104 protein-coding genes, 1 pseudogene and 3 riboswitches (2 of these 108 cut by a window edge) are annotated in these 115343 nt (G+C 30.8%); of the genes and pseudogenes, 95 read left to right on the top strand and 10 right to left on the bottom strand.

Annotation, left to right across the window (positions count from 1 at the left end; genetic code table 11):
- The 6 genes from BFN48_RS08530 to BFN48_RS08555 form a co-directional block, all read left to right on the top strand.
- Nucleotides 1-380, top strand: the 3' portion of a protein-coding gene (locus BFN48_RS08530) for a response regulator transcription factor (protein ID WP_083238871.1). 298 nt of this gene lie to the left of the window's left edge; only the last 380 of its 678 coding nucleotides appear in the window; its start codon lies beyond the left edge, outside the window; its stop codon occupies nt 378-380.
- The gene (locus BFN48_RS08535; protein WP_069650480.1) at nt 377-1873 is read left to right on the top strand and encodes a sensor histidine kinase; all 1497 of its coding nucleotides are present in this window, start codon (nt 377-379) and stop codon (nt 1871-1873) included. Before BFN48_RS08530 ends, BFN48_RS08535 begins: the two co-directional genes overlap by 4 nt.
- Nucleotides 1874-1973: 100 nt before the next feature.
- The gene (locus tag BFN48_RS08540; RefSeq protein ID WP_069650481.1) at nt 1974-2942 is read left to right on the top strand and encodes a cation diffusion facilitator family transporter; all 969 of its coding nucleotides are present in this window, start codon (nt 1974-1976) and stop codon (nt 2940-2942) included.
- A 65-nt stretch (nt 2943-3007) separates the two neighbouring features.
- The gene (locus BFN48_RS08545; RefSeq protein ID WP_069650482.1) at nt 3008-3694 is read left to right on the top strand and encodes a cytochrome c biogenesis CcdA family protein; all 687 of its coding nucleotides are present in this window, start codon (nt 3008-3010) and stop codon (nt 3692-3694) included.
- Nucleotides 3695-3713: 19 nt separating this feature from the next.
- Entirely contained in the window at nt 3714-4298 is a 585-nt protein-coding gene (locus BFN48_RS08550; protein ID WP_069650483.1) for a TlpA family protein disulfide reductase, read from the top strand.
- 4 nt (nt 4299-4302) lie between these two features.
- On the top strand, nt 4303-4932 hold the full coding sequence (locus BFN48_RS08555; RefSeq protein ID WP_069650484.1) for a prolipoprotein diacylglyceryl transferase family protein: 630 nt from the start codon (nt 4303-4305) through the stop codon (nt 4930-4932).
- Between the two features lie 859 nt (nt 4933-5791).
- Here the strand turns inward: BFN48_RS08555 and BFN48_RS08560 are convergent.
- Nucleotides 5792-6481 (bottom strand): hypothetical protein, encoded by a 690-nt coding sequence (locus tag BFN48_RS08560; RefSeq protein ID WP_176718851.1) that lies wholly within the window; start codon nt 6479-6481, stop codon nt 5792-5794.
- Nucleotides 6482-6622: 141 nt separating this feature from the next.
- On the opposite strand from BFN48_RS08560, the pseudogene BFN48_RS12920 reads away from it, so the two are divergent.
- The 14 genes and pseudogenes from BFN48_RS12920 to BFN48_RS08625 all read left to right on the top strand — a co-directional run.
- Nucleotides 6623-6757 (top strand): annotated as a pseudogene (locus BFN48_RS12920) (cation transporter); the annotation flags it as partial.
- Between the two features lie 27 nt (nt 6758-6784).
- Entirely contained in the window at nt 6785-8932 is a 2148-nt protein-coding gene (locus BFN48_RS08565; RefSeq protein WP_423230250.1) for a heavy metal translocating P-type ATPase, read from the top strand.
- Between the two features lie 84 nt (nt 8933-9016).
- Nucleotides 9017-9262, top strand: a complete 246-nt coding sequence (locus BFN48_RS08570) for a heavy-metal-associated domain-containing protein (protein ID WP_278287325.1) — start codon at nt 9017-9019, stop codon at nt 9260-9262.
- Between the two features lie 14 nt (nt 9263-9276).
- Entirely contained in the window at nt 9277-9540 is a 264-nt protein-coding gene (locus BFN48_RS08575) for a metal-sensing transcriptional repressor (protein WP_069650488.1), read from the top strand.
- Nucleotides 9541-9609: 69 nt separating this feature from the next.
- Nucleotides 9610-9915 carry a YmaF family protein gene (locus BFN48_RS08580; RefSeq protein ID WP_083238872.1) on the top strand — a complete coding sequence of 102 codons (306 nt, stop codon included), beginning with the start codon at nt 9610-9612 and terminating at the stop codon, nt 9913-9915.
- Between the two features lie 85 nt (nt 9916-10000).
- A riboswitch (M-box (ykoK) riboswitch) is annotated at nt 10001-10163 on the top strand.
- 316 nt (nt 10164-10479) lie between these two features.
- Entirely contained in the window at nt 10480-11814 is a 1335-nt protein-coding gene (mgtE, locus tag BFN48_RS08585; protein ID WP_069650489.1) for a magnesium transporter, read from the top strand.
- Between the two features lie 107 nt (nt 11815-11921).
- Entirely contained in the window at nt 11922-13379 is a 1458-nt protein-coding gene (locus tag BFN48_RS08590; protein ID WP_069650490.1) for an aminotransferase class I/II-fold pyridoxal phosphate-dependent enzyme, read from the top strand.
- Between the two features lie 162 nt (nt 13380-13541).
- Nucleotides 13542-14981 carry an N-acetylmuramoyl-L-alanine amidase gene (locus tag BFN48_RS08595; protein WP_083238873.1) on the top strand — a complete coding sequence of 480 codons (1440 nt, stop codon included), beginning with the start codon at nt 13542-13544 and terminating at the stop codon, nt 14979-14981.
- Between the two features lie 143 nt (nt 14982-15124).
- Complete coding sequence (locus BFN48_RS08600; protein WP_278287331.1) at nt 15125-15388, top strand: Veg family protein; 264 nt, start codon at nt 15125-15127, stop codon at nt 15386-15388.
- Nucleotides 15389-15512: 124 nt separating this feature from the next.
- Entirely contained in the window at nt 15513-16316 is an 804-nt protein-coding gene (locus tag BFN48_RS12685; RefSeq protein WP_069650492.1) for a L,D-transpeptidase family protein, read from the top strand.
- A gap of 442 nt (nt 16317-16758) precedes the next feature.
- The gene (locus BFN48_RS08610; protein ID WP_069650493.1) at nt 16759-17289 is read left to right on the top strand and encodes a signal peptidase I; all 531 of its coding nucleotides are present in this window, start codon (nt 16759-16761) and stop codon (nt 17287-17289) included.
- Nucleotides 17290-17291: 2 nt separating this feature from the next.
- The gene (locus tag BFN48_RS08615) at nt 17292-17831 is read left to right on the top strand and encodes a TasA family protein (protein WP_069650494.1); all 540 of its coding nucleotides are present in this window, start codon (nt 17292-17294) and stop codon (nt 17829-17831) included.
- Between the two features lie 190 nt (nt 17832-18021).
- Nucleotides 18022-19305, top strand: a complete 1284-nt coding sequence (locus tag BFN48_RS08620; protein WP_069650495.1) for an S-layer homology domain-containing protein — start codon at nt 18022-18024, stop codon at nt 19303-19305.
- Nucleotides 19306-19364: 59 nt separating this feature from the next.
- Nucleotides 19365-20024 carry a hypothetical protein gene (locus tag BFN48_RS08625; RefSeq protein WP_069650496.1) on the top strand — a complete coding sequence of 220 codons (660 nt, stop codon included), beginning with the start codon at nt 19365-19367 and terminating at the stop codon, nt 20022-20024.
- A gap of 505 nt (nt 20025-20529) precedes the next feature.
- Here the strand turns inward: BFN48_RS08625 and BFN48_RS08630 are convergent.
- A complete protein-coding gene (locus BFN48_RS08630; protein ID WP_069650497.1) occupies nt 20530-22071 on the bottom strand; it encodes a Na+/H+ antiporter NhaC family protein in 1542 nt (513 codons plus the stop codon).
- A 307-nt stretch (nt 22072-22378) separates the two neighbouring features.
- Nucleotides 22379-22562: riboswitch (Lysine riboswitch) on the bottom strand.
- Between the two features lie 360 nt (nt 22563-22922).
- Here BFN48_RS08630 and BFN48_RS08640 point away from each other — a divergent pair.
- The 9 genes from BFN48_RS08640 (at nt 22923) to BFN48_RS08680 (ending at nt 30694) form a co-directional block, all read left to right on the top strand.
- Nucleotides 22923-23462, top strand: a complete 540-nt coding sequence (locus BFN48_RS08640; RefSeq protein WP_069650499.1) for a helix-turn-helix domain-containing protein — start codon at nt 22923-22925, stop codon at nt 23460-23462.
- Nucleotides 23463-23506: 44 nt separating this feature from the next.
- The gene (speD, locus tag BFN48_RS08645; RefSeq protein WP_069650500.1) at nt 23507-23935 is read left to right on the top strand and encodes an adenosylmethionine decarboxylase; all 429 of its coding nucleotides are present in this window, start codon (nt 23507-23509) and stop codon (nt 23933-23935) included.
- Between the two features lie 124 nt (nt 23936-24059).
- Nucleotides 24060-24914, top strand: coding sequence for a polyamine aminopropyltransferase (gene speE / locus BFN48_RS08650; RefSeq protein WP_069650501.1), 855 nt, complete (start codon nt 24060-24062; stop codon nt 24912-24914).
- The gene (gene speB, locus BFN48_RS08655; RefSeq protein WP_069650502.1) at nt 24904-25755 is read left to right on the top strand and encodes an agmatinase; all 852 of its coding nucleotides are present in this window, start codon (nt 24904-24906) and stop codon (nt 25753-25755) included. The genes speE and speB overlap by 11 nt, the downstream gene beginning before the upstream one ends.
- 101 nt (nt 25756-25856) lie before the next feature.
- The gene (locus BFN48_RS08660) at nt 25857-26417 is read left to right on the top strand and encodes a hypothetical protein (RefSeq protein WP_069650503.1); all 561 of its coding nucleotides are present in this window, start codon (nt 25857-25859) and stop codon (nt 26415-26417) included.
- Nucleotides 26418-26689: 272 nt separating this feature from the next.
- Complete coding sequence (locus BFN48_RS08665) at nt 26690-28264, top strand: DUF3794 and LysM peptidoglycan-binding domain-containing protein (RefSeq protein ID WP_069650504.1); 1575 nt, start codon at nt 26690-26692, stop codon at nt 28262-28264.
- Between the two features lie 122 nt (nt 28265-28386).
- A complete protein-coding gene (gene ispE, locus BFN48_RS08670; RefSeq protein ID WP_242863249.1) occupies nt 28387-29238 on the top strand; it encodes a 4-(cytidine 5'-diphospho)-2-C-methyl-D-erythritol kinase in 852 nt (283 codons plus the stop codon).
- 13 nt (nt 29239-29251) lie between these two features.
- Nucleotides 29252-29953, top strand: coding sequence for a GntR family transcriptional regulator (locus BFN48_RS08675; protein WP_069650505.1), 702 nt, complete (start codon nt 29252-29254; stop codon nt 29951-29953).
- Nucleotides 29954-29956: 3 nt separating this feature from the next.
- The gene (locus tag BFN48_RS08680; RefSeq protein WP_207644719.1) at nt 29957-30694 is read left to right on the top strand and encodes a nucleotidyltransferase family protein; all 738 of its coding nucleotides are present in this window, start codon (nt 29957-29959) and stop codon (nt 30692-30694) included.
- Nucleotides 30695-30782: 88 nt separating this feature from the next.
- Here the strand turns inward: BFN48_RS08680 and ribH are convergent, their stop codons facing one another.
- Genes ribH through ribD form a run of 4 tightly spaced genes read right to left on the bottom strand, consistent with a single transcriptional unit; the run spans nt 30783 to nt 34233 of the window.
- Nucleotides 30783-31244, bottom strand: coding sequence for a 6,7-dimethyl-8-ribityllumazine synthase (gene ribH / locus BFN48_RS08685; RefSeq protein WP_069650506.1), 462 nt, complete (start codon nt 31242-31244; stop codon nt 30783-30785).
- 1 nt (nt 31245) lies between these two features.
- A complete protein-coding gene (locus BFN48_RS08690; RefSeq protein WP_083238874.1) occupies nt 31246-32460 on the bottom strand; it encodes a bifunctional 3,4-dihydroxy-2-butanone-4-phosphate synthase/GTP cyclohydrolase II in 1215 nt (404 codons plus the stop codon).
- A 14-nt stretch (nt 32461-32474) separates the two neighbouring features.
- Nucleotides 32475-33125 (bottom strand): riboflavin synthase, encoded by a 651-nt coding sequence (locus BFN48_RS08695; protein ID WP_069650507.1) that lies wholly within the window; start codon nt 33123-33125, stop codon nt 32475-32477.
- A gap of 1 nt (nt 33126) precedes the next feature.
- Nucleotides 33127-34233 carry a bifunctional diaminohydroxyphosphoribosylaminopyrimidine deaminase/5-amino-6-(5-phosphoribosylamino)uracil reductase RibD gene (gene ribD / locus BFN48_RS08700; RefSeq protein ID WP_069650508.1) on the bottom strand — a complete coding sequence of 369 codons (1107 nt, stop codon included), beginning with the start codon at nt 34231-34233 and terminating at the stop codon, nt 33127-33129.
- Nucleotides 34234-34321: 88 nt separating this feature from the next.
- A riboswitch (FMN riboswitch) is annotated at nt 34322-34439 on the bottom strand.
- Between the two features lie 196 nt (nt 34440-34635).
- Here ribD and BFN48_RS08705 point away from each other — a divergent pair.
- The 20 genes from BFN48_RS08705 (at nt 34636) to kamE (ending at nt 54166) form a co-directional block, all read left to right on the top strand.
- Nucleotides 34636-34851, top strand: coding sequence for a CLC_0170 family protein (locus tag BFN48_RS08705; RefSeq protein ID WP_069650509.1), 216 nt, complete (start codon nt 34636-34638; stop codon nt 34849-34851).
- A gap of 11 nt (nt 34852-34862) precedes the next feature.
- Nucleotides 34863-36413 (top strand): spore germination protein, encoded by a 1551-nt coding sequence (locus BFN48_RS08710; protein ID WP_069650510.1) that lies wholly within the window; start codon nt 34863-34865, stop codon nt 36411-36413.
- A 22-nt stretch (nt 36414-36435) separates the two neighbouring features.
- Nucleotides 36436-37539, top strand: coding sequence for a GerAB/ArcD/ProY family transporter (locus BFN48_RS08715; protein ID WP_069650511.1), 1104 nt, complete (start codon nt 36436-36438; stop codon nt 37537-37539).
- Complete coding sequence (locus BFN48_RS08720; protein WP_069650512.1) at nt 37532-38680, top strand: Ger(x)C family spore germination protein; 1149 nt, start codon at nt 37532-37534, stop codon at nt 38678-38680. The genes BFN48_RS08715 and BFN48_RS08720 overlap by 8 nt, the downstream gene beginning before the upstream one ends.
- Nucleotides 38681-38764: 84 nt before the next feature.
- Nucleotides 38765-39442: a stage II sporulation protein R gene (spoIIR, locus tag BFN48_RS08725; RefSeq protein WP_069650513.1), complete on the top strand. Its 678-nt coding sequence runs from the start codon at nt 38765-38767 to the stop codon at nt 39440-39442.
- Between the two features lie 203 nt (nt 39443-39645).
- Entirely contained in the window at nt 39646-40338 is a 693-nt protein-coding gene (gene sleB / locus BFN48_RS08730; protein WP_069650514.1) for a spore cortex-lytic enzyme, read from the top strand.
- A 17-nt stretch (nt 40339-40355) separates the two neighbouring features.
- A complete protein-coding gene (gene ypeB / locus BFN48_RS08735) occupies nt 40356-41726 on the top strand; it encodes a germination protein YpeB (protein ID WP_423230248.1) in 1371 nt (456 codons plus the stop codon).
- Between the two features lie 100 nt (nt 41727-41826).
- Nucleotides 41827-42000 carry a small, acid-soluble spore protein, alpha/beta type gene (locus BFN48_RS08740; RefSeq protein ID WP_069650516.1) on the top strand — a complete coding sequence of 58 codons (174 nt, stop codon included), beginning with the start codon at nt 41827-41829 and terminating at the stop codon, nt 41998-42000.
- Nucleotides 42001-42178: 178 nt separating this feature from the next.
- Nucleotides 42179-42985, top strand: coding sequence for a glutamate racemase (murI, locus tag BFN48_RS08745; protein ID WP_069650517.1), 807 nt, complete (start codon nt 42179-42181; stop codon nt 42983-42985).
- A 14-nt stretch (nt 42986-42999) separates the two neighbouring features.
- Complete coding sequence (locus tag BFN48_RS08750; RefSeq protein WP_069650518.1) at nt 43000-43416, top strand: YwiB family protein; 417 nt, start codon at nt 43000-43002, stop codon at nt 43414-43416.
- 10 nt (nt 43417-43426) lie between these two features.
- On the top strand, nt 43427-44548 hold the full coding sequence (locus BFN48_RS08755; protein WP_069650519.1) for a DALR anticodon-binding domain-containing protein: 1122 nt from the start codon (nt 43427-43429) through the stop codon (nt 44546-44548).
- A gap of 15 nt (nt 44549-44563) precedes the next feature.
- Nucleotides 44564-44728 (top strand): XapX domain-containing protein, encoded by a 165-nt coding sequence (locus tag BFN48_RS12170; RefSeq protein ID WP_207644720.1) that lies wholly within the window; start codon nt 44564-44566, stop codon nt 44726-44728.
- Between the two features lie 19 nt (nt 44729-44747).
- Nucleotides 44748-44909 carry a DUF1427 family protein gene (locus BFN48_RS08760; protein WP_207644721.1) on the top strand — a complete coding sequence of 54 codons (162 nt, stop codon included), beginning with the start codon at nt 44748-44750 and terminating at the stop codon, nt 44907-44909.
- 105 nt (nt 44910-45014) lie between these two features.
- On the top strand, nt 45015-46400 hold the full coding sequence (locus BFN48_RS08765; RefSeq protein ID WP_069650520.1) for a sigma-54 interaction domain-containing protein: 1386 nt from the start codon (nt 45015-45017) through the stop codon (nt 46398-46400).
- A 186-nt stretch (nt 46401-46586) separates the two neighbouring features.
- A complete protein-coding gene (kdd, locus tag BFN48_RS08770) occupies nt 46587-47624 on the top strand; it encodes an L-erythro-3,5-diaminohexanoate dehydrogenase (protein ID WP_069650521.1) in 1038 nt (345 codons plus the stop codon).
- Nucleotides 47625-47720: 96 nt separating this feature from the next.
- A complete protein-coding gene (gene kamA / locus BFN48_RS08775; protein ID WP_069650522.1) occupies nt 47721-48974 on the top strand; it encodes a lysine 2,3-aminomutase in 1254 nt (417 codons plus the stop codon).
- Between the two features lie 90 nt (nt 48975-49064).
- The gene (kamB, locus tag BFN48_RS08780) at nt 49065-50099 is read left to right on the top strand and encodes a lysine 5,6-aminomutase reactivase subunit KamB (protein ID WP_069650523.1); all 1035 of its coding nucleotides are present in this window, start codon (nt 49065-49067) and stop codon (nt 50097-50099) included.
- Nucleotide 50100: 1 nt separating this feature from the next.
- Entirely contained in the window at nt 50101-51741 is a 1641-nt protein-coding gene (gene kamC / locus BFN48_RS08785) for a lysine 5,6-aminomutase reactivase ATPase KamC (RefSeq protein WP_069650524.1), read from the top strand.
- A 113-nt stretch (nt 51742-51854) separates the two neighbouring features.
- Nucleotides 51855-53411, top strand: coding sequence for a lysine 5,6-aminomutase subunit alpha (gene kamD, locus BFN48_RS08790; protein ID WP_069650525.1), 1557 nt, complete (start codon nt 51855-51857; stop codon nt 53409-53411).
- Complete coding sequence (gene kamE / locus BFN48_RS08795) at nt 53411-54166, top strand: lysine 5,6-aminomutase subunit beta (protein WP_069650526.1); 756 nt, start codon at nt 53411-53413, stop codon at nt 54164-54166. The genes kamD and kamE overlap by 1 nt, the downstream gene beginning before the upstream one ends.
- 81 nt (nt 54167-54247) lie before the next feature.
- Here the strand turns inward: kamE and BFN48_RS08800 are convergent, their stop codons facing one another.
- Together BFN48_RS08800 and BFN48_RS12245 are read right to left on the bottom strand one after the other, a co-directional pair.
- Nucleotides 54248-54958 carry a hypothetical protein gene (locus BFN48_RS08800; RefSeq protein WP_069650527.1) on the bottom strand — a complete coding sequence of 237 codons (711 nt, stop codon included), beginning with the start codon at nt 54956-54958 and terminating at the stop codon, nt 54248-54250.
- Nucleotides 54955-55152: a hypothetical protein gene (locus BFN48_RS12245; RefSeq protein ID WP_141706155.1), complete on the bottom strand. Its 198-nt coding sequence runs from the start codon at nt 55150-55152 to the stop codon at nt 54955-54957. The genes BFN48_RS08800 and BFN48_RS12245 overlap by 4 nt, the downstream gene beginning before the upstream one ends.
- 210 nt (nt 55153-55362) lie before the next feature.
- Between BFN48_RS12245 and BFN48_RS08805 the strand changes: the two genes are divergently transcribed.
- On the top strand, nt 55363-56004 hold the full coding sequence (locus BFN48_RS08805; RefSeq protein WP_069650528.1) for an MBL fold metallo-hydrolase: 642 nt from the start codon (nt 55363-55365) through the stop codon (nt 56002-56004).
- A gap of 150 nt (nt 56005-56154) precedes the next feature.
- On the opposite strand, the gene BFN48_RS08810 is transcribed toward BFN48_RS08805, so the two are convergent.
- Nucleotides 56155-56790: a hypothetical protein gene (locus tag BFN48_RS08810; RefSeq protein WP_069650529.1), complete on the bottom strand. Its 636-nt coding sequence runs from the start codon at nt 56788-56790 to the stop codon at nt 56155-56157.
- A 469-nt stretch (nt 56791-57259) separates the two neighbouring features.
- Here BFN48_RS08810 and BFN48_RS08815 point away from each other — a divergent pair, with 469 nt between their 5' ends.
- The 30 genes from BFN48_RS08815 (at nt 57260) to BFN48_RS08960 (ending at nt 102373) form a co-directional block, all read left to right on the top strand.
- The gene (locus tag BFN48_RS08815) at nt 57260-63544 is read left to right on the top strand and encodes an IPT/TIG domain-containing protein (RefSeq protein ID WP_069650530.1); all 6285 of its coding nucleotides are present in this window, start codon (nt 57260-57262) and stop codon (nt 63542-63544) included.
- An 89-nt stretch (nt 63545-63633) separates the two neighbouring features.
- Nucleotides 63634-66315, top strand: a complete 2682-nt coding sequence (locus tag BFN48_RS08820; RefSeq protein WP_069650531.1) for an S-layer homology domain-containing protein — start codon at nt 63634-63636, stop codon at nt 66313-66315.
- A 100-nt stretch (nt 66316-66415) separates the two neighbouring features.
- The gene (locus tag BFN48_RS08825) at nt 66416-67906 is read left to right on the top strand and encodes an S-layer homology domain-containing protein (protein WP_242863250.1); all 1491 of its coding nucleotides are present in this window, start codon (nt 66416-66418) and stop codon (nt 67904-67906) included.
- A gap of 104 nt (nt 67907-68010) precedes the next feature.
- Complete coding sequence (locus BFN48_RS08830) at nt 68011-68940, top strand: S-layer homology domain-containing protein (protein ID WP_069650532.1); 930 nt, start codon at nt 68011-68013, stop codon at nt 68938-68940.
- 293 nt (nt 68941-69233) lie between these two features.
- Nucleotides 69234-73631 carry a S8 family serine peptidase gene (locus tag BFN48_RS12810; protein WP_069650533.1) on the top strand — a complete coding sequence of 1466 codons (4398 nt, stop codon included), beginning with the start codon at nt 69234-69236 and terminating at the stop codon, nt 73629-73631.
- Nucleotides 73632-73699: 68 nt separating this feature from the next.
- Nucleotides 73700-75598, top strand: coding sequence for an S-layer homology domain-containing protein (locus BFN48_RS08840; RefSeq protein ID WP_069650534.1), 1899 nt, complete (start codon nt 73700-73702; stop codon nt 75596-75598).
- A gap of 88 nt (nt 75599-75686) precedes the next feature.
- Complete coding sequence (locus BFN48_RS08845) at nt 75687-77093, top strand: S41 family peptidase (RefSeq protein ID WP_083238878.1); 1407 nt, start codon at nt 75687-75689, stop codon at nt 77091-77093.
- A gap of 340 nt (nt 77094-77433) precedes the next feature.
- Entirely contained in the window at nt 77434-79035 is a 1602-nt protein-coding gene (locus BFN48_RS08850) for a CTP synthase (protein WP_069650536.1), read from the top strand.
- Between the two features lie 161 nt (nt 79036-79196).
- Nucleotides 79197-79526: a four helix bundle protein gene (locus BFN48_RS08855; protein WP_242863251.1), complete on the top strand. Its 330-nt coding sequence runs from the start codon at nt 79197-79199 to the stop codon at nt 79524-79526.
- Nucleotides 79527-79905: 379 nt separating this feature from the next.
- The gene (locus BFN48_RS08860; protein WP_069650538.1) at nt 79906-82257 is read left to right on the top strand and encodes an S-layer homology domain-containing protein; all 2352 of its coding nucleotides are present in this window, start codon (nt 79906-79908) and stop codon (nt 82255-82257) included.
- 112 nt (nt 82258-82369) lie between these two features.
- Nucleotides 82370-83524 carry a TolC family protein gene (locus BFN48_RS08865; protein WP_069650539.1) on the top strand — a complete coding sequence of 385 codons (1155 nt, stop codon included), beginning with the start codon at nt 82370-82372 and terminating at the stop codon, nt 83522-83524.
- Between the two features lie 141 nt (nt 83525-83665).
- Nucleotides 83666-85558 (top strand): S-layer homology domain-containing protein, encoded by a 1893-nt coding sequence (locus tag BFN48_RS08870; RefSeq protein ID WP_069650540.1) that lies wholly within the window; start codon nt 83666-83668, stop codon nt 85556-85558.
- Between the two features lie 78 nt (nt 85559-85636).
- Entirely contained in the window at nt 85637-87310 is a 1674-nt protein-coding gene (locus BFN48_RS08875; protein ID WP_069650541.1) for an S-layer homology domain-containing protein, read from the top strand.
- Nucleotides 87311-87449: 139 nt separating this feature from the next.
- The gene (locus tag BFN48_RS08880) at nt 87450-87833 is read left to right on the top strand and encodes a response regulator (protein ID WP_069650542.1); all 384 of its coding nucleotides are present in this window, start codon (nt 87450-87452) and stop codon (nt 87831-87833) included.
- Between the two features lie 201 nt (nt 87834-88034).
- Nucleotides 88035-88424 (top strand): 3-aminobutyryl-CoA ammonia lyase, encoded by a 390-nt coding sequence (gene kal / locus BFN48_RS08885; protein ID WP_069650543.1) that lies wholly within the window; start codon nt 88035-88037, stop codon nt 88422-88424.
- Nucleotides 88424-89239, top strand: a complete 816-nt coding sequence (gene kce, locus BFN48_RS08890; protein ID WP_069650544.1) for a 3-keto-5-aminohexanoate cleavage enzyme — start codon at nt 88424-88426, stop codon at nt 89237-89239. Before kal ends, kce begins: the two co-directional genes overlap by 1 nt.
- A 118-nt stretch (nt 89240-89357) precedes the next feature.
- A complete protein-coding gene (locus tag BFN48_RS08895; RefSeq protein ID WP_069650545.1) occupies nt 89358-90020 on the top strand; it encodes a hypothetical protein in 663 nt (220 codons plus the stop codon).
- A 168-nt stretch (nt 90021-90188) separates the two neighbouring features.
- Entirely contained in the window at nt 90189-91040 is an 852-nt protein-coding gene (locus BFN48_RS08900) for a class II fructose-1,6-bisphosphate aldolase (protein ID WP_069650546.1), read from the top strand.
- A gap of 17 nt (nt 91041-91057) precedes the next feature.
- Complete coding sequence (gene fsa / locus BFN48_RS08905; protein ID WP_069650547.1) at nt 91058-91702, top strand: fructose-6-phosphate aldolase; 645 nt, start codon at nt 91058-91060, stop codon at nt 91700-91702.
- Between the two features lie 74 nt (nt 91703-91776).
- The gene (glpX, locus tag BFN48_RS08910) at nt 91777-92784 is read left to right on the top strand and encodes a class II fructose-bisphosphatase (protein ID WP_069650548.1); all 1008 of its coding nucleotides are present in this window, start codon (nt 91777-91779) and stop codon (nt 92782-92784) included.
- Nucleotides 92785-93003: 219 nt separating this feature from the next.
- Entirely contained in the window at nt 93004-93975 is a 972-nt protein-coding gene (gene glpX / locus BFN48_RS08915; RefSeq protein WP_069650549.1) for a class II fructose-bisphosphatase, read from the top strand.
- Between the two features lie 233 nt (nt 93976-94208).
- Nucleotides 94209-95561: a transcription termination factor Rho gene (gene rho, locus BFN48_RS08920; RefSeq protein ID WP_069650550.1), complete on the top strand. Its 1353-nt coding sequence runs from the start codon at nt 94209-94211 to the stop codon at nt 95559-95561.
- A 120-nt stretch (nt 95562-95681) separates the two neighbouring features.
- Complete coding sequence (rpmE, locus tag BFN48_RS08925) at nt 95682-95882, top strand: 50S ribosomal protein L31 (RefSeq protein ID WP_069650551.1); 201 nt, start codon at nt 95682-95684, stop codon at nt 95880-95882.
- A 185-nt stretch (nt 95883-96067) separates the two neighbouring features.
- On the top strand, nt 96068-96646 hold the full coding sequence (locus BFN48_RS08930; protein WP_069650552.1) for a thymidine kinase: 579 nt from the start codon (nt 96068-96070) through the stop codon (nt 96644-96646).
- Between the two features lie 258 nt (nt 96647-96904).
- Entirely contained in the window at nt 96905-97861 is a 957-nt protein-coding gene (locus tag BFN48_RS08935) for a DUF1385 domain-containing protein (protein ID WP_069650553.1), read from the top strand.
- The gene (prmC, locus tag BFN48_RS08940) at nt 97855-98748 is read left to right on the top strand and encodes a peptide chain release factor N(5)-glutamine methyltransferase (RefSeq protein WP_069650554.1); all 894 of its coding nucleotides are present in this window, start codon (nt 97855-97857) and stop codon (nt 98746-98748) included. The genes BFN48_RS08935 and prmC overlap by 7 nt, the downstream gene beginning before the upstream one ends.
- Nucleotides 98739-99296, top strand: a complete 558-nt coding sequence (locus tag BFN48_RS08945) for a chromate transporter (protein ID WP_069650555.1) — start codon at nt 98739-98741, stop codon at nt 99294-99296. The genes prmC and BFN48_RS08945 overlap by 10 nt, the downstream gene beginning before the upstream one ends.
- On the top strand, nt 99293-99811 hold the full coding sequence (locus BFN48_RS08950) for a chromate transporter (protein ID WP_069650556.1): 519 nt from the start codon (nt 99293-99295) through the stop codon (nt 99809-99811). The genes BFN48_RS08945 and BFN48_RS08950 overlap by 4 nt, the downstream gene beginning before the upstream one ends.
- Before the next feature lie 284 nt (nt 99812-100095).
- Nucleotides 100096-101163, top strand: a complete 1068-nt coding sequence (gene prfA / locus BFN48_RS08955; RefSeq protein WP_069650557.1) for a peptide chain release factor 1 — start codon at nt 100096-100098, stop codon at nt 101161-101163.
- 25 nt (nt 101164-101188) lie between these two features.
- Nucleotides 101189-102373: a cation:proton antiporter gene (locus tag BFN48_RS08960; protein ID WP_083238879.1), complete on the top strand. Its 1185-nt coding sequence runs from the start codon at nt 101189-101191 to the stop codon at nt 102371-102373.
- A gap of 1 nt (nt 102374) precedes the next feature.
- On the opposite strand, the gene BFN48_RS08965 is transcribed toward BFN48_RS08960, so the two are convergent.
- A complete protein-coding gene (locus tag BFN48_RS08965) occupies nt 102375-103115 on the bottom strand; it encodes a ZIP family metal transporter (RefSeq protein ID WP_069650558.1) in 741 nt (246 codons plus the stop codon).
- 214 nt (nt 103116-103329) lie between these two features.
- On the opposite strand from BFN48_RS08965, the gene BFN48_RS08970 reads away from it, so the two are divergent.
- The 15 genes from BFN48_RS08970 to BFN48_RS09035 form a co-directional block, all read left to right on the top strand.
- On the top strand, nt 103330-104385 hold the full coding sequence (locus BFN48_RS08970) for an L-threonylcarbamoyladenylate synthase (protein ID WP_207644726.1): 1056 nt from the start codon (nt 103330-103332) through the stop codon (nt 104383-104385).
- Nucleotides 104386-104474: 89 nt separating this feature from the next.
- The gene (locus BFN48_RS12815; RefSeq protein ID WP_069650559.1) at nt 104475-105173 is read left to right on the top strand and encodes a low molecular weight protein arginine phosphatase; all 699 of its coding nucleotides are present in this window, start codon (nt 104475-104477) and stop codon (nt 105171-105173) included.
- 15 nt (nt 105174-105188) lie between these two features.
- On the top strand, nt 105189-105641 hold the full coding sequence (gene rpiB / locus BFN48_RS08980; RefSeq protein ID WP_069650560.1) for a ribose 5-phosphate isomerase B: 453 nt from the start codon (nt 105189-105191) through the stop codon (nt 105639-105641).
- Between the two features lie 144 nt (nt 105642-105785).
- On the top strand, nt 105786-106415 hold the full coding sequence (gene upp / locus BFN48_RS08985) for a uracil phosphoribosyltransferase (RefSeq protein ID WP_069650561.1): 630 nt from the start codon (nt 105786-105788) through the stop codon (nt 106413-106415).
- Nucleotides 106416-106728: 313 nt separating this feature from the next.
- Entirely contained in the window at nt 106729-107181 is a 453-nt protein-coding gene (locus BFN48_RS08990) for a deoxycytidylate deaminase (RefSeq protein ID WP_069650562.1), read from the top strand.
- 55 nt (nt 107182-107236) lie between these two features.
- Nucleotides 107237-108295: a glycosyltransferase family 4 protein gene (locus tag BFN48_RS08995; RefSeq protein WP_069650563.1), complete on the top strand. Its 1059-nt coding sequence runs from the start codon at nt 107237-107239 to the stop codon at nt 108293-108295.
- A 197-nt stretch (nt 108296-108492) separates the two neighbouring features.
- Entirely contained in the window at nt 108493-109608 is a 1116-nt protein-coding gene (gene wecB / locus BFN48_RS09000) for a non-hydrolyzing UDP-N-acetylglucosamine 2-epimerase (RefSeq protein WP_069650600.1), read from the top strand.
- A 256-nt stretch (nt 109609-109864) separates the two neighbouring features.
- Nucleotides 109865-110524, top strand: coding sequence for an acetate CoA-transferase subunit alpha (gene atoD, locus BFN48_RS09005; protein ID WP_278287327.1), 660 nt, complete (start codon nt 109865-109867; stop codon nt 110522-110524).
- Nucleotides 110524-111183 (top strand): CoA transferase subunit B, encoded by a 660-nt coding sequence (locus BFN48_RS09010; RefSeq protein WP_069650564.1) that lies wholly within the window; start codon nt 110524-110526, stop codon nt 111181-111183. The genes atoD and BFN48_RS09010 overlap by 1 nt, the downstream gene beginning before the upstream one ends.
- 41 nt (nt 111184-111224) lie before the next feature.
- Nucleotides 111225-111947, top strand: coding sequence for a LytR/AlgR family response regulator transcription factor (locus BFN48_RS09015; RefSeq protein ID WP_069650565.1), 723 nt, complete (start codon nt 111225-111227; stop codon nt 111945-111947).
- A gap of 72 nt (nt 111948-112019) precedes the next feature.
- Complete coding sequence (locus tag BFN48_RS09020) at nt 112020-112496, top strand: hypothetical protein (RefSeq protein WP_069650566.1); 477 nt, start codon at nt 112020-112022, stop codon at nt 112494-112496.
- 14 nt (nt 112497-112510) lie between these two features.
- Entirely contained in the window at nt 112511-113365 is an 855-nt protein-coding gene (locus tag BFN48_RS09025; RefSeq protein WP_069650567.1) for a sensor histidine kinase, read from the top strand.
- 14 nt (nt 113366-113379) lie between these two features.
- Complete coding sequence (locus tag BFN48_RS09030) at nt 113380-113970, top strand: accessory gene regulator B family protein (protein ID WP_069650568.1); 591 nt, start codon at nt 113380-113382, stop codon at nt 113968-113970.
- Between the two features lie 160 nt (nt 113971-114130).
- On the top strand, nt 114131-114268 hold the full coding sequence (locus tag BFN48_RS12175) for a cyclic lactone autoinducer peptide (RefSeq protein ID WP_242863252.1): 138 nt from the start codon (nt 114131-114133) through the stop codon (nt 114266-114268).
- Nucleotides 114269-114336: 68 nt separating this feature from the next.
- A protein-coding gene (locus tag BFN48_RS09035) for an amidase domain-containing protein (RefSeq protein ID WP_069650569.1) crosses the window boundary here: on the top strand, nt 114337-115343 show its 5' portion. The gene runs 124 nt beyond the window's last position; the window shows 1007 of its 1131 coding nt (coding positions 1-1007); it begins with the start codon at nt 114337-114339; the stop codon falls past the right edge of the window.

Consider the following 115343-nt stretch of genomic DNA (forward strand, 5'->3'; position numbering starts at 1 on the left):
ATGTTACAAAACCATTTAGTCCTAAAGTATTAGTAGCAAGAGTTAAAGCTTTACTTAGAAGAAGTAATACTTTTTCTAAAGAAGATATGTTGAAAATCGGCAGTTTGGAGTTAGACTTAGATGGTCATAGAGTATTTAATAATGGAGTTGAAATAAAATTGACTCCTAAGGAGTATGAATTGCTTACTTACATGGTTAAAAATAAGGGGAAAGCTTTAAGTAGAGAAGCTATATTAAATGGAATTTGGGGATATGATTACTATGGAGATTTGAGGACGGTAGATACTCATATTAAAAGACTTAGATTAAAACTTAAGGAAAATAGTCATATTATTGAAACAGTAAGAGGAGTTGGATATAGATTAGAGGTGAAAAAATGAGAAGATCATTAAAAGCTAAATTGTTTTTAAGTATTTTATTATTAACTTCAATAATTTTAAGTCTAGTGTGGTTTTTTAATGTTAAGTTTTTAGGCTCTTACTATATAGAGAGGAAAAAAGATAATTTAATATCATACAGCAATTATATTAAGAACATATATAATGGTGATATAGAAAAAATATATGACGAATTAGAAAGGATAGAAAATCTAATAGGAGGAAATATTACGATAGTGACAAGTAATGGAGTAATAGAATATCCTGTATCATATAAACCACAGTATGGGAGAATGGGAAGAGGTTCAGTTAAAGGTGGTATAGGTAAATACATTTCTATTTCAAGAGAAGATTTAAAAGAAGTATTAACAGGTAAAACTATTCTAAATATTTTTAAACATCCAAAATTTGATATAGAAATACTTTCTGTTGCTGCTCCTTTGAATAACGATAAAATATTAATAATTCAATCATCTGTAGCATCAATTAAAGAAGGAATAGACATAATTAAAGATTATTATATATACATAGCAATTATTTCACTAATAATTGGCATAATATTGACCTTCATACTTACGAAGATAATTACAGAACCTATTGTGAGGTTAAACAAGGTAGCACGAAAAATGGCAAATTTAGATTTCAGCCATAAATATAAGGTTGTAAGCAGAGATGAAATAGGGCAGTTAGGAGAAAGTTTAAATTATTTATCTGAAAAACTGTCGTTTACAATAGATGAATTGAATAGAGCAAATGAAAAGCTAAAAGAAGATATAGAAAAAGAAAGACAATTAGATAGAATGAGAAAGGAATTTATTTCAAATGTTTCTCACGAATTAAAAACTCCAATTGCTCTTATTAAAGGGTATGCAGAGGGGCTTAAGGATAATGTTATAGAGGATATAGAAAGTAAAAATTTTTATTGTGAAGTTATTATGGATGAGGCTGAAAAAATGAGCAAATTAGTTAAAGATTTGCTTGAGTTATCACAGTTAGAATCTGGTCATTATTCATTAAATAAAGAAAAATTTGATATATGTGAACTTGCAGATAAAGTTTTAAATAAATATAGCCCGATATTTAATGAAAAAAATATAAAAGTTAGCATACAAAAAGATAATGACAAAATATGCGTTAATGGAGATAAAACAAGATTAGAACAGGTTCTAGTGAATTTTATTAATAATGCTTTAAATCATATAGGTGCAGAAAGAGTTTTAGAAGTTACTATTAAACAACTAGCTAACAAAGTAATTGTAGGCATTTATAATAGTGGGAGTTTTATACCTGAAAATGAGATAGATAGAATATGGGAAAGTTTTTATAAGATTGATAAGTCAAGAGCTAGAAAATATGGTGGAACAGGCTTGGGATTATCAATAGTAAGAAATATTTTAAAGCTTCATAATAGTAATTATGGAGTAAGGAATATAAAGAATGGAGTTGAATTTTGGTTTGAATTAGAATCAATATCAATTGATAATAAAAATTGTTAATACATATTCTTCAATATCATTGAAATTTAGGGGTTACATTTGGATTGAGCATATAATATAATGTAATATATCAATATCAATTGAAAATGGGGTGTGATTATTGAAGAATAATGCAATAGACGAAAACAAAAGATATAAAATTGCAAGCAGGGTAACATGGCTAACGATAATTTTAAATGTAATACTGGCTGTAGGAAAAATAATTATAGGTCTTATTTCCAATTCAAATGCGATATTAGCTGATGGAATTCATACAATTTCAGATATAGGAAGTTCAATTGGAATTGTTATAGGTTTTTTTATTGCAAAAAAACCTGAAGATGAAGAGCATCAATATGGGCATGAAAAAGCTGAAACTATAGCAGCATTTTTACTTTCATTGATGTTGATTGCAGTAGGAGTAAAAATAGGAATTTCCTCTTTGAAACTTATGTTATACCAAACTACAAGAATACCTGCTATAGAAGCTATTTGGGCAGCAGGTATATCAATAATAGTCAAAGAACTTCAATTTAGAATGGCTATGAATGTTGGTAAGAAAATTAATAGCAAGGCATTAATAGCTGATGCATGGCACCATAGGTCAGATGCTTTATCATCTATAGCAGCATTATTTGGAGTTATTGGAGCTAGGATGGGTTATCCATTATTAGACCCTTTAGCTGGATTAATAGTATCTATAATAGTTGTAAAGGTTGGAGTCGAATTTTTTATACATGGATATAATGAGTTGATGGATATATCAATTGAAGAAAGTAAATTGTATGAAATTGCAGAAAGATTAATGAAAAACACTAATATAAAAAATATAAATGATATTAAAGCTAGAAAACATGGTTCTAAAGTATACGTTGATATAAAAATTTGTGTAGATCCTAATATAACAGTTTATATGGGGCATAGTATAGCTGAAGAGGTTGAAGAAGAGGTTAAGAAAAGCCTGGATAATGTAAAGGATGTTATGGTGCACGTAAATCCTTGTTCGAACTATGAAGAAATGAATTGTCTGGCGTGTAAAAATAAAACGAGTAAATATGTAAAGAAAGAGGATACAAAAAATGGGAAGTAGAGCCTTGTCAAACATACCCCTGTATGGTATAATCGGATAAACAACAAAATTTAGGAGGGGGGAAAATGACAGATATATCTATTCCTATAGCTTTTAGCGCAGGAATTCTTTCTTTTTTATCTCCATGTGTTCTTCCTTTAATACCAGCGTATATAACATATATCACAGGTACTACATTTGAAGAAGAGCTTGCAAATAAGAAGTTTTTAGCTGTATCTAGAACTTTGGGCTTTGTTATTGGTTTTACTATAATTTTTATGATAATGGGAGTTTCTGCAAGCTTTATAGGACAAATGTTTATAAAATATAAAAGTATATTTACTAGAATTAGTGGTATATTGATAATCATTTTTGGATTAAATATGTTGGGTTTCAAATTTGGATTTTTAAACAAAGAAAAAAGAGTACAAATTCCTAAGATTACTAATTGGTTTAGTTCAATACTTATGGGCATGGCTTTTGCTGCAGGATGGACTCCATGTATAGGCAGTGTACTGGCAACTATATTGATTTATGCAGGAACGACTGCTACTTTATCTAAAGGATTTTATTTATTATTATCTTATTCTGTTGGATTAGCGGTTCCTTTTATTTTAACTGCGCTTCTTATCAATCAATTTGGTAGGTTTTTAATTAAGTCTGAAAAAGTTATTCCGTATATTATGAGAATTAGTGGTGTTATTGTAGTTAGTTTTGGTGTATTAATATTTTTAAATAAAATATATTTAATTACAAATATTTTTCTTAGATAGAACTGAATGGAGGTAAAATATGAATAAAAAGCTTGTTATAATAACTGTTTTAGCCATAACTTTAGTGGCTGTTTTATTTTATATATCTAATAATACTATACCAAATAGTATTAAAGAAGAGAGTTCAAATGATGAAAAAACAGAGGTTAAAGATGAAAGTTCAGTAGAAGAAGTTTTACCAATGCAAATAGGAAGTATTGCACCAGAATTTACTTTAGAAACTTTGGAAGGTAAAATGGCTTCTTTAAAAGACTATAGAGGAAAAATTGTACTTATAAATTTTTGGGCTACATGGTGTCCATATTGTGTAAGAGAAATGCCAGATTTAAACAGATTATATCTTGAAAACAAAGACGATAACTTTGTAGTTTTAGGCATAGATGTTGCAGAGAATAAATCTAAAGTAGAAAACTTTGTAAAGGAAGGAGGATATGAATTTCCTATTTTATTAGACAAGACAGGTAAAGTTGCTAGAGATTATCTAGTTAGTGGCTTGCCTATGTCAGTTATATTAGATGAAGAGGGAAGAATCAGAGCTATACAATTAGGCATGATGACATACCCGCAGATGAAGGAAATGTTAGATAGTGTAAGGAGCAAGTGATAGTATGAATTCTTACTTCTTTATATATAAATCAATAGGGATTAGTTGGTTTTTGTTTTTAACTATAATTTCAATAATTATTAGTTATTATATAACTATTTTTATAGGTAAGGATAGAGGATTTAAGAAAAATGAAGCAGAGGATATATTTTTTATATTGGTTATATCAGGATTTATTGGAGCTAGATTAGGTTATGTTGTATGTAATTTAGATTTATATAAGGGACATTTAAAATATATTTTTTCTATAAATCATATAAATCTAAGCTTGCTTGGAGGAGTTATAGCAGGTCTGATTACACTGATAATTATATCAAAGAAAAATAAATTCTCTTTTTATTATTTGTTTAAAATATTTCTGATTCCATTTTATTTTAGTATGTCTTTAGCAATATGGTTTTTGTTTTTTGAAGGTCGTTTAATTGGTAAAGAGTATAATGGGTTTTTATCCATATATCATTTATCTGCTTACAGGCATCCAGTTGTACTTTATTTGTCACTTATATTTATTGTTGGATTAGTCATAGAAGCAATAAATATAAAAAGAAGAATTTTAGGGAAGTATATTTCTTATTTAGTTTTCGTTTTAATTTTGATAAGTTACTATTTAATCAGGATAAAATTAGCAATCTGATATGAGAATAATTAAAATAGATTGACTTAGACTAATAAATGTATTAGAATTATGTTTAGAAAATACCCTTATAGGGTATATAAATTAATAAAGATAAACTTATGTATGAAAATAAAGTGATTGTTTATGTATGAGACTTGTTTTCATAATAGTTATGATAGGAGGATAGTAATGAAGGTAGAAATAACACAAGTAGCTCAAGAAAAACTAAAAGAAATAATGGAAGAAAAAGGAGCAGCATCTCAAAGTGTAAGGATATATATTGCAGGCTTTGGATGAGGTGGTCCAAGTTTTGGGCTTGCTCTGGATGAGCAGAAAGAAAATGACAAAAGCTATGAAGCAGGAGACATTAAATTTGTAGTAGATAAAGATGTTGCTTCTCAATTTGATTATTTTAATATCGACTATCTAAATGATTGGTTAAGAAGAGGATTTTATATTACTACAAATGGAGGACATTCTTCTTGTTAATCTAAAAGCAGAACCGATTAGGTTCTGCTTTTTTCTTTTGTTGATGATAGACTCATACTTTTGGATATTTATGAAAAATAAAGTGAATGCTTGTAAGAATTTAGTTAGAAAACTAGATGAAAATTTTTTAGAAAATCCGTGGGCTTAGCATGGACGCTAAGCCAGCTTCCAGAGTCAGGACGATTCATTGGAAGCGTTAGGATTTTCAAAAAATTTGAATCTAAAGTTTTCTCTAAATTATTACGCATGAGTCTTATTTTCATAATCCATAGGAAATTATATACCTTATTAAATTGTAAATAATTTTAAATATAATTTCCGTTTATGGATATAGGCAAAATCTTCCTTATAATTTATTTAAATTGAAGATTTTGTTCTAAATATAAAATTATTTTTTAAAAATAGTATATACAAAAACGTCAATTCCATCTATATTTTCTGCTGTAGCCTGTAGCTTAAAATTTGGATTTAGCCCATTTACAAAAGCTTCTTTCCAGGCCCTATCTAGATCATACATTATACTATGATTTATTTTGTACTCTCTCCAGGTATCAATTAAAATCTGTTTTTTTACATAGAATTTCACTGTGTTATTATCTTTATGAGTTATATTATAACTGCTTTTTAAACTTCCATCTAAATTATAATTTTTAAGTATTTTATAAATATCTTCTGCTAATTTTATATTGTAATTTTCCTTTAATTTTTTTCCCCAACTATAGCCATGACGTTCATATACATATGTTGTTAATTCTAAGCCTGCTCTTTTCCAATTGTTCAATACTGCTTTTACTAATTTTAAATAGTTATTTCTAATATCAGTTAAATTATTTTTTTTATCTTCTTCAAGAGGAATGAATTTTTTAATTAAGGGATTAATAATATCATTTGGGAAATTGATTTTAAAAGCTTTTATTATACTATCTTCCATGCTTTTTAAAAGTTTTAGTTTTATTGAAATTATATCTTCATTATTATACAAAATATCACCTTCCTGTAATACATAAATGGAAACTTGTATTGTTAAACTATTTAATAAACCTATTTTTATATTAACCAGAAATTTATTAAATATCATGCAAAAAAATATTTGATAAAAAAGAAAAGGTATGCTACAATATAACCACACCCCACATGGGGTGGGGTAGAAAGGAGGAAGGTTATGGATTATAATAAGATAACTTTGAAAATAGAGGGTATGACATGAGCATCTTGTGCTAAAAGGGTAGAGGATGCTCTATCAAAATTAAACGGAGTAAAGTTAGCTGTTGTAAATCTTATTGCTGAAAAGGCTACTATAGAGTATGATTCAAAAGTACTTAATGTAGAAGATATAGTTAAATCCATTGAAAAAACAGGATATAAAGTACCAATTAAGAATATTAACCTTAAGGTTGAAGGAATGACTTGCGCTGCTTGCTCTGCAAGAGTTGAAAAAGTATTAAACAAAATAGATGGAGTAAAAAATGCTAATGTAAATCTTACGATGGAAAAAGCAACTATTGAAATCTATGAAGGAGCTATCGAAAATGCAGAACTTATAAAAGCTATAGAGAAAGCAGGATATAAAGCGTTTGAAGAAGATGAGAAAGACGAAGAAGATAGTAAAAAGAGAGTAAAGGAAATTAATCATTTAAAAAGACTTTTTACAGCATCTGTAATATTAAGTATACCCTTATTATCAACAATGTTCTTTCATATGGCAGGGATACACACTATATTAGACAATGGATATGTACAACTTGCATTGGCTACTCCAGTACAATTTATTATTGGGTATAGGTTTTATAAAGGAGCATATCACTCTTTAAAAGGTGGAGGAGCCAATATGGATGTTTTGGTAGCTTTAGGTACTTCATCGGCGTATTTTTACAGTCTTTATAACTTGATTGCAGGGGTTAGAGAATATTATTTTGAAGCATCTGCAGTTATTATAACTTTAATTTTATTAGGAAAGATGCTGGAGTCGATTGCTAAAGGCAGAACATCTGAAGCTATAAAGAAGCTTATGAATTTGCAGGCTAAAACGGCTAAAGTAATAAGAGATGGAAAAGAATTAGATATACCTATAGAAGAAGTTGTGGTTGGAGATACCGTAATAGTACGTCCTGGAGAAAAGATTCCTGTTGATGGTATTGTTATCGAGGGAAGTTCTTCTGTAGATGAATCTATGCTTACAGGAGAAAGTATTCCAGTAGATAAAAAAGAAGGGGACGAAGTTATTGGAGCTACAATAAATAAACATGGAACATTTAAGTTTAAAGCTACAAAAGTAGGAAAAGATACAGTATTATCGCAGATAATTAAACTAGTTGAAGAGGCTCAAGGTTCTAAAGCTCCTGTACAGAGATTAGCTGATAAAGTAGCAGGTATATTTGTGCCGACTGTCGTAGGGATAGCTATTTTGACATTTATAGCATGGTACTTTGCAGATGGAGATTTTGCTAATGCTTTAATTAATGCAGTAGCAGTTTTGGTTATAGCTTGTCCTTGTGCATTAGGACTTGCAACTCCAACTGCTATAATGGTTGGGACAGGAAAAGGAGCTGAGAATGGTATATTGATAAAAGGAGGAGAATATCTAGAAAAAACACATCAGATAAATACACTGATATTTGATAAAACGGGAACTATAACAAAAGGTGAACCAGAAGTAACAGATATAATAAGCTTTACTAATTCTAAAGAAAATATCTTAAAGTTCGCAGCAATTGCCGAAAAAGCATCTGAACATCCTTTAGGTCAAGCAATTGTAAAAAAAGGTGAAGAAAGTGGCATAAAATTGATTGATCCAGAGAAGTTTAATGCAATACCAGGACATGGTATATTTGCAGTTGTAGAAGGTAAAGAAATATATCTGGGTAACAGGAAATTGATGAAAGATAAAAATATTGATATAGAAGATATTGAGGATGAAATTATAAAACTTGAGAATCAAGGAAAAACTGCAATGCTATTATCAGTAAATGGTAGAATAGAAGGGATTATTGCTGTAGCAGATACGGTAAAAGAACATTCAAAGGAAGCTATTAAAGAGCTTAAATCAATGGGAATAGAAGTTTATATGATTACAGGTGATAATGAAAGAACTGCTAAAGCTATAGCTAAAGAAGTAGGTATAGAAAATGTGATTGCTGAAGTTTTACCTGAACATAAGGCAGAGAAAGTAGAAAAACTAAAAGCGCAAGGAAAAAAAGTAGGCATGGTTGGAGATGGTATAAATGATGCTCCTGCTTTGGTAGCAGCTGATATTGGATTTGCTATCGGGACAGGTACGGATGTTGCTATAGAAGCTGCCGATATAACTTTAATGAAAGGCGATTTAAGAGATATAGTATTAGCTATTAGATTAAGCAGAAAAACTATGAGAACTATAAAGCAGAATCTTTTCTGGGCATTTTTCTATAACACTGCAGGAATTCCATTAGCTTCTTTAGGATTTTTGAATCCTATGATAGCTGGTGCAGCTATGGCTTTTAGTTCTGTTTCAGTTGTATCAAATTCACTAAGATTAAAGAGATTTAAATAAATTGTATAAGGTAGATTTTGTCTATATCCATTACGGAAATTATATTTAAAATTATCCGTAGTTTAATAAGGAATATAATTTCCTATGGATTATAAAAAAATAAAAGAAAGGGTGCATCATATGACAAAAGTATTATTTATTGAGGGAATGAGTTGTAACCACTGTGCTATGGCGGTAAAAAAAGCGTTAAGTGAAGTTGAAGGAGTAATATCAGTAGAAGTAGATTTAGAAGGTAAAAAGGCAGTAGTTGAGCTTTCTAAAGAAGTAGAAGAAAATATATTAAAGGATGCAGTAACTTCAGCAGGATATGAAGTTGTTGATACTAGGTAGTGGGGCGAGATATTATGAATGAAGGTAGAAAGAAAGCATTAAATTTGCTTAAAACTTCAAAAGGACAAATTGAAGGAATAATAAGAATGATTGAAAATGATAGATATTGCGTTGATATTTCTAAGCAAATACTTGCTGTTCAAGCGTTGCTTAAAAAGGCAAACTTGAATATAATAGATCAACATATAAAACATTGTGTAAAAGAAGCTGTTCTTAAAGGAGAAGGTGACGAAAAAATTGATGAAATTATTAACATATTAGACAAGTATGTAAAGTAGATTGTAACTAATTTAAATCCTTGTGAATATCTTAAAGCAAAGATAGATATTCGCAAGGAGGCCGATTATATGTATCCGTTTATGAGGACGCATGTTCATAAATATAAAGGCAGAACATCTTATAATAAAGGTCATTTGCATGAATTTCATGGGATAACTAGTGAACCTATACCTTTGTGGAGGGGCCATGTTCACTTTTATAAAGGATATACAACAATTAATAAAAAGCATAAGCATTATTATATGGGATTTACAAGTGGACCTATCAAAGTGCCAGGAGGTCATGTTCATTATATTAATGGGAGAACAAGCTATAATAAAGAACACAGTCACAAATATGTAGACAAAACTTCAAAACAAAAATATAGATACTAATAGGATGCGGCTTCAAGCCGCATTTTTTTCTTGCATTTGTCTATGTTTTCGAATATGATATAAATGTATTTAAATATAATGTTAATATAAACCTGGTTAGGAGAGGCTACTATATAGAAATACGCCACTGCCCAGAAACATCCAGAGATGCCAATGGGTAAACAGGGATAATCGAGAAGGTTATACCTAATGTGGCTGGGTCAGCCCTAAGCTATATAGAGCTAAAACCCAACAGGTGCAGGTAGACCCTTCACTTGTTTGGAGGGTTTTTTAATGCATTAAAATAATATTTTTCTGTAATACTATAATTGCTTATTTTTATAATCTATAGGAAATTATATTCTTCATTATGTAGATAATTTTAAATATAATTTCCGCTTATGGATATAGGCAAAATTTTCCTTAATAATATTTATTTAAATCGAAGATTTTGTTTTGAAAGGGTGGTGATGGTTATGGACTCTGGTCCTATACCTGGGATTAACTTTAAAAAAATTATATTTAGAAGAGCCATAACCTTGCCACTTGGGAGTGTGTGGCTCTTCTAAAAGGAGGGAGAAATAAATGAAGGAAAGAATTACTAAACTTATAAACGAAAAAAGATATGTTGAAGCCAAAAAAGAAGTCACAAAACTGAATGTAGTAGATATTGCAGAGCTTTTGGAAGAGCTGGATAAAAGTTCGTATTTAATATTATTTAGAATATTGCCCAAGGACATGGCGGCTGAGGTTTTTTCATATCTATCATATGAACAACAGCGATATATCATAGATTCGATAACAGACAAGGAGATAAAAAGCATAGTAGATGAGTTGTTCTTTGACGATATGATAGATATTATAGAAGAAATGCCTTCAAATGTTGTAAAGAAAATATTGAAAAACACAAAAGAGGAAGAAAGAATATTAATCAATCAGTTTTTGAATTATCCAGAGAATTCAGCTGGTAGTCTTATGACAATAGAATATGTTGACCTTAAAAAGGAAATGACAGTTAAACAGGCAATAGACCATATAAAAAAGACAGGTGTTGATAAAGAGACTATATATACTTGTTATGTTACAGATAAAAATAGAAAACTTGAAGGCTTAGTATCTTTGAGAAAATTGGTTATAAGTGACGATGATAAAACAGTTGGCGAAATAATGGAGAAAGATATAATATATGTAAATACTCATGATGACCAAGAAGAGATAGCTTATTTATTTAAAAAATATGACTTAATGGCAATTCCTGTTGTTGATAAAGAAAGTAGGTTAACAGGTATTATTACAATTGATGATATAGTTGATGTTATTGAGCAGGAAAACACAGAGGACTTCCAAAAAATGGCGGCTATGTCTCCATCAGAAGAAGAGTATCTTGAAACTAGTGTTTTAACACTAGCAAAACATAGAATTACATGGCTTTTAATTCTTATGATATCTGCTACATTTACAGGCAGTATTATTAGGAAATTTGAAGAAGTGTTGCAGTCTGTTGTTATATTAGCTGCATTTATCCCTATGCTTATGGATACAGGAGGAAATGCTGGAGCTCAAACTTCTACATTGATAATAAGGGGTATGGCTTTAGGTGAGATAGAAATAAAAGATATTTTGAAAGTTATGTGGAAAGAATTAAGAGTTAGTGCAGTAGTAGGAGTTATTTTGTCTTTAGTGAATTTTGTGAGGATTTATTATCTAGAGAAGGTTAGCTTTGAAGTTGCAATAACTGTATGCTCGACTTTGTTTTTTACTATCGTTTTAGCTAAGATAGTAGGAGCTATGCTTCCAATAGGAGCAAGAAAACTAAAATTAGACCCAGCAATTATGGCTAGCCCTTTGATAACTACAATTGTAGATGCAGTTGCATTAATACTATATTTTTCAATGGCTTCATGGATACTAGGGCTATAAAAGGGGGTATTCCCCCTTTTTGTATTTATAAACCCTGATTTTTTCTTTACCTTGACATAAAAAAGGTACTAATATAAAATTTGGTTTAAGTAAATTTATTAGAGGTGATGAAATTGGTTTTAGATCAAAATAAAACACCGTTATTTGATGCGTTAAAGGAATATCATAAAAGAAATGTTATCCCTTTTGATGTTCCAGGTCATAAACATGGCAAAGGGTTAAGAGAATTTGGTGACTTTGTTGGTAATAAAGTCTTAGAGATAGATGTTAATTCAATGAAGCCCCTTGATAATATTAGTAATCCTATTGGTGTAATAAAAGAGGCTGAAGAATTAGCAGCTGAAGCATATTGGGCCGACCATGCATTTTTTCTTGTTAATGGCACTACATCAGGAGTACAAGCAATGATTATGAGTGTTTGTATGCCTGGTGACAAAATTATATTACCAAGGAATGCACATAAGTCAGCTATAAATGGTCTTATATTAAGTGGAGCACAACCTATATATATACAACCCGAAATAAATAATAAACTTGGTATTGCTATGGGAGTATCTTTAGAAAGTGTAGAAAAGGCTATAGCTAAACACCCAGATGCTAAGGCTATATTTTTAATAAATCCAACATATTATGGAGCCACATCAGATATCAAAAAGATAGTAAGATTAGCACATAAGCATGGGATGGCAGTTTTAGTTGATGAAGCACATGGTGCGCATTTTAAATTTCATCCAGAATTACCGTATGATGCAATGGAGTTAGGAGCAGACATGTGTGCTGTTAGCATTCATAAAACTGGAGGTTCATTAACTCAAAGTTCACTTTTATTGTTGAAAGAAGGATTAATTGAAAAGAAAATGGTTAGAACTGTACTAAATCTTACGCAGACAACTAGTGCATCGTATTTATTAATGTCGAGTATAGATGTAGCAAGGAAAATGCTAGCAGTACATGGTGAAGAAGTATTTACTAGAGTATTAAAGCTTTGCAGAGATGCAAGAAATGAAATAAATAATATAGATGGATTGTACGCTTTTGGTAAGGAGTTAGTAGGAACACCGGGAGTTTATGATTTTGATGAATCAAAGCTGGGTATAAATGTTACAGGACTTGGTATTACAGGATTCGAGGCTTATGATATATTGAGAGATGAATATAATATACAGGTTGAATTAGGAGATGTTTTTAACATATTAGCTATAGTAAGTGTTGGAGATACTGAAGAGTCTGTAAATGCATTAGTTGAAGCACTTAAAAGTATGAGTGTAAAATATAAAGGAGATAAAAAAAGATTTGAAAATGTTATGTTAGAAAATCCTGAAGTTATAGTTTCGCCAAGAGATGCATTTTATAGCAATAAGAAAGTTGTTAAATTGGAAGACGCTGTAGGTGAAATAAGTGGTGAGTCAATTATGGTTTATCCTCCAGGAATTCCTATTGTAACTCCTGGTGAAAGAATTAGTAAAGAGATAATTGAGTATGTAAAATTATTAAAAAGTCAGCATAGTTTACTGCAAGGTACAGAGGATCCTTATGTAGAATATATTAAGGTGTTGGGAATGTAGTTAAAAGGCACACATATGTGAGAAATACATATGTGTGCCTTTTCTTCTGTACTTTTTTGCTAATTCACGATAAAACTTTTCTTTTCATACAATATATTATACCAACCTATATTTTGAGTAGACAAATTATGCGAATCAGTCTGCGTAAAGGGGTGACTATAATTGATTGATGATAGATTTATATATTTGAAAATATATTCTAGCAATGAGAAGAAAGTTATCATAAAAAAATTAGATGAAATTGTGAAATATGTAGCAGCAGCTCAGCTTCCTAATTCTATTGAAAATATACATCCAGAGTTTGTAAAAGTTCAAGTAATACTAGCTAGAACGAATTTAGCAAGAAAAATGAGAATGTTTGGAGGAAAAGGATGCTTAAAATATTCAGATTGTGATATATGTGATGAAGGTCATTGTATTACTATTTTATATGATGATGAACTTAAGAGGATATGGAAAGATAGATATAATAAAATAATTAGCATTATTGAAGAGAGTATCAAAGCAACAGAGGGATTAGTAATAACTATGAATAATAGACCTATAATAGCTGAATTTCATAACACGTGTGGAGGTGCTACTGAAAATTCAGAGAATGTTATAGGAAATAGAGTAATGTATTTAAGAAAAGTGTTATGTGATTATTGTTTAAATTCTCCCAATTGGGAAGGATATAAGGAAATTTCGATAGAGGAAATTGAAGAGAAACTAAAAGTAAGGTTTCCAAATTTGACACCAACATTAAAAATTGATATGAAGGGTTTTATAGAGGAAATAGACAGAGATGATGAAGGGAGAATAACAAGTATTAAAATAGGTGGAAAGGTATTTAAAGGTACTGAAGTTAAGGAAATATTAGGACTTGATTCTACTAGATTTAGTATTGCACCTAAGATACTGGGGGTTAAAACTCGTGGACAGGGGGATGGTTTAGGGCTTTGTCAGTATGGAGCAAATCAAATGGCTTTAATGGGTTTTAAGTTTGATGATATTATAAATTATTATTTTACAGGGGTTGAAATTAGAAAAATTGAAAAACCATGTATAAAAAAGCCTTTAAAAGAGAAAATATTAGTAATTGACCCAGGACATGGTGGAGATGATAATATTGGAGCGGAAGGTCCTGGAGGATTAAGAGAAAAGGATGTGGTTTTAAAAATAAGTAAAAGATTAAAGGAGTTTTTGGAAAATCTAGGAGCGACAGTTTATTTAACTAGAGATGAGGACGAGTATGTATCTTTAAATAAAAGGGCAGAATTAGCTAATAAAATCAGGCCCAATTTTTTTATAAGCATTCATCTTAATTCTTTTTCTAATTCATTAATTCGAGGGTGTGAAATGTATTACTATAAAGGCGATAGGGAAAGTCTAGGGTTGGCGAAATGTATTATGAATAGTATGGTAAAAAACCTTGATGTAATAAACAGAGGTATAAAAGTAGCTGCCTTTTTTCTTCTAAGAGAGGTAGGTACAAGTTCGCTTCATATAGATATTGATTATGTAACTAATCCTGAGGTTGAAAAATTACTCAAAAATAATGAATATATCGACAAAATAGCAGAATCTATTACTCAAGGTATAGTCGAATATTATAAGTTTTAGAAGATATGAGGAGTATTACTGCGTTAATTGGCTGAATTTAGAGTTTGACAAACTTGACTAAAACTAGTATAATTAATTATTTGACTTTTTTGCAATAATGTGATAATATTTATACGTATATTTTGAAAGAAGGTGATTGCTTGGTGAAAAAAAATTCCCTTGATAAGATCAGGGAGAATGTTAAGTCTTATGTTGGAGAAAAAGTAAGGCTAAAGGCTAACAAGGGCAGAAAGAAGACGACTATAAGAGAGGGCGTATTAGAGAGTGTTTATCCAAGCATATTCGTAGTAAAAATTGATGGAGGATATAATACAGTAAGACGAGTATCATATAGCTATTCAGATATACTTACAGAAACAGTTGAAGTAATAGTATGTAGAGATGAAAAGAAAATACAAATTAGTTAAATTAGTAAACCGCCATATTCTGGCGGATTTACTTTTTGATGGGTGTGTAGCTTTAAAGTCAATAATTTAGTATAATTTATTAAAGAACTTCTATACTTGAATACATAATAAAGGGGAGGATTTAATGAGGAAAAATTTAGCAATTATATTTATTTTATTAATTTTTATAGTGACTGGTTGTAAAGAAAATGTATTAGAGCAATCAAGTATAATAGAAACTACTAAAGCAGATGAAATTGAAGATCAAAAAGCTATTGAGATAGATAAAGAGCAAAATGAAGAAAAAGAAGTTGTAAAAGAAGAACCTGAAGTATTCGTTGGACAAGCCTTAGATACCATAGATAAGGATGGTTTTATTGAAGTATACGAAGAAAAAAATAAAAAAAGTAATATTATATATAAATTTAAAGATTATGAAGAAGTCAAGCTATTAGAGACTTTACCTTATGGATGGTTTAAAGTAATGCTAGAAGATGGAAGAGAGGGTTATGTAGATTCAAGATATATAAGAACTAAAGAAATTCCTCCTCATGAGTTTAATGAGAAAATAGAGGGTTATGTTTTAGTTTTTAATACCGATGAGCAAATTTTAAGAATTTATAAAGATGGAGAATTGATAAAAGAATCTTTAGCATCTAGTGGTACATGGGACCATTTTACACCAAAAGGTATATTTGAAATAGAAGAGGGTAGAAGAGGAAAATGGTTTTACACTCCTAGGTTTAAACAGGGGGGTAAATACTGGGTTGGTTTTAAAGGAACATATTTATTCCATTCTGTTCCTTTTACCGAAGATGGTAAAATAATAGAAGAAGAGAAAGAAAAATTAGGTACACCGGCAAGCCATGGATGTATAAGACTTCCTGTTGATGTAGCTAAATATATTTATGAAAACATCCCTGCAGGGTCTTTAGTGTTGATATATTAAATTGGGTACTTGATGCTGGATACTAGGTACTGAGGATTATGGTAACTGGAAGTGATGGACTTGCTTCGGATTGTTTTTAGTATTTTTTAAGCTTATTATAATGTTATATTGTAAACTGTTTAACTCCGGGTATGAAGCTCGGAGTTTTTTTAATCCATAGGGAATTATATTCCTTGTTAAGCTATGGGTAATTTTGAATATAATTTCAGCAATGGATATAGGCAAAATCTTCCTTGATTTATTTAAATCGAAGATTTTGTTCTTGTTTGAAAAATATAAGTTAAAAAAATAAATATACTTATTGCACCTAGTATCAAGTACCTAGTATCAAGTACCTAATATCTAATTATTTATGCATAACAAAAAAGCTTGTACATATAATGTAATGTAATGCATAAGAACAAACTTTTTCAAGAACTTCTAAGAAGAAAGAGGGGGTTTTGTGAAAGAGAAAGTTTTAAGGTGGATGGGGAATATAATAATTTTTCTTTTAATAGCATCTATATTATCGCTATTCTATACCCGAATAAAACACAAAAATGATAAAAACTATGTACCTTCAGTTTTTGGGATAAAGTTTATGACTGTTCTATCTGGAAGTATGCAGCCTAATATTGAAGTTGGGGATTTAGTTGTTATAAAGCCTATAGTACCTAAAAACATAAAAAAAGGAGATGTTATTACATACAGATTAACTGATAATATATTTATTACACATAGAGTTATAGATATCATACATGATAACGATGAGTACTTATTTATAACAAAAGGTGATGCTAATAACATTGAAGACGATGAAAAAATCAATTCTAGTCAACTGGTAGGTAAAGTATTTTTAGTTATTCCTAATGGAAGATATATATTTTATTTTTTGAAAAAGCCAATAGTTTTTACTTTTTTAATATTAATATTATTGATCATATTTTTAGGAGGTGAAATGAAAATATTTTATCTTAAGAAAGGGGGAGATTAACATTGAAAAAAAGATTGGTTTTAATAATGATATTAATAGGTTTATTAGCTTTTGGAATAGGAATGGGAACATATGCATGGTTTACAAGTAGTGTTACAAGTACAAATAATGTATTTAAAACTGGTACATTAAAAATAAAAAATCCTGGTAATGGGGTATTTGCTTCAGGTATATTAAATGTAAATAACATCTATCCAGGATGGATTGGACAAAAAGATATTACAATAACAAATGCTGGAACATTAGATTTTAAATTTAAATTATACAATATAACTTTAAAATCTCCAGATAATTCTTCAGATAACATATTATATAGTGGGGAATATGGTCTTAGAGTCAGTTTTGATAACAAAACTTGGTATAAAGTTAATGAAATAAAAAATTATGAATTCGGAGAGATAACTACTGATCAAGGCACGAAAACTATTACTGTTTACTATAAATTGCCTAAAGCAGCAGGAAATGATTATCAAGGCAAATCTGTTACTTTAGAATTCAATTTCGTAGCTACACAAACAGAAAATAAAGGCTGGTCAGAATAATATAGGCTTATTAGCGTTTTATCATTAGTAGTAGCGGAGAATTAATTCTCCGCTACTACTAATCTACTGATTCAATTTTACATTTTTAATCTAGTATCTAGTACCAAGTACCCAGTACCTAATCTAGTACCCAGTACCAAGTACCTAGTACCTACAAAACATATAAGGTGGTGAAAAAAATAACTTAATAATGAAAATATCAATTAAAAATATAATATGTAAGTTTTTGATATTAATGATTATAATAGGCTCGATATTGTTTATAAATCAAAGTATTGCTTATGGAGAGAATATCCCTGATGTTATATTATACATACATGGAGAAAAGTCTATTGGAGGACCGATATTTCATCAAAAGGGAAACTTGACTGATGGATATTTAGCTCCTGGAGTTACTGTATCAGGGACTTTAAGAATTTATAATAATTACTCAGAAAGAATAAATGTAAAAAATTTAGCTTTGACAATAGAACTAGAGAAATTACAAGGGGATAATTACTATCAAGTTAAAGATGAAAATTTATACGAAGTGTTTGCAAAGAATATGAAGTTAACTATTAAAAGAGGAAAAATGCTGATATTTACTAAAACTATATATAATAAAAGCTTTTATGAAATGATGTATAAGAAAAATAATGAAGATTACAAGGGATATGATTTATCCGTATTAGATTGCTTTAATATAAATAAAAATGATTATATAGACCTAGAATACATAGTACATATGGATGAAAATGCAGGAAATGAATTACAGGGCATTAAAGCAACTGTAAATTTCCTTATAAATGTGAACGAAAACCCTGTTTATCAAGGAGGTTCTGGGTATACTCCACCAAGCAGTGGAGAAGGATCAGGAGATAATTCGGAAAAAGAAGTTGATGAGGAAATACAGTTAGAAGATGAAAGTGAGAAAAAACAAGAAGTTAATGAGGAATTTATCGATATTAAAGGGCATTGGGCAAAGGATTGTATCCAAGCACTTATAGAGCATAATATAGTAAATGGCTATCCTGATAAAACGATAAGACCTGACAATTTCATAACAAGAGCTGAAGCTGCTGTTCTTATTTGTAGAGCTTTAAACTTAGAAGAAAAAAATAAACTTTTTACTGGTTATATAGATTCTATACCTAAATGGGCTAGAGGTTATGTAATAGCATCGACAGAAAAAGGCATATTTAAAGGATATCCTGGTAGACTTTTTAAAGCCGGTAAGGAAATTACTAGACAAGAGGCGATAGCTGTATTAATGAGAGGTTTTGATAAAAAACTAGGAGAAGAAATACAGATTAAGTTTAAGGACAAAGGTGATATTCAAGACTGGGCTTTAGTATATGTAAAAATGGGAGTTTACTACAAAATAATAAATGGGTATCCAGATAATACCTTTAGACCAAACAATAATATTACAAGAGCTGAGGTATTTACTATGATATGCAAGTTATTAAAATACCATAATGAACATGCCAATTAAGTATAGAGAGATGATAGATTTTAATAACAAGCTAAATATGAGGTGAGAGTAAAGTAAGAATGAGAAAAAGTGAAAAACAAAAAATAAAGAGAATTATATTAAAAGTTATGGGATTTGTTACTGGAGGAACTTTAATATCTATGATTTTATTAATAAATATGGATACATATTCTTGGTTTACAAGTAAAACAACATATGATTTAAGTGTAACTGCAGCTACAACTGAAGATATTTTGGAAAAGATAGAGATTGAAACAATTAACCCGAAAGAGATTATACTCAAAAAAAATAATTCAATAAATATAGAACCAGTAATATATTTTAGTGTAGAAGGAGAGGCATCAGATTATATTTTACATATAAATCCTATAAAACTTAAAACTCATAAAGAATATACAGTACCTATTAATGTAGTTGTGAATTTAAAACAAATTGTTGAGTTATTAAATAAAAATAAAAAAAGAGTTCAAGGTACAATAAGGATTAAATATTTAAACGAATTTATTGATGAAGAAATAAATATTGAATTTGCTAGAAGATACCTTTTAAAAAAGTTTCTTGAGGAATTAGGTATACGATGTTTAAACGAAGAGGATGAATCTGAAATAGAAAAACAATTGAGAAAAGTAATAACGCATATTGTTAAAAAAGAAAGATTGCAAAATAGTAAGTTTTATGAAAAAGAAACTGTAACTGAAGAAGTATATGGAAGCAAATAATAGGCTCTGAGTTTTTGTTCTAAAAAAAGTCTGCATTAATGCTGCAGACTTTTCCATTATTTAAAGTTTCAAATACTACGATATTATCCTAAAAAATAGTGACTTTCTGTATGCTATAATAGACTATAAGGCAAATTATTATAAATAAACTAAAGTATATAATGAAACCTGCTGATTTATATTTCTTCTTTAATGTCGATAAATTTATACCTCGAAGATTTAATAGCATACTCATTATTAATGCTGATATTATAAATGATAACATGTACAATATAACTTTTTTCATATTATCGCAACCTTTATTTGAAAAGAAGTTTCAAAATAACCATAATCATAAAATAAAGTACAAAATCCCCTTTTCTTAAATATTCTTACTTATCTTAAACATTCCTGCAAGAAAAACTTAAATTTAGAAGAATTTACAAATAAATATACAAAAAATATAACTCTATCAAAAGCAAAAGCTAAGGAAAATTTCCTTAGCTTTTGCTTACTTGATTTTTATTTAATTTACCTCTTCAGTAACTTTACTACCGAAGAAGTATAATATACCCCATAATATTACTGAACCAATTAAAAGTGAAATATAAGGACTAATACCAAAGCCGACAGGAATAAATCCTACAAAAATAGCTACTAACGCTACTACTAAAGCATAAGGCAATTGCGTTTTTACATGTGCCATATGGTCACAAGCACTAGAAATTGATGACATAATAGTTGTATCAGAAATAGGAGAACAGTGATCTCCGAAAACAGCACCAGTTAATACAGCTCCAACAGTAGGAACTAATAATTCAGTACCTCCTAACTGTATAGCTAGAGGTATAGCTAAAGGCATAACTATAGAATTAGCTCCCCAAGATGTACCAGTTGCAAAAGCAGTTATTGCTGGTATTATAAACATCATTAAAGGTAATAAATAAGCCGGTAGAGAGCTTTTTAAAATGTTGGCTATAAATTCAGCTGTTCCAAGATTATCATTAACTCCACCTAAAGACCAAGCTAAGATTAATATTATAGATGCTGTTGTCATAGATTTAACACCAGAAACCCATGCATCTACAATTTCTTTTAAAGATAATAATCTTTGCATTAGAGTCATTATAGCAGCAATTAAGCTACCACCAAAAGAAGCCCACAATAAAACTACGCTTGAATCAGCATTTCCAAATGCATCTCTTATTGAGCCACTTTCAAGGCCACCTCCATTAATATATAGACCAACTACTGTTATTAATAAAACAGATATAATAGGAATTATTGCATTATACCATCTTTCGTATTTTACTTTTGTATTTAATGATGATATTTCATCTGAAACTAAAGGTGTAGCATTGTCATCTAAAACTTTTCCTGTTTTATATGCCCTTTTTTCAGCTTTAGCCATGGCTCCGAAATCGCGTCCTGTGAATATTATAATTAAAACGAAAATCAATGCTAATAAGCTATAGAATCTATAAGGTATAGTTTGTAGAAAAACATTATAAGCGTTTAAATCTATATTAATCTTAGCTAAGCTATCTCTTATTAATCCAGTTTCAAAACCTATCCATGTAGATACTAATGCTATACTTGCAACTGGAGCGGCAGTTGAATCGACTATATAAGCTAATTTTTCTCTTGAAATTTTCATTTTATCAGTGATACTTCTCATAGTATTACCAACGATAAGAGTATTAGCATAATCATCGAAGAAAATCAATATACCCATTAACCAAGTTGCAAATAGTGTAGATTTGCTATTTTTTGCTTTGGAAACTATAAGCTTAGCAATTCCATTTGTACCTCCATTTTTACTTAAGATACCTATAAGTCCTCCTATAGAAAGACTGAAAACTAAAATAGATGCATTCCAAGTATCGGCTAATGAACCAACAATATATGTGTTTAATGTTTCTGAAAAACCAGTTAATGGATTAAATCCAGTTAGTATAGTAGCGCCTACGAAAACAGATACAAATAGTGATAAAAGTACTTCTTGAGTAATCCATGAAAGGATTATTGCCAGTATTGGTGGTATGATTGAAAGCCATCCATATTGCATAAATATTCCTCCTTCATATTTAGTAGTTCGTATTTTGATAAATTTAGTTGCCAGAGAACAGCTATCAGCTATTTGCTGCTTATCATTCGATATTCGTCATTCGATTTCCGATGTTCGTAGTTCGACTATCTAAATGCGAATAGCGAATGACGAATAGCTAGTAATTAATTTTTAATTTTACATTTTCAATTTTTCATTTCTTATATTTCTGTTCCCTGTTTTCAAATAATAAAAAAACACCTGATAGGCTTATCAGGTGCTACTTTCAAAAAAAGTATGAACCAAGCCCATCCCTCCTTTTTGCCCAGTGTGAGATAGCGCTCCATCAGGATATCGGGCAATTATCCTGATGACAGTCCTACACCTATTCGATGCAGGCCCAGCCTTAGATTTTGGATATCTAAGACTTCGGCGACAGCTCCTTTCACTATATTTCATAGGCTTCCGGCCTCCCTATAGCTACTCTTAGATGTCGCGCCTCTACCTCACCCCTTTGAGGGATGAGGTCATATTTATTTGTGATGTATTATAATTTAACATGTATAAATATAAAAGTCAATAGTAAATTGTTGGGAGGAAAAGTTGAAAAAAAAACTATTGACATTTTAGAAAAAAGTAGTATATTTATTATATGTAAACTTAGAGTTTAGTTTTATAATCCATAGGAAATTATATATCTTATTAAATATAGATAAGAACAGGTATAATTTCCGTTTATGGATTTCAACAAAATTCACCTGAATTTATTTAAACGGAAATTTTGTTATTAAATTAATGGCAAAAATTTTTTTGCTATCTAGTTTAGCATTTTTAAACTTTTCATATAGTATCACTTGATTAGGGGTGTGACTGTGGATATTGGTAATAAAATAAAAAGGCTAAGAATGCTGAATGGACTAACTCAGCAGGAACTAGCTCAAAGATGTGATTTAACTAAAGGTTTTATATCACAAATCGAAAGGAATTTGACTTCGCCGTCTATTGCAACATTAATGGATATATTAGAAGCTTTAGGAACTGATATTAGGAACTTTTTTAATGAAGTTGAAAATGATAAAGTTGTGTATACAAAAGAAGATATATTTTCAAGTGAAAATGAAGAACTAGGTCACATTATCGAATGGCTTATTCCTAATGCACAAAAGAATAATATGGAGCCTATACTTCTTACGTTAGAAAGTGGAGGTACAAGTAATATAGAGAATCCTCATGAAGGAGAAGAATTTGGATATGTTTTATCTGGAAGCATTTATTTAAATTTAGGAGATAACAAATACAAAGTGAACAAAGGAGAAAGTTTTTATTTTAAGTCAGATAAGAAGCATTTTATTGAAAATAGTTTTAAGAGAAAAGCTGTTATACTTTGGGTGACTTGTCCGCCGAGTTTTTAGCAAGATATTCAAATTAACATTCTTTGATAGAAAGGAGAAGTCTTATGAAAATAGAACAATTAGGAAGACATATTTTAGCAGAGTTTTATAACTGTGATAAAGATATATTAAATGATCATGCCTTAATAGAGAAATATATGAATGAAGCAGCTATTGAAGCAAAGGCAACAATAGTAAAGAGCGTATTTCATTTATTCAATCCATGGGGAGTAAGTGGAGTTGTAGTAATACAAGAATCTCATCTTACAATTCATACTTGGCCAGAATATGGATACGCTGCAGTTGATTTATTTACATGTGGAGATGAAGTAGATCCATGGATTGCTTTTGATTACTTAAAAGAAAAATTAAAGGCTGAAAAAACAGAAACACAGGAAGTTCCAAGAGGAATAGTAGAGAAAATAAAAAGATTTTCAGATGGTAAACTAGATGATATAAAAGTTAAACACAAACCAGATGTTGTAAATGCATAATTTTTAATATACGAAAAAAAATAAAGCCGAGGGCAATCTCGGCTTTAGAAATTATAGGAGAAATAGTTCATAGCCAATTGACTAATAACTAAAAACTAATAACTAAATAAGGAGGAATTTTAAAATGGAATTATGGTTTACTGAAGAACATACTGACTATGCTAAATTTTCTTTTAAAGTAAAAAAACATCTTTATTCAGAAAAGAGTCCTTTTCAACAAGTAGATTTTATAGATACATATGAATTTGGTAAGGTGCTTTTATTAGATGGGCTTGTTATGGTAACAGAAAAGGACGAATTTATATATCATGATATGATAACTCATGTTGCTATGGCTACAAATCCTGAAATTAAGAGGGTTTTAGTTATAGGTGGTGGAGATGGTGGAACAGTAAGAGAATTGACTAGATATAATACAATAGAGAAAATTGATATGGTTGAAATAGACGAGCTAGTTGTTAAAGCTTCAAGAGAGTTCTTGCCACTAACTTCATCTAAACTAGATGATGAGAGAGTAACTTTATACTTTGAAGATGGAATAAAGTTTGTAGAAGATAAGGAAAATGAGTATGATTTAATCATTGTAGATTCAACAGACCCGATAGGACCAGGAGAAGGGTTATTTACTACAGAGTTTTATAAGAATTGCTATAAGGCATTAAGTGATAAAGGTATACTTGTTAATCAAAATGAAAGTCCTTACTATGAAAGAGATGCTAAGGCTATGCTAAGAGCAACAGGTAAATTGAAGAAAATTTTCCCTATAGTAGAAGTATACCAATTCCATATGCCTACATATCCATCAGGACACTGGTTATTTGGATTTGCATCAAAATCATTACACCCAATTAAAGATTTTAAACCAGAAGAGTGGAAGAAATTCAACCTAAAAACTAAGTATTACAATACAGACATACACGTAGGAGCATTTGCTTTACCAACTTACGTTAAGGAGATGATTGAAACTGGTGTTAAATAAAAATATTCATACATTTATAGGATTTGACAGTGAATATGAAGAATCACAAATAGTAGTTTTTGGAGCCCCCTTTGATGGGACGACTTCTTTTAGACCAGGAACGCGATTTGCTCCTGCTATAATGAGAAATGAATCATATGGATTAGAGACATATAGCCCTTATCTTGACAAGGATTTAACTGATATAAAAGTTTATGATGCTGGTGATTTAGAATTTCCGTTTGGAAATACAGAAAAAGTGTTGGATATGATAAAAGAGTTTACGAAGAATGTTTTAAATGATGGTAAAATACCTGTTATGATAGGTGGAGAGCATTTAGTAACTTTACCATCTGTTAAAGCAGTTTACGAAAAGTATAAAGACCTTTGTATTTTGCATTTTGATGCCCATACAGATTTAAGAGAGGACTACATGGGTGAAAAATTATCACATGCAACAGTTATAAGAAGAGTTTGGGAATTTCTTGGAGATGGTAGAATATATCAATTTGGAATTAGGTCTGGTGAAAGACAAGAATTTGAATGGGCTAAAAAGCACACAAAGTTAACTAAATTTACTTATAAGGGTCTTGAAGATATAGTAAACGAGATAAAAAATAAACCAGTTTATATTACTATTGATTTAGATATTTTAGACCCGTCAGTTTTTCCTGGAACTGGTACGCCAGAGCCTGGAGGAATATCATTTAATGATATGATGGATATTATTAGTATTTTAAAGAGTTTAAATATTGTAGGAGCAGATGTTGTAGAGTTGTCTCCACATTATGACAATAGTGGAGCTTCAACTGCTGTTGCATGTAAAATACTTAGAGAGCTAGTTCTTGCAATTAGCAAATAGACTTAAAGCGGCCATTGGCCGCTTAATTTTTTAAAAATCATTCCTTACTAGAACCATACAACAAAAACATATAATGTAATATAATGTAAAAGGGTGGTTTTATGAGTAAATTTTCTAGGTATCTCGTTATTTTTATCTTAGTAATAATTAGTCCTTTTGTAATATTTATATACAATAGAAGAATTGAAACTATTGAAACAGAAAAGATGGATGTAATTATACAGCGGATAAGGGAAAATTCATTTGTGTGTCAAAGAATTATTACGCTATATGAAAAAACACCAAGCAAAACATTTAATGATTTAGATTTTGTTTTAAAAGAGAAAATCTTAAATCTCTATTATCAAAAATTTAGTAAAAACCAAATTTTTATTATGTCTCAAATAGAGGAAATGCTAAAAAATAATCAGAAAAATGAATATATGATATTGCATGACCTTGGAGATAAAAGTTATGATATTGCATATCTTTATAATATTCCAAAGGCAGATGGGTCATATTATTACTTTAAAGCTCAAAAAAATTTATTAGATCATGTTTTATATGTTTATGATAAGTCTAATTACAAAGAAAGAAAAAAATTATTATTACAGTTTTATAGATATTATCTTCCTTTTAATTCAGGCTATCAACGTGCCTTAGCTGATGTTTTCAATGATTAATTTTATTATTATATCAGTTATTCAATTCATGATATTCGTAATTCAACTATCGAACAGCGAACAGCGAATGACGAATAACTAATAATTAATTTTCAATTTTACATTTCTATCCCCCGTTCCTAGTTCTCTGCCCTCTAATTCAAGTACCTAGTACCTATTTAAAAAATAACAGTAATTTTTTGGGACATTTTAACATAAAATTTTTCATAGAGAAATAATAATATAATAGGCTTTGAATTAGGGAATTGTAAATAATTGAAAGGGGGATAAAGATGGCAGTTGAACTAATCAAAGATTTACTTAAGATAGAAGAGACGATAGGAAAAGAAGAAGTTGAGACATTAATTGAGGATGAAATATTATTATCAGAAGTTGAATCTGGTATAAAAAAGATACTTAATATTGATGGAGAGATAGAGACTTTAGAAACTAAAGCTGTTAAGGATAAAGTATTAATAAATGGAATAATTAAATACAATATCCTATACAGTGCAGATGATGAAAATTCCTCTATTCAGAGAATAGAAGATTCAACTAATTTTCAGGAAGAAATTATAATTAATGGCGCAGAAGAAGAAATGAATGTTGATATTAAAACAAACATAGAGCATATAGACTGTAATTTAATAGACAGCAGAAGAATATCTGTTAAGACTGTACTACATTTTAACACAAAAGTTCAATCATATAGTAATATAGAAGTAGTAAAAGATATTCAGGGAATCGAAGGATTACAAACTTTAAAAGATTACATAAGATATAATGATGTTGTAGGAAGTAATACATCTGATACTTTAGTAAAAGAAGCATTTGAATTGTCTGAAGATATGCCAAGTATAGAACATATACTTAAGCTAAGCGTAAAAGGATATGAAAAAGAAGTCAGAGTAGTTGAAGACAAGGTAATAGTATCAGGAGTGGTTGAATGCTCGATAATATATTATAGTGAAGATGAAGAGAGTAGAATAAATCACGTGAAGTATGAAATTCCATTTACACATTTTGTTGATTTACCAGGTGCAGTTAAAGATATGAATAGCAAAGTGAATATAGAAATTTCTAACGTTGAATATGAGATAAGAGAGGATATCAATGACGAGAAAAGGGTAATAGACATAGAAGTATTTGTGAAGGTAAATGCTAAAGTATTTGAACAAAGAGAAAAAGAAGTAATTTTAGATTCATATTCTACAAAAAAAGAGTTTAAATTAGTTAAAAAAGAAGTAGATGTATTAGAAAATATAGCGGAAAGTACATCTAAAGAGGTTATAAAAGGAGTAGTTAACTTACCACAGGATTATGAAGGTATTGAAAGTATATGTGATTTAATAGCAAAACCTGTATTAACAGACTATAGAGTTGTAGAGAATAAATTAATAATTGAAGGCTTACTTGAAGCAGATGTATTATATGTTGGAGAATCCACAGGAGAAATAATGAGTTTCAAAGAAGAAATACCATTTAAATCTTATGTAGATATAGATGGAATTAAAGAAGAAATGGAGATTGACATAGACCTTGTGATGGATAGTTTAAAATTTAATAGAGTTAATTCACGTGATATTGAAATAGAAGGTATTGTAAAGAACAACGTTAAAGTTGATAGAATTAAGAAGATTGATATTATAACAGAGGTTGAAGAAGATGATAAAGTAATTGATTTAAGTAATAAACCTAGTATAACCATTTATATAGTTCAAAAAGGCGATACATTATGGGATATAGCTAAAAGGTTTAATACTACTGTTGATGAGTTAATAAATACAAATGATATTGTAAATCCTGAAAATATAATGCCAGGTGAAAAAATTATTATTCAAAAACAGATTGAAGCTGTGGAATTTTAAGAAGCTCTAAGGTTACACCTTAGAGCTTTTATTTTTGCAAAATAAAAATTAAAGTAAACAAGGAATGACTAAAGAAGGATTTTTCTATAAAATATATAATATATAGATAAGGAGTTGATGTTGTGAAAAAAATAGAAGTAAAAGCTCATGCTAAAATAAATCTCTCATTAGATGTATTAAGAAGAAGAGAAGACGGATATCACGAAGTTAGAATGATAATGCAGCAGATTGATTTAAAAGATATTATACAAATTGAAGAGTATAGTAATGATGTAATTATAGAAACGAATGAAAGAATGCTTCCTACCGATTCCACAAATCTTGTATATAAAGCTTGGAATATTTTATCTAAAAGATTCAATATTAATAAAGGAGTTAAAATAAAGATAGAAAAGAATATACCTATAGCTGCTGGTTTAGCAGGTGGAAGTGCAGATGCAGCAGCTGTATTGAAAGGTTTAAATGAATTATGGAATTTAAACCTTAAAGAAAAGGAGTTAATGGATATAGGGTTAGAAATTGGCGCTGATGTTCCTTACTGTATTATGGGGGGAACGGCTTTAGCTGAAGGTATAGGAGAAAAACTAACTAGATTAAAGAGTTTTAAAAACAAACTTGTTCTTATAGCAAAGCCTTCGATACAAGTTTCTACAGCATATGTATATAAAAATTTAAAAATTGAAGATGTAAAAGAGCATCCTGATATAGATAATTTGATAAAAAATATTGAACTAGATAATGTAAATTTTGTAGCTAAAAATATGATTAATGTGTTAGAAACAGTAACTATTAATAAATATCCTATTATACAAAAAATAAAAGATCATATGATAAAATGTAATGCTTTAGGCAGTTTGATGAGCGGTAGTGGACCTACCGTATTTGGTATATTTGATAATACTGATGATATTATCAAATGTAAAGAAGAACTTAAAACATGGATTGATAGGGTGCATATAGTTAGAACTATCTAGGGGGGATATTTTTTTGAATAAGGACTTAGATAAGCTTAGATTACATGACTACAAGCCTCTTAGGGAAATTGTATTTGAATCTTTAAGAGAGGCGATAATAGATGGGAAATTAAAACCTGGTGAAAGGTTAATGGAAGTGCAATTGGCAGAAAAGTTGGGGGTAAGCAGGACTCCTGTAAGAGAGGCAATAAGAAAGTTGGAGCTTGAAGGATTAGTTATTATGATTCCTAGAAAGGGTGCATATGTTGCAGATGTGTCTATAAAGGATATTTTAGAAGTTTTAGAAATAAGAGCTTCTCTTGAGGGGTTGGCAGCCCAATTGGCATCAGAAAGAATAACAGAGGATGAACTTGAATCTTTAAGAATAAAAGCTAAAGAATTTGATGAATGTATAAAAAATAAAGATATAAAATGTATTATACAGAAAGATGTAGAGTTTCATGACATTATCTTTAAAGCTACGAGAAATGAAAAACTTATATCGATTGCTGAAAGCTTAAGAGAGCAGGTGCAGAGATTCAGGATTATATATATGACAGAATATAATGGCTCAACTAAGTTATCTGAAGAGCATAGTAAAATAATCGAGGCAATAAGCAAAAGAAAACCCAAGGAAGCAAAATATTATGCAGAAATTCATATAGAAAATGCTGAAAACTATATTATTAAAATGACTAAATCTAAAATGAATAAAAGGACAAGTGGGGTCGAGTAGGGGATGATTAATAGTATAATATTGGCTGGAAAGTCAGAAAAAAAATTAAATGGGAAGTATACAAAAGCACTCGTAAGTATTAATGGGAAGCCTATGATTTCCTATGTAATTAAAGCATTAAAAGAATCTGGGGTAGTAGATAAAATAGTTGTAATTGGGGATAGAGATGAAATTAACAAAGCTGGACTTGAAGATGTGGAATTTATAATTCAAGACAGAGGTTCAATAATAGATAATGTAATTGCAGGAGTAGACTATTTTAAAGAAGATTCTATGATATTGATATCTACTTGTGATATTCCGCTTTTGACAGGTGAAGCTGTATATGATTTTGTAAAAAAATCATTAGAGTCAAAGGCAGATGTTTGTTATCCAATAATTGAAAAAAGTATTTGTCTTGAAAAATATCCGGAAGCAGTTAGAACTTATGCTAAGCTTAAAGATGGCTATTTTACAGGTGGGAATTTGATATTAATAAATCCAAAAGTTCTAGATAGATGTATAATAAAGGCAAAACAAATGATAGAATATAGAAAAAATCCTGTAAAAATGAGTAAAGTATTAGGGTTTACTTTCTTATTGAAACTTGTTGTTGGCAGACTTACTATTGAGAGCGCAGAAAAAAGAGTATCTAAAATTTTAAGATTGAAGCCAAAGGCAATAATAACATCATACCCTGAAATTGGGAATGATGTGGACAAACCTGAAGATTTAAATATGGCTGAAAAATATTTAAGTTAGACTGAGGGTTTATACCCTCAGCCTAAAGTATATTATATAATAGCAGTTTATACTTCGAACATAAGCCCGAAGTTTGTGAGTTTATGATTTACAATTCTTTTAAAAGGTTCACCATTTCAATAGCAGTTAAAGCAGATTCATAGCCTTTGTTACCAGCTTTTGTTCCAGCTCTTTCAATAGCTTGTTCGATAGTATCTGTAGTTAAAACGCCAAATATCACAGGTATTTCAGTATCTAAAGATACTTTTGCTATGCCTTTTGAAACTTCGCTTGCTACATAATCAAAATGAGGTGTAGCTCCTCTTATTACTGCTCCTAGGCAGATTACTGCATCATATTTTTTAGATTTAGCCATTTTTTTAGCTATTAGGGGAATTTCAAAGGAACCAGGAACCCAGGTTATTTCAATATCTCTTTCATTTACTCCATGTCTTTTGAGTCCGTCTAAAGCACCAGAAAGAAGTTTGCTACTTATAAACTCGTTAAACCTACCAACTATAATTCCAAACTTTAAACCTTGGGCAATTAATTTACCTTCATAGATTTTCATATTATTCTTCCTCCTTTAAAAAGTCTAACATGTGTCCCATTTTTTTCTTTTTAGTTTTTAAATAGTATTCATTTTTTTCATTACAGCTTACTTCAATAGGTATTCTTTCAACTATTTTAAGGCCATAACCTGATAAACCTGAAAGTTTTTTTGGATTGTTTGTCATGAGTTTTATATTTTTAACTCCTAAATCTACAAGTATTTGTGCTCCGATTCCATAATCTCTTAAGTCTTCAGGAAATCCTAAAGCGAGATTGGCTTCTACTGTATCCATACCTTTATCTTGGAGTGCATATGCCTTTAACTTATTTATTAAACCTATGCCTCTCCCTTCTTGACGTAAGTATAATAAAATGCCTTTGCCTTCCTCATTAATTTTTTTCAATGCAGCCTGCAGCTGTTCTCCGCAGTCACATCTCATTGATCCAAAGGTATCACCTGTAAGGCATTCGGAATGGACCCTTACAAGTATAGGTTCATCTCCAGCTATATTACCTTTTACTAAAGCTATATGGTGTTCGTCGTTTAATTTATTCTGATATCCAATTATTTTGAATTTTCCATATTTTGTAGGCATATCAGCTTCTGCAACTTTTTTTATTAAGATTTCATTTTTTCTCCTATAGGATATTAAATCTGCTATAGTAATTATTTTGAGACTATGTTTTTTTGCAAATTTTATAAGTTGTGGAAGTCTTGCCATAGTACCGTCATCATTCATAATTTCACAAATTACACCTGCTGGGTATAAATTAGCAAGTCTGGCCAGGTCTACTGCAGCCTCCGTGTGTCCAGCTCTTTTTAAAACTCCACCTTGTCTTGCTTCAAGAGGAAATACATGGCCTGGTCTTTTAAAATCTTCAGGTTTAGCATTTTTATCTAAAACTTTTTTTATAGTAAGAGCTCTTTCGAAAGCTGAAATACCTGTTTTAGTTTCTTTAGCATCTATTGATATCGTAAAGGCAGTCGAATGTGAGTCAGTATTTACGCTAACCATTTGGGGTATATCAAGTGCTTTAAGTCTTTCAGAAATTATAGGCATGCAGATAAGCCCTCTTCCGAATTTAGTCATGAAGTTAATTGCTTTTGGTGTAACTTTTTCTGCTGCCATTACAAGGTCGCCTTCATTTTCTCTGTCTTCATCATCTACTACGATAATCATTTTACCCTGCTTTATATCTACTATAGCTTCTTCTATAGTATTGAATTTAAACAAATTTATCACCTCTTTTATATAAATCCGTGTTCTTTTAGGAAATCCATATCTATACCTTTATCATCTTTTGTTTCCTTGCTGTAAATTAGGAATTTTTCGATATATTTTCCTATCATATCACATTCTAGATTAACTTCATCACCTAAAGATTTTTCTATAAGTGTTGTGACTTTTTTAGTATGGGGGATTATAGATACTTTAAATGTTTTATTATCAATGTAGGCTACTGTTAAGCTAATACCGTCAATGGCAATAGAACCTTTGTAGATGATATATTTCAACAATTCTTCAGGAGGTTTTATAGTAACCCATATTGCATTATCTTCTTTGTCAAATGACAGTATTTTACCTGTTCCATCGATATGACCGCTTACTAAATGTCCTCCTAGTCTATCGCCTAGTCTTAATGCTCTTTCGAGATTAACCTTACTTCCTGGCGCTAAATTTTTTAGATTACTTTTCCTAATAGTTTCAGGCATGACGTCTACGCTGAATGTATTATCAGTAAAATCTGTAACCGTTAAACATATTCCGTTTGTGCTAATACTATCTCCGATTTTTATGTCTTCCAATACTTTCTTTGCTTTTATGACTATTTTTACAGATTTAGTTCCCTTTAAAATCGATTTAACTATACCTACTTCTTCAACAAGACCAGTGAACAAGTTAATCACCTCCTTTGTTTCGTACATATCCTTCTATCATAATATCTTCATCTAACTTATGAATTTTAATATTATCTATGCAAAAAGAGTCTTTTATAAAGGGAACACCATCTCCATCTACAGGAGTTTTGGACAGATGACCACCGATTATTTTAGGTGCTATAAAGAAGTTTATTTTATCAACTATATTGGATTTTAAAGCGGAATAATTGAGAGTTCCTCCGCCTTCTAGAAGAACGCTGTCTATACCCATTTTACCCAACTTTTTCATAAGATAATTTAAGTCTACTTTGCCGTTTATAGTTGGTGCTGTTAAGACTTCTACTCCCAGGTCTTTAAGTTTTTTGATTTTGTTTTTGTCAGCTAAAATCGTAGTAGCTACTATAGTTTTTGCATCAGATATACCTTTAACTACTTTTGAGTCTAAAGGTATTTTGCATCTGCTATCCACAATAATTCTTACAGGATTTTTTCCTTTAAAATTCTTTAACCTTACTGTAAGTTGAGGGTCATCAACTATGACTGTATTTATTCCTACCATTATGGCACTGTATCTGTGCCTTAATTTATGAACGTACTGCCTAGAAGTTTCACTAGTAATCCATTTAGAATCAGAAAACTTTGTAGCTATCTTTCCATCTAGAGTCATTGCAGTTTTCAAGAGGCAGAAAGGAACTTTGGTTGTAATATATTTTATAAAGATTTCATTGAGTTTTTTTGCTTCATCTTCTAATATGCCTATTTCTACTTCAATTCCATTATTCTTAAGTATTTCTACACCTCTACCAGAAATTAAAGGGTTAGGGTCCAAGGTTGCTATAACAACTTTTTTAATACCGCTGCTTATTATTCTATTAACACAGGGAGGAGTTCTCCCAAAATGAGAACAGGGTTCTAAGGTTACATACATGATTGAATCTTCTGGATTTTCAATAACTGAATTTAAAGCTTCAACTTCTGCATGGTTTCCGCCAAAGTATTTATGATAGCCCTCGCCTATAATATTGTCATTCTTAACAATAACACAGCCTACCATCGGATTTGGGTTTACAAAACCAGCACCTTTTTCTGCCAATTCCAGTGCTTTTTTCATGTATTTTATATCCATTATCAATTGCCCCCATATATATAAAATAAAGCCCTGAAGTCAAAACTTCAGGGCATAAAATTTCAAAAAATATAGAATGATACAAATATTTTTCCTTCTTCCATCCAGACTATACTGTCGGCTCTGGAATTTCACCAGATCAACCGCTACTGCGGCTCGCGGGCTGTACCGCCGGTCGGGAATTTCACCCTGCCCTGAAGGAAATAAACATGTTCTATTATCATATTTAATTGTTTAAATAAAGCATATCATTATTGGATTTTAAAATCAAGTTTTTATATCAATTTCAAATAATTTCTTTTAATGAAACGTAAGCGAGTAATACTTCATTTTTTGCATAACATTGCATGTTATTGCAAATATTATATTTAACAAAAAAGTGGAAACCATAGAGGTGATATTTTGTCTTTAATAAAGTCAGTTATAAATGAACTTAAAGAGTTATATAGCTTATATATGGTTTTTTTAGTAGTGTTTATAGGTTTATTTACATATTTTGCTGATGGAATACACTTAAAAACTAAGGGAAATATTAAAGAATCGACTTTAGCAAAAATAATAGGAATTGTATATATAATTGGAGGACCATTATTTTATGTTTTACTTAAGATTTTGTGAGGAGGAGCTAAATGCCACTTAGGAAAAGAAATAAAAAAGAAGATACTAAACAAAAAAATAGCATATCTATATCAAAAGACATAGACATGAATTTGAAAAAGATAAAAGAGATATTGAAAGATTGTGATGACATAGTTTATAGAGAATTTACAGTTGGAGAAAGACAAAATTTCAGATTTGCAATTGTATATGTAGATGGTCTTGCTGACAAAATGCTAGTAAGCGATTATGTATTAGAATCCCTTATGCATCAGGCTAGAGGGTTAGAACCTAATCCTAATGGTGTTAAAAATAATTTATATGAATTAGTTAAAAAAGGGAATATTGCGATTACAGAGATAAAAGAAGTAGAAACTTTAAATGAGGCAATAGATAACATACTAGCAGGTGAAACAATACTTTTAATAAATAGATATCAAAAGATTATAATCGTATCGTCTCGTGGATGGCCTGTAAGAGGTTTGGCAGAACCTCAGACAGAGACAGTGATAAGAGGTCCAAGAGATGGTTTTGTAGAAACGCTTAAAGTCAATACTACATTGGTTAGAAGAAGAATAAGAGACCCTAAGCTTAAAATAAAAAACATGCAGATTGGCAGAAGGTCTAAAACAGATGTAGCTGTACTCTATATAGAGGATGTAGCAAATAAAGAGCTTGTTGAAGAGGTTATAAAGAGGCTTAAGACTATTAAAGTAGATGTAGTTTTAGAGAGTGGGATTATAGAGCAGTTTATAGAAGATAATTGGATATCACCTTTTCCACAGGTAGAGAATACAGAAAGACCTGATGCTGTAGCAGCAGCCTTATATGAAGGAAGAGTTGCTATACTTATTGATAATACACCTTTTGCACTTATAGTACCAGTAACTATTAGTACTTTACTACAGTCTTCTGAAGATTATTATGAAAGATGGATTATTACTTCTTTAATTAGAATTTTGAGATATATTGCATCTTTCATGGCTTTGTTATTACCTTCTATTTATATAGCAGTTACAGCATATCATCCAGGGATGCTTCCGACACAATTAGCTTTATATGTGGCAGCAACAAGAGAAGGAGTGCCATTCCCTGCTATTATTGAAGCATTTATTATGGAGGTTACTATAGAACTTCTTAGAGAAGCAGGTATGAGATTATCAGGACCTATTGGTACTACTATAGGTATAGTTGGAGGTTTAGTAATAGGTCAAGCAGCCGTTGAAGCAGGAATCGTGAGTCCTATGATGGTTATTATAGTTGCACTTACAACAATAGCATCATTTGCTGTACCTAGCTACAATATTGCAACGGGTTTTCGTTTTGTAAGGTTTGGTATAATGATTTTTTCAGCGATATTAGGGTTATACGGTATAATGTTAGCTTTATTAATATTAGGGACTCATTTGGTTAGATTAGAAAGTTTTGGGGTACCTTATATGTCACCTTATGTTTCTTTTAGTGAAACATATAACGACTTGAAGGATAGTTTAGTTAGAATGCCTATTCAGACTATGAAAAGAAGACCTAAATTTACAAATGTTTACGATAAAGACAGAATATTTTCTGACAGCGAAGAATAAGGGGTAAGAAGGTGCATAAGGAATGCTTAAAGGCAACGATAAGATATCAGCAAATCAAGTGATGTTTATTTTGCTTACGACAATCATTGGAGTAGGAATATTATCACTTCCCAGAAGTGTAGTTGAAAAGGCTAGTACTGACGGATGGATTCTAATAATATTAGGTGGAATTACTGCATGTATTTTAACTGCAATATCAGTGAAGTTAGTTAATATGTTTACAAATAAAACTGTAGTGGAGTTTGGAAGAGAGTTAATTACAACTCCTATTTCTAATATTGTTTCAATTATATTATTTGTATACTTTATTATATTTTCTGCATTTGAAATAAGAATTTTTGCAGAGGTTGTTAAAATGTTTCTATTAGATGATACTCCAACAGAAATTATTATAATTTCAATGCTTTTTGTTAGTGCATATTTAGTAAGAGGAGGAATAGAAGGGTTAGCTAGAATGGCAGAATTAATACTGCCTGTAGTTGTTATACCCGTATTTTTATTACTATTGTCTTTAATTCCAGATTTAGATTTTACTAATCTTTTACCAATTTTTAGAACAAATCCGTTAGATATTATTAAATCTGTCCATATAACTTTTTTTAGTTTTATGGGGTATGAATTGATATTACTTATTTCAGCTTATGTGAAAGATACTGAAAACCTTATGAAATTCAATATCTTATCAATATTAATTGTAACACTTGTTTATATATCCTTTTTTGTAGTTTCATTAAGTAGGTTTGGTGAAAATGAAGTAAAGCACTTACTGTGGCCAACATTATCTCTTATGAAAACTATAGATTTACCAGGAGCTTTTATTGAAAACATAGAAGGTATAGTAATGGGGCTTTGGGTTTTGTCGGTATTTGCATCTTTATCTCCATTTTATTATTCAGCTGCTTTAATTTTGTGTAAATTATGTAGATTAAAAGAGCATAAATATTTTGTATTGCCAATAATGCCTTTTATTTACATATTATCTTTAGTTCCTGATAATATAGCATCAGCTTATGATATCATGGAAAAGTTTACTAATTATTTAGGAACTTTTGTAGTTGTAATTATACCGATTGGTTACTTGATTGTAGCTCTAATTAGGAATAAGGGGGCTGCTAATAATGGTTAAGCTAAGTAAAACAATTATCGTTCTCATGTGTGTAATAATACTAACAGGATGTTGGGATAAAGTTGAAATAAATGATAGAGCTTTTATTTCAGCAATAGGAGTAGATGTGCAAAGAGAGGGAGGAGAGCTTGATAAAAACAAAACAGGGTATAAAAAACTTATTGTAACTTTTGTTTTCCCTAACGTTAAGGCAATTAGAAAAGGTGGCGGAGGCGAAAAGCCAAGATTTATTTTAAGTAGTATGGGACAAAACATATTTCATGTTTCTAATACACTGACAACTAGATCTAATAAGACAATGTTCTTTGGACATACTAAGGCGATAATTATTGGAGAAAAAGTTGTTAGAGACAGTGAAACGTTAAAGCATATATTTGATGAGCTTGAGAGATCTCATGCAATAGGTAGGAAAGTAGGTGTTTTTATATCTCAGGGAGAAGCAAAAAAGGTTATAGAAATAGAGCCTAGTTTAGAGTCTGTTACAGGAACATATTTAGCAGGATTATCTAAAGCACAAGAAAGGAGCTCTAGATTCACTCCCAAAACTATTGGAGATATTTTACCGAGTTTGCATGATTGCAAGTGTGCTTTAATACCAAGAATAGTACCTGCTAATAAAGAGATAAAAGTTGCAGGAGCGGCTGTAATTAGAGATTATAAGCTTGTAGGATGGCTTGGTGAAGTAGAAAACAGAAGTGTAATGTTTATAACTGATGAAGTTACTTCTGAAGATATAATTATAACTGATGATAATGTTGTAGTATCATATGCTGTTACAGATTCAGTAGCTAAAAAAACTGGTAAGATAGAGAATGGCCAAATAATAATTAATATAACAGTTAGTATGGAAGGTGTGCTAGAACAGTATAAACTTGAAACGGGAAAAGATGTTTTAGATGATAAATTATTAAGAAGGTTAGAAGGGTTAATCGAAAATAAGGTAAAAAATGAAATCGAGGAAACCCTAAAAAAAATACAGAAAGAATTTAAGGCAGATGTAATTGGAATTGGAGAATATTTATGTAAATTTAAGCCAGATATTTGGGAGAAAGTTAAAGATGATTGGGAGAATGTATTCCCAGAAGTAAAAGTAAAAGTTGATGTAAAAGCTAAGATAAGAAGGATAGGAATGACTAAGTAATAAAATGGAGTATGTTTAAAAAAGAAAAAAATAGTTAATACTTATAGTAGTTGGATAACTTGCCTAGTACAGGAGGTATTATAAATGGTACGTTATAAAAAAACATTATCTTTTGCATTAATATTTGTATTGCTTATTGTTAGTAGTATAGTTTTTTTAAGTGATGTATATAAAAATAGAGAAAGCTATAAAAATAATTTAATACGATTTCATGTAATAGCTAATAGTGATTCGCCTGAAGATCAGCAATTAAAGCTGAAAGTTAGAGATAGAATAATTAATGAAATGAATTCAAAATTTGAAAAAGCATCTTCATTAGATGAAAGTAAAAAAATAATTTTAGATAATTTAGATACAATTGAGTACATAGCAGAAAAGCAGATTAGAGAGTCAGGTAAGAATTATGATGTAAATGTGCAATTTGGAGAATACGATTTTCCTACAAAGTCATATGGGAACTTTACTTTACCAGCAGGTAGATATCAAGCTGTTAGAGTTGTAATAGGAGAAGGTAAAGGTAAAAACTGGTGGTGTGTTATGTTTCCACCATTATGCTTTATCGATATTACTCATGGAATTACAAATAACAAGATAGAAGAAGAGCTAAAGGGAGTATTAACAGAAGAAGAATATAACATGATAATAAATGCTAATAATGAACGAGAAGTACCTTTGAAACTTAAATTTAAGGTAGTTGAACTTCTTGAAAAGGGCAAATTAAGATTTGCAAAGATGCTTGTAGGACTGGGTACTGGGTACTAGAATTGGCTATTCGTCATTCGCTATTCGCTTTTTGAAACAAATAATATTTTGTAGTTTAACAACAAGCGAATGACGAAAAGCGAAAATCGAATAGCTAATAAATATGCGACCTTAGGTCGCAATTTTTTTTTTGAATAATTGCCTATATTACTACAGAAAATATTAACACTTAGATAAAAAAGACCTAGAGAGGAGGATATTATTTGAAAAAATTAGTTTTATTATTAAGTATATTTACATTGATATTTTTTTCTGTATATACAGCCTATATCGATACAAATGTTACATCGGCTTATAAAGCTTATGCGATAAGCAGAGTTTTATATTGGGGTTCTAGAGGAGATGATGTAAAACAAGTTCAATCTAGATTACTTAAATGGGGTTATTATACAGGAAGAGTGGATGGTATATATGGTGCTGGAACATATAGAGCGGTCCGTAGATTTCAAAGGAAAAATGGTTTAAAGGTAGATGGTATTGTAGGGCCTCAAACAGCTGCTGCACTTGGTATTAGTTTTAAACGTGCTACTAGAAATGTAACAAGAAATGATAATGTATATCTACTAGCAAGAGCCGTACATGGTGAAGCAAGAGGAGAGCCTTATATAGGTAAAGTAGCAGTTGCCGCAGTAATATTAAACAGAGTAGAACATCCATCTTTTCCAAATACTATAGCGAGTGTTATCTATCAACCAGGAGCTTTTACAGCCGTTAGTGATGGTCAGATAAATTTAGCGCCAGACAAGGATTCAATACGAGCTGCAAGAGATGCTATGAACGGTTGGGATCCATCGTATGGCAGTCTTTATTATTGGAATCCTGCTACAGCTACAAGTAGGTGGATATGGTCTAGAAAAGTTATAGTAAAAATTGGTAAGCACTGGTTTGGCAAATAGAAATGGAGGTGAAATTATTGAGAAATAGAAGATGGTTTTTACCTGGAATATTAGCTTTAGCTTTTATAGTTGTTCTAGTATGGGGATTCGTTCAATACGAAACTAAGAATGACTATAAGCAAATGTTAAATAATGAATACCAAAGGCTTTTTTATGACATGAAAGACAATGTCGAGAATGTGCAAGTAAATCTATCTAAAGTTCTTTTGGCAGAATCAAAAGATTTAAATATTTTACTTTTATCACAAATTTGGCAACATGCTTTAACAGCGCAGGAAAAACTTTCGCAAATGCCTGTAAGTCATAAAGATTTAAGTAAAACAGAAAAATTTCTTAATCAAGCAGCTGATTATTGTTATTCTTTAATACAGGCTTATCTAGATGGGAAACCTATTACAAGCAAACAAAAACATGCACTATTTGCACTTCAGGATAATGCGAGTTACTTAGCAGATGAATTGTCAAACCTACATAATAAGATTATGAAGGGTCATTTGAATTTTAATTTAGTGAGAAGGCGTGAAGATAGAAAATTAGATAAGGCAAATAAAAATATTATGGATACAAGATTAACTAAATTTGAGGAAAAGATTACAAACAATTATCCAGAATTGATATATGACGGACCTTTTTCTGATCAAGTTCTTAATGTAAAGCCAAGAGGTTTAGGAGGAAATGTTGTAAGTGTTAGTGAAGCAAAGGATATAGCACAAAAATTTGTAGGTATTAAAAAAGTAAAAAAAATAACTAAGTTTGAAGAAGGCAAGAAAAGTAATGCAGCAAATATAGAAGCATATACATTTAGTATATCTCCAGAAAATGCTAGTAAGGAAAGAGCTATTTATATAAGTGTAAGCAAAAAGGGCGGCAAAGTAATATGGATGATGAACCCTAGGCCTGTAGATAGAAAAAAACTTTCTGTTAATGATGCATTAAAATATGCTAAAAAATTCTTAGAAGAAAAAGGTTATAAAGGTATGGAACCTAATTATTCATTAAAATTTGATGGAGTTGTATTATTTAATTTTGCATATAAAGATAATAACGTTACGATATATGCAGATAATATAAAAGTAAAGGTAGCATTAGACAATGGAGAAATAGTAGGGTTTGATGCAGCTGCTTATCTAAAAAGCCATTACGATAGAGATTTACCAAAGCCTAAACTTACTGAAGAAGAAGCGAGAGACAGGGTAAAATTAGATTTTGACATTGAAAATGTAAGGTTAGCTTTGATACCAAAGAATGGAATAAAAGAAGTTTTGTGTTATGAGTTTAAAGGTAAATATAAAGGCTCTAATTTTATAGTATATATTAATGCTGAAACAGGTAAAGAAGAGAAAATACTTAAAGTAATAAGAGATGAAAATGGGATTTTGATGATTTAAAATTGAATATTGGAAAAAATAAAAATAATAAAATTTGATATATTACAAAAAATATTAGTAGATGGTAAATGCCATCGACTCCAGCCTAGGGAGGAACATCATGGCTAAAAAAGGTTTAATGTCAAATAAATTAAAAGAGGAAATTTCAAAACAGTTAGGGTTATATGATATAGTAAAAAAAGAAGGATGGGGAGCAGTTTCTTCGAGGGATTGTGGAAATATAGTGAGAAAAGCTATAGAAATAGCAGAGAAGAATATGGTGCAGGGAGTTTAATCTCCCTGTATTTTCTTTGATATTTATAATTTTTGACATATAATATTTATATAGGTACTGGATACTTGGTACTGGGTACTAGTATATTGGCTATTCGTCATTTGCTTTTCGGTTTTCGACAATCGAATAGCGCATAGCAAAAGGCGAATAACGATTATAAAAAAGCAGGAGGTAAAATATGGATAATAGACCGATAGGGGTTTTTGATTCAGGGATAGGGGGACTTACAGTTTTAAAGGAAATTATGGAACAACTTCCTAATGAAGATATAATATATTTTGGAGATACTGCAAGGATACCTTATGGAACTAGATCTAAAGAAACAGTAATAAAATATTCATTTCAGTGTATAAAATTTCTTTTGAGTAAAAATATAAAGGCTATAGTAATAGCATGTAATACAGCTAGTGCAATAGCATTAGAACCTGCAAGGGAAAAATTTGATGTACCGATTATCGGAGTTATTGAACCTGGAGCTAAAGCGGCAATATCTGCAACAAGAAACAATAAAATAGGAGTAATAGGGACTTCTGGTACTATAAATAGTGAAGCTTATCAGACTTTAATTAGAAATATGGATAAATCAGCTGAGGTAATAGGGGTTGCTTGCCCGCTATTTGTACAAATAGTAGAAGAAGGTTGGGAAGATACAGATGTTGCTATGTTAGCAGCTGAGAAATATTTAATGGAACTGAAGGAACATAACATAGATACCTTAGTATTAGGATGTACGCATTATCCAATATTGAGATATACATTAAGCAAGGTGATGGGAAAAGAAGTGTTTTTAGTTAACCCAGCGTTTGAAACAGCTAAGACTGTTAAAGAAATGCTTAAATCAAACGATATGTTAAAGGATTCTACAGATAAACCAAAGTACAAATTCTATGTTAGTGATGATCCAGAGAAGTTTAGAAGAATAGGTGGCAATTTCTTGAGAAGAGAAATTCAATCTATAGAGAAGGTCAATATAGAAAATCTTTAGAAAGGTTGGAAGGTATGAAGGACGTAGTATTAAAAATAAAAGGTATACAAAAGAATTTAGATGGTGAAGATAATACGATAGAATTGATAACTGAAGGGAAATTTTATAAAAGGAATGGAGCGTATTATTTAGTGTATGAAGAATCGGAGATTTCTGGTATGGAAGGAGCAACAACAACTTTAAAAATACAGGATGATAAGGTACTTATGAAGAGATTTGGAACTAGCAATTCAAAATTAATATTTGAAAAGGGCAAAAAACATAAAACAGCTTACCATACACAATATGGGGATTTTGATATGGAAGTTACAACAAATAAAATTGAAATTGATATTTCAGATTTAGGTAAAGGAAGTATTAAGTTATCATATAGATTAGTTATTTCAAATACAGTAGAAAGTAATAATCAATTGACTATAGATATTAATTAGAGGGGTTGTTATGAAAAAGATAAACGATATAATAGATTTGTTTAAGATTAATATAATTAAAACTTTAAAAGAGGAAAATTTGGATTTTAACATAGATTTTGATGTTACAATTCCTGAAGATTCAAGTTTTGGGGACATATCAACCAATGTATCATTAAAATTAAGCTCATATCTTAAAAAGCCCCCTAGAGAAATAGCAGAAATTATTACAAAAAAATTTGATAGAAGTTTGTTATATGTAAGTAAAATTGAAATTGCAGGACCAGGATTCATAAATTTTTATTTAGACGATACTTGGATAATTAAAATTGGAAATATGATATTAAGAAATGGTGTAGATATATTAAAAAAAGATAGGGGTGAAAGTTATTTATTACATTTAATATCAGATGATCTATTAAATGAAAATAATATTAATAGGGCTAGGGCTTATGCATATGCACTTTTGAATATTCTAAGATTAAAAGGTAATAAAGTTTATTTAACTGAGACAATCAAAAAAGACAAATTATTAGGCTTGGGAACTTTTAACCATATAATTAATATTTTTCCTTATGGACATTTGAGAAATTTATGTTATAATACTAAAGGTGAAATTGTTGAGGTTGGCAATATCTCACTGCAGAATGGGAAAAATAGGTTTAATGAAAACATTAAAGGTTTAATAGGTGAAAAGAGATTTAATTTTTGGGCTCTATCTAAAACTGCCAAGCGAAATATAAGTATTCCTCTAGGTTCAGCTGTTATTAATACTACAGATAATCCTTATTTTTTCGTTAGTTATGTCTATGAAAGAGCTAACAATATAAATTCTATATTAGAAAGAGAAGGCTATAAGATAGGCGATAACTTAGAAGATATGTCTTTTAACTTGGTTGAAGGAAAAAAATTAATATTTCAAATCTTGGATTTAGAAAAGGTAATGGAAGAAGCTATAAGGTTTAAAGAACCATATAAGCTTTTCAATTACCTTTATAATTTTTGTGTTAATTTTTATGAATATAACAAGAAGCTTTTTATTAGAGAGTTTGAAGAAAAAAATATTTTAGGTAATATGTATATACTCAATGTTATAAAAGTTTTTGTTTCAGAAATATTGAGTGTTTTAACAGTTAAGGTATTTGATATGTAAGGAGGTAAGATTGGTATGTCAAAATTCAACATAAAAGAAATAGCCTTATCATTAGCTACAGGAATGCTAGTAGGTGTTATATTTAAGGTTCTAAAATTCCCTTTACCTGCTCCACCTAATATACCAGCATTTATGGGTATATTTGGAGTTTGGTTAGGTGCAACTTTAGTAAAAAATTAAGAGAAAGGTAAGTGGTAGTATGGATATAATGTTAATTATAAAAGCTACATTAGCAGGAACAGTTTTAGGTGCTATCTTTAAGAAATTTAAATTACCTCTTCCTGCACCACCAGTTTTAGCTGGAGTTATAGGTGTGTTAGGGGTAGTATTTGGTGGAATGATAGCAGACAAGCTATTCTAATTGTAGTATAATAATTAATGTAAGAATAATAATATTTATTAGGCACTCATAGAGTGCCTAATATTTGGCGTTAAAAGCCGAAAATTCGGCAGAGGGGGAAATTCGGTGAGAAAGTTTTTTTTCAGAGAAAACATTTTTGAAATATTAGATTATTTAGATGAAGGTATTCACATTATAGATAGTAGAGGTAATATTGTTTATTATAATAAAGCAGCACAAAGACTAGATGAAATAGAAAGAGATAAAGCTATTGGAAGGCATATATTAGAAATATATCCTTCACTGACATATGAGACTAGTACACTTTTGAAGGTAATTAAGACAGGACAGCCCATATTTAATGTTGAGCAGACTTTTGTAAATTATAAAGGGGACAAGATTACTACGATTAATACATCCTTGCCAATAAAGGCAAATGGTAAAATAATTGGGGCTTTGGAAATATCTAAAGATATTACTCAAGTTAAGAGATTGTCTGAGAAAATTGTTGACCTGCAAAAAGAGCTTTTTAAGGATGAAAGAAGAAAGTCCAGTAAAAATAAACAAATGGCTAAATATACTTTTGTAGACATAATTGGTCAAAGCGAGAAAATGTTAAGACTTAAAACTTTGGCTCTAAAGGCTTCTTTGGTATCATCTCCAGTTTTGATATATGGTAAAACAGGAACAGGAAAGGAACTTTTTGTTCAGTCAATCCATAATGCAAGTTCTAGAAGAAATAAACCTTTTATTGCTCAAAATTGTGCAGCATTGCCATCTGGTCTGTTAGAAAGTATATTATTTGGAACTGTTAAAGGTAGTTTTACTGGAGCAGAGGATAGACCGGGATTATTTGAACTTGCAAATGGTGGAACACTTTTTTTAGATGAAATTAATTCGATGCCTTTAGATTTACAGGCAAAGCTACTTAGAGTTATTCAAGATGGTAGTATAAGAAGAGTAGGGGCAGTAAAGACAATTGATGTAGATGTTAGAATTATTGCTGCTATTAATGTTTCTCCTGAAGAAGCTATTGAAAAGAAACAAATAAGAAAGGATTTGTACTATAGACTTAATGTAATTACATTAGGTCTTCCTGAACTTAAAGAGAGAACGGAGGATATTCCTTTCTTAGTAGAGTATTTTATAGATAAATATAATAGGGCTTTAGGAAGAAATGTTAAAGGTGTTTCAAAGGATGTTATGAATTCATTTTTAAAATATTATTGGCCGGGAAATGTTAGAGAACTTGAGCATGTTATAGAAGGTATAATGACTCTTCATGATATAGAAGAAATACAGTTTGAACATTTACCGAGGCAGTTTAAAGAAACCATAAAAAAATCAACTACTATAAGACCTCTAAGAGAAACACTTGAGGAAACAGAAAAAAATATAATATATGAGGCTCTTAAATTGACAGATTGGAATATAACTAAGACATCTGAGTTGATTGGAATACCTAGGCAGACATTGCAGTATAAGATGAAAAAATATGGATTAAAAAAATAAACACGAGTGCCGAAATTTAGGCACTATAAACAAAAAAACGGCTTTTAGCCGTTTTTTTGTTTATGCATATAACTATTAATTCGCGAAAAGCGAACGTCGAACGACGAAAAGCGAATGACGAATCTTGGCATATTTCTTGCATAGATATTTATTCGGTGAAAAAATAAAATAGGAGGGGAAAGTAAAATGAAGAAAGGATGTCCATACGGAACTCACAGAGTAGTTGAACCTAAGGGGGTATTACCTCAACCTGCATTAAAAATTGATAATAACATGGAAATTTACGACAACGAAATATTAATTGATGTACAAACATTAAACATAGACTCTGCAAGTTTTACACAAATTAAGGAAGAAGCGGGTGGAGACATAGAAAAAATTAAAGAAATAATGATGAATATAGTTAATACAAGAGGTAAACATCAAAACCCTGTAACAGGTTCTGGCGGTATGTTAATCGGTACAGTTGAAAAAATAGGACCAGCTCTAGAAGGAAAGACAAATCTTAAAGTTGGAGATAAGATAGCTACATTAGTATCATTATCATTAACTCCTTTAAGAATAGATGAAATACTAGAAGTAAGAAAAGATATTGATCAAGTAGATATAAAAGGAAAAGCAATACTATTTGAAAGTGGTATTTATGCTGTAATACCAGATGATATACCAGAAAATCTTGCATTATCTGTATTAGATGTTGCTGGTGCACCAGCTCAAACTGCAAAATTAGTTAAGCCTGGTGATACAGTATTAGTTATAGGTGGAGCAGGTAAGTCTGGTATGTTATGCTTATATGAAGCTAAGAAAAGGGTTGGAGTAACTGGTAAAGTAATTTGTTTAGGATATAGTCAAGCAAGTATAGATAGAGTTAAGAAAGCAGGATTAGCAGATTATTATATTAAAGCAGATGCAACTAATGCTGTTGAAGTTATGGAAAAGATTAAAGAAGTTACAAATGGAGAGATGGTGGATATAACTATAAACTGTGTAAACGTTCCTAATACTGAAATGGCAAGTATATTAGCGACAAAAGATGATGGTTTAATCTATTTCTTTAGTATGGCTACTAGCTTTACTAAAGCAGCATTGGGAGCAGAAGGGGTAGGAAAAGATGTAACTATGATTATAGGAAATGGATATACAAAAGGTCATGCAGAAATTGCTCTTCAAATAATGAGAGAAAGCGAAGATTTAAGAAAAATATATGAAGAGTTATATGCGTAATTATTAGTCGTTCGCTTTTCGCTGTTCGTCATTCGTTTTTCGAATGGCGAATATCGAAAGACGAATATCGAATTTAAATTAAAAGGGGGAGATTTAATGGTAAATTTCAGAGATATTGAACTTTGGAAAAATGTAACAGATGAAGAATGGAACGATTGGAGATGGCAGGTAAAAAATAGAATTACAAATGTTGAAGATCTTAAGAAAATTATAAACTTAACAGAAGAAGAAGAAAGAGATATAAGAGAAACATTAAAGAAGTTTAGAATGGGTATAACGCCTTACTATGCTTCTCTTATGGATAAGGATGACCCTAAATGTCCTGTTAGAATGCAAGCAGTACCTACAATAATGGAAACTCATACGAGTTCAGCAGATATGTTAGATCCATTACATGAAGATACAGACTCACCAGTTCCAGGCTTGACTCACAGGTATCCTGATAGAGTGCTTTTACTTATAACAGACCAATGTTCTATGTACTGCAGACATTGTACAAGAAGGAGATTTGCAGGGCATCAAGATGCAGCAATGCCAATGGATAGAATTGAAGCAGCTATCGAATATATTAGAAAAACACCTCAAGTAAGAGATGTTCTTTTATCAGGCGGAGATGCTTTGTTAGTGTCAGATGAAAGATTAGAAACTATTATTAAAAAGTTAAGAGAAATACCTCATGTTGAAGTAATACGTATAGGTTCACGTACTCCTGTTGTATTACCGCAGAGAATTACAGATGACCTAGTTAATATGCTTAAGAAGTATCATCCAATTTGGTTAAATACACACTTCAACCATCCAAAAGAAATTACAGAGGAGTCAAGAAGAGCTATAGAAAAACTAGCTAATGCAGGTATACCATTAGGTAACCAATCTGTATTACTAAGAGGTGTAAATGACTGCGTACATGTAATGAGAAAGTTAGTTCATGAATTGGTTAAAATTAGAGTAAGACCTTATTATATATATCAGTGTGACCTTTCTATGGGTATAGAGCACTTTAGAACTTCAGTTTCAAAAGGTATAGAAATTATCGAAGGTTTAAGAGGACATACTTCAGGTTATGCTGTACCTACATTTGTTGTAGATGCTCCTGGCGGCGGAGGAAAAATACCTGTAATGCCTAACTATGTAGTATCTATGTCTCCTAACAAGGTGATTTTAAGAAACTTTGAAGGAGTTATAACAACTTATACTGAGCCTGAAGATTATAAATCTGAATGTAATTGTTCTGTATGTAGAGGGGAAAAAGAGCATAAACTTACAGGTGTAGCTGGTCTTTTACAAGGCAATGATATAGCCCTTGAACCAACTAAGCTAGAGAGAAGAGAAAGAGCGGAAAATAGATGATAGGTATTGGGTGCTAGGTACTAGGTACTGGAGGCTGTCAGCTGTTGACTGTCAGCTGTCAGCCTTTAATCAATATGCGAGGTGCTAAAGATGAAGCTTATAGATATCATAGATAAAAAATATAAAACAGTTTCAATTGTAGGTATGGCAAAGAATGCTGGTAAAACTGTTACATTAAATAAATTGATAGAGGATGCTTACGATAGAAATATAATATTAGGCATAACTTCTATTGGAAGAGACGGTGAAAATAAAGATATAGTTACAAATACTGAGAAACCTATGATATATGTTCCAGAAGGAAGTTTTGTAGCTACAACAACTGAAAATTTAGATAAAGGGGACGCGAAACTAGAGATTATAAAGGTTACAGAGTATAAGACGCCAATGGGGGAAGTGGTTGTAAGTAGAGTAAGAGACGGTGGATATTTGCAAATAGCAGGACCTCAAACTAATAAAGGTATTAAAGAAATAAGTGATTTTATGTTATCTTTGGGAGCAGAAATTGTTTTAATAGATGGGGCTATAGATAGAGTTTCTTCAGCATCACCCTCTGTTTCAGAGGGTACTATATTGGCTACAGGAGCGGTTATAAGCAGAGATATAAACAGAGTAATTGAAGATACGGTTCATACAATAAGACTTTTTAATCTTGAGAGTATTACTGATATTAATGAGAAAGCTGCTATTAAAGAAATAATGAAAAATGAAAGAATAGGTATTGTAGATAAACTCTTAAATATACAATATCTTGATATAAAGACTGCTATAAATAGTGGGAAAGTAATCGGTTCGGAAATTAAAGAAGATACCAAATATGTAGTATTTCCAGGGGCTTTGGTTGGAAAAACTTTAATTGATATTATAAGTACTACAAGATTATTTAAGCAGGTTGAGTTTATTGTTAAAGATGGGACTAAGATATTTATTTCACCAAAAGAATGGTTAAAGCTTATGAAAATGGGGGTTAAAGTTAAAGTTTTGGAATCTATTAATACATTAGCTGTAACGATAAATCCATATTCTCCACAGGGTTATTATTTTGATAGTAGTGAATTTCTAAAAAAAATGCGCGGCTTTATTAAAGATATACCTGTTTTTGATGTGATGTTGGGGGATGAATAAAATGAGTTTTTTATTGGATGATGAAACAAAAAAGATAATAGGTTTTAATTATGTGATAAACCAAATAAAAGTAATAACTCCATTTGGTTGTCAATTAAAAGAGAAATTAAAACCATATATGCCGGGAGAAGAGGATATATTAAGGGACGAACTAGATAAAGTAGAAACTTTAATAAATTTAATTAGAAATAATGGCAAAGAGTTTATTCGTATTAAAGGACTTCTTGAGCATTTTAAAGATTTAAGTAATTCGGTTAAAAATACAGTTAAAGGAAATACTTTAACATTAGTAGAATTGTTTGAGATAAAAAACTTCGTTTTTCTTTTAAAAAAGCTTAATGAAGAAATTCTAAAGCTAAATTTTGACATACCTTCAGATATGAGGATTAGGAGAATTGAAAAGCTAGAACGCCTATTAGACCCACGAAATGAGGGTATAATGACATTTTATATATATGAGGAATATTCAGATAGACTTAAAGAAATCAGAGAGAACAAGAAGAAGCTTAAAGAAAGTATAAAGTGCGAAAAGAGAAAAATAAGGGGAAAAATAAAAAAAGACTTAAAGCTTAACGTGAATTTAAAAGGAGAAGTTACTGTATTAAAAGATGATACTGAATTAATAGAAAAAATTGAAAAATATCCTTTTCTAACTTATTCTTCTGAGACTTATATGAATATTAAATATGTAATTAAATCGACTCCAGTAATTGATAGTTTAGAGAAGGAGCTAGATAATGTTAAACGTATGGAAGAAGAGGAAGAATTTAAGGTTAGAAAAGAGCTGTCAAAAGAAATAGGTGGATTTAGTGATGCTTTATTAAGTAATATGAATGCTATTGGAAAATTGGACTTAACAATTGCAAAAGCATATATGGCAATTGATATTGATGGAGTTAAACCTAAAATTAAAAATGAACATTCAATAAATATAATAGATGGAAGGCATATTGAAGTAGAGGATTTTCTTAAAGAAAAGGGAAAATCATTTACTCCAATAAGCATTAAATTGTCAGAAGGTGTTACATGTATTACTGGAGCCAATATGGGAGGTAAGACTGTTACTCTTAAACTTATTGCATTATTGTCTGTAATGGCACAATATGGCTTATTTATTCCTTGTAGAGGAATGGAACTAGGGCTTAATGGATTTATACATGTATCTATAGGCGATTTGCAGTCTGTTGATAGGGGGCTAAGTACATTTGGTGGAGAGATAAGTAAGCTTAAAGTTGCATTAAATAGAAAGGATAATAGAGGACTTATTTTATTAGATGAACTTGCGAGAGGAACAAATCCAGAAGAAGGATATGCGATATCTAAAGCAATAGTTAATTTTCTGAAAGATAGTAAAAGTATAACGGTAATAACTACACATTATGATAATGTAGCAAATTCGGATGATGTGGTTCATCTCCAAGTAATAGGTCTTGCTAACGTTAATTATGATGAATTAAAACAGAGGCTTTTGAAAGATAAAATAGATGGTATTGAAGTTGTAAGTCAGTATATGGATTATAGATTAAAAAGGGTAACTAATAAAAGTCAAGTTCCTAGAGATGCAATAAATATAGCAAGATTGATGGGGCTTGATGAAGAGATACTAAAAAATGCTGAGGAGATATTGGGTGCTGGGTACTAGATACTAGTATTGGATATTTGCTGTTCGCTGCTCGCTTTTCGCTCTTCGAATATCGAAATACGAATGGTGAATAGCGAAATACGAATTACCAAAATGCAAAGGAGGTATGTTATATGAAGAGCAAGTTAAATCTTGATCCGAATGTAATAAATAGTGCTAGAGAGGCTGCAAGAGGTATAGCTGAAGATGTTCAGGAATTTATTGATAGACATACTACAGTTTCAATTGAAAGAACTGTTGCCAGATTATTAGGTATAGATGGAGTGGATGAAATAGACAAACCACTTCCAAATGTTGTGGTAGACAACATTGTTGAAGGAGGAGGACTTCCTTTAGGAGCTGCTTATTGGATAGGTAATGCTATGGTTCAAACAGGAGATGATCCTCAGACTATAGCTGAAAAGGTAAGTAGGGGAGAATTAGACTTAACTAGACTTCCTATTGCAAGTATAGATAAGATTAAAGAAGCTATATATCCAATAGCGGTTAAAACAGTAGAGAGAATAAAGAAAAATAGAGAAAAGAGAGAAGAATATATAAATAGGCTAGGAGAAGGTAGAAAACCATATCTTTATGTAATAGTTGCTACAGGAAACATATATGAAGATGTTATTCAAGCACAGGCAGCTGCTAGACAAGGAGCAGACATAATAGCTGTAATTCGTTCAACAGCTCAGAGTTTACTTGACTATGTGCCATATGGACCAACAACTGAAGGTTTTGGTGGGACTTATGCTACTCAGGAAAACTTTAGAATTATGAGAAAAGCTCTTGATGAAGTAGGAGAAGAAGTAGGAAGATACATCAGATTATGTAACTATTGTTCAGGTCTTTGTATGCCAGAAATTGCAGCGATGGGAGCACTAGAAAGACTAGATGTTATGTTAAATGATGCATTGTATGGTATTCTTTTTAGAGATATCAATATGCAGAGAACTTTAGTTGACCAGTATTTCTCAAGAATTATCAACGGATACGCTGGTATTATCATAAATACAGGAGAAGATAACTACTTAACTACAGCTGATGCTGTAGAAGAAGCTCATACTGTTTTAGCATCTCAGTTTATAAATGAACAGTTTGCACTAAAAGCTGGTATACCAGAAGAACAAATGGGACTTGGACACGCATTTGAAATGAATCCAGACATTGAAAATGGATTTTTATGGGAGTTGGCACAAGCTCAAATGGCTAGAGAAATATTCCCTAAGGCACCACTTAAATATATGCCGCCTACAAAATTCATGACAGGTAATATTTTCAAAGGGCATATACAAGATGCAATGTTTAACTTAGTATCAATAATGACTCATCAGGGTATACAATTACTTGGGATGTTAACTGAGGCGATTCATACACCACATTTACATGATAGAATGCTTTCTATTGAGAATGCTAGATATATTTTTAACAATGCTAGAAACCTAGGAGATGAAATAGAATTTAAAGAAGGCGGAATAATTCAGACTAGAGCACAGGAAGTATTGAAAAAGGCTGAAGAATTACTTAAAGAAATTAGAAGAGAAGGATTATTCTCAACTATAGAAAAAGGTAAGTTTGGAGGAGTAAAAAGGTCAAGAACAGGCGGAAAAGGATTAGAAGGAGTTGCTGCTAAAGCAGAAAATTACTACAATCCGTTCATCCAGTTGATGCTTGGAGGTGACAGATAATGGCTATGGAGAAAGTAGATTTGACAAGAGTAAAACCTTATGGAGATACTTTAAATGATGGAATGATGCAACTTAGTTTTACTTTGCCTGTACCTTATGGTGATGAAGCAGACGAAGCTGCAAGAAGACTAGTAAAGAAAATGGGGCTAGAGGATCCAAGTGTAGTTTATTCTTGTGATTTAGGGGTAGGATATACTTACTTTGTTGTTTATGGTAAGTGTCAGCATACTGTAGATTACACAAAAATAGAAGTACCTAAAGTTGATATAGATGTAATGGATAAATATGAAGTAGAAGCCTATATAAAAGAAAATATTAAAAGAAATGTAGTAATTGTAGGAGCTTGTACTGGAACAGATGCTCATACTGTAGGAATTGATGCAATAATGAATATGAAGGGATATAATGGCAATTACGGTCTTGAAAGATATAAGGGAATAGAAGCCCATAACCTAGGGAGTCAGGTTCCTAATGAAGAATTAGTTGCAAAAGCTATAGAATTAAATGCAGATGCAATATTAGTATCTCAAGTAGTAACTCAAAAGGATGTTCACATTCCTAACCTTACACAATTAGTTGAGTTATTAGAAGCTGAAGGGATAAGAGATAAAGTTGTATTAGTTTGCGGTGGACCAAGAATTTCTCATGAGTTGGCAAAAGAGCTTGGATATGATGCAGGCTTTGGTTCAGGTACTTATGCTTACCATGTAGCTTCATTTATTGTAACTGAAATGGTAAGAAGAGGTTTGGTTTAATGGTAATAAAATGAGAGTAGGCTTAGAAAAGCTTACTCTCATTTTTAAAATTATTGCAAGTTATTTATAGACTATTTATTTCTAATTACCCATATTGTTATCTATGTATTTAATATTTTTTATTTCTTCTAAGAAAATAGGTAATACTCTTTCTTTATTTTTCAAAAAATAAGATAACCGTACAATAGCACTGTTTTTGTTATCAACGTAAAACAAGAAATAATCATTTCTTTTACCATATTCATTAGTTTTACTTCCTAAATATTCATTGTAGTGTTGTAACTCTTCTTCTTTTTTTACTTGTAAAGGTGGGCCGTGATCTTCAACAAATTTTTCAGCTAATAACTTAACTTCCTTAAAACTATTACCTGTTTCTATTTCAAATGGTAATACATTAATAGTTTCTGTATTATCATTTAATTGAAATTCAGTACCATCTTCAAATTCAACTACTTTAATTAAATCTGATATATACATTCCAAAGTAAGTAAATCTAATTTTTACAAATTTCACTGTCTTTTCTTCACCATGAATAATAATTTTTTTCTTCTCATTGCCATTATACTCTTTGCAATCTGGAAATAGATTTATACGATTTTCTTCAACTATTTTATGTATATTTTCTTGTTTTTGTTTAGGGGTATTGTTTTTTATATGTTCTTGTTTATTTTGATTTTGAGTTATATCTTTTGTTTTATCTTCAATCGCATTATTAATCTTATTCATTTGGCAATTTGTTAATATTAAAATAGAGAAGCATATTAGTAAAACTACAAAAATTCTGTTTTTCATTTTTTCACCTTATTTCTACCAGTTAAATTACTTTTAGAATCTTTAGCCCATTTGTTTATTTCTATATTTTCAAATAAATACGGGGTAGATTTATAAAGAATATATATTGTACCGCTATTTGCTACGGCATTTAACGCATCATTTAAAGTTTTGTAATTATTAATATAAGGTCCGACAGTTATGGTGTTTGGCAAGGAATGTACTATGTTTGGGTAAAATATAATTAGTATTAATAAAAGAAGTAAAAGGATAAAAAATATATATTTAATGAAATTTGTGAAATATTTACCTATAACTACGCCCCCTACCAATATTCAACAAAAATATTATACTATATACTATAAATATGCGAAATGTATTCGACAAAAAAGGATAAAAAATATTTAAAATAAGGAGGTTTTAAAATGAAAATTAAATATTTAGGTCATGCTTGTTTTAAAATTACTACAAATAAAGGTATAAGGATAATGACAGACCCATTTGATGAAACTGTAGGTTATGAAGTACCAAGAGATGAAGTTGATATAGTTACTACAAGCCATGAACATTTTGACCACAATTATATAGAAGGTCCTACTGGAGATTTTGAGGTAGTAAGTAAGGTAGGAAATTTCTATGTAAAAGATATACCAATTACAGGGATTGCTACTTATCATGACAAAGAACAGGGAAGCAAAAGAGGAAGTAATGTTGTATACATATTTACAATTGGAGATTTAAGAGTTTGTCATTTAGGTGATCTAGGGCATATACCAGATAGTAAGCAGATAGAAGCTATTGGTGAAATAGATGTATTACTGATTCCAGTTGGAGGAGTATATACAATAGACGCAGAAGAAGCAAAAAAAGTTGTAGACCTTATAAATCCTAATATAATTATTCCTATGCATTATAAAACAGACGATTTAAAATTTGAATTAGGAAGCTTAGACGATTTTACAAAGTATTTTGATAATGTAGAAAAAATAAACTCCCAAGAAGTTGAAATTAATAAAGACACTATTTCTAATGCAGGAAAGAAGGTTATTGTGTTAAGATATAAATAGGGTAATGGGTATACAGTTTGTGTGAAAACTCGAAATTCATTACTCAAATGTATATATAGTCTTATGAATTATGAGTAGATAGATTTTAAATGATAAAAACGTGGTAACTTTAGATTATACCACGTTTTTTATATTTAATTCTTTAATTTTTCAATACTTTTTTGAATTTTCTTTATTATCTTTTGATTTTTTTATCTTTTCTTCTAATTCTTTTACTTTCATTTTGTCATTAAACATTGGAAAGTCATTCTTATCAATAATTATTTCATAATCATCACTAAAATCAGAAAATTTTTCACTTTTAACTTTTATCTCCCCTTGAATATTACTTACAAGATAGTAAAATGAATCCCCAGCATTTTCATTTAAGAAAAAAATAATTCTTTCCCCTTCTCTAACGTTTGTCATATAATCTTTTATGAAAGTTTCTCCCTTAACTATACGACCTATAACTTTATCTATTCTAATTTTGCTTCCTTTAGATAAAGCACCTTTAAGTGATTTGTCTACTTTTACATCCATTCTTACAACTATTTTTTTAACAGATATATTAGGATTAGAAGTTTTTAATGGAATTTCTTTAGGTTTATGAATTTTTTCCACTACACCGATAACTATAGCATCACTTTTTTGTACTAACTCATCTGTTGTACTAAATATACGCTCTAAACTATGTGCTTTTGGTTTATCATTATCTATACTAAAATGTATTATTAAAAAGACTGTACCTATTAAAACAATAGCTATTATTAAAAAATTATTGATATTTTTTCTAAAAATATTCATAATACCCTCCTAGTTAAATTTATTTGTTTAAATTCTTTTACTTGCTCAATCTTCAAATATTATAAATTTATTTATGTGAGTTTCTTATTGCAATTATTTTGACTCATTTACCAAAACATACTATATTACTACAATATTTGTCAACGATGTTTTTGTTGCAATTTATCATATTTTAGAATGATATTACTAATTATCTAATAACAAAGAAGATATAATTAATCAAAATTAAATGGTATAATAGAGTAAAAAAAAGAGGTGTTTTATTATAAAGAATTATACGTTTGTTTTCACATACTCTGCATAGTCTATTGCCTTAGTTATCAGTTTACATTTTTAATCAAATACCCAGTACCTAGCACCTAGTACCCAGTACCTAGTACCCAGCACCTGTAATATAATTCCATTTAAGAAATCGCAGTATTTTGTCGATATAAATAAATGATGATACTAATGATTCGGAGGTATGGAAATGGATAGATTAAAGAGGTTTTTTTCTATAATTTTAGCTGTAATACTTACAATTACATATATTCCATATTTAGATATGATAAGTTATTCAGCAGATACTTTAAGTATAGATTCTATAACTCCAAATAAAGTTTCTGCTGCAAACGGTAAGATTATAACCATTATGGGGACAGGGTTCGGTAATGATAAGACAGAAATTGCAGAAATAAAGATAATATATGATGGAGAACCTACTATTGTTAACTTAAACAGTGATGACATATTATCGATTAATGATACAGAAGTTAGCATAAGAATACCACAATCAACAAACGGATATATAGGACTAGCTTATTTATCTATAAGTAGAACTGGCTGGGGGTCAGATTCCATACCTTTCGAATATATAAATGATCCTATTATTAATAAGATTGTTACAAATACAGAAATAAGTATTGAAAGAGACGCTGATGGAAATATAGTAAAGAATCCTGATGGTTCAGCGAAAAGAACTAAAGAGACATATTTAGAGATTTATGGTTTTAATTTCAACTTACCTGGTGATAGTGATAACATTGAAGATTATATTGAATTAAAAAATGCTGAAAGTACAATGGCAGCTGAGGTTATTTATCAAAGTGAAGGTTATATAAAGGCAAAGCTGCCCGAAAATTTTATATATGGAGATAGTTATGAAATAACTGTGAAAAATAAGTTTGGAGGTTCAGCTAATAGTAATCAGACTATTACGTTAGCAGAACATGATATTACACAGCTTTCGAACTTAAAAGTCAACATAGGTGGCACGTTAATTATATATGGTACAAACTTTCCTTCTGAAACTGATTTGAAGGTATATATAGGGGAAGAAAATGGAGAAAAAGAAGCAGTTGTAGATACAAGTACTTTAACTTCAACTCAGATTAATATTACGGTTCCTCAAGTAGCAACAACTAACTATCAAAATGTAAAGGTTTTAGATAACAGTAAACAAACAGCAGTAACTTTAGTAGATGAATTAGAAGTTTTACCATCTCCAACCCCTTTTACAGTATCTGCGATTACGCCAAATGCTGGTACAAAACAAGGTGGAACAGAAGTAAGGATAGTTGGTACAAATTTAACTCCTGATATGAAGATAATGTTTGGCGAAAACTATGCAACTAATGTTGAATTTGATACGGAAATGAGTGTAGATGGGACAACAGTTTTAAAAGCTATAACCCCACCATCTGATACAATTGGGGCTGTTGATGTAAAAATAATTAATCCTATTGATAATGGAGAATTCATTTTAGAAAAGGGATATAGATATACAGAAGTGGAAAATTCATTGGTAGTTATAGATATAAATCCAACTGAAGGTTACGAAACAGGCGGTGACTTAGTATCTATAACAGGGCTTAACTTTCAAAGAACTAAGGAAGATGATAATGGTGATATAGTTTCTGATGAAAAGGAATTTACATTATCTGAAGATAATAAGATATTGACATTAGAAAGTGATGTAATTAAGGATTATCCTAAGCTTGGAACTAGCGAACTAGTAGATGTAGTTAGAGTTAGAACCGTTAAGGTATACTTTGGCGGAGAGTTAGCCGAAATACAAACAATTCAAGAAAATGGACAAGATGTTCCGACTATAATAAATAAAGATACAGGTCAGCAGGTTTTGAGAGTTAAATCTCCACAAGTTGCATTAAAGCCAAGGGTAGATACTTCGGTGGACCTTTCTGTTGAGATAACAACTAAATTTATAGATGCATCTACATATAATGATGGCGATGATAGTAACGATATAGTTATAGATCAATTTACAGAAAAGGAAGTAGCTTTAAGACAGTTTATATATAAACCTGTTCCAAGTGCACCAGAGCTTAATTATGTGTACTTGTATAAAGTAAACGGACTACCTTTAATAGATGAGAATTCACAAATGGCTAAAGGTCCTTCTGAAAGTAAGGTATATATATATGGTTTAGATTTTAGACCTGATGCAAAGGTGTATTTCTTTAAAGAGGATGGAAGACCTTTAAACGAACTTCTTGTATCAAGTAATGAAGGACAAGTGGTTTCAGTTGATACTTTACAAGGAGCTTTAAATGGGAAGACAATCAATAGAATAGAAGTAATTGTACCAAATATAAAAGAATTAGGACCTGTTACAGTTTTAGTAGAAAATGCAGATGGCGGAAGGACAAAGACGATAGCCGAGTTTGTAGAAGAAGGAAGCTATACTGATAAAGAATTAGAGGTTAGACAGTTTGAATATATTTCTACACCAATAATAAATGAGGTATCACCAGAATTTGGTTCTACTAACTATACAGAAGATGGACAAACAGTTATAAGGAATCCTTTAGTTGTTATAAATGGGGATATGTTTTTAGCCATAGCAGAAACTGACCAAAATGGAGAAACAACTATTAAAAAACCTTATGTATATGTTGTTCCTGAAAGCATAACAACACAAGAAATAGAAAATGATCATTATAATAACCCAGATGCAATTCTTAAGTACAGAGGAGAAGTATTAGAGGTAACAACAGAAAATGATAATAAACTTATTAAATTAGATGGTGTTAAAGATAAACTAGGAAATAGAATGGTAGTTAAGATGCCTTCTGTAAACGAAGAAAATGGAGGCTATAGAGATATTATAGTTATAAATCCGGATGGTGGAATCAATAGATTGGAAGATGCTTTTGAATATAGAAAGCCTGAAAGTAGACCAGAAATTATATCTATTAAACCTGATAAAGGTAATGTATTAGGTGGCGAGAGAGTAGTAATTACAGGAAAAGATTTCGACTATGACCCACAAGAGGTGCTTATCATAGTAACTATAGATGGTGAGAAAGCACAGATCGAGAAGATAGAAAGAAGTATATCAGGAGCAGATAATACTGTAGATGTAACTATAATTACTCCAAGAGGAACAGAAGGTAAAAAAATAGTACAAGTTATAAACCAAGATGGTGGTACTGCTGAAGGATATTATACGTATACAAGAGTTTATACTAATCCTGTTATAAAAACGATAGCACCATCTCACGGTGGACCATTAACTGAAGTGATTATTAAGGGTGACGATTTTGTTTTACCTAACCCAGATTCACAAGATGAAGATGAACAGCATGGTACTAGAGTATTCTTTAATGACTATGAAATTCAAACTAGCGTAACAGATGAAAATCAGGCGGTAATAGAAGATGTTTATGTTATAGATAAAGAGACGATAAGAATAGTAGTTCCTGATGATTTACCTTTAGGCCTCAAAGATGTAACTATAGTAAACCCAGATACAGCCAAGTTTACTATAGAAGATGGTTTTAACTATTTAAAACCTCAAAGTAACCCTACTATTACTTCAATATCTCCAAGCGAAGGTTCGAGAGACGGAGGTACTATTGTAACTATAGAAGGTACAGATTTTATGGAAGATATTGAAGTATATTTCGGAGAAAAGAAAGGTATTAATCCAATAGTAAATGGGGATGGGACTAAGATATTTGTTACCACACCAGATTATGAGGTGGATGAAAAGATTACAGATAGAGTTTCTGTACCAGTTACTATTGTGAATTTTGATGGAGGTTCTGATACAGTACGTGACGGATTTACTTTTAGAGTACCAGGAAGTTTTCCAACTATAGAAAAGATAGATCCATCAGTAGGATCAACCGCTGGTTATGATACTATAACTATTATAGGTACTGATTTCAGATACTCAGATTTAAACAGTAATGGCAAATGGGATGAGGGAGAACCTCTACCAAAAGTGTACTTTAATGGTATAGAGGCTCTAGATGTTCAGTATTCTAGCTATAAAGTATTGATAGTTAAAACTCCACCATATCTAGAGCCAGGTAAAGTAGATGTTATATTAGTTAATCCAGATGCAGGTACATTTGTATTTAAAGATGGATTTACTTATGAAAAATCTAAGCCTGAAATAACTAGCGTAACACCTGATACTGTTACAAAATTAGGTGGTACAGAATTAACTATTCTAGGTAAAAACTTTATCGATAGAAACAAAATAAATCCTGAAAATTATTTTGGTGGAGAAGATATAGACTTAGAGGTTATCTTTGGAGATGAATATGATTATACACCTATTGTAGGAGGACATGGTATTGTAGAAGTTGGAAATCTGCAGGTTGAATATGATAATAGAGATGTAGAAGCTGAAAATAATGTATTTGTGAGATTAGATGGAGAAGACAAAATATCTTTCAATATTAAAGAAGGACAGACTAGAATAGAAACTTTGCCAACAGGTTTAGACGAAACAAAATTAGAAGGTATAAAGATAGAGCTTAAAGATAACAAGCTTATGGTCACAAGAAGATTATCGCCAAGAGTAGAGTATATAGATGAGAACACGTTAGTTGTAGTAACTCCTCCGCAAGATACAATAGGAGAAAAGAAAGTAAAAGTTGTAAATATAGATGGAGGTACAGGAGAAGGGGTAATAGAAATAAAAAATCCTAACAGTCAGCCAGTAATTACTGATATAGAACCTAAAAGACCTATTTATAAAGCTGACTCTGAGGAAGTAGATTATTATGTTGTGGAATCTACAATAGATGGAGGATTAACGTTTACTATTGAGGGAAGTGATTTTAGAAAAGGTGTAAGAGTAATGATTGGTAGTGAAGAAGCAGAAATAATAAGCAGAAGCAATGAAGATGATAAAATAGTAGTAAGGTCTCCTGAAGGAAGAGAAATAGATATAAATAAGCCTTTACGTATCGTAGTTATCAATGAAGATGGCGGAACTGCCGATTCATCTCTTAAAGAAGGGCTGCCAATATACTATGTATATAGAATAAAAGAAAGTAATCCAGTAATAGAGGAAGTTACTCCAGATAGAGGAAGTGCAGCTGGTGGTGATAGGATTACTATTACGGGTAATGACTTCAGGATAGAGAATATTACAGTAAGGATTGGAGCAAAAGAAGCAACTGTAGTCCTAGAAGAATCCTCATATAAAAAATTAGTTGTAATTACACCTTCAAGTGATATTTTAGGTCCTGTAGATGTATTTGTTAGAAATGAGTCAGCTTTAGGAGAAGTTGTTTTAAAGAATGGATTTACTTATTATTCAAACCCAACTATAACAGATATAACACCTGATGAAGTACATTTTACAGGAGGACAGAAGGTTACAATCAAGGGTACTCTGTTTATGGAGGGTATAAAGGTATATATCGATGGAGAAGAAGTTAAGGATGTAGCATATATAGATGAAAATACAATAGAAATAATAACTCCAGAAGGGGATTTAGGAGATAAGGATGTTAAGATAGAAAATACTGATGGTGGTTCTTTTGTAGCAATTAAAGGTTTAAAATATATTTTACCTATACCTGCAAACCCTACAGGATTTTTTGCATATCCTGGACATGAACGTTCTATAGTTTTGAAATGGAGCGAAACTGATGGAGCTGAAAGGTATAAAATATTCGGTAAGAAAAAGGGAGAAGAAGAGTATAAGTTTATAGCAGAAACTTTAGAAACAGAGTATTATATTAAAGATTTAGATGAAGATACTAAGTATTATTTCAAATTATGGGCTGTAAATAAATATGGAGAGTCTAAGGGGTATGCATATGCATATACCACTACATTAGATTCAAAGGAAGATAAAGGAGATAGCAAATATAAGGACGAATCTGTGACTGTTGAAAGCATAATAAAAAATTCAGCTGGTAGCATTTCTGTACTATTGCCAGAAATTTATACAAGTAGCCAGTATACAGTAAAACTAACTGATAAAAATTATAAAGATTTCAAGCAGATAGAATTAACTATACCATTGAGAGTGGTAATGGATAATTATGGAAGACTTATTGTAAATTCTAGTGAAGTGTATTTAGACTTACCATTTTATAGTTTAAAAACAGGCTTAATAAATAAGATTCAAAACATAGATAATGATTCTAATGTTAAAGTTATAGTAGCTCGAATTCCTAAGGCAGAAAAGCATAGAATATCTAAAAAACTTAGAAGAAGAGAAAAGCTTTTAACAGACGGATTCAAAATACAATTTATGCTTCAGGAAGGAAAGAGTATTATACCATTTGAAATGTATAATTATGTAACTGTTTCACTTATTGTTAATAAAGAAAATCTTGATAAAGAAAGAATGTACTTAGGCATATTAAATGTTGAGAAAAATAGGCTCGACAAATACGAAGCATCAATTTATCAGGTATTCGACTATAGCCTTATGAAATGGGTATATTATGTTGAAGGTAGAATAAATAAAGAAGGTAAATTTGTAGTGGGGTATAGATAATAGGTACTAGGTACTGGATGCTAGGTACTAGTTCCATTTTTTCCATACCTAGTACCAAGTACCCAGTACCCAAAAAGCGAGGTGTCGTAATGAAGAAAATAATAGCTTTACTAACAACAGTAATAATGGTTGTTTCAATAGCTTCAGTATCTTATGGAGTTTTAGGACAAGAAGCAGCAGCCTATGAAGGACTACCTGCTTATAAGGAACTATATAACAATATTAACTTTGCAGATATAAAAAGTCATTGGGCGAAAGATTCTATATATAGAATGAGTAGTCTTTCAGTAATAAAAGGAGTTGGGTATAATAAATTTTATCCTGATGGTACTTTGACAAGAGAACAGGCTATAGCTTTATTGGTAAGGTTATTGGGACTGGAATCTCAAGCTCAAATTTCAGGTGAAAATTCTATTAAAAATAGTGATACAGGAGGATATACAATTCTTACTCCAAATGATTACTGGTCAAGGGGATATATAGATGTAGCACTTCAAAATAATATAATTACTCAGGAAGAAGTTGACGATATTTTAACTTTAACAGAGGAAGAACAGAATGATCTGGAATTAGAAATTGAGAAAGAAATTGTTTCGTATGAAACAGACCCTGATTTAACAGATAATCAAATAAAAAATATTGAAAATCAGTTAAGAGAAAAGATAGAGAAAAAATACACATGGAAAAAGCCAGCAGATAGAGAACAGGTAGCTATATGGGTATCTAGAATACTTGATTTAAAACCTATTTACGGACAAGCACAGCAAAAAATATACAACTTAAAAGATTGGCAGAAAATAAAAACTACAAATATACCTATTATAGAAGCTTTATTACAAAAAGGAGTAATGAAGGGTGATGACAGAGGGTATTTTAACCCTAAAGGTTATCTTAAAAGAGCAGAGATGGCTAAATTATTAGACAATATATTTGAAGATTTTTTGCTTAAACAAGGGTATAAAATAGGTACTGGTCTAGTAGAAAGAATAGACAAAAACTATCAAATAGATGAAAAAACTACTATTGAAAAGAAAATTTTTAGAATAAAAGATGACGATAATAATATTTTAAACTTTATTGCTCAGGAATCAGAAGATGACGTTTATGACAGAGGGTTTTTAGTTTATAAAAATGGCAGTTTAACTAAATATAATGAATTGAATGAGTATGATTATATAAAATATTATATTAATCCTCAAAATAATGTTGTCTTTGTTGAGATTTTAAATAACATACCTGTTTTACTTGATGGAACAGTAGAAAAAATTGGAGATAATCAAATTACGATTAGGGACTATTTAGACGATATTCACAGTTTTAATATAATTCCTGGAGTTGATATAAGAGTAAACAATAATAAAGCGAAGCTAAGTGATTTACTTTATGGGCAGGATGTGACATTGACGATTAGTGGCGGAAAAGTAATAAAGATAGATGGATACATTGATATTGAAGAAGAAGGATATATTCATCCAGGAGACAGAATATTTATCGGAAAGGTTCTTTATATTGATAGTCAAGACAATAAACTGACTTTATTAAAGGATAATAATGAATATGAATTTATCATTAAGCCATATGTTCCAGTAATAAAAGGTGATACAAATATTAATTTAAGCAGTATAAAGGAAGGCGATATAGTAAAACTTGAGTTTGACCAGTATGAAGGAAATATGCCTGTGAAAGTAAATGTTTATACAGATGATAGGCAGTTTGAAAATATTATAAAAGGAAAGCTAGACTTTGTGAACTTAGTTAGAAACGAGATTATTTTAAGTAATGTCTTTTATTATGAACATGCAAAATGGTTATATAAAGATGAAAGTATGAAGTTATCTCTAGATTCTGATGTAGACATTTATTTTGATGGTTTAAATATTCCGAAAGAAAATCTTAAACAGTATTTAGGAAAAGAAGTATATTTAGCTACTGATAAGAAATACGGTAAAGAGGAAGCATTTAAGATTATATTGAAAAATGGATACGAAAGAAACTATTATAATTCAATTCAAGATATTGCTTATGGGCAGAATAAAATAAAAGTAGATTATAATGAGATTTATTATGATAGTAAAAGTACTATAATTATAAAAGACGGAAGAGTAATTCATCCATATAATTTAAATAAAGGTGATGATATTTACGTAATATCGCAAGGAAAAGATAAATATACAGCTGCATTAATTTCAGTTGAAAATATACCTTCAACAGGACTTGTTATATATAGAGGAAGAATTGATGAAATAGGTGAGTATAAATTTGAACTTGATGATTATGATGTTCTAAAGGATAATAATTGGGATTTTTCTACAAAACAAATAAGCTTTGATATTAGTGAAGATACAAAAATTTTGGATACAAGAAATGATAATCCTATAGAAGTTTCTATAAAAGATTTTACAAACAGTAGGTTCCTAGAAGATAAATATTCAATAAACAGTTATTACAGGAAATATGCATATGTTGTAAAATATGACGATATGACAATAGCAATGAATGTTATAGATGAAAATACTAATCCGAAGATAATCACAGTAGCAGATGTGGATAATGTGGATAAGATTAATAAGAATATTACTTTAAAAAATATTAAAGACTGGAATGAGTTTAAGGGTATTTGGAATATTAATAATGCAACATTTACTCTAGATGTGAATAAAGCATTAATTATAAAAGAAGGACAGAATATAACTATTAACGATATTTCACCAGGCGACAGTTTATACATCTTAAGAAATAATAACGTTGGGTATATAGTGGTGGTTAGATAACTACGGTAATTCGCTATTCGCTTTTTGTTGTTCGAATAATAAATTGCGAACGGCGAATGACGAAAAGCGAACGACGAGTTGTAAAAAGCGAGGTGTCATAATGAAAAGAATAACGATTGTATTAATACTAGTACTAATACTTCATTCACTTACAGTTTATGCTCAAATAAACAATGCAGGGTTTGAAGGCGGTATTCATAAAAACGAAATGGACTATAAGAAAACTAAGCAATATAAAGAGGTAATTTTTTTAACTGGCAAACCTATTCTTTTAGAAGGAAAAGTTGAGATAAAGATTAAAGACAAAAAATTAGAATATAAATACGAGCTATCAAGTAAGGATGGACAAGCTACTTTAAAAAGAGACATAGAATTAGAAAGGATAATAGACGATAATTCTCATCCAAGCCAAAGGATTGAAGTCAATAACATATTAGATTATGATGAAGAAATTATAGTAAAGGACAATGGTAACCAGATAACTTATACATTAGTAGATTATCAATTTCATAACTCAACTATAGACGATAACCAACCTATCGTCGATTTTTACTCAGGTAATTGGTTGGGAACCAAGACGTATTCAATCAACCAAAATGAAGGACAAGTTGTAGTAGAGATTACAGGAAATATATATGGTTATGATCATTACTGGGGAGCAACAGAAACTCAAAAAATACATAAGGATATAAATTACAGTTTAAATTTGGGAGATACTACTTTAAATTGGTATGGCTATGCAGATGTAGATGTTTCATTTAATAGGACTAAAAATATTGAGTATTTTGAGAATGTTGCATATTTATCCAGTTTTGATGGTGGATATACTCTTACAGAGCAAGAAGAAACGATAATGGAGTATAAATACGACCTTCCATATTTAAATCAAAATAATGTCGTAGCAGAGTTAAGGAACAAAGGAAAGGGTGTGGAGAGATTTGAAACTCTCCCTACACAAAAGAAAATGTATATTCCTAAGTTTGAAGATATAAAAGGATACTGGGCAGAGTGGGATATTAAGAAATTAGCAGGTCTTCAGATAATAGATACAGATGGTAAATATTTTGGAGGGAATTTGCCAATAGAGAGGCAGGAATTTGCCAAATGGATAGCTAAAGCAATGAAGCTAGTTAAAGATGAAAATAAGCCAAAAAGGTCATATGTAAAACCAGAGGTGAATCCTCCAGTATTTAGTGATGTAACTAGAGAACATCCTGATTATGAATATATTAAAGCAATAAAAGAAAAAGGAATCATGAATGGAGTAGGAGATAATAAATTTATGCCAGAAGGCAACTTAACTAGAGCTCAGGCTGTAACCATAATAATAAGGGCTTTAGGCGTAGAAAGGTTAGCACCTAACCCACCGTTTACAACAATATTTAAAGATGATGACGAAATACCTGAGTGGGCAAAAAAGTCAGTATATGTTGCTGACCAAATAGGTCTTGCTAAAGGCACACCTGAAGGATATTTTTATCCAAATGATTATATGACACGAGCAGAAGCAGCAGTCTTCTTAAATAGATTTATTAGCTATTTACAAGAAGACTTTAAGACATATTATAGAGATATGATATTAGGATATTAAACACACTTTTAGGTGTGTTTTTTCTTTTGTAACAATAATGAAATATTTTCCTTTAATACCAATGATATAATATACTTATAGAATTATTACAGGGAGGGTATCGAATGTATAAAAAAAATAGGTTTGCAGTTTTCTTTATTTTTATTTTATTATTTTTAAATTCTACTATTTCGTTAGCTAGTTTAGATGATAGATTAAAAGGTCATTGGGCTGAAAAACTTATAGATAAGGAATTTTTTGCTGAACATTTTTATTATCTATATAAAGAAGATTATAAAAATTTTTCTCCTAATAAACCTATATCCAAAAAAGATTTTTATTACTCACTATTTAGTTTAATGAAAAGGTATGAAAATCAAAGTGTAGATATATTAGGATACAATGAGGAAAGTATAGAAGATGAAGACTTAAAAGATGAATTTATAACTCGTAAGGAAATTATAAGCTTACTTGTTAAATGTTTAGAAGCATATGAAGGCCATATAGAAATATATGAATTAATAAATCCATTTATAGATTTGGATAATATTGATGAAAAATATAAGAGAGACATTTTGATAGGATATAAATTAGGATTAGTTAAAGGCTATTCAGATGGGACTTTTAAACCTAATAATAAAGTATCACAAGTTGAATCAATTTTATTGTTGCAAAGATTAGAAGGGGAGCTATCAATGCATAAGAGCGATATACCTTTTAGGGTAGTAGATAATAAAAAAGTATATACTCAAATAAATAAACAAATTAGTATAAAAGAGAATGAAGAAAAGATAACTATTACTATATATAAGAAATTACCTAATCCTGGATACAATGTATCTATCCAAAAAATAATAAAAAATGAAGATGGTAGATATAACATTTATATAAAAACAATACCTTCGGATAAGTATAAGATGAATTTACAAGTAATAACTTTTAATGTTATAACGATAGAAATCGACAAAAATTATCTTATAGATGATTCATATTTATTCAACGTTATTGATGATACAGTTGAACATAATAAATACGATAAATCCATTGATATGTAATAGATCTTGAGTGGCTGAATAGCCACTTTTTTTTTAATCCATAACACAATTATGTTTTTTTATTAATTAAATTAATAAATATTAAATAGAAACTAATACTATAATCTAAATTTTACAAAAAATGTCGAACAAAAAAATTAAAGTAAATAGAGGAAAATATAAATATACATAGAATATTAAACCTAGTTTTAAATAAAATAGTATATAAGGTAAAATGTGAAAGGAGGTGAGTGAGAAAAGTATAATTAATTTACTATTTTATCTCTATTTATTTTAAGAAGAGGGGGATGGAGTTGAAAAACAAAAGGATTTTTTCAATCTTATTAGTACTAGCTATACTAATAGGAACTTTTGGTACAGCATTAGCTGCACCAAGCAGTAAAATTCCAAAATTACATTCAACTACTTTTACAAAGTCTTTTAATGTACAAAGTATAACTACTGATCCAAGAGCTAAAGGACTAAAAGATGACGACAATATAAGGATTATTGTTGAATTAGAAGGAAAACCATTAATTGAATATGCAACAGAAGAAGGCGTTAAAGTAAATGAACTAAATGCACAAATGGCTAAAGTAATTACAGATGATTTGATAGGAATGCAAGAAAATATAAAGGAAAGTATTGAGGAAAGCAACATTAATATTGAGTATCATAATAGTTTTGTTAATGTAGTTAACGGTTTTAGTGCAACAACAACTTTTAAGGAAGCAAAGAAAATTGAAAAAATACCAGGAGTAAAAAGGGTTACAATAGCAAACGAATATAGCAGACCTGAACCTGATATGAATACAAGCAAAGATATAGTAAAAGCAGTAGAAACATGGAATTTAGGATATAACGGTGAAGGTACAGTAGTAGCTATTATCGATACAGGTATTGATCCAAGTCATAAAGATATGAAGTTAACTAATCCTGATAAGGTTAAGCTAAGCAGAGAAAGTGTAGAAGATATTATTTTACAAGAAGGACTTCCTGGTAAATGGTTTACAGATAAAGTTCCATATGGATATAACTATATGGACAACAATCTAGAAATATTAGATCTTGGTCCAGATGCATCAATGCATGGTATGCATGTAGCTGGTATTGTAGGAGCAAATGGCGATGAAGATGGAATTAAAGGTATAGCACCTGAAGCCCAGCTTCTAGCCATGAAAGTCTTTGGTAACAATCCTTCTATGCCTTCGACTTTTGGAGATATTATTATCAGAGCAATAGATGATGCTGTAAAATTAGGTGCTGATGTTATAAATATGAGTTTAGGCTCAACTTCAGCTTTTGTTTTACCAGATGATCCAGAACAACAAGCTGTAGCTAGAGCTGTTGAAAATGGAGTATTAGTATCAATTTCAGCTGGTAATTCAAATCATATAGGAGATGGATATAGTAATCCTTTGATTAAGAATCCTGATATTGGTGTTGTAGGTTCTCCAGGACTTACACCAGAATCCATACAGGTTGCTTCCATTGAAAACACACATATTAGAGCAGAGGCATTTGAATATGTTGATGAAAATGATGAATCACACTTAGTAGGATATATTATGGCAGGTTCTTATGACCCAGTTGAAGTATTTAATGGTCCTATAGAATACGTATATTGTGGACTAGGTGGAACACAGGAAGATTTTGAAGGAATAGATCTTGAAGGAAAAATAGCGTTAATACAGCGTGGTTCATATTATTTCACAGATAAGATAATGAATGCTCAAAATAATGGAGCTGTTGGTGTTATAGTTTTTAATCATGAGTCAGGTGGAGAAAGTTTAGTTCATATGATGTATCCTGAAGAAGGAAGAATTCCAGCAGTTTTCATTGGACATTCCGACGGTTTAAAATTATTAGATTTAATAGAAAAAGGTAAAAATTTTGTTGAATTCAAAGGGGACAAAACAACAGTACTAAATCCTAATATTGGTAAAATGTCAGACTTCACTTCTTGGGGTGTAACTCCAGATCTTGGGTTTAAACCTGAAATAACAGCTCCAGGTGGACAGATTTATTCAACTTTACAAAATGATAAATATGGCATTATGAGTGGTACTTCAATGGCAGCACCACATGTATCAGGTGGAGCAGCTTTAGTGTTACAAAGAGTGGATGAAGAATTTGGGTTGACAGGTATTGACAGAGTAAATATGGCTAAAAATATATTGATGAGTACTGCTAAGCCTAATATAGATAAGGGCTTATATAACGATTATTTTGGATTAGGAAACTATACTTCACCTAGAAGACAAGGTGCAGGTGTAATGGATCTTTATGCTGCAACTACTACACCAGCAGTTGTAACTTATAAAGAAACAGGATTAAGTAAAGTTAATTTGAAAGAAATAGGAGATATAACAAAATTCACCTTAACTGTAGAGAATTTCAGTGATGAAACTGTTAGTTATGCAGTATATGGGACTGTAGGTACAGATTTGACCTTCGGTGTTGAGAACTTCCTAGAAACTCAAGGTGTATATAAAAATGGTACAATCAGTCCGGATGCACCTTGGACTGGCGAGTTCCCAATAACATTTGAACTTAGTGATGGAACAGTTATTGATAATGTATATAACGTTTTAGAAATACCAGCAGGTAGTTCATTAGATTTTGATGTAACAATTGATTTGACAGATGCTGTAGATTGGATATATAATGCGCCACTTAATGCAATATTCCCTAATGGTACATTCATCGAAGGATTTGTTAGGTTAGTTCCAACTGATGATAATGTACCTGAATTAAGTATTCCATATGTTGGTTTCTATGGAGAATGGGACAAAGTACCAATAATAGATGTTACAAATTATGATGCTAACGAAGATAATCAGACATTCTATGGCTTAACAGTAATGTCTTGGTTAGATGAAAAAGAAGATGTCTATAGATTCTTAGGCTATACTCCAGATGGACCAGATAAGACAAAGATAGCTTTTTCACCTAATGGTGATGGAGTAGCAGATAATATTATTCCGTTATTGTCATTCTTAAGAAATGCAAGAGAATTAGATATTAACATATTAGACAAAGATGGTAATAAGATTAGAGATTTAGCATATGAGGAGTACATTAGAAAGAACTACTATGATAGTGGTAGAGGTACTCAGTTCTATGCTAAAGATAGTTGGACATGGGACGGTACAGCAAATAATAGATTAGTAGAAGATGGAGAATACATCTATGAAGTTAAGACAAGAATTGATTATCCTGGTTCAGAATGGCAAAGTGTAGAATTCCCTGTAAGAGTCGATACTATACCACCAGTTATTGAAGAAGTAACATATGATAAAGACAAAGATATTATTACTGTGAAAGCTAATGATGGAGATTATCCAATTTTGAGATATGAATTAATTGAGGACGAAGTAGTTCTAGAAGAATCAACAAAAGGAGAATTCGATGTTTCCAAGTATGATGGCACACATGAGGTAGTAGTTAGAGTTTATGACTGTGGTTGGAATTATGTAGATACACAACCTATAGTTATAGGCGACAAAACTATACCATATATATTCATTGAAACTCCTGAATACTTCGGTATATATAATACTTCTGAAATATTAGTTAAAGGTTCAGTAGTAGATAGTTCTGAACTTGTAGAACTAAAAGTTAATGGTGAAGATGTTGAGTATGTATATAATGAAGAAACAGGAGATTATGATTTTGAAACTGTATTAGTATTACAAGATGGTATGCATGAAATAGATATAGAAGCAAAAGATGCTGCAGGCAACTATATTAATTTTGAACATAAAATATTTGTTGATACTACAGCTCCAGTTATTAATGTAACAGAAGAACCAACAGATAGAATAGTAGACTATACAGTAGAAAGTATAAATATATCTGCTGATATTACAGAAAACCTACCAGACTTACTTGTTAAAGTAAACGGTAATGTTGTAAAGAATATTTCACAAGACTGGTCATATTTTAAAGATTTAGAGCCAGCTCATTATACAATAGAAAATTATGAAATAAAACTTGAATACGGAGATAATATAATAAGCATAGAAGCAGAAGATGCTGCAGGCAATACAACATATAAAGAGTATAAGGTTTATAGAAAGCAGGAAGGTGAAGAAGATCCTGTATTAGACCAAGAGATAGTTATTACTGATGTATCAGTAACCCCAGATTCTGATATAAGCAGCGAAAGACCTGTAAGTATTAGGGCAGAAGCAAATCAAGAAGTTGATTGGGAAGTAAGTATTGTTGATCCAAATAACGAAACTGTTGAGGTATTTAATCAGACTGGAACAACATTTGATATGAGTTGGAGTCCAGATGAATTTAAGAAACTAAATGGTGAATATAAAGTTGTATTTAAGGCTACAAAAGGAGAAAAAGTTGCAACAGAAGAAGCAACATTTACAGTATATAATTATCCAATTAAGATAACAGGTATTGAAGTAATTAAGCAAGGTGGATATGTAGCAATAGAGGCATCTATGGAAAACTTAGGACCTAGCTCACAAAATCCAATGCTAGTTATTCAAGTAACTGATAGTAAAGGATATGTTGTAAATATTTCAACTGTACAAATGGATGGTTTGCAATCAGGCCAAATGATTAAACTAAGTTCAGGATTTGGTGTAAAGAAAAATGGTACTTACAATGTAGATGTTTATGTATGGTCTGGTTGGGATGATACAACTTCACTTTCAAGTCCACAATCTACAACTTTTGTAATAAAGTAGGACTCTAAAACTAGGGGGGACTAATCCCCCCTCTAATACAATAAGAAAACAAAAGGGGGCAAGAAGGTTTGAAGAAGTTTTTTTCTGTAATATTGATACTTACTATTTTACTTGTAAGTGCATTTCCGTCGACAGCAGCCAGTTCCCAATATGAAATTGAGATTAACTTATCTCAAGATAAATTTTTACCAGGAAGTGAAGTTGAGATTTTTGGTAAAATTAAAGAAAATGGTAATGGATATTCAAATACACCAGTAACTATTGTTATAGAAAGAGAAGAAGATAAATTTAAGGTTTTTGTTAAAGAGCTTATAACTGATTCGAATGGAGACTTTAACACTGTTTTTAAATTGAATGAAGATATAGATGGTGGTAAATATAATGTATATATAAATTCAGTCGGTTTAGTTAAAATCGTGCAATTTACTGTAGAGAAAAGTGAATCGATATTAGAATTAGATAAAACAAAATATTATACAGGTGATAAGGTTAAAATAAGCGGTATAGCTTATCAAAATGGTATAGTAAAACCATATACACCCGTTATAGTTAAGATTCTTTATGATGGTCAAGTGAAATTTGTAAAAGAGTTATTAACTGATAATGAAGGTAAGTTTAATACAGAGTACAAGATGACTTCATATCAACAAACAGGATTTTATGTTGTTCAAGTTGAAATATTAGGTACTACAATTGAAAAAACTTTTGAAGTAGTTAAAAAGTCTTCTTCAGGTGGAATAATTATTATACCATCACCTCCACCTGTTACAGATAAAGATGAGGATAGCGGAAAGACAATACAAGAAACAGAACAAGGCAAAGAAATCATTGAAGAAGACGAAAATGGTAATGTGTCAGCTACATTTGAAATAGATAGCAAAAAATTAAAGGAGCAATTAGAAAAAGACAGTCAGGATAAATTAATAATAAATGCTACAAGTGATAAAGATGTCGATAAGGTTACAGTAAACATGGATTCTGAGCTTATTACTGAAATTAGTACAAAAGGTAAAATTATAGAATTGGATACAGGTGAAATTAAAATAGAGCTAAGCCCAGACACTTTACAATTAGAAAAAGATTCAAAAATAAGTTTTAATGTTAGAAAGCTTAAAAAGGAAGAAGCTAATGAATACTTAAATCAATTAGATATTAATAAATATTCAACAGCTTCAAATATATTTGATTTTGAATTAATTCAAATTAAAGATGAAAATGAAACTAAATTAAACTTTAATAAACCACTTACTATAACAATTAATTATGACAAAGATAAAGTAAAAGATTACAGGAAATTAGGAGTTTACTATTTGAATGAGTCTACAAATACTTGGGAATATGTTGGTGGATTACCAAGTGAAGATGGAATTATTACTTTTAAAGCAGGACATTTCAGTAAATATACAGTTATGGAGTATAATAAAATATTTGCTGATGTAGATATTCCTTGGGCTAAGGAAGCAATAGAAGTTTTGACAGCAAGACATATAATTAACGGTATAGATGATGAGCATTATGCTCCTTATACTAATATTACAAGAGCTCAATTTGCTAAATTATTAGTTTATGCTTTAGATTTAGAGAAAGGCGAAAATGAAGTAACATTTACAGATGTAAAAGGAGATATTTGGTATAAAGCTCCAGTAGAAATTGCTGCAAGTTTAGGTATCGTGAAAGGATATAATGGTTATTTTAATCCAGATGGAGAAATAACTAGAGAACAAATGGCTACAATGATAGTTAGGACTATGAAGTATTTACATCCTGATGTTGATTATAGTTCAGAATTATATTTTATAGATAAAGATGAAATTTCTAACTGGGCTAAAGATTCAGTTGGTATAGCTTATAATAAGGGAATTGTTAATGGTGTAGGGGAAAATAGATTTGCACCAAAAGAGACTGCAAATAGAGCACAAGCTGCGGTGATGATCTATAGATTATTAGAGAAACTTAATAGAATATAAGAAAAGTTCCTGGTGGGATATTCCATCAGGAGTTTTCTTTTTTTTAAAAGGATTTAAATAAATTTTATAGAATATTTCTAAATAATTTATGACAGAAGGAGATGATGAGATGCGACTAAAAAGAGTTTTGGTATTATTATGCGTCATTCTTATAGTTTTTTCTAGTGGTGTTATGTATGCAAATGGAGAAAAAACTCAAACTAAAGACTTAAACTACTTAAAACAAATAATTGAATACATAAAGGCAAATTATGCAGGAGAGATTACAGAAGAAGAGCTTATAGAAGGGGCGATAGAAGGAGTTTTCAATAAACTTGATAAGTATAGTGATTATTATTCGCCAGAAGAATTTAAAGAATTTAATACATCTGTATCAGGTAACTTTGGAGGAGTAGGAATTCAGATTACTGAAAAAGATGGGTATATAACAGTAATAACGCCTATTGATGGAACTCCTGGAGCAAGGTCAGGAATAAAGCCAGGGGATAAAATCGTTTCAGTAGACGATATTGATATTAAAGGAGTATCAGTTAATAGAGCGGTATCATTGATTAGAGGTGAACCGGGAACACAAGTAAAATTAGGAATAATGAGAGAAGGTATAGACAATATTATCTATTTTAATATAACTAGAGAATTGATAAAGATAAATCCAATTACATATAAAATTATGGATAATGGACTAGGATACATAAAAATATCACAATTTAACAGTAATACATACGAGAATTTGAAGGATATATTAAAGATATTTGATGAAAAGAATGTAGAAAAATTAATTATAGATTTAAGAAATAATCCTGGAGGATATCTTGATGAGGTTATAGATGTACTTCAATTTTTTGTTCCTAAGGGTCCTATCGTTCATATTAAAAAGGCAGATGGAACTATTGAAACATATAATTCAAATTTAGAGCTTCCTAAATATAAGCTAGCAGTATTAGTTAATAGTGGTAGCGCTAGTGCATCAGAAATATTTGCAGGGGCAATTCAAGATTCAAAAGTAGGTACAATAATAGGAACTACGACTTATGGCAAAGGTACAGTACAATCTGTTGTATCTCTTGTAGATGGTGGAGGTATGAAGATTACAATAGCAGAATATCTAACTCCAAATATGAGAAAAGTTAACGAAGTAGGTATCAAACCAGATATAATAGTAGAAAATACAACAGAGCCTAAAGTTGATTTATCAAAAATTCCTACTTTAGACAAAACAAGAAAGCCAACGGTTGGAGTTGTAGGATTAGATGTATTAGGTGCAGAGATGATATTGGAAACATTAGGGTACGAAGTAAACAAACCAGATGGAATATTTGATGAAGCAACATTTGAAGCAATAAAGAAATTTCAAAAAGATCAAGGATTATATAGCTATGGAGTACTAGATTTTACTACTCAAGATGCTTTAACCAGAGCAATTAATGAATATGCAAAGCCAGATAATGTAGATAAACAGTTACAAAAAGCAGTGGAAGTGCTTTTAGAAAAATAGAATATATAGAATAAAGTATAGTAAAAAATGAACAAAATCTTCGATTTTAAAAAATCAAGGAAGATTTTGTTGAAATCCATAAACGGAAATTATATTTAAAATTATCCTCAATTTAATAAGCTATATAATTTCCTATGGATTATAAAGAAAAGCATGTAAGATTAACTTGCATGCTTTTAATTGTTATTTTAAGTATAATCTGTATTATCAAAACATTGACATATTTCTTAACGTAAGATAAAATACTATAGTTATGTAGGTATAAGACAAGAAAAAACTTTACATATAGAGGACATACAAACTATGTTGTTCTATGCATTTTCAAAAAGGAGGTCGTCAAATGCCAACCAAATACATCTTCATCACAGGCGGTGTGGTATCTTCTTTAGGAAAAGGGATAACTGCTGCTTCTCTTGGACAGTTATTAAAAAGCAGAGGACTGAAAGTTACTATCCAAAAATTTGACCCTTACATCAATATTGACCCAGGAACTATGAGTCCATATCAGCACGGTGAAGTATTCGTAACAGATGACGGAGCAGAAACTGACTTAGACTTAGGACACTATGAAAGGTTTATAGATATAAACCTAAGCAAAAATAGCAATGTTACAACAGGTAAAATCTATTGGTCTGTAATTAAAAAGGAAAGAAAAGGCGATTATTTAGGCGGTACAGTTCAAGTAATTCCTCACATTACAAATGAAATCAAAGAAAGAGTATTTAGAGTTGCAAAAGAAAAAGAGGTAGATGTAGTTATAACAGAGATAGGTGGTACAGTAGGCGACATAGAGAGTTTACCATTTTTAGAAGCTATAAGGCAAATAAAGTATGATGTAGGCAGAGAAAATGTAATGTATATTCATGTTACATTAGTGCCATACTTAGCTAAAGCAGGGGAGCTTAAAACTAAACCAACTCAACACAGTGTTAAAGAGCTTAGAAGTATAGGTATACAGCCAGATGTAATAGTATGCAGAACTGAAAAACCACTTACGCAGGAAATCAAGCAGAAAATAGGGTTATTCTGTAATTTAGACCATAATAATGTTGTACAGAATTTAGATGCAGAAACATTATATGAAGTACCATTAATGTTAGAAAAAGAAGGGCTTCCTCAGATGGTTATAAAACATCTAGGACTTGAATGTAGTGAACCAGACCTTACTGAATGGAAAGAGATAGTAGACAGGCTTAAAAATCCAAAAGGAAAAGTAAAAATTGCATTAGTAGGAAAGTACGTTGAGTTAAAAGATGCATATATCTCTGTAGCAGAGGCATTAAGACATGCAGGCATAGCAAACGAAGTAGAAATAGATATCGATTGGATTCACTCAGAGCAAATTGATGAAAATAATTGTGGTGAGCTTTTAAAAGATGCTGATGGTATTCTTGTACCTGGTGGCTTTGGAGACAGAGGAATAGAAGGTAAGATATGTGCAATAAAATATGCAAGAGAAAACAAGATACCTTTCTTAGGGATATGTCTAGGTATGCAAATGGCAGTAGTAGAGTTTGCAAGAAATGTAGTTGGGCTTAAAGGTGCACACAGTTCAGAGCTTGATCCAGATACAAAATTCCCAGTTATAGATATTATGCCGGAACAGCAGGATATAGAAGAAATGGGCGGAACAATGAGACTAGGTCTATATCCATGTAAATTGGCAGACGGAACTAAGGCTAAAGAGGCTTATAAAGAAGAATTGGTATATGAAAGACATAGACACAGATATGAGTTTAGCAATGAATTTAGAAATAAACTAGTAGAAAAAGGATTAGTTATAAGTGGAATTTCACCAGATGAGAGATTGGTAGAAATAATAGAGCTAAAAGATCATCCATGGTTTGTAGCTTCACAATTTCATCCAGAATTCAAATCAAGACCAACTCGCAGCCATCCATTGTTTAGAGAATTCATCAGAGCGGCTATTAATAGCCGCTAGGTACTTGATACTAGGTACTGGGTACTGGAGATTAGAAAAAGATTATGCTGAAAAGAAGGTATTTCTTCCATTGATGAAGAAATACCTTTTATTATTATAAGTTTTAAAATATAGATATTTTATTAAGAGGTGAGGTAATTGGGAATTATAAAAAATTAGAAGTGTATAATCTAGCACATGAACTCACAATAAGTATATACAAAATAACAAGATACTTTCCAGATGATGAAAAATTTTCACTAGTATCGCAACTTAGAAGAGCTTCTTTATCAATACCTACAAACATAGCTGAAGGTAGTGGACAGCTTAGTAAAGTTAATTATATAAGATTTTTAGGAATAGCACGAGGTTCTTCATTTGAAGTAGAATATTTGCTAAGGCTTTCAAAAGATCTTGGGTACCTTAATGAAGAACATTACAAACAACTTAACAAACAAAACGAAAGTGTTCTTAAAATGTTAAAAGGATTAATCAAATCACTAAAAGGCTAACTAACATTTAGCATCTAGTACCCAGTACCTAACACAAGTACCAAGTACCCAGTACCTAGTACCAGATTGCAATTTTATTGCAATCAAAATGTAATACAACTGTAATGGTAAATAACCTTGCTTTAATATATAATAGGTAATGTAAGTAGGACAAATAAAATTACACAATATTACAGTTTCATTACAATAAAATTTGTCTCATTGACTGATTATTTAGTCAGTGCTATAATTAGGTATATGATGCAGGTATTGTCTAAAAAACCTGCTTCAAAATTATGTTAGACTGGTTAAGAAGAAGTTACAGTCTAACTACATATTTAATTTATTTCAACTTCTTCATATCAAAATCAAAAATACAAAAAGGAGGAGGACTTTGACAATGAAGAAGGTTTTATCTTTAGTTCTAGTACTTGCATTAGTACTTGGAACATTCAGTTTTGCTCTTGCAGCAACACCTCTTAGCGATGTTCAAGGCAAAGATTGTGAGGATGCTGTTGCAAGACTAGTTGGTCTTGGTATCATCAATGGTTATGAAGATGGTACTTACAGACCAGATAGAGTTCTTACAAGAGCAGAATTAGCTAAAGTTGTTATTATTGCTCTTGGATTAGAAGATGTTGCAGATTTTGCAGAAAGCATGACTATTTTTAGTGACATGGATGGTCACTGGGCTAAGAAGTATGTAAACGTAGCAGCAAGCAAAGGCATCATTAAAGGTTATCCAGATGGAACTTTCAGACCAGATGCTACTGTAAGCTACGCAGAAGCTATAACATTATTTACAAGAGCATTAGGTTACAATGATGAAGTATTAAGTGGAACTTGGCCAATCAACTATTTAACAAAGGCAGAAGAATTAGGTATAACTGAAGGCGTTAAAGTTGTAAACGCTGGTGCTAACAGAGGAGATATTGCTATATTATTAGACAATACTCTTCAAAAAGAAATGGTTAGAATTAAAGACGGAGAAGTTGAATCATTAGGAAAGAGCTTAATTAGCGAAATTGCTACTCCTGCAACTATAATAGTAAAAGATGTTAAAGATGATGTTATAGTTGATGAAAACGGTAATGAAATAGATACACTTGTTGATATGTCAGGTTATCTATTCTCAAAAGTTAAAGTTTACAAAAATGAAGATGATGCTATCGTTTATGTAGACGAAGTATTAAGTGAAACTTATGAAGGAACAGCTGCTGTATCAGGAAATACTTTAACTGTAACAGATGCTGATGATGAAACTAAAGATTTCACATTACAAAATGATACAACTGTAAGATTCAACGATGTTGATGTAGATTTCCAAAATGTTGGAAACTTACAAGATGCAGAAGTAAAAGTTGTTTATACAACAGATGCTGATGGTAATGTTGATGAGGTTCTAGGTGTAATAGCTACAGAAAATGTTACTTACCAATTAGTATCAGAAGATTATGATGCTGAAACTGTTAAAGATGCTGGTTTCAAATATGAAGGAATTACATTACCAACTACTACAAATGACGATGATGAAACTATATTAGATACTGACAATATCGTAGTTACTGGTGACGTAGATGAATTAGAAGATATCAAAGCTGACGATGTAATCTATGTTTACACTGGTAAAAACAATGATGGTGATGTTGTAAAAGTTAAAATAGTAGTTGTTAGAGATACTGTTGAAGGTAAAGTTGAAACTGCAAAAGCAGATAAAGATGGTAACTTAACAGAAGTTACTGTAGACGGTAAAGACTATGAAGTAGCTGCTACAATCGATATGAGCACTGTTACAGCTGATTCAGAAGTAAGCTTAGTATTAGATAAAGATGGTAAAGTTGTTGCTATAAATGCAATAACTGAAGAAGCTGAAACAGTTGAAGGTTATGTAACTGAAGTTGAAACTTATAACATAATTAAAGATGGTACAGTTACAGAAGTAACTGATGTTACTATCTTAACTACTGATGGAGAAAAGACTCTAAGATTAGCTAGTGATGCTACATTACCAAGTGGAGTTACTGATGTAGAGAATGATTTACCAGGATATTTTGGTAAAGCAACTCTAAATGAAGATAATGAAATAGCTGAGTTTGTTGATTATCAAGCAGGTCTTGCTACTGGTACAATAACAGTTGATGAAGACAACTTAGATGAATTACAAGTTGGATCAACTGTATATCTTGTAGATTCAGATGTATTAGTATTTGACTTAGTAGATGAAGATTATGCTAAAGTTGAAGATCTTGAAACTGATATGAATGTAGAATATGAATTAGATTCAGACAACTTATATATAACTAAGTTATTCATAACTAGCCATCCTGTAACAGCTTTAGATGATGTTACTGGAATCTATGTAGGACAGTACAGCAAACTTACTGCTGATGGAACTGAGCATTATGTAACTCTAAATGTTGAAGGAGAAGAAATAGACTACAAAGTTGAAGCAACAATAGATGTTTCAGCAATTACTGAAGAGCTTGTAGTTCTATCAGATAGCGATGCTAATGGAGAATATGATGCTTTAGCAAATGCTACAATCGGTAACACTTATACAGATCCAACAATTGATGGAAGCAAGTTAGCTGATACTTATCTATTAACTAGCTCAACTGTAATTTATGTAGTTGATGGTTCAGACATCACAATAGGAACTGTTGACGACATAACTGGTACTGTAAAAGTAGTAGGTTCAGGAACTAACGTAGGATCATACGAAAAAGCTGATATAATAGTAGTAGTTAAGTAGTTAGCTTAAAAAGGAGGATGTTTAACATCCTCCTTTTTTTATATACATTTAACTGGTATTAGTGTATAATTTTAGTATGATATATGAATAAACTTCCAAAGGGGTGATTTCTATGAAAAAAGTACATAGTAAAGTTTTTACATTATTTTTGCTAATATCTATTATTATGCTTAACATTAACTACTCTGTTGCTGTGCAGTCTTTAGCAACTGATAAATTGAATATGGATGAAGCTATAAAATTAGCTTTGCAAAATAGTTTTTCATTAGAGGAAAAAGATATTGATATTGAAAATGCAAGAATTGAACTGAAAGAAAAAAGAGATTTAACAGATGAAGTGAGACATTTACCTGCTGCATATAAAAGGTTGGGTTTTGAAAATTATAAAATTTGGCATAAATATTATGAGGAATATTTTGAATATCTATTGAAATTAAGTAAAAAGAATAAAGTGCTAGAAGTTTCTAATATAAAATACAATGTAATGAGTAACTATTATAATATTTTATATCTTAACAGATCAGTAGAAATTCTTAAAGATAACATTAATCAAATTGAGAACCAATTAAAAATTGTAAATGCTAGATTAGAAACTGGAAATGCAACTGAATTAGAAAAATTACAGACAGAGATAAGCTTAAAAGATGCTAAATTACAATTAAAAGAGCTTGAGAATAATCAAAAAATTGCTATAATGACTTTAAATAAATTATTAGGATTGCCTTTGGAGCAACCTTTAGAATTAGAAGATGAATTAAGTTATGAAGAATTAAAAGAGATTGATTTAGAAGAAGCAATACAGAACAGTTTAAATAACAGATTGGAAATGTATATTGCTAGTCAAGAAAAATATTTTGCCCAAAAAGAATATAATTTAGGAGAAAAATTTTATGTATCTAGCAGAGGAGACGATAGAAGAGAAGAAGAAAAACTTTATCATAAGTTACAGAAAGCAGAAAATCAATTAAAAGAGACTGAACTTAATATAAGAATTAATATGACTAGTGAGTATTTAAATTTATTAAATTTAGTAGAAAAGATAAAGGTAAAAAAAGAAAATGTAGAATTAGCAAAAGATAATTTAAATCAAGCTTCACTTAAGTATGAAATTGGTATGGGCACAAATTTAGAAGTTCTAAATAGTAGTACATTATATAAACAAGCACTTCTTGATTATTATAAAGCAATTTATGATTTTAACTTAGCTAAATTTAGATTTGAAGCTCTTCAAAATTTAGGTATAAGACAAATGATATCGGCACAATAGTGCCGTTTTTGTTTGATTATATAAAGATGAATTATATAGTAAATACATCCTAAATGATAGGTTTAAGCTAAAAAGATAGAAGGATTTAAAAGTTAAATAAAGAATATATTCATATGACAATTGTAAAAGGGGTGGGATAAATTGATATTTAACAAATGGAAAATGTTATCTACTTTATCTGTATTGATAATAGCATTATTGTTGTTTAGTAATGCTGTATCTTATGCACAAACATTTACAGATGTGAAAGATGATTATTGGGCAGCTGATTACATAAAAAAAGTAAAAAGTTTAGGAATAATTACTGGCTATCCAGATGCAACATTTAGGCCAGCTTCAGAAGTTACAAAAGTGCAAGCTTTAGTTATGATTTCAAGATTATATAAGCTAGATAATAATATAATTACAGATATTAAGAATAAATACCAAGGGTTGCTAGATGAATTAAAGGTTGAATTATGGGCACAAGATGGTATTGCAGTTGCTTTATCTAGTGGTATTATTTCAGAAGAAGTTTTAAAAGAGTATTATAAAAGTGAAAAGGCTAAAATGCCAGCTACTAAAGAAGAAATATGTATATTCCTTACAAGAGCAATGGGATTAGAAAAAGAAGCTAAAAGTAAAACTATAATAATATTGCCTTTTAAGGATGCAGAATTGATACCTGCTCAGGTTGCACCATATGTAGATATGATGATACAAAAAGGAATAATTAACGAAAAAGGAGATTCACAAGGTAGATTTAATCCTAAATCATCTATGAATCGTGCAATGATGGCAAAAGTACTTTCAATAGCTTATGACTATATTAAAGAGAATAAAGTAGCTCAACAAATATTTAGTGATATTGGAATTGAGGATAAAGATACTATAACAATATCAGGAACTATAGTAAGCATATTAAAAGATGCTAATGAAGCATACATTACTATTGAAGATATGGATGGACAAAAAAATATATATTTTGTAGATGCTAATACAGATATAACATTAGATGATAGTATCATTAAGTTTACAGATTTAGTAGAAGGTTTAATGGTAGAGGTAAAAGTCACAGAAAAACAAAGAATTGTATCGATGAAAGCTAAAAGTATAGAAGAGAAATATTCAGGTAAAGTAAAATCTTTAATACTTACAACGCCTGCTATACTTACAATCGAATATGAAGAAAATGGAAACTATAAAGTGAAAAGTTTTTATTTAGATAGTAATGCAAAAATAATTTTAGATGATGAAGAGACATTTGTTTATAAAATTAATGAGGGAGACTTAGTTCAATTAAAGATTAAAAATAATAAAATAACGGAGATTATAGCAGAAAGCAAAGGAAAACATATAAAAGGTATTATAAAAGAAATAAAATATAATCCTGAACCTAATTTAACAGTAGAAGATGAAAATGGTAATTTATATGAATTCCCAATTGATAATAAAGTAAAAATCGAAAGAAATAGTAAAAATGCGGTAATTACAGATTTAAGAAATGGAGATAAAGTAGAAATAGATGTTGAATATAACGTTATAATCGAAATTAAGGCAGAAGCTTTAAAAGATGAAGATGAAGGTATTATTAAGGCGATACTTATATCTAGTAAGCCTAAATTAACAATACTTAATAAAGATGGGGAAGAAGTGTCATATTATATATCTAAAAATGTTGATATTAAAATAGACGGTAAAAAAGATTCTATATATGGATTAAGACTTGGGTATTTTGCAGAAATAGATATTGAGAGTAATGAAATAGTTTCAATGAAAATAGAACCAAGAGAGCAAAATGATAGATATGAAGGGACAATAGAATATTTAAATTATGATGCTGGAGTTATAGTATTGTCAGTAAATAATTATAAAACTGGTGAAAAAGAGATAGTTAGGATAGATATAGTAGCAGATACATCTTTTATAGATAGTGATGGAGATAAGATAAAATTTAAATATTTAAATGTAGGCGATGAATTGATAGTAATAGGAAATTTTGATGGCGGTATATTTACTGCTAAAACGATAATAGTAACACAAAGATCTAAATAAAAAATTTAAAAACACCCCAAAAAATAAAAACACCCTCCGAATATATATTACAAAAGAAAGATAAGGAGGGTGTTTGTTGTGTTGAAAAGGGTTATATCTTTAGTAGTAGTTTTTACTATGTTGTTCTCAATGACTATTTCAGTTTCATTCGCAAAGGGTTGGGACAAAGAGAAAAAATGGAAGGAAGAAAAGTTTTTCAAAAAAATTAATGCAGTAATGTTAAAAAATAAAGTATTTGATGACTTAGAAGGTTATCCATGGGCAAGAAAAGCTATTGAAAAAATGGCTAAAAAAGGTCTTATTAAAGGATATGGTGGAGGTATATATGCTCCTAAAAAACCTGTTACAAACTTAGAAACAATAATAATGTGTTTAAGAATAATGGGATGGCAAGATCAAGCAGAATTAGTAAAAGTACTTCCTAAAAAGTATAAAGGTAAAAAAGTAGGCGATTGGGCAAAAGGTTATATAAAGATAGCGTACGAAAAAGGAATACTAGATGACGTAGATATGATGTATTTCAATCCACAAGGACCAGCTAAAAGACATCAAGTTGCAAAATATGTAATAAGAGCATTAGGTTATGAAGAAGAAGCATTAAAGCATATGAAAGACGAGCTACCATTTGTTGATGCTCCAGCAGTTCCATTAGGTTCAGTTGGATATATATATTTGGCTAACGAGTTAGGATTAATGAAGGGAGATCCTCAAAAAAGATTTAATCCTATGGGTACTATGACTAGAGCAGAAATGGCAGTACTATTTTCAAGACTAGATGATAAAGTAGACAGTAATGTAGATGACAAAGAGATAATAGGGGTAGTTGATGGAATATATGAAGGAAATTTAGTACTTAGAACAGATGGAGAGTTAAGAATTTTCATTGTAGATGAAAATGCTATAATCTATGATGGAGAAGAAAGAATAGATTTTTCAGATATTAAGAAAGGATATAAAGTAAAAGTAGAGTTAGAAAATGACAAAGTAGTATACATAGAAGTTTTAAAGAATGAGGATTTTGTTCAAAAAATAATAATAAGATATACAGGTGAAGTAAAGGAAATATCTAAAGTAGAGCCTAGAAGAATTGCTGTTCAAGTAAAACAGATGCTTGCTATATTTGATGTTTTAAAAGGTGCTAAAGTTAAATTTAAAGGTGCAGAAGGAAGATTTGAAGATATTAATATAGGAGATACAATTACAGTAATAGTTGATAAGCAAAACAGAATAAGGGAAATTTTCGTTCATAGAGAAAGAGTTGGAATTGAAGATGAAGTAGATGAAATAGATGAACATGAAGAAGAAATGGATGAAAAAGATGAATATGAAATAGAAGGTATTTTAACAGCTATAGATGAAAATAGCATAAAAGTAACTGTATCAGAAGAAGTATATAAGTTTGATGTAGATGAAGATGTTAAAATTAAAATAGAAGATGAAGAAGCTGATTTAACAGATCTTGTAGAGGGAATGGAAGTAGAAGTTAAGGTTGAAGGTGGAAAAGTAGAATCAATAAAGGCTGAAGCACTAGAATTAGAGATAGAAGGAAAGATAATTGCCATAACTGAATATGATTCAGGAGTAAAATTAACAATTAAAACTGATAATGAAGAATATGAGTATATGGTTAGCGAAGATGTTGAAATAGAAGGTGAAGAGGACGATATAGCAATTGATGATTTAGAAGTTGGGCAAGAAGGAGAATTTAAGATTGTTAACAACTTAATAGTAAAGATTTCTATTGAAGATTAAATTTAAGGCGACCAAATGATTTTTGGTCGCTTTTTGTGTAAAAATTTTAAAAAAATCTCACAGAAATCATTAGATAAGAAGGAATAATTTAACATATGTAGAATATATTATTTATTAACAGGTTACAGGGGGGAGTTTTTTGAGAAAATGCAGGCTTCTCTGTGTCGATGACCAGGAAGGTATAAGAGTTTTGTTAGGGGAAATTTTCAAAAATGACTATGATGTTTTAGCGGTAGAAACAGGTACTGAAGCAATAAAAATGATAAGTGACTTTAGACCTGATATTGTAATATTAGATATGAAGCTTCAAGATATGGATGGGGGAGAGGTATTAAAAAGCATACGAAGAATTGATGAGAGCATTTGTGTAGTAATACTTACTGGTTATGATGACATAACACAAAATAATGACCTTGATGTAATTAAGCCAGATATGATTGTTCAAAAGCCTTTTGATGTATTCGAGCTAAAAGAAGAGATTAATTCATTAATGACAGAATATTTTGCTGTAGCGGTTGGTTAAAAGAATAATAAGTTTTATCAAAATTAAAGCGGCAAATTTGTCGCTTTAATTTCTTGTAATAAATTGTTTTTATCTTCGGAAATTTAGTATAATTTAATTAGATATAGAAGTTATAGATCGTTGTCCGCTTTTCGTCTTTCGAATAGTAAATGACGATTAGCGAATGGCGAATAGCGAAAAACTAATTAGGGGGTAAGGAATATGGAAAAAGCTATGATAAGAGTTAGGATGAGTATGCATGATGCACACTATGGGGGCAATTTAGTAGATGGTGCTAAAATGCTTCAATTGTTTGGGGATGTTGCTACTGAGCTTCTTATAAGACATGATGGAGATGAGGGGCTTTTTGCAGGATATGAAGAAGTAGAATTTACAGCACCTGTTTATGCAGGAGATTATATTGAAGCAGTAGGCGAAATAATTAAAGTTGGTAATACATCAAGGAAAATGAAATTTGAAGCAAGAAAAGTTATAGTTCCAAGACCAGATATAAATGAGTCGGCATGTGATGTACTTGAAGAGCCAATAGTAGTTTGTAGAGCAGTAGGAACTTGTGTTGTGCCAAAGGACAAGCAAAGGAGGAAAGAATAATGCAAAAACTTATAATCACAGCTGCATTAACTGGTGCAGAAGTAACAAGAGAGCAACAGCCAAATCTTCCAATTACACCAGAAGAAATAGCAGAGGCTGCATACGAAGCTTATAAGGCAGGAGCATCAATAGTTCATATACATGCAAGAGATAAAGATGGAAATCCAACACAAGATTATGAGGTATATAAAGAAATAAAAGAACGAATAGAGGCTAAATGCCCTGTAATATTCCAGCCTTCTACAGGTGGTGCTGTATGGCATACACCAGAGGAAAGACTTCAACCTGTTGAATTAAGACCAGAGATGGCTACATTAAGCTGTGGTACATGTAATTTTGGTCCAGATGTATTTATGAATTCACAAGAGTATATGGAAAAGTTTGCAAAGAGAATGAAAGAGTTAGGTGTTAAGCCTGAGCTTGAAATATTTGAAAGAGGTATGATAAAAAATGCTTTAACATTAGTTAAAAAAGGTTTAATTGATGAACCGCTTCATTTTGACTTTGTTATGGGGGTTCCAGGTGCAATACCAGGTGAAATAAGAGATTTACTGTACTTAGTTGAAAGTATACCAAAGGGTTCAACATGGACTGTTGCAGGTATAGGAAGATATGAATTGCCACTTGCGACTGCAGCTATATTATTAGGTGGACACGTTAGAGTAGGTTTTGAAGATAATATATATTATAAAAAAGGTGAATTAGCTAAATCAAATGCACAATTAGTAGAGAGGATAGTTAGACTAGCACATGAATTAGGACGAGAAGTAGCTACACCAGATGAAGCAAGAGAAATATTGAATATAAAAAGATAGAAAACGGCTTATTTAAGCCGTTTTTTTAATTACAAAACTACCAACTATTAACTATCGACTATCAAAGAAGGATTTATAAAATAAATGAAGAATTAACTAAGAAGGGAGGTGCGCGATTTTGTTAATCGATTCTAATATTGCAATTGCAATTAGGTGTGATATATGTGGAGAAATTACTATACATGATGTTTCTTTGTTTGATTTTAGCAGAAGTAACAAAATAAATTTAGAATGTGAGTGTGGACAGTCTAGTGCAATAATAAAAACGAAAGATTATAAAAGCTTTTGGATAGAATTATTTTGCTTTGCTTGTCAAGATATCCATGTCTTTAAATATAGTTTACGAAAATTACTAAAAGGTAAAATAATTGCTAGATGTATTGAAACGGGAATTGAAATATCTTTTATAGGGAAAAATGATGATATAAAACAATTAATAAAAGAATATGAAAAGGATTCTGAAGAAATCCTAAATGAATTAGGATTTTATGACTACTTTCAGAATTTCGATATTATGATGAAAGCTATAAATAGAATTAGAGAAATGGATAATGAGGGCAGGATATTTTGTGATTGTGGCTCAGATAATATACAGACAGATTTATACCCTGATAGAATAGAATTAAGATGCATAGAATGTGGCAGTGTACATTTGGTTTATGCAGAAACAGACGAAGATTTAAAAAAATTATTAGAATGTGAAGAGATACAGATGCATAAGTATTCTCTTCAATGTATAGATAGTAGATTTGGGAATAATGATAGGAATAAGAAAGGATGATATCGGTTATTCGTCATTCGCTATTGGCTTTTCGAAACTCGAATGACAAATGACGAATAGCGAAAAGCGGAACTCGAACGACGAACAACGCTGGACAAATAATTATGTGGATAAATAGAGACTAATCTATTATAATAGTATTTGTTAAATAAAGAGGGAGGGATATTAATGTTAGTATCAGGAAAAGAGATTCTTTTAGATGCTCATAAGAAAGGGTATGCAGTAGGAGCATTTAATGTAAACAACATGGAAATAGTTCAAGCTATTATCGAAGCTGCTAAAGAAACAAATTCACCTGTAATATTACAGGCTAGCCAAGGCGGATTAAAATATGCAGGAGTAGAGTACATAGCAGCAATGGCTAAGGTAGCAGCTGAAACTGCTAAAGTACCTGTAGCTATCCATTTAGATCATGGCACTGATTTTGTACAAATAATGAAATGTATAAGAAATGGATTTACTTCAGTTATGATAGACGGTTCAAAGTATCCACTAGAAGAAAATATCGCAATTACTAAAAAAGTTGTGGAAATTGCACATGCTGTTGGAGTATCAGTAGAGGCAGAGCTTGGTAAAATTGGTGGTACTGAAGATGATATAACAGTTGACGAAAGAGATGCTACATTTACTGATCCAGATGAAGCTGAAAGATTTGTAAAAGAAACAGGTGTAGACTATCTTGCAATAGCAATAGGAACAGCACATGGTCCATATAAAGGAGAACCTAAACTAGACTTTGATAGATTAAAAGTAATAAAAGAAAGATTAAATATGCCGCTAGTACTTCATGGTTCATCAGGTGTGCCTGAAGAGAGCATAAGAAAAGCAGTTAGCCTTGGGGTTAATAAAATTAATATAGATACAGATATTAGAATGGCATTCAATAGAGGAGTAAGAGAGTTTGTAAATAATAACCCTGATGTATATGACCCAAGAAAAATATTAGGCCCTGCTAGAGAAGAAATGAAAAAAGTAATAATTGAAAAGATGATAATGTTTGGTTCAGCTGGCAGAGCCTAAAGAGTTGGAGGTGCAATATGAAACTTTTTATCGATACAGCAAACATAGATGAAATCAGAGAAATAAACGACTGGGGTGTAATTTGCGGAGTTACTACAAATCCTTCTCTTATAGCAAAGGAAGGTAGAGATTTTAAAGAAGTAATAACAGAAATTACAAGTATTGTTGATGGTCCAATTAGTGCTGAGGTAATTAGCCTTGAAGCAGAGGGCATGATAAAAGAAGCAGAAGAATTAGCAGAAATTCATCCGAATATAGTTATTAAAATCCCTATGACAAAAGAAGGTCTTAAGGCAGTTAAAGTTTTAAGTCAAAAAGGTATCAAAACAAATGTTACTTTAGTATTCTCTGCTAATCAAGCATTATTAGCAGCAAGAGCAGGAGCAACTTATGTTAGTCCATTTGCAGGAAGAATGGACGATATAGGAAATAGTGGAATGGATATAATTAGTGACATAGTAGAAATATTTGATATACATGGTATCGAAACAGAAGTAATTGCTGCAAGTATAAGACATCCTATGCATATAATAGAAGCAGCAAAATTAGGAGCACATATTGCAACTGTACCTTACAATGTATTTACAAAAATGGTACAGCATCCAATGACAGATAAAGGTATAGAAAGATTCCTAAAAGACTGGGAAAATGCTAAAAAGTAGCAGATAAAAGGATAGGTAAAGATTAATCTTTACTTATCCTTTAATTTTAGTATTTTATTAGGGGAGTGAAAAGTATGGTTTTAGATAGAAACTTATCTTTATCTTTAGTACGTGTTACTGAGATAGCTGCATTATCATCAGCTAAATTCATGGGTAGAGGAGATAAAAATGGAGCAGACCAAGCAGCTGTAGATGGAATGAGAGAAGCTTTTGAGTTAGTAAATGTTAGAGGAACAGTAGTTATAGGTGAAGGTGAATTAGATGAGGCACCTATGCTTTATATTGGAGAGAGAATAGGGGCAGGAACTATAGATGATATAGAAGTAGATATTGCTGTTGACCCATTAGATGGAACTAGTTTAGTATCAAAAGGACTTCCGAATGCAATATCAGTAATAGCTATGGCTCCTAGAGGATGCTTGCTTTATGCACCAGATACTTATATGAAAAAAATAGCTGTAGGACCAAAAGCGGCAGGGAAAATTGATATTAATGCTCCTATCGAAGACAATTTGAAAGCAGTTGCTAAAGCTTTAAATAAAGATATATCAGACTTAACAGTAATAATACAAGATAGACCTAGACATTATGAAATGATACAAGAAGTAAGAAGAGTAGGTGCAAGAATCAAGTTGTTTGGTGAAGGTGACGTAGCAGCCGCTATCGCCACTGGATTTGAAGATACAGGAGTAGATATATTAATGGGAATAGGAGGAGCTCCAGAAGGTGTTATAGCAGCAGCAGCGCTAAAATGTATGGGTGGAGAAATGCAGGGGCAGCTTTATCCAATGTCAGATGAAGAAGTTGAAAGATGCCATCAATTAGGATGGAGTGATGAAGACATTAAGAGGGTTTTAACATTAGAGGATTTAGTTAAAGGAGAAGAAGTATTCTTTGCTGCAACTGGAATTACAGATGGTGACCTATTAAAAGGAGTAGTATATTATGGAAACAACTTTGCTAAAACACATTCAGTAGTCATGAGAGCTAAAACAGGGACCATAAGATTTATAGAAGCGAGACATAAATTAGATAAAAATGACATACTAATTAGATTGATGAAAAAATATGGACATATATAAAGTTTAGTTATTAGTTGATAGTCAATAGTTAATAGTCAATGATAGACCTGATTAATTCAGGTCTATTTTTTGTTTGCTATTTATTTAATTTTACATTTTTAATTTTCAATCTTTCATTTTTAAGATATGCTTTATTAAAAACAATACATACATTTTGACATACAATACAGAAATAGAATATACTATAATTGTAATATTTTTTCTAAAGGAGGACATATTATGGATAGAGAATTAGCATTAAATCTTGTGAGAGTAACTGAAGCTGCAGCATTAGAATGTGCTAGACATATGGGTAGAGGTGACAAAATAATAGCAGATCAATCTGCAGTTAATGGTATGAGGAAGATGTTTGATACTATAAACATAGATGGAGTTGTAGTGATTGGAGAAGGCGAAATGGACGAAGCTCCAATGCTATATATTGGAGAGAGAATAGGAAAAGCACAAGAAGGATGTCCTAAAGTTGATATAGCTGTAGATCCTCTTGACGGTACTACTGCAGTAGCTAAGGGATTACCTAATGCAATTTCTGTAGTTGCAATAGCTCCACGTGGATGTTTATTACATGCACCTGATATGTATATGAATAAAATTGCAGTAGGACCAAAAGCAGCAGGTAGAATTAATCTTGATGCTCCAGTTGAAGAAAATTTAAAGGCAGTTGCTGATGCTTTAAACAAAAGTATATCAGATTTAACAGTAACTTTATTAGATAGACCGAGACATAAGGAGTTAATAGATAGAATAAGGAAAGCAGGAGCAAGAATTAAATTATTTGGAGATGGAGATGTTGCTGCTGCAATTGCAACTTGCTTTGAACATTCAGGAGTAGATATATTAATGGGAATAGGAGGAGCTCCAGAAGGAGTTATAGCTGCTGCTGCATTAAAATGTATGGGTGGAGAATTTCAAGGGAAGCTAGTACCAATGGATGAAAGTGAGCTTGAAAGATGTTATAAAATGGGCATTACTGATGTTAATAAAGTATTGACAATGGAAGATTTAGCGAAGGGCAATGAAATATTCTTTGCTGCTACAGGAGTATCTGATGGTGAATTATTAAAAGGAGTAGTATATTACCAAAATAATATGGCGAAGACACATTCAATGGTAACAAGAGCAGAAACAGGTACGATAAGATTTATCGAGTCAATTCATAAACTAGACAAAAAACCAGATTATGCGAAGTAGTTGTTAACTAGCCGCTGTTCGCAGTTCGTTATTCGACTTTGGTTATTAAAAAATGAATGACGAACGACGAACAGCGAATAACTGTTTTTGTGTCCTTGACTTCTCAACAATAAAGTGCTAATATTACATTAATGAAGCCTGTCTAGAAATTCTTTCCTAACATGATGTTCCCATATACTGTATAAAGATATAGATATTAATAAAAAAGCTCTATACGTTCTGGAGGTGAAGTTTTGAACAGTTCTGATTTAAACAGTAAGAAGATAGATGAGCTCAGAAAGATTGCTAAAGAAGTAGGTATAAAGGGTTATTCTAAATATAAAAAAGCTGAGTTGATTGAGAAGATATTGCAGCATTATAAAAATGGGAAAGCAGAAGAAATAAAAGAAGTAGCAGCTAAGTTAGAGGAAAAAGAAAGACATAAGCAGGAATTACCAGAAAGATTAAGTGAAGAAATAGATAGAAGTGATGAAATTAGTACAGCAGAGGGAATATTAGAGCTTCATAGTGATGGATATGGTTTTTTAAGATCAGAAAATTATCTTTCAGGTGCTGAGGACATATATGTATCTCCATCGCAAATTAGGAGATTTAATTTAAGGACTGGAGACAAAATTTTCGGTATCACAAGGCCTCCAAAATCAGGAGAAAAGTACAAAGCTCTTCTATATGTAAAAAAAGTTAATGGTGAAGATCCAGAGACAGCAAATAATAGACCTGATTTTGATACTTTGACACCTATATACCCTAACGAGAGAATAACTTTAGAAACTACTCCAAGAGAATTATCTACAAGAATAATAGATTTAATTGCTCCTATAGGTAAAGGACAAAGGGGAATGATTGTTGCTCCTCCTAAAGCTGGTAAAACAATCCTACTAAAAAAAATAGCTAATAGTATTGCAGAAAATTACCCAGACATAGAGATTATAGTTTTACTAATAGATGAAAGACCAGAGGAAGTTACAGATATGCAAAGATCTGTAAAAGGAGATGTAGTTTATTCAACATTTGACGAGCCTCCAAAACATCATATAAAGGTAGCAGAGATGGTGCTTGAAAGGGCAAAAAGGCTAGTGGAGCATGGCAAAGATGTTGTTATTCTTTTGGATAGTATAACAAGATTGGCTAGGGCATACAATCTAACAATACCTCCAACTGGTAGAACACTTTCAGGAGGGTTAGACCCTGGAGCTCTACACAAACCGAAAAGATTTTTTGGTGCAGCAAGAAATATTGAAAACGGAGGAAGTCTTACAATATTAGCTACTGCATTAATAGAAACTGGAAGTAGAATGGATGATGTAATTTTTGAAGAATTCAAAGGTACAGGTAACATGGAAATTCATTTAGACAGAAAACTATCTGAAAAGAGAATATTCCCAGCAATTGACATAAATAAGTCTGGTACGAGAAGAGAAGATTTATTATTAAATCAAAAAGAGTTAGAGACAATATGGAGTATTAGAAAAGCTTTGAGCAACTATCCATCAGCAGAAGTTACAGAAAAAATCTTAGATATGTTAGTATCAACTAAGACTAATATTGAGTTTATTGAAAATATGAGAAATAAGATTTGGGATTAATTTACTTATGTTTATTGAAATAAGATTATGAATATGCTATAATGTATTAGTTGAAAACTGGATAATTATATTAAATATAATATTACAGCAAAGAAAGATTTTGGAAGAGAGGTGATTTCGGTGAAAAAAGGAATTCATCCAGAATACAAAAGAGCTAAAGTACACTGTGCATGTGGAAATACTTTTGAAACTGGTTCAGTGAAAGAAGAGCTTAGAGTAGAAATTTGTTCTGAGTGTCATCCATTCTTTACAGGAAAGCAAAAACTTGTAGATAAAGGCGGACGTGTTGAAAGATTTAAGAAGAAATACGGTCTTGACTAATCAAAATATGTTCAAGAGGTTAGATGCCATGAGGCTTCTAGCCTTTATTTTTTGAAGATTCATAGTTAACAGTTATTTGTTATAATCCATAGGAAATTATAATTTCCGTTATGGATATGAGCAAAATCATCCTTATAATTTATTTAAACGAAGATTTTGTTAATCGGTTTAAAGGAGGAATTTTAATGTACGGACCTAATCACCACGGTTGGATTGAGGTAGTGGTTGGCCCCATGTATAGCGGTAAAAGTGAGGAGCTTATAAGAAGGTTGAGAAGAGCCCAGATAGCACGCCAGAAAATTCAAGTATTTAAGCCATCTATTGATGATAGATATAGTGTAAACGAAGTTGTTTCTCATAACGGAGAAAAAATTAAAGCTATACCAGTAAAAAATTCTGATGAAATATATAAATTATTATCAGATGATACAGAAGTTATAGGTATTGATGAAGTACAGTTCTTTGATGACGGAATTATAGATTTATGTAGGCGTTTAGCAGATAAAGGGTTAAGAGTAATAGTAGCTGGATTGGATATGGATTTTAGAGGTGAGCCATTTGGACCTACTCCTAATATAATGGCAATTGCAGAATTTGTGGACAAGCTAACAGCTGTATGTGTAATTTGTGGACATCCTGCAAATAGAACTCAAAGATTAATTAACGGAGAGCCTGCTTGCTATGATGAACCTACTATTTTAGTTGGTGCTATGGAGAGCTACGAAGCCAGATGCAGATTGCACCACCAAGTTCCAAGAAAATAATTGCTACATAGTTATTAGTTAACAGTTGACAGATACCAGGGAAAATGGTAGCGGAGAATTAATTCTTCGCTACTAATTTTTTTTAAATACCCATTTCTGTCCCCCGTCCCCTGTTTTTTATCCCTAGCACCCAGTACCCAGCACCTAGTACCCAGTACCAAGTACCTAGTACCTATTCAAGAGCTTCTTGTTATATTATAGTAAGATACGTTATAATGTAATTATATAGAAAATAATATAAGGAGTAGGCGAAAGAATATGATATCAAAAATAAAAGATGCATTCAAAAAACCTAAACACAAAACTAGTATAGGCGGTCAGGCCTTAATAGAAGGGGTAATGATGAAAGGCCCTAAAGAAATAGCTATAGCAGTGAGAGAGCCAAATGGTAATATTGGGTTAAAAAAAGAACCTGTAAACTCTGCTTCCTCAAAGTATAGCTTTCTTAAGTTGCCTTTCATAAGAGGCAGTGTTATGTTAATAGAAGCAATGGTTGTAGGAGTTAGAGCATTGATGTACTCAGCTGAGGTATACGAAGTAGAGGAAGAAGAACCAGGGGTTATAGATAGAGCTTTAGAAAAAATATTTAAAGATAAAACTGAAGATGTAATGATTTATTTATCAGTTCTTATATCTTTATTTTTTACAGTTCTATTATTCATATTAGCTCCTTCATACTTAACTAACTTCTTGAAAACTAAAATTAGTAGCAACATAGGGCTTAATTTAATTGAAGGTTTAATAAGAGTTATTATATTCTTAATATATGTTTATAGTATATCTAAAATCAAAGATGTAAAAAGAGTATTTGAGTATCATGGAGCTGAACATAAAACAATACATTGTTATGAACACGGAGAAGAATTGACGGTAGAAAATGCAAGAAAATACACTACTCTTCATCCTAGATGTGGTACAAGTTTTATTTTTATGGTAATGATAGTAAGTATACTTGTATTTTCATTATTTGGATGGCCAAATCCACTATTGAGATTTGTATTAAGGATAGCATTATTACCAGTAATAGCAGGAATATCGTATGAAATAAATAAATATACAGGTAGAAGTGATAGTAAACTAGCTCAAATCATCTCATATCCTGGATTGATGCTACAGAAAATAACTACTAGTGAGCCAGATGATTCACAGCTAGAGGTAGCTATTGAAGCTTTAAAAGGAGTATTGGTTGAAGACAAGGAGGCTGACCTTTGGTAAGAGATTATACTATAAAATCCTTATTACAAGAGGGTACAGAAATATTAAATGAGGGGGATTTTAAAACCCCTCTTCTTGATGCTCAGCTTATATTATGTTATACACTAGGTGTTGATAAACTATATATTTATACACATAGAGATGATAAAGTTAGTGACGAAGCTGTGGATAAATTTTTTGAATTTATAAATAGACGAAAAGAAGGCTATCCAATACAGTATATTATTCAAAAACAAGAATTTATGGGGCTTAATTTTAATGTTGCAGAAGGTGTTTTAGTTCCAAGACCTGATACAGAGATTCTTGTTGAAAAGGTTATTGAAATTGTGAATAATAGTTTTTTAAAAGATAAAAAGCGAGTTAATATTGTGGATATAGGTACTGGTAGTGGAGCAATTACATTAAGTTTGGCTTATTATTTAAAAAATGCATTTGTATATTCTATTGATATAAGTAAAAAAGCTTTAGAAATAGCATCAGAGAACTGCAAAAAATTTGAGCTAGAGGATAGAGTGTTATTTTTAGAAGGTAATTTATTTAAGCCTTTATCAACACTTAATGTAGAGAATAATATAGATATTATAGTATCAAATCCACCATATATTCCTACTGATGAGATTGAAAAACTTCAGATTGAAGTATCCAAATATGAACCTAGAATAGCATTAGATGGTGGAAAGGATGGATTAGATTATTATAGAAAAATAGTTAAAGATTTAAGTAAGTACCTTGCAAATCATGGAGTTGTTGCTTTTGAGATAGGTTATAATCAAGGACAAGATGTTAAAAAACTTTTGGAAAATAGTGGATTATTTAGAAAAATTGAAATTATAAAAGATTTAGCAGGACATGATAGAGTGGTAGTGGGTGAGAATTTATGTCTATAATTAAGCTATTTTTAACTTTTTTAAAAATTGGTGCCTTTACTTTTGGTGGGGGATATGCAATGATTCCTCTGATACAGGTAGAGGTAGTAGATAAAAATAAATGGTTAGACAATGAAGAATTTTTAGATACTATTGCTATTGCACAGTCTTCTCCTGGTGCAATAGCGGTAAATAGTGCCATATTTATAGGATATAAACTAAGGGGAATTGTTGGAGCTTTGGCATGTATGCTAGGAGTAATACTGCCTTCTTTTATAATAATTCTCATAATATCTATGTTCTTATTTAAATATAGAAATAATAAAATAGTTTCAAAAATATTTTTAGGTGTTAGACCAGCAGTTGTAGCATTGATTATTTCAGCAGTATATAAACTTACTAAAACTTCAAAAATTAAAAAGAAGGCACTAATTATTTCTCTAATTACCCTACTTTTAGTTGTATTTGCTAATATAAGTCCTATAATAGTGATTTTAATTGGTGGACTTGGAGCGATTTTATATTATCGAATCACGAATAACCAAAATGAAAAAGGTGAACTGCAATGATATATATAAAATTATTTATTTCTTTTTTGAAAATTGGTGCATTTAGCTTTGGTGGAGGATATGCAATGCTTCCTCTTATCCAAGAAGAAATCATAACTAAAAATGGATGGCTTAGCTTAAAAGAATTCATTGATGTTTTAGCAATATCGCAAATGACACCAGGACCTATAGCAATAAACAGCGCTACTTTTTTAGGGTATAAAATAGGTGGAATATTGGGAGCAGTAGTATCAACTTTAGCAGTTGTTATACCATCTTTAGTCATCATTTTATTAATAGCTCATTTTCTAAAGAAATTTAAAGAATCAAAATATATTGATTGGTTTTTCAAAGGTTTAAGACCTGTAATAATAGGTTTAATTGCATCTGCAGCAATTTTAGTGGCGAAAAATACAATAATAGATGTAAAAAGTTTAATAATAACATTAGCAATATTTTATCTCGTTACTTATAAAAAACTCCATCCCATACTATGCATAGTCATCGCAGGAGCTTTAGGGGTAATGCTATATTAATAGTATGCTACCAATAGGTTACTTTCTAATGACTGAAAAATAAAAACGAATAATTACAAAATTTTAGTTTTCTCTAAAGGGTTGTTTATGAGTGTTATTTTTCAGTCATTTATTTAATACTAGTAAAAATCCAAAAAATATGCTATAATTTTTAGCTAGATAATTTTAAATGGAAAATTGAAAATGTAAAATAATTAGGCTATTCGTCGTTCGCCTTTCGCTTTTCGATAATCGAATAGCGAATGACGAATAACGAATAACGAAAATTATCAGAGGTGAAAAAAATGTTAGAAAAATTAAAGTTCTTAGAAGAAAAATATAAAGATTTAAGTATGAAAATAAGTGACCCAGAGATTATAAATAAAAGAAACGAATGGCAAAAATTAGTAAAAGAGCATGCAGAAATAGAACCAATAGTTATGAAGTACAGAGAGTACACTTCAGTATCTGAGCAGTTAGATGAAGCAAAGGAAATGCTAAAAGAAAAGCTAGAAGATGATTTTAAGGATATGGTAAAGGAAGAAATTAAGGAGTTAACTGAGAAGAAAGAGCAACTAACAGAAGAATTAAAACTGCTTTTAATTCCTAAAGACCCTAATGATGAGAAAAATGTTATAGTTGAGATTAGAGCTGGAGCCGGTGGAGACGAGGCAGGTATATTTGCTGGAGACCTTTTAAGAATGTATACAAGATATGCTGAAAGACAAGGCTGGAAAGTAGAAATAATGTCTTCAAACGAACAAGGAGTAGGCGGCTTTAAAGAAGTAATTTTCATGATAAAAGGTAAAGGTGCATATTCAAGACTTAAGTATGAAAGTGGTGTTCACAGAGTTCAAAGAATTCCAGTTACAGAATCAGGCGGTAGAATACACACATCTACAGCTACTGTGGCAGTTCTTCCAGAAGCAGATGACATAGATATTCAAATAAATCCAAATGATGTACGTGTTGACGTGTTCCGTTCTTCAGGACATGGTGGGCAGAGCGTTAATACAACAGATTCAGCTGTTAGATTAACGCACATTCCTACAGGTATAGTGGTTTCATGCCAAGATGAAAAATCTCAGCTTAAGAATAAAGAAAAAGCATTCAAGATTCTTAAGGCTAGATTATATGACAAACTTCAGGCAGAACAAAATGCAGAAATAGCCGAAGCTAGAAGAAGTCAGGTAGGTACAGGTGACAGAAGTGAAAGAATAAGAACATACAACTTCCCTCAAGGTAGGGTAACTGATCATAGAATTAATATGACTATATATAAATTAGATTCTTTCTTAGATGGAGATATTGATGAAATAGTAGATGCTCTCATAACGAATGATCAGGCTGAAAAGTTAAAATCTGTACAGTAATTAGAAGTTATGGGAGATGATTTAGTTGAATGAAGAGTTTACCTTTTTGTTGGATATAGCCGTTATACTAATATTTGCAAATATTGGAGGATATATTAGTCAAAAATTTAAACAACCTGCAGTTTTGGGACAGATATTAGCAGGACTTCTTTTAGGTCCTTCTGCTTTAAATCTTATAACTGTAAATATGTCTATTACTCATATGGCTGAAATTGGGGTAATACTCTTAATGTTTATTGCGGGTTTAGAGACGGATATAGACGAATTAAAGGCATCCAGCAAGTCTTCTACTTATATAGCACTTGGAGGAGTCCTAGTACCTTTTGTGCTAGGACTTCTAGCTATAAAATTAATTAGACCAAATGCTGATATTTCAGAGGGGTTATTTGTAGGTGTGATTTTAACGGCTACTAGCGTTAGTATAACTGTACAAGCTTTAAGAGAGCTGGGCAAACTTAGGACAAAGCAGGGTATAGGTATATTAGGTGCAGCTATAATAGATGATGTTATTGGAATTATTTTATTAACTCTGATTGTTGGAATTGTAAAGCCTTCTACGGGTGGGAGTATATTAATAGTCATACTCAAAATAGTTTCATTCTTTATTTTATCTGTAGTAGTTGGAACTATATTTTCAAAATTACTTACGAAGTATTCATACATAATAAGCAAAGAAAACAGAGTCCTAACATATGCTCTTATATTTTGTTTTTCATTAGCATTTATTGCAGAAGAGTTAGGTGTAGCTGCAATAATAGGAGCATATTTTACAGGTATAGTATTTTCAGTAACTCCTCATAGAAATAGAGTGTCACATGAGATACAAAGAATTGCTTATGCATTATTTACTCCTATTTTTTTTATAAGTATTGGACTTATGGTTAAAATAGGCAATATTAGACAAGGATTAGGTTTAAGTATTGTATTGGTATTGATGGCTGTCATAGGTAAAATAATAGGTTGTGGTATAGGTGCCAAGCTATCTGATTTTACAAATAGAGAAGCATTGCAGATAAGTATAGGTATGATTCCTAGAGCAGAAGTTGCTTTGATCGTTACGAATTTGGGAATTAAAATGGGTGTAATAGGAAATGAGATATTTACAGCAGTTATTTTAATAGTGTTAGTATCAACGATTATTACCCCACCACTATTAAAGTTAGTTTTCGAAAATGAATTAGAACAAAAAACAAAAGAGGAGACATGTTAGATTAGCTACTAGCTACAATAACTATTCCAATTACAAATCCAATAGTTAGGCCTATTGTAGAAGCTCTACCATTGTAGAGCTTTTTTGCATTTGGAATCAATTCTCCACAAGTAATATACAGCATAGTTCCACCTGCAAAAGCTAAACATAGCGATATAAAAAAATCTGAAATATTGCCTAAAGCTGCTCCTATGAAAGCTCCAATGCCAGTAGGAATACCAGAAAGTAATGTTAATAATAAAACCTTTATTTTTGACATACGACTTATTTTGAGAGGAGTTGCCATAGCCATGCCTTCAGGGATATTATGCAGGGCGATAACTAAAGCTATATTAAATCCCATTTGAGTAGTAAACATAAAACTAGAGCCTATTGCTAAACCTTCTGGAAGGTTATGAATAGCAATTCCAATACCTAATATTATTCCAGTTTTCAAAAAATTACTTTTATTTGTTTTATGGTAAGTTTTATAAAATACGGGTATAAAATCTTCGATTAGTATGACAGTGAGAATACCTAATAATATACCTATGATTTCAGTAAAAAGCCCTCCTATCGAAAAAGCTTCGGGTAATAAGTCAAAAGTTACTACAGCTAACATTAGCCCGCTTGCAAACCCAAGAAGTGAACTTAAAAATTTGCTATTTGATCTTACTATGGATAGTGCAATCAATCCTCCAAGTCCCGTACCAGTAACACCAACCAAAGAACCTATTATAGCTAAAATAAAAATATTTGACATACAAACACCTCGTTTTAGTTGATAGTTAACAGGTTAAAAAATGTAAAATGCAAAATTAATATATTTAACTCTATAATAATTGTATTTCAATAAAATAAATAAATGCTAAGTTTAAAATAATATATCTAGACTCTAAGGGTGTAATATTGTATAATATATGTTTGAAGTTGCAGATAATACAAAAAAAGATAAGAAGGGAAATGGCATGGAAAAGATAAAAACTCAAGTCATTAAAATAGATAAAAATAATCCTGAAATAGAAAAAATACAGTTGGCCGCAGAAGTAATAAAAAGAGGAGGAGTAGTAGCTTTTCCTACTGAAACCGTCTATGGATTAGGGGCAAATGCACTTGATGAAAAAGCGGTTGAAAAGATATTTATTGCTAAAGGCAGACCTCAGGATAATCCTCTTATTGTACATATTGGTGATGTGAGTGATTTAGATTCTTTAGTTAAAGAAGTTCCTGAAAGGGCTAAAGAACTTATGAAACGATTTTGGCCTGGACCGTTAACTTTAATATTTAAGAAAAGTGAAATAATTCCCGACAGAATAACAGGAGGACTATCTACTGTTGCTATTAGAATGCCAAACCACAGAATAGCTTTAGAATTAATTAAACAATCTGGATTACCGATTGCAGCTCCTAGCGCAAACACTTCAGGAAGACCAAGTCCAACTAATTCCCATCATGTAATTGAAGATTTATACGGAAAGATTGATATGATAATAGATGGAGGAGATACAGGCGTAGGTGTCGAATCCACTGTTTTGGATATTTCTACTGAGATACCTACAATACTGCGTCCCGGCTTTGTTACATTAGAAGATCTTTTAGAAATTTTCCCTCAAGTAGATATTGACCCAGCAATAGAAAATTTATCAGAAAAATTAAAACCAAAGTCCCCAGGTCAAAAATACAGACATTATTCACCAAAAGCTAAACTTACTATTATACAAGGTGAAGTTGATGCAGTTTCAGAAAAATTGATAAGTTTAGCTTCAAAGTATGAAAAACAGGGCTTAAAAGTTGGAATAATGGCTACAAAGCAGACAAAAAATAGATATATTGGGGATAATGTGCTAGAAGTTGGAGATAGGGATAATCCTGAAACAATTGCAGCTAATTTGTTTAGAGTGTTGAGAGAATTCGATAAAATCGGGGTAGATATAATACTAGCTGAAGGGATAGAAGAAAAAGGTATAGGCAGAGCTATTATGAATAGAATGAAAAAGGCGGCAGGAGGAGATGTAATATTAGTTGACAATTAACAATTGACAGTTTTGGCGAATAGCGGAAGACGAAATACGAATAGCGAATGACGAAAAGCGAGCGACGGTTTTTCGAAAGGAGGGTGAAAATGAAAAATATTTTGTTTGTTTGTACTGGTAATACTTGCAGAAGTAGTATGGCTGAAGCTTTGTTTAGAGATATGCTTGAAAAAGCAGGAAAGGAGCTTAAGGGCATTAAGGTTGAGTCTGCTGGTATCTGTGCTGTTCCTGACCAGCCAGCATCAAAACAGGCTATACATGTATTAAGTGAGGAAGGTATAGATTTATCAAAACATAGATCAAGACCATTAACAAAAGATATGATAGAAAGAGCGGATCTTATACTTACAATGACTGTAAATCATAAGAATGCTGTGATTAATATGGCTCCTGAATCAAGGGGCAAGGTCTTTACTCTAAAGGAGTTTGCTTTGGAAAATAATAATATAGACGAAATTCTTGATAAGCTTGCGATACTGTATAGAAAGTTATATGAAAAGAGAGATAGGATACTTAGAGAAAGAATGGGAGAAATTAAAGCGTTAGAAAAAAGAAAAAGAGAACTTCAGAGAGAGATAGAGAGAATTGACAAGCAAATTAGAGAATGGGAACAAGAAATTGAAGCAGAATTTGAAGATGATAAAAGAGAAATTGCAAATCTAGAAAAGCAAATACCTTCACTGGATATTACCGATCCTTTCGGGTTGCCAGTTGAAGAATATAAAAAGAGTGCAGAAGATATTAAAGAAGCTCTCAAGAAGGTTCTTGAGAAGATTAGAAAAAAATAAAAGGAGGCTAATATCATGAAAATTGCTTTAGGTAGTGACCATGGTGGATACGAACTAAAGGAACACATCAAGAAATTTCTTGAAGAAAAAAATATTGAGTATGTAGACTATGGGACTAACTCAACTGAGTCTGTAGATTACCCTGATTTTGGCCACAAAGTTGCAAAGGCTGTTAAAGAAGGGGAATGTGATAGAGGAATAGTTTGCTGTGGAACTGGTATAGGAATTTCAATATCAGTAAATAAGGTTCCCGGTGTAAGATGTGCTCTAGTAAGTGACTGCTACAGTGCTAGAATGTCAAGAGAGCATAATGATGCAAATGTATTGGCTTTAGGTGGAAGAGTAGTTGGAAGGGATTTAGCGTTAGAAATTGTTGACATATGGTTAAAAACAGAGTTCCAAGGTGGCAGACACGAAAGAAGAGTAAATAAGATTAAAGAAATCGAAGAGAGGTATAGTAGGGGTTAGAGTTAAATTTAAAATTGAAAATGGAAAATGGAAAATTAATTGGCTGTTCGTCCTTCGTTGTTCACATTTGGACAACCGATTAGCGAAACTCGAATGACGAATAGCGAAACTCGAATGACGAATAAAACAAGGAGGGGTCTTTAAATGGGGAAAGTTGTTGTAATGGATCATCCATTAATTAAACACAAACTTACTTTTATAAGAGACAAAAATACGGGTTCAAAGGAATTTAGAGAGTTAGTTAAAGAGGTTGCTATGCTAATGGCATATGAAGTTACAAGAGAACTTCCATTAGAAGAAATTGAAATAGAAACACCTGTTGCTAAAACTAAATCTCAAGTAATTTCAGGTAAGAAGCTAGGAATCATACCTATACTTAGAGCAGGGTTAGGAATGGTAGAAGGTATGTTAAACTTACTACCAGCAGCTAAAGTAGGTCATATCGGATTATATAGAGATCCAGAAACATTAGAACCTGTAGAATACTACTGTAAACTTCCAACAGACGTAGAGGAAAGAGAACTTATAGTATTGGACCCAATGTTAGCAACTGGAGGCTCTGCAATTGCTGCTATTAACTTCTTAAAAGACAGAGGTGCAAATAATATAAAGCTTATGTGTCTTATAGCAGCACCAGAAGGTATAGAAGCAGTTCAGAAAGCTCATCCTGATGTAGATATATACGCTGCAGCAGTAGATGAAAAACTAAATGACCATGCATATATAGTTCCAGGATTAGGAGACGCTGGAGATAGATTGTTTGGTACAAAGTAAAATATATATGAAAATGACGCTCATGCAGACGAATTTAGAAAAAACTTAAGGCTCAAATTTTTAGAAAATCCTAACGCACCTAATCAAGACCTCCTGTCTTGTAGGATGCTGGTTTGACCTCCTGTCAAACCTACGTATTTTCTTAAAAATTTTCACCTAGTTTTTAACTAAATTCTTTCAAGCATTCGCTTTCATTTTCATAAAATGTTTTAAAAAACGAGTTTGTGAACAGCCTGAGGCAAGGTTTATTTCCTTGCCTTATATAATATTTAGCGAATAGCGAACGACGGCTTTTGATAGAGGAGGTAATTTTATGCGTCCTTCTTGGGATGAATATTTTATGGAAATAGTCAATGTTGTAAAAAAAAGGTCTACATGTTTAAGGAGACAGGTAGGAGCTTTAATCGTCAAGGATAAAAGAATTCTTTCTGCAGGTTATAACGGAGCACCAACAGGACTAAAACACTGTGATGAAGTAGGATGTACAAGAGAAAAACTTAATATACCATCAGGGCAAAGACATGAACTTTGTAGAGGATTGCATGCAGAACAGAATGCAATAGTACATGCTGCAAATGCTGGGGTAAGTATAAAGGGAAGCACAATTTATGTAACTATGCAACCCTGTGTTTTATGTGCAAAAATGATAATAAATGCAGGAATTACAAGAGTAGTATTTGGTGGTGGATATCCAGATGAATTAGCAATTCAGCTTCTTAATGAGGCAGGAATTGAGGTTGTTGACTTTAACTTACAAATAAAGTAAAATTATAATGATGGGGTATATATGCACTAAGGGCAAATAATAAAGGAGTGTTATTATGTCAACTTATTACAAAGCTTTTTTTATGGCATTAATTACAGCATATTTTCTTACACCTTTTGCTAAGTGGGTGGCTAAGAAAATTGGAGCAATTGATGTACCAAAGGACAATAGAAGAGTGCATAAAAAGCCTATTCCAAGGCTTGGAGGATTAGCTATATATTTAGCTACACTTATTTCTATGCTTATATTTCTTCCTATTGATAGAACAGTAATCTCCATCATTATAGGTTCTACAATAATAGTGATAACAGGTATTGTAGATGATACTAAAAGTATTTCACCAAAGCTAAAATTATTTGCCCAAATAGTTGCTGCGTCTATTCTTGTGGTAGGAGGTATAAAGATAGAATTCCTTACAAATCCTTTTGACAAAGGAGATGGCCTATTATACCTAAAAGCTTTTTCAATACCTATAACTATATTTTGGGTAGTTGGAATCACTAATACAATGAACTTAATAGATGGCTTAGATGGACTAGCATCAGGCGTAGGAGCTATTTCTGCATTGTCACTCTTATTTGTGGCATCAAAGTTTGGTTATGTTCCTGTAATGATTTTATGTGCAATTTTAGCAGGTTCAGCTTTAGGTTTTCTACCTCATAATTTTAATCCTGCAAAGATTTTTATGGGAGATACTGGAGCGTTATTTTTAGGATATATGCTTTCAGCAATAGCAATATTAGGTGTTATGAAGAGTGTCGCAGCTATAACAATAGTTATACCTATATTAGCTTTAGGTTTACCAATATTTGATACAACTTTTGCTATATTTAGAAGATTTATTAATGGTAGACCTATAATGGAAGCTGATAAAGGACACCTACACCACAGATTGTTAGATAAAGGACTAAGCCAGAAGCAAACAGTATTAGTATTGTATATGATAAGCATATTATTGGGTATCTTGGCTTTTATACTTACAGGAATGGAACCAGAAAAAGGTGTAATAGTGTCAGGATTAATTTTAACAATAATACTTTTAGGAGCATCTAGTATCGGACTAATTGATTTAAGAAGAGAGAGAATAAGTAAAAGCGATAATATAGAAAGCTAAAGTCAAGGTTTTACCTTGGCTTTTGTTTTAAGGTACAGAGAACAGGAAAAGGAATTAAAAATTAAAAATTGAAAATGTAAAATGTAAAATTAATTCGTTGTTTGTTATTTGTCATTCGCAGTTCGTTTAAAAAAACGAAAAGCGAATAGCGAAAAGCAAGAAGCGAATAGATGAAAGGTGTGATTGTTTTGAATAAAATAAAGGTATTGACGATATTCGGAACTAGACCAGAAGCGATAAAAATGGCACCTATTATTAAAAAACTTGATGAAAATCAGTACATAGAACATAAAGTTTGCGTAACAGCTCAACACAGAGAAATGTTAGACCAAGTTCTAAGAATATTTAATATAATACCAGATTATGATTTGAATATTTTTGAGCCAGGTCAGTCATTAACTCAAATAACTACAAGGGCTATGGAAGGACTTGAAAAAGTAATTAAAGATTTTGGTCCAGATTTAATTCTTGTTCAAGGAGATACAACAACTGTATTTGCAGGGGCTTTAACAGCTTTCTATCATAAAGTAAAGATTGGGCATGTAGAGGCAGGTTTAAGAAGTGGTAATCTGTACTCTCCATATCCAGAAGAAGCTAATAGAAAGTTAACGGGAATAATTACTGATTTTCATTTTGCTCCAACAGAAAGGAATAAACAAAATCTTTTAAGAGAAGGATACGATGAAGAAAAAATCTATGTTACAGGAAATACAGTAATAGATGCTTTATTATATGTTGTATCAGAAAACTATAAATTTAACAATGAATTACTCGATAATCTTGATTATAAAAATAAGAAGGTAATATTGTTAACATCGCATAGAAGAGAGAACTTAGGTAAACCTATGGAGAATATATTTAGTGCAGTAAGAGATGTAGTGTTAAAGAATGAAAATGTAGAAGTTGTTTTCCCTATACATCTTAATCCAAAGGTAAGAGAAATTGCTCATAGAATACTAGATGGTTTAGATAGAGTTCATATTATCGAACCACTTGAATATTTACCTTTTGCTAATTTGATTGCAAGATCATATTTAGTAGTAACAGATTCAGGAGGTATTCAAGAAGAAGCACCTTCTTTAGGGAAACCAGTGTTAGTTGTAAGAAAAGAAACTGAAAGACCAGAAGGTATAGAGGCAGGAACGGCTAAATTAGCAGGAATAGATAGAGAAGCTGTATTTAGAGAAATAGATATATTAGTAAATGATGAACAGGAGTACAAAAAGATGGCTAATGCAGTAAATCCATATGGTGACGGCAAAGCATCAGACAGAATAGTGGATATTATAGTTAGAGAATTGGGTACTAATTAGGTACTAGGTACTGGGTACACTTGGTACTAGATATTTGCTGTTTGTCATTCGCTGTTGGTTCTTCGACAATTGAATCACAAACATCGAAAATCGAATATCGAGTAGCGAATAGCGAATAAAAAAGTGGCTTTTGGCCACTTTTTTAATTTTCTTAAAATTTAGTAATATATTTATCGTGTAGAAGGATTTTGTTATTCTACTGTAGAATACATAGGCTGTATAACAATTAGCGTATATTATTGGGGGTGTATAAGAAGTGTCAAATAGCAAGCTAATATCTATGGAACAAGCTATAGAACATATTAAAGATGGTATGACTGTAATGATAGGGGGATTTCTTGGGGTAGGAAATCCACATAAGATTATTGATGCACTTGTTAAAAAAGGAGTGAAGGATTTAACTTTAATAGCTAACGATACAGCTTTTCCTGAAGTAGGAATAGGAAAACTTATTGTTAACAAACAAGTAAAAAAAGTTATAACTTCTCATATAGGTACTAATAAAGAAACTGGAAGACAAATGACAGAGGGCGAGACAGAAGTAGTATTAGTACCTCAAGGAACATTAGTAGAGAGAATAAGAGCAGCAGGAGCAGGACTTGGTGGCATACTAACTCCAACAGGCATAGGAACTGTTGTAGAAGAAGGCAAGAGAAAAATAGAAATAGACGGAAAAGAATATTTATTAGAATTACCACTTAGAGCAGATGTGGCTTTAATAGCAGGGGCAAAAGTAGATAAAAAAGGAAATGTTTATTACCATAAATCAGCTAGAAACTTTAACCCAATCATGGCTATGGCGGCTGATTTAGTAATAGTTGAGGCTGAAGAAGTAGTTGAGGTTGGAGAAATTGATCCTAATGATGTAATGACACCTGGAATATTTGTAGATTACATTGTAAGGGGTGAGGAGTAATGGATAAACAAAGAGCAAGAGAGATAATAGCTAAAAGGGTAGCTAAGGAGTTAAAAGATGGAGATGTTGTTAATCTTGGTATAGGGCTACCAACTATGGTTGCTAATTATATACCAGATGGTGTTGATATAATTTTACAGTCAGAAAACGGTTTCGTTGGTCTTGGACCAGCTCCTAAGCCAGGTGAGGAGGATAAAGACTTAACAAATGCAGGAGGTCAGCCAGTTACGATAAAACCAGGAGGAGCCTTCTTTGATAGTGCTACTTCATTTGCAATAATAAGAGGAGGCCATGTGGATGCAACAGTTTTAGGTGCACTTCAGGTAGATGAAAAAGGAAACCTTGCTAACTGGATGATTCCTGGAAAGATGGTACCTGGAATGGGTGGAGCAATGGATTTGGTTGTAGGTGCTAAAAAGGTTATTATAGCTATGGAGCATACTGCAAAAGGCAAACCAAAAATTCTAAAAGAGTGTACTCTACCCCTTACAGCAGCAGGACAAGTTAATTTAATAGTTACAGAAATGGCAGTAATTGAGGTAACTGAAAAGGGGCTTGTATTAAAGGAATTGGGACCAGAAGCTACCATTGAAGATGTTAAAGCTAATACTGAAGCTGATTTAATCATTGCAGATGATTTGAAGAAAATGGATATATAAATAAAGCCATATTATATGTATTTTATGAGGTGGGATAGAGAATGCCCATTAAAATTGTTATAGCAGATGATGATGAAAATGTTAGGTATATTTTGAAATCATATTTAAAACAGATAAAAGGTATTGAACTAATAGCAGAGGCTGCAACAGGGAAGGAGCTTTTGAATTTTATCTATAAAATGAAACCAGATGTCGTAATGACAGATATTAGAATGCCGGATATGTCTGGTTTGGATGTAGCAAAGATTATTCGTGAGATAGATGAAGCTCTTTCCTTGGTTTTTATTACTTCTTATGATGAGTATATGTCCGAAGCTTTTGATGTTTATGCTACTGATTATATACAAAAGCCTATTCAGAAAGAAAGACTGGTTAAAACATTAGAATATATCAAAAATATGAAGCTTAAGGTTCAATTAGTAGATTTTAATACAGTTAACGGGCAAATACTGATAAATTCAGATAATATTTTGTTTATAGAATCAGTTAAGCGTCAAAGAATTATTCATACGTTTGATCAAAAATATTATACTTTTGAGTCTTTGAATAGCATAGAGAATAGATTGAATAAAGAATATTTTGTTAGGACACACCGTTCATTTATAGTTAATATAAAAAAAATAAAAAAAGTAGCTCCATATTGCCGTTCTTCAAAAAAAATTTTATTTAAAAATTATAAAGAATGTGCATTACTTTCAAAGAAGTGTGAACAAAGTTTTAGAAATAAAATAATGATAACAGAAATTTTTATTTTACCAATATAAAGTACAATCAAAGCTAATGGTTTAGTTTTTTTAAAACTGGAAAGAGATTTTTTTTTGTGGGAGATAGATAATATGGGCAAACTATCATTGATTGAATTATTAATTTTGTCTTTTCCAGAAGCGCTAATAATAACTATTTTTGTTTTTACATTATGCGGATTTAAAGTAAATTTAAAAAAAACAATATCTATTGGTTTTATTGTATCGTTTTTAGCATTTTTGATAAGACCTTATATAAATTCGTATTTACTGAATGTATTTATATATGATTTAATCATGATTATTGTGATGTATATATTTGCTAAAGATTATCTATTTAATATTTTTTGCGGTGTTATTCTTGCTAGTTGTATATATATAGCTATTGAGAATTTGAATATTCAAGTAATAATGTATCTTTTTAAAATACCACCAGAACTAATTACTAGAAATTTAACAATAAGATTATTTGCTTTCTTTATTCAGTTTTTGATTATGTTTATGATGCTTTTAATAATTCGAAAATTTAACTTTACCATTATTGACTTTGATGATGAAAATGTTATTTAAAGAGGTAAAGAGAAATGAATATTAAACATTTTAGTTTGAGGATTATAGTAATTTTTAATGTTATAAGTATATTTTTATTAACTCTTTTTATAATAAATAGTTTTTTAGCTAGTAATCAGATGTTCCAGCCTATAGATATTAGGCTTTTTAATTTTATTTTTGGATTATTTATAATATTATTAAATATACTCGGTATTTTTATTATGAGAGAGCTGTTTAAACGCATAAAACAAGATTACATATATAGACTTAAGCAAATAGAACTTATAAATATGAGAGAAATGAATGATTTAGTACGTGAACAGCGCCATGATTTATTAAATCATATGCAGATAATATATGGTCTTTTAAAATTAAAAAAATATGATAGATTGGAAGAATACCTTTTAGAATTTAGTAAAGAAACAGAAAAACTAAAGCCTCTTGTCAATACTGGAGTGCCAGAAGTCGATATTTTACTTCAATTTAAAATAAATAAAGCGTTGAGGTTAAACATAGATGTTGATTTAACGATTAAATGCAAGATTGATAATATAAAAATAAATCCGTTTGATTTGAATAAAATATTATCTAATCTTTTAGACAATGCAATAGATGCTACGTTAGAACTTCAAGAAGATAAAAGATTTATAGGTATAAATATATTTCAGACTCCAATGGATTATGTTTTTACTATTGAAAATTCTTCTAAACTATTAGAAAAACGTACACTTAACAGGATTTTTGAGAAGAATTTTTCAACAAAGGGGACTTCAAGAGGAATGGGACTCTATATAGTTAAGAAAATAATAGAGAAGAATAACGGTGAAATAACAGTAGATAGTGTTAATGATAAAGTTGTTTTCACAGTCATATTCCCTAAAAATTAAATGGAGGCTTAAAAATGATTAATTTAGAAAAGATATCTGCAAGCCTAACTAATAACATATGTAGATATTCAAATTTTGATCAAAAACAAAAAGCCCAAATTTATTATGGTCTACAGCTGATTTTAGGGATTTTAATTGAATTTTTTATAGTTTTTATTATTTCTTTAATATTGAATATTACAGATTTTGTAATTACAATGATGTTTTCTTCTCTTGTATTAAGAATATTCACTGGGGGAGCTCATTGCACATCTTATGACCGATGTCTTATTTTTACAGTAGTTGTTTATATATTTTTTTCAATGTTAGTTAAAATATCTTTTTTGCCTTATATAAGTTTAATTGTTTTAACAATTTCAATAGTCGTTTTAGGAATCATAATAATTAGCAATATAAAAATGCAGTTTAAAAATATTGGGATTATCATATTACTAATTTGGGGAATTATGATGTTAAGTATCTTACTATTGAAAAATGATAATTCGTACTTTTTAAAAGTTTTATTATCTAGCTGTATAGGTATAAGTATTCAACTATTCAATCTAACGTCATTTGGAAATATCTTTATAAACAAATGCGATTCTTTTTTAAAAAGATTTATATAATGCATTTTCGGACAATGAAATGACATTTTCAGACAATACATATTGAAAATGGGATTTTATTTTTATAAAATTAGCGTGAAAAGTTAGAAAATTATTCCAACTTTTCACGCTTTTTTCTTACTTTTAAAGGGATTGAAGAATATAATGAGGAGGTGAAATGATGAGTAAAAAATTTTTTAGAAACCTTTTAACAACAACTGCTGCAATGTTAATTATAATTTCTAACATAGGAGTAAAACCTACTTGCATTGGCTGGTTCTATAAGCCAGAAACTCCAGAGATTTTAAAAAGCAAATAGTTGTATTTAAACGGTTTCAAAGTTTTGTAATGAACTAAAAAATTTATGTAAGGAGGCGGTTTTAAATAATGAAAAAATTTTTAGTGTATATTTTGGTATTGGGATTATTTTTGGGAACATCTTTAAATGTTTATTCATCTGATAACTTTGAATATCGAATTAGAGAGGATAAAAGTATCAAGGGTTTTCAGATAAGATATTTAAAAGAATTTAAAAAATCTCAGTCCGACATGAGAGACTTTGCATTAAAAAAATATGAACCAGCTTTAAAATATATTGAAAAGTATTTTAATGAAAATGATATTGATATACCTGTAGACATTGATAATGAAGATTTTCAGAAAATGATTTATCTATTTGCATTTCCTAATAAGATTAGTAATGTACCAACAGAAAATTTGATATCTTTTGTGAAATTTATGGACATTTATGAAAATTACGAACAAAATAGAAAAATTGAAAATATAACAAGAAAATTTAAAATAGCTAGTAAAGAGGTAGAAGCAATAAATGGAGTAAGTAAAGATGATATATTACTATTAAATTCGTTAATGCCATCTATAGCAACTCCAACAAAAAATAATGAAGAAGAATCTTTAACTCTAAATAATATTGTTACTGTGGAAAGTAGCAATGGGTATAATCCTAATGCTGCAAGAGATTATGCTTATACATGGGCATATAAGACAAATAATTCTGAATATGGTTACTATGCAAATTATTATGGTGTAGAAAATCCATCTGATGATATGACTGAAGAGGAAAGACCTTGGAATGATTGCACTAATTTTGTATCTCAGTGTTTAGAAGCTGGTGGAATGAATTATATAAAAGAAACTATATGGACGCCTTATAATGACGAGGAAAATTGGTACTATAGCGATAATAAACCTTCCTATACATGGGGTGGAGCACATAATTTTTATCTGCATTGGAGAGTAAGAGCTGGGATTGCACCTTTTTCATCAGATTTAACTGTTGGAGATGTTGTTAATGCAGATTTCGGTGGAGATGGTCATATAGATCATACAGCTATTATTACAAAAGACACTGGTTCAGCTTCTTCAAATTTATA

The organism is Caloranaerobacter ferrireducens, from assembly GCF_001730685.1.
GTDB lineage: Bacteria > Bacillota > Clostridia > Tissierellales > Thermohalobacteraceae > Caloranaerobacter > Caloranaerobacter ferrireducens.

Excerpts from the sequence above, each read along its gene's own strand:
- BFN48_RS08760 (WP_207644721.1), top strand. The coding sequence starts at position 44,748 with ATGGATATAATGTTAATTATAAAAGCTACATTAGCAGGAACAGTTTTA.
- BFN48_RS09025 (WP_069650567.1), top strand. The coding sequence starts at position 112,511 with ATGAATATTAAACATTTTAGTTTGAGGATTATAGTAATTTTTAATGTT.
- BFN48_RS09030 (WP_069650568.1), top strand. The coding sequence starts at position 113,380 with ATGATTAATTTAGAAAAGATATCTGCAAGCCTAACTAATAACATATGT.
- BFN48_RS08560 (WP_176718851.1), bottom strand. The coding sequence starts at position 6,481 with ATGATATTTAATAAATTTCTGGTTAATATAAAAATAGGTTTATTAAAT.
- BFN48_RS09015 (WP_069650565.1), top strand. The coding sequence starts at position 111,225 with ATGCCCATTAAAATTGTTATAGCAGATGATGATGAAAATGTTAGGTAT.
- BFN48_RS08810 (WP_069650529.1), bottom strand. The coding sequence starts at position 56,790 with ATGAATATTTTTAGAAAAAATATCAATAATTTTTTAATAATAGCTATT.
- BFN48_RS08755 (WP_069650519.1), top strand. The coding sequence starts at position 43,427 with ATGAAAAAGATAAACGATATAATAGATTTGTTTAAGATTAATATAATT.
- speD (WP_069650500.1), top strand. The coding sequence starts at position 23,507 with ATGAAAATAGAACAATTAGGAAGACATATTTTAGCAGAGTTTTATAAC.
- kamD (WP_069650525.1), top strand. The coding sequence starts at position 51,855 with ATGAAGAGCAAGTTAAATCTTGATCCGAATGTAATAAATAGTGCTAGA.
- BFN48_RS08660 (WP_069650503.1), top strand. The coding sequence starts at position 25,857 with ATGAGTAAATTTTCTAGGTATCTCGTTATTTTTATCTTAGTAATAATT.
- BFN48_RS12815 (WP_069650559.1), top strand. The coding sequence starts at position 104,475 with ATGAAAAATATTTTGTTTGTTTGTACTGGTAATACTTGCAGAAGTAGT.
- BFN48_RS08830 (WP_069650532.1), top strand. The coding sequence starts at position 68,011 with ATGTATAAAAAAAATAGGTTTGCAGTTTTCTTTATTTTTATTTTATTA.
- BFN48_RS08710 (WP_069650510.1), top strand. The coding sequence starts at position 34,863 with ATGCCACTTAGGAAAAGAAATAAAAAAGAAGATACTAAACAAAAAAAT.
- kamE (WP_069650526.1), top strand. The coding sequence starts at position 53,411 with ATGGCTATGGAGAAAGTAGATTTGACAAGAGTAAAACCTTATGGAGAT.
- BFN48_RS12170 (WP_207644720.1), top strand. The coding sequence starts at position 44,564 with ATGTCAAAATTCAACATAAAAGAAATAGCCTTATCATTAGCTACAGGA.
- BFN48_RS08545 (WP_069650482.1), top strand. The coding sequence starts at position 3,008 with ATGACAGATATATCTATTCCTATAGCTTTTAGCGCAGGAATTCTTTCT.
- BFN48_RS08805 (WP_069650528.1), top strand. The coding sequence starts at position 55,363 with ATGAAAATTAAATATTTAGGTCATGCTTGTTTTAAAATTACTACAAAT.
- murI (WP_069650517.1), top strand. The coding sequence starts at position 42,179 with ATGGATAATAGACCGATAGGGGTTTTTGATTCAGGGATAGGGGGACTT.
- BFN48_RS08580 (WP_083238872.1), top strand. The coding sequence starts at position 9,610 with ATGTATCCGTTTATGAGGACGCATGTTCATAAATATAAAGGCAGAACA.
- prfA (WP_069650557.1), top strand. The coding sequence starts at position 100,096 with ATGTTAGAAAAATTAAAGTTCTTAGAAGAAAAATATAAAGATTTAAGT.
- upp (WP_069650561.1), top strand. The coding sequence starts at position 105,786 with ATGGGGAAAGTTGTTGTAATGGATCATCCATTAATTAAACACAAACTT.
- BFN48_RS08850 (WP_069650536.1), top strand. The coding sequence starts at position 77,434 with ATGCCAACCAAATACATCTTCATCACAGGCGGTGTGGTATCTTCTTTA.
- BFN48_RS09010 (WP_069650564.1), top strand. The coding sequence starts at position 110,524 with ATGGATAAACAAAGAGCAAGAGAGATAATAGCTAAAAGGGTAGCTAAG.
- BFN48_RS08550 (WP_069650483.1), top strand. The coding sequence starts at position 3,714 with ATGAATAAAAAGCTTGTTATAATAACTGTTTTAGCCATAACTTTAGTG.
- BFN48_RS08720 (WP_069650512.1), top strand. The coding sequence starts at position 37,532 with ATGGTTAAGCTAAGTAAAACAATTATCGTTCTCATGTGTGTAATAATA.
- BFN48_RS08665 (WP_069650504.1), top strand. The coding sequence starts at position 26,690 with ATGGCAGTTGAACTAATCAAAGATTTACTTAAGATAGAAGAGACGATA.
- kamB (WP_069650523.1), top strand. The coding sequence starts at position 49,065 with ATGAAGCTTATAGATATCATAGATAAAAAATATAAAACAGTTTCAATT.
- glpX (WP_069650549.1), top strand. The coding sequence starts at position 93,004 with ATGGATAGAGAATTAGCATTAAATCTTGTGAGAGTAACTGAAGCTGCA.
- BFN48_RS09020 (WP_069650566.1), top strand. The coding sequence starts at position 112,020 with ATGGGCAAACTATCATTGATTGAATTATTAATTTTGTCTTTTCCAGAA.
- kdd (WP_069650521.1), top strand. The coding sequence starts at position 46,587 with ATGAAGAAAGGATGTCCATACGGAACTCACAGAGTAGTTGAACCTAAG.
- BFN48_RS08995 (WP_069650563.1), top strand. The coding sequence starts at position 107,237 with ATGTCAACTTATTACAAAGCTTTTTTTATGGCATTAATTACAGCATAT.
- BFN48_RS08865 (WP_069650539.1), top strand. The coding sequence starts at position 82,370 with ATGAAAAAAGTACATAGTAAAGTTTTTACATTATTTTTGCTAATATCT.
- BFN48_RS08800 (WP_069650527.1), bottom strand. The coding sequence starts at position 54,958 with ATGAAAAACAGAATTTTTGTAGTTTTACTAATATGCTTCTCTATTTTA.
- spoIIR (WP_069650513.1), top strand. The coding sequence starts at position 38,765 with ATGGTACGTTATAAAAAAACATTATCTTTTGCATTAATATTTGTATTG.
- BFN48_RS08990 (WP_069650562.1), top strand. The coding sequence starts at position 106,729 with ATGCGTCCTTCTTGGGATGAATATTTTATGGAAATAGTCAATGTTGTA.
- BFN48_RS08945 (WP_069650555.1), top strand. The coding sequence starts at position 98,739 with ATGTCTATAATTAAGCTATTTTTAACTTTTTTAAAAATTGGTGCCTTT.
- BFN48_RS08845 (WP_083238878.1), top strand. The coding sequence starts at position 75,687 with ATGACAGAAGGAGATGATGAGATGCGACTAAAAAGAGTTTTGGTATTA.
- BFN48_RS08680 (WP_207644719.1), top strand. The coding sequence starts at position 29,957 with ATGATTAATAGTATAATATTGGCTGGAAAGTCAGAAAAAAAATTAAAT.
- rpiB (WP_069650560.1), top strand. The coding sequence starts at position 105,189 with ATGAAAATTGCTTTAGGTAGTGACCATGGTGGATACGAACTAAAGGAA.
- BFN48_RS08625 (WP_069650496.1), top strand. The coding sequence starts at position 19,365 with ATGAGAAAAAGTGAAAAACAAAAAATAAAGAGAATTATATTAAAAGTT.
- kce (WP_069650544.1), top strand. The coding sequence starts at position 88,424 with ATGCAAAAACTTATAATCACAGCTGCATTAACTGGTGCAGAAGTAACA.
- kamC (WP_069650524.1), top strand. The coding sequence starts at position 50,101 with ATGAGTTTTTTATTGGATGATGAAACAAAAAAGATAATAGGTTTTAAT.
- kal (WP_069650543.1), top strand. The coding sequence starts at position 88,035 with ATGGAAAAAGCTATGATAAGAGTTAGGATGAGTATGCATGATGCACAC.
- BFN48_RS08535 (WP_069650480.1), top strand. The coding sequence starts at position 377 with ATGAGAAGATCATTAAAAGCTAAATTGTTTTTAAGTATTTTATTATTA.
- ribD (WP_069650508.1), bottom strand. The coding sequence starts at position 34,233 with ATGGATATAAAATACATGAAAAAAGCACTGGAATTGGCAGAAAAAGGT.
- BFN48_RS08570 (WP_278287325.1), top strand. The coding sequence starts at position 9,017 with ATGGATTATAAAAAAATAAAAGAAAGGGTGCATCATATGACAAAAGTA.
- mgtE (WP_069650489.1), top strand. The coding sequence starts at position 10,480 with ATGAAGGAAAGAATTACTAAACTTATAAACGAAAAAAGATATGTTGAA.
- BFN48_RS08950 (WP_069650556.1), top strand. The coding sequence starts at position 99,293 with ATGATATATATAAAATTATTTATTTCTTTTTTGAAAATTGGTGCATTT.
- BFN48_RS08930 (WP_069650552.1), top strand. The coding sequence starts at position 96,068 with ATGTACGGACCTAATCACCACGGTTGGATTGAGGTAGTGGTTGGCCCC.
- BFN48_RS08620 (WP_069650495.1), top strand. The coding sequence starts at position 18,022 with ATGAAAATATCAATTAAAAATATAATATGTAAGTTTTTGATATTAATG.
- ribH (WP_069650506.1), bottom strand. The coding sequence starts at position 31,244 with ATGAAAATCTATGAAGGTAAATTAATTGCCCAAGGTTTAAAGTTTGGA.
- BFN48_RS08825 (WP_242863250.1), top strand. The coding sequence starts at position 66,416 with ATGAAAAGAATAACGATTGTATTAATACTAGTACTAATACTTCATTCA.
- BFN48_RS08715 (WP_069650511.1), top strand. The coding sequence starts at position 36,436 with ATGCTTAAAGGCAACGATAAGATATCAGCAAATCAAGTGATGTTTATT.
- BFN48_RS08935 (WP_069650553.1), top strand. The coding sequence starts at position 96,905 with ATGATATCAAAAATAAAAGATGCATTCAAAAAACCTAAACACAAAACT.
- BFN48_RS08630 (WP_069650497.1), bottom strand. The coding sequence starts at position 22,071 with ATGCAATATGGATGGCTTTCAATCATACCACCAATACTGGCAATAATC.
- BFN48_RS08860 (WP_069650538.1), top strand. The coding sequence starts at position 79,906 with ATGAAGAAGGTTTTATCTTTAGTTCTAGTACTTGCATTAGTACTTGGA.
- BFN48_RS08965 (WP_069650558.1), bottom strand. The coding sequence starts at position 103,115 with ATGTCAAATATTTTTATTTTAGCTATAATAGGTTCTTTGGTTGGTGTT.
- BFN48_RS08740 (WP_069650516.1), top strand. The coding sequence starts at position 41,827 with ATGGCTAAAAAAGGTTTAATGTCAAATAAATTAAAAGAGGAAATTTCA.
- BFN48_RS08590 (WP_069650490.1), top strand. The coding sequence starts at position 11,922 with ATGAAATTGGTTTTAGATCAAAATAAAACACCGTTATTTGATGCGTTA.
- BFN48_RS08555 (WP_069650484.1), top strand. The coding sequence starts at position 4,303 with ATGAATTCTTACTTCTTTATATATAAATCAATAGGGATTAGTTGGTTT.
- BFN48_RS08820 (WP_069650531.1), top strand. The coding sequence starts at position 63,634 with ATGAAGAAAATAATAGCTTTACTAACAACAGTAATAATGGTTGTTTCA.
- fsa (WP_069650547.1), top strand. The coding sequence starts at position 91,058 with ATGAAACTTTTTATCGATACAGCAAACATAGATGAAATCAGAGAAATA.
- BFN48_RS12175 (WP_242863252.1), top strand. The coding sequence starts at position 114,131 with ATGAGTAAAAAATTTTTTAGAAACCTTTTAACAACAACTGCTGCAATG.
- BFN48_RS08900 (WP_069650546.1), top strand. The coding sequence starts at position 90,189 with ATGTTAGTATCAGGAAAAGAGATTCTTTTAGATGCTCATAAGAAAGGG.
- glpX (WP_069650548.1), top strand. The coding sequence starts at position 91,777 with ATGGTTTTAGATAGAAACTTATCTTTATCTTTAGTACGTGTTACTGAG.
- BFN48_RS08575 (WP_069650488.1), top strand. The coding sequence starts at position 9,277 with ATGAATGAAGGTAGAAAGAAAGCATTAAATTTGCTTAAAACTTCAAAA.
- BFN48_RS08815 (WP_069650530.1), top strand. The coding sequence starts at position 57,260 with ATGGATAGATTAAAGAGGTTTTTTTCTATAATTTTAGCTGTAATACTT.
- BFN48_RS12685 (WP_069650492.1), top strand. The coding sequence starts at position 15,513 with ATGAGGAAAAATTTAGCAATTATATTTATTTTATTAATTTTTATAGTG.
- kamA (WP_069650522.1), top strand. The coding sequence starts at position 47,721 with ATGGTAAATTTCAGAGATATTGAACTTTGGAAAAATGTAACAGATGAA.
- BFN48_RS08750 (WP_069650518.1), top strand. The coding sequence starts at position 43,000 with ATGAAGGACGTAGTATTAAAAATAAAAGGTATACAAAAGAATTTAGAT.
- speE (WP_069650501.1), top strand. The coding sequence starts at position 24,060 with ATGGAATTATGGTTTACTGAAGAACATACTGACTATGCTAAATTTTCT.